Here is a 108,795-nt window from a genome sequence, read left to right as displayed (position 1 = left end):
TCGTAGATCGCGATGTTCTTGGCCCAGCCGAAATGCGCGTCGACGCGTTTCAAATCCTGGGTTGCGAATGCGACTTTCATAGCGCCTCCTTTTTCGCCCCTAGTGCGAGGTTGCGGCGTGTGACGGGCCGACGCCATCGCGCCAGCTGTCAGGTGTCGGTTCGTGGTTGTCGTCGTGATCGGCCATCAACAGATTGCTGATGTCAAAGATCAGATCGCGACCGCCGCGATAGCCGACCATCAACTGATGCCCGCCGCCGAGGCGGTCGAACATCGGAATGCCCATGCGAAAGAACGGGATCTTCAAGCGAGAGGCCGCTTGCCTGCCGTGCGAATGGGTGACCATCAGATCGCAGTCCTTGGCCTTCGCCAAATTCTCGAGATCTTCAAGATCGCCGATCAGCACCTCTTCGGTCGGCAGTCGTTCGAGCACCGGCGATTGCGTGGTCGTCACCGCGACAAGAAGTTGCGCGCCCATTTCGGTCAGCAGTCCGCCGATCTCATTGAGCAGGTCCGGCTCGGCGCCGACCGCAAGTTTCCGCCCGCCGATGTGGAAATGTCCGTCCAGCATCGCGTCGACGAGCTGGCCGCGCTGGCGACGATATTTCATCGGTGCCGGGCGGCCGCTGATTTCGGTCAGGAACGACATCAGCGCATCATTGGCCTCAAGCCCGCACAGCCGTTCAAACATCCGGAACGGAACGCCGGTTTTCTTTTGCATGGCTTCGGCGGGGCGCCGCATTTGCGCGCCGATCGCGATCGTCCAGCCGGCCTGACCCATCATGGATATTTCTTCGACGCCAACGCCGCCGATGGTCGTCGGGGTGAAATCATCCGGTATGTGGCCGTCGAGCGATCCGGCGAGATCGGGCAGAAAAGTCGGCTCCAAGCCGAAATCCTCGATGATCGTGCGCAATTCATCGAGGTCGCCCGGCGTCAGATGGCAGCCTGGCAGCACATTGATCTTTGTCGGATCGCGGCGCGCGGCGCTCTTTGGCGCCTCGACCATCGTTTCGACGATGCGCGTCACTGTCTTTTCCCAGCCGTCCTGAAAGGCGTCCTTAAAGTCCGGCGTCGACACATAGACGATCGGCAGATTCGCGACCGCCGCGTTCTTCTCGCGAATGAGCTTGATGTAGCCGTCGACGTCGTCGCCCTTCGTCTCGGTGACCCCCGTCGAGCAAATTCCGATGATCTCGGGCTTCGTGCGGTTGTAGATGTTGAGCACCGCTTGCTCGACATTATCGTAGCCGCCCAGAACCGTCGCGACTTCGCTCATCGCGGTCGTCTGCATCGGAATGGCTTCTTTGAAATGCCGCGTGAACAGCACCAGGCCGAAAGACGTGCAGCCCTGCGAGCCATGCAGGAGCGGCATCGCGCCCCGCAGGCCCATGAAGGCCAAGGCGCCGCCAATCGGCTGGCTCATTTTGAGCGGATTGACCGAGCAGGCCTTCTTGCTGACGGAGACGTTCGCCATTGCGTTACTCCGCCGCGATCGCGTGAGAGGCCGAGACCATCTGCGCGAGAATTTCCTCGATGCGCACGGCGCAGGCGCCGCAGCCGCCGGAGGCGTTCGTCTTCTCGCGCACGCCCTCGACCGTCGAGAGATTGTTCGCGAGGATCGCATCCTCGATCACCCCGAGTTCGACGCTCTTGCAATTGCAGATCTTTTTCGCGCGCCGAGCCTCTTCCGCCTTCACGGGATCGGCGGCGAGCGCCGCCGCCTCGGCTTCCGCCTGCGCCATCGCGCGGCTTTGCCAATTTTCTCCGGCCGTTTCCCAAGGCGCCGGCTTGCGCACCTGCGCCCAAACGGGATTGTAAAGCGCCTTGTCGATCTCTTCGACGAGCTTCACCATGCCGACATAGCCCATATAGGCGTGATGCCGCTCCTGGTTGATGTCGAGCCAGGGCATCGAGGCTTTCAGCGCGATGAACTGCGAGCGGCCGCCCGAGAGCATGATGTCGGCGCGCGCATCCTTGAGCATCTTGTACATTTCGCGCGGCGTCATATCCTCGATCATATGGGCGTCCTGACCCATCAGCTCCTTGATGCGCTCCTTGTCTTCCTTGGTCGACTTCTTGACGGAGGTGCCGACAAGTTCGAGACCCGCCTCTTGCAGCGCCGCGACGACCGACCAGGATTTGACGCCGCCGGTGATCAGCAGCACTTTCTTGCCTTCGAAGCGCGGCTTGTATTTGGCGATCGCCGCCCAGGCCTTTGCCTCTTCCCGCGCGATCAGCGCCTCGGTTCGATCCATCAGTTCGGCGGGCGCGCCGCGCTCGATCAGCATGCGCGCGATCTCGCGCAGCGAGTCGCTGCTATCCTCGATGCCGTAGAAGGAGCCTTCGAAGAAGGGGATGCCGTAGCGCTCCTCCATCTTGCGCGCGACATTGATCATCGCCTTGGAGCAGACCATCATCGCGGCCTTGGCGCGATGCGAGGAGGCGACCTCCTTATATTTTCCGTCGCCGGAGATGCAGGCCATGATGCGAATGCCGAGCTCGTCGAGCAGCGGCTTCACCTGCCACAATTCTCCGGACAGATTGTATTCGCCGATGATATTGAGGTCGTAGGGCGTCGTATATTCCGGCTCTTCCGTGCCGATCACATGTTGCAGCAGCGCCTCGCCCGCAAGCTTGTTGCCGAGATTTTTCGGCCCCACGAAGCCCGGGGAGTTGATCGGAATGACCGGCTTGTTGAATTTCTCGCGCGCCGCTTTGCACACAGCGTCGATATCATCGCCGATCATCGCGGGCACGCAGGTCTGATAGACGAAGATCGCGGGCGGATCGTATTTTTCGATGATCTCGCGGATGGATTTGAACAGCCGCTTCTCGCCGCCGAAGACCACGTCGGTCTCATTGATGTCGGTGGTGAAGCCGGTGCGCCAAAGATTGGAGCCGGAAGACTTCGCGCCGCGATTGTCCCAGCTATTGCCCTCGCAGGCGATCGGGCCATGCACGAGGTGGGCGACGTCCGTGAGTGGTTGAAGGGCGATCTTGGCGCCATCGAAAGCGCAACCGCCAGCCGCGCCGCCGGGCTGCAATTGCTTGGTGCACCCCTTCTTGCGTTCGGCTTCTGATTTGTTCGCGTTCTTACCGCAGCCCGGCTCGTTGAAAACGTCTTGGATCGTGGCCGAAAGCGAACTCATGCCTCTTCTCCTTCACGTTGCGACAGCGTCACTGCAAGCAAGTTGTGGCTCCCGCCGCTCGGGGCGGGAGCCACATCGTCTTAGCGGATAATGTCGAAGCTATAGTCGCTCTTCGCCGGCACGTTGGTGGTGGCGTCGATCGATTCGAAAATGCGATCGAGCACCCACACCAGAACGTTCAGGCCGCCCTGATAGCCCCACACCGGATAGCGGTGGTGATGATGGCGATCGAAGATCGGGAAGCCGATACGGATCAGCGGCGTGCCGGTGTCGCGCTCGAGATATTTCCCGTAGGTGTTGCCGATCAGGAAATCCACCGGCTCGGTGAACAGCAGCGAGCGCATATGCCAAAGATCTTTGCCGGCATAGACGTGGCAATTCTGGCCGAACGGCGAGGAGTCGAACAGCTCCTGCACTTTCGCCGCCCAAGCCTTGCCGCCATTCGTGGCGAGCACGTGCGTCGGTTCGGCGCCAAGCTCCAGCAGGAACCCGGCGAGGCCGAGGCAGAGATCCGGATCGCCGTAGATCGCGAATTTCTTGCCGTGAATGTGGGCGCTTGAATCGGCCACAGCGTCAACAAGACGACCACGCTCGCGCGCCAGCTCTTCAGGGATCGGCTTGCCGGTGATGCGCGACAGCGTCATGAGGAACTTGTCAGTCGCCGAGACGCCAATCGGGTGATTGAAGGCGGCGACTTCCTGACCATGCGCGGCGATCAGCGGCAGCGTCTTCTCGGTGCAATATTCCTGCATCGAGATCGTCGCCTTGGCGTTGATCGCATCGGCAGCCTCTTCCAGCGTCGTGCCGCCGTCATACATGCGGAACTCGCCGTCCGTCGGCGTGTCGAAGACTTCGCTATTGTCGGCGAGGATGGTGTAGTCGATGCCCATCAAGCCGAAGATGCGCTTGACTTCGCGCATATTGCCGACCGTGTAGCCGTCGAAGCCGCCGATGAAGTTGATCTTGTCATTCGGCTTGCGCTCGAGCTTGGCCGTCGTGCCGGCCTTGCCGTCCCAGAAGTGCTCGATGATGCCCTTCAGCGCATTGTCGTAGCCGGTGACGTGGCTGCCGACGAAGGCCGGGGTGTGAGCGAAAGGAACGTCGTATTCCGCCGGAACCGAGCCCTTTTCCTTCGAGGTCTTGATGAAGGCGTTCAGATCGTCGCCGATGACTTCCGCCATGCAGGTGGTCGAGACGGCGATCATCTTCGGCTTATACATGTTGTAGGTGTTGGCCAGGCCATCGATCATGTTGTTGAGGCCGCCGAACACCGCCGCGTCCTCCGTCATCGACGAGGACACGCAGGAGCTCGGCTCCTTGAAGTGTCTCGACAGATGGCTGCGATAATAGGCGACGCAGCCCTGCGATCCATGAACGAAGGGGATCGTTTGCTCGAAACCGACGGCGGCGAAGACCGCGCCGAGCGGCTGGCAGGCCTTGGCCGGATTGACCGTCAATGCCTCACGAGCGAAGTTCTTCTCGCGATATTCGGGGGTCTTGGCCCATTCCCGAACGCGTTCCACCTCAGCCGGATCGCGCGGGTTTTCGAACATCTTCTTCTTGTTCGCCAGCATCTGCTGGTACTCGGGACCTCTGAAGAGGTCAAAATGGTCTAGGACGTGTTCTGCGCTCTGCGGCATGGTCGAACCCTCGCGTCATGCATTTCGGGGAGCCGGCGCGCGCCTTCGCGGCGCGCCGGCGCTGATTTATTCCGCGGCTTGGAGCAGCGGCAGTTCCTCGGTCTTCCAAGGCGCCTTGGTCATTTTCCAGACCGGCGAGTTGATCGCCATGTCCATGTCCCGCGCGAAGATCGCGAAACCGTCATAGCCATGGTAGGGACCCGAATAGTCCCAGCTGTGCATCTGGCGGAAAGGCACGCCCATCTTCTGGAAGACGTATTTTTCCTTGATGCCGGAGCCGACGAGATCGGGCTGGATCTTCTCGACGAATTTTTCGAATTCGTAGCCGGTCACGTCGTCGTAGATCAGCGTTCCGTCCTTAACGTAGTGCTGGGCGGTGCGCTGATAGTCGTCGTTGTGGCCGAACTCATAGCCGGTGCCGACGACTTCCATGCCGAGGTCTTCGTAAGCGCCGATCACGTGACGCGGGCGGAGGCCGCCGACGAACAGCATGACGGTCTTGCCTTCCAGACGCGGACGGTATTTGGCGATCACCGCGTCCATCAGGGGCTGATATTTGGCGATGACCTGCTCAGCGCCTTCCTTGATCTTGTCGTCGAAATAGCTGGCGATCTTGCGCAGCGATTCGGCGATCTTGCTCGGGCCGAAGAAGTTATATTCGCACCACGGAATACCGTACTTCTCTTCCATGTGGCGCGAAATGTAGTTCATCGAACGGTAGCAATGCAGAACGTTCAGCTTCGCCTTCGGCGTCGCTTCCAGTTCGGCGAGGCTGCCGTCGCCCGACCATTGCGCGATCACGCGCAGGCCCATTTCCTCGAGCAGGATGCGCGACGACCAGGCGTCGCCGCCGATGTTGTAGTCGCCGATGATGGCGACGTCATAGGGCGTCGGCTCGAAACGCGGCGCGGCGTCGGGAGCGATCTTGTCGAACACCCAATCACGGATCGCGTCGTTGGCGATGTGATGGCCGAGCGACTGAGAAACGCCGCGGAAGCCCTCGCAACGCACCGGGACGATGGTCTTGCCGTCATATTCCTTCGACTTGGCCTTCGACACCGCTTCGATATCGTCGCCAATGAGCCCGATCGGGCATTCCGACTGAACGGTGATGCCGTTGTTCAGCGGGAACAGCTCCTGGATCTCGTCCATGATCTTCGCGAGCTTCTTGTCGCCGCCGAAGACGATGTCCTTCTCTTGGAAGTCGGACGTGAACTGCATCGTGACGAACGTGTCGATGCCGGTCGTGCCGATGTAATAGTTACGGCGCGCCGCCCAGGAATATTGGCCGCAGCCCACCGGGCCATGGCTGATGTGGATCATGTCCTTGATCGGACCCCAGACAACGCCCTTCGAGCCGGCGTATGCGCAGCCGCGAATGGTCATCACGCCGGGAATCGACTTGATGTTCGACTTCACGCCGCAGTCCGGCTTGCCTTCCTGATGCACGTTGAGGTGCTTTGCGCGGCGCTTGGCGGTCTTCTCGGGATAAACCTTCAGAACTTCTTCGATGAGCGCTTTGTTGCGGTCCTTGATCTCCGCAACGCTCAATGTGGGCGAAACACTCATTTGATGTCTCCTTTAATGCTTTCTGGATTTCAGCTCGACCTCCCGCGTGCGGGAGGTCGACGCTCATGCGTTGACGGGTTAGGCGATCGCCTGGAGTTCGGCAGCGGTCTTGCCGATCTGGCTCTCGTCGACCGCCTTCATGATGCCGTGCTCCATCAGCATGTCTTCGAGCTCGTCCATCGTGATCGGCGTCGGAATGATGCCCTTGCCCTGGTTGGCGTGGATCTTCACCGCAAGATTGCGGTAATGATTCGCCTGCTCGGACTGCGGCGCATATTCCAGCACCGTCATGCGGCGCAGTTCGGCGTGCTGCACGATATTGTCGCGCGGCACGAAGTAGATCAGCGTCGTGCCGAGCTTCTTCGCCAGAGCTTCCGCAAGCTCGAGCTCCTTGTCGGTCTGACGCTCGTTGCAGACCAGACCGCCCAAGCGCACGCCGCCGGAATTGGCGTATTTCAAAATGCCCTTGGAGATGTTGTTGCCGGCATACATCGCCATCATCTCGCCGGACATGACGATGTAGATTTCCTGCGCCTTGTTCTCACGGATCGGCATGGCGAACCCGCCGCAGACCACGTCGCCGAGCACGTCGTAGGACACATAGTCGATGTCCTCGTACGCGCCGTTTTCCTCGAGGAAGTTGATCGAGGTGATGACGCCGCGGCCCGCGCAGCCAACTCCAGGCTCCGGTCCGCCCGACTCAACGCAACGAATGTTGAGATAGCCAACCTTCATCACTTCTTCGATTTCCAGATCCTCGACGCTGCCTGCATTGGCGGCGAGGCTCAGGATGGTGTCCTGCGCCTTGGCGTGCAGGATGAGGCGCGTCGAGTCCGCCTTCGGATCGCAGCCGACGATCAAAATGCGATGACCCATCTCGGCCAGAGCGGCGAGCGTGTTCTGGGACGTCGTCGACTTGCCGATGCCCCCTTTGCCATAAAATGCGATTTGCCGTAGTGACGACATGTCTATCTCCTCTTGGGCCCCTACTCATTGCCGCTGCTCTCTCGCGGCGCCTTGCTTCGCTGCCGAGTTAGAGAAGGACTCCCAGTAAGAGGTTCTCTGCGACGGCCCTCGATTCTCTCGAGCCGGTCCCTCTTTCGCAATGTCCATGCCAGCGCTTGCAGGGTGTGATCGCCGAATGAACATGGCTTTGAATCAATGATTTGTGAATGAGTGCCGACGGGTTGTTCGATGTCAAAAAGCTAACAACCATGTGATGTGGGCGACAAAGTAATTGCCGACGCGGTAGAAAGTTTTTGGGCGTTTTTTCGCCGCGCAGGGGTGGTTTTGATTAGGGCCGCTTCCTTGGAAGACGCGGCGGCGCGATGGCGAACCCCGTGCGTGTTGCGCGCGTGCGCTTTGCAGTTTGGGGTTGCAGCCATGGCAGGATCGTTGCTTCCAGAATCGATCCGGCGAGTCGCGCGCTTACGACAAACCGCGGCGGCTTACAGACGCGCTTGGAGCATAAGACACAATGTCAGCAATCATCAGCCTGCAGGATCGCGGCATTGTCGAAATCGCCGGGGCCGACGCGACGAAATTCTTGCATAATCTCGTCACCAACGACATCGCCAAGCTCGTCCCGGGCGAAGCCCGCTTCTGCGCGCTGCTGGCGCCGCAGGGAAAGATATTGGTCGACTTCCTTGTCTTTGTGGAAGGCGACGGCGAGACGCGCCGCTATTTGCTTGATTGCCCGAGCAGCTTGGAGCCGGATCTCCTGCGTCGCCTCGGCATGTATAAATTGCGCGCGGCGGTGAGAGTCACATCCAGAAGCGACGAATTCGCCGCCTTCGCCGTTCTCGGGGAGGCGCGACCGGACATTCCTGCGCTGGCGATGGCGCGGGACCCGCGCTCCGAGACGCTCGGCTGGCGGCTGATCGCGCCGCGCGGCGCGAAAGCGGAAGACGCTCGCGAAGATTATGAAGCGGCGCGTATCGCCGCCAGCGTTCCGCAAGGCGGGGTCGATTTCGCCTATGGCGCCGCATTTCCGCACGAAGCGAACATGGACCTGCTCGCCGGCGTCGATTTCACCAAGGGATGCTATATCGGCCAGGAAGTGGTCTCACGCACGAAGCATCGCAACCTCGTGCGCAAGCGCGTCACGCCTTACCACGTGGACGGCGAGGCTCCGGCTCCCGGAACAAAAGTCATGGCGGGCGAGATCGAGATCGGCGTCGCGGGCTCACACAGCGGCGATAGAGGCCTCGCGTTGATCCGCCTGGACAGGCTCGCGGATGCTATGGCGGCCGGAACAGTCCTGACTGTTGGCGGCGCGTCTCTGGATTTCGTCGTGGGGCGGGCTGCGGGTTGAAGCCGGTCTAAGGCTGATGCGGGCGTTCATCCAGACATCACTTCAATGCCTCGCCCGCGAGACGTTCGCGGGCCGCTTCCGCGACGAGCGGATCGCTGTCGTTGATCAAATGTCCGATTTCATCCACGTTCAGTCTGGTCGCGACGTAATGGCGCACGCGCCAATCGACGTCATCTCTCAAATCCAACAATTGTTCCGGCGTCAGCCTTTGCGCCGCTTCAAGCCGCACATCGGCGTTCGAATCTCGACACATTCGCCCAAGCCACTGGGCGTCGACCCGTTGCGCGACAATACGCCGAACTTCCACTTCCGGGTCATCGAACATCATCACCAGCAGCGCCGGCGCCACCTTCCGCGCGATCACGATCCGCACGTAATAATCCTCATCCTGCATCATCGGCAGAAGGTCTGGATCGTCGAGCAAAGTCGCGACGCGGATGCGCACTTCGCGATGCGGATCATTGCGCAATTCGCATTGATAGCGCGCCGGCAATCGCCGCACGGCTTCCCAGCGCACGGTTTCATCGGGATCCGACAATAAGCGCGGCAAGAGAAAAGGATTGGCGAATTTCGCCGCTATGGCGCGCACTTCGAAATGGGGATGCGCGAGATAGCCGTCGGCGAGCTCGGGATTCCAATTGAAGAAGCGATCGATGCGCCGCGCATATCGGTCGTGCACGCAGGCTTTGCGCAATTCGCACCGCCCCATGGCCAGCAGGTCTCGATGCGCGCAGTTCGCACAATCGATATCCAGACCGCGCCAGTCGCGCGCTTCGTCGATCTCACGCGTCATCGTCAAAGCCGATTCTGTCGAGAACGCCAAGAAGGACCTTAGCGCCGATCTTGTCCGTTGGGTCGAGTTCGAGAAGCTTTGCGATGGCGACCCGGCTTTCCTCGAACTCGCCGAGGCGCATCTGCAGATAGGCGTAGCCCTTCAACGTAAAGAGAAAGAAGCGCGGCAGAATTTCGTCGTAGCGGTCAAAAACCGCGTCCTGCGCCGAGGCGCGTCGCCAATCCCGCGGCATGTTGTTTTCGCGCGCCGCTTTTTCGAGGCAGCGATTGGCGATCTCCAATGCTTCTCGCAATCTGCCTTTGTAAAAGTAAAAGCGATAGAAGCCGATCAACACCGCGGCGTGATCCGGGGCCCATTGCTGGGCCTGGCGTAAGTAACGCTCCGCCGTTTCAGAGTCAGCGTAGGTTTCGCTGGCGAGATGGAGAAATTCTTCGGCCTCCGATGGCAGGCCCTCGCCAAGCAGCGCCCCGGCGAGAAGTTCCTTCTCGTCGGGGCTTAGAGTGGCGTGCTCGCCATTCACCATGACGCGCGCCTTTAATGCACATGCTCCACGACGGGCCCGCTGGTGCTCTTGCACGATCCCGTGTTCTTTGGATCGTGAAAGACCAGCCCGCCGCTTGAAGAGGAATCGGCGAAGTCAATCGTGACGCCATCGAGCAGCAGGCGGCTTTCGGCCGGCAGGAAGAACTTCACGCCTTCGACGACGAACTCCTGATCGCCGGCGCGCGGCGCGGCTTCGACGTCAAACAGCGCGCTGAGCCCGGAGCACCCGCCCGGCGACACCATCAAGCGAAAGCCTCCGCCTGGGTTGGCGCTGAACTGAATCATTCGCCGGATGAATTTTTGTGCGGCCGGCGTAAGCGTAAATTTCATTGCGGCCTCCTCAAGCCGGTGCTTGGTAACGGGGATAGGCGTTGTCGATCACGCAGGTGTTGTCGACCGGACAGACCGCCGCGCACTGCGGCGCGTCGAAATGGCCGATGCACTCCGTGCATTTCTTCGGATCGATGACGAATGTGCCGTTCTTCTCGGTGATCGCCACATTCGGGCATTCCGGCTCGCAGGCCGAACAACTCGTGCACTGCGACGCGATGATCTTAAGCGTCATGTCTTGCTCCTTAGCTTCGTTCCTTGACGCGTGTCTCAGGCCGCGTTGATGAGCGCGCCCTGACGGATTTCGGCGTCGCCGCGCTCCTGATGTTCGATTTCGCCGCTGTTCACCTTGTCGAGATAGGCCTTGAACCAGGCGATCGCCGACTTCTCGATGAACTCATGGGCGAATTGATCGACGGGCTCGATCCCGGCCTTGATCAGGTCGTTCTTCGGGCAACCGCCGATCTTCGCGACGAACACCGCATGGCAGTCGTTGATGGCGCGGATCACCGTCTCCAGACTGTCCTCGTCGCCATATCCGCCCTGGCAGTAGAGATCGACGCGGCGATGTCCGACGAATTTCGCGCCCGAGGTCGAGAGCTCGTAGACCTGGAACTCTTTGGCGTGACCGAAATGTTCGTTGATGAGGCCCGAACCCTTCGTCGCCACCGCGATCAGCAACTTGATGTCGCTCGCCGCGCCGGCCAGCGTCGCCAGCTCTTCCTGTTTCGCGGCCACCTTGGCGACGCGCTCTTCTTCGACCTTCTCTTGATAGGCCTTGCGCGACTCAAGATCGTAGTCGACCTCCATCGCCATGATCTTTTCGGTCGTGAACTCAGCGCTGCGATCTTCGCCGAGCAGGCCGACCGCGTCGGCGCGGCACTGGCGACAGTGGCGCATCATGTTCATCTCGCCTTCACAGCTGTCCTGCAGCGCCTTCAGCTCTTGCGCCGACGGACCGCGCTGGCCGTTAAGGCCGAACACCGTGCCGTGCTCCGGAGCCGAGATCAGCGGCATGATGTTGTGCAGGAACGCGCCGCGAGATTTGACGGCCTTGTTCACTTCGACGAGGTGCTTGTCGTTGATTCCCGGGATCATCACCGAATTCACCTTGCACAGAATGCCGCGCTCGGTGAGCATTTCCAGGCCCTGCAGCTGGCGGTCGGTGAGGAGCTTCGCCGCTTCGACGCCGGTGTAGCGCTTATGCTTCCAAAACACCCAAGGATAGATCTTCGCGCCGACTTCCGGATCAACCATGTTGATGGTGATCGTGACGTGATCGACGTTGTAACCAGCGATCGTGTCGACGTGATCCGGCAACGCCAAGCCATTTGTCGACAGGCAGAGCTTGATATCCGGCGCGGTGCGCGAGATCAGATCGAATGTCTTGAAGGTTTTTTCCGGATTGGCGAGCGGATCGCCCGGGCCGGCGATGCCCAGAACCGTCATTTGCGGAATGGTGGAGGCGACGGCCAAAACTTTCTTCGCGGCCTGCTCCGGGGTCAGCTTCTCGCTGACGACGCCGGGGCGCGATTCATTGGCGCAATCATATTTGCGATTGCAATAGTTGCACTGGATGTTGCAAGCGGGCGCGACGGCGACATGCATGCGCGCATAATGGTGGTGCGCCTCTTCGCTGTAGCAGGGGTGGTTCTTGACCTTCTCCCAAATCTCCGTCGGCAGGTCGCCCTCACCGGCGCCCGAACCGCAGCTCGCCTTGCCGCTGCCGCCCGACGTGCCGCACCCCTTGTGCTCGGCGATCTTCTGCATCACGTCGCCCATGGCGACCGCCGCGTTCACCCCTTCAGCTGCCTCCGCCGTTCCAACATCCAGAGACGTCATGGCTTTGCTTCCTTCTGTCGCTGCAAAGTCGTCTGTGCCGACTCTCGGCTGAGACGGAGCGATGCATCAGTTTGTCGGAGGGATCGCAACAACCATGCCAGCGCCCGAACTAACATTTTACGTTATATTTCAAAGCTGTATGGCGATCCAACAATGTAAATATTCAAACACGTCCCTACAATCTGTGTGACGACACTTGTTACAGATTCAACATCTTCGACAGGTTCGGCGACGCAGGGCGGCGCATCCGCTCAGACGAGCGTCTGCCGCATTATCCATGTCGAGGTATTTTCGCCGACGCCGCGTTGTCCAGATCGACTCGCGGCTACCCTGGATTTTTACGTCCAAATCGGAACGTCATGACGCCACCGCGCGACGTCATATGATGCGTCGCTCACAGGTGTGGGATCTTTATCGCGTTCTCAGCCGCTCGGAAACGAGGCTGGTGAGAGCCTCTCGAAGGCTGCGATTCGCCACGACGTCGATCACTTCCCCGACGAAGGCTTCCGTCAGCAGCGATTGGGCTTCCGCTTGGGGAATCCCGCGCGCCATCAGGTAGAAAATCAAGTTCTCGTCCAACGCGCCGACGGTCGACCCATGCGCGCATTGCACGTCGTCAGCAAAGATTTCCAGCTCAGGCTTGCAGTTGGCCTGCGCCCCTTCGGACAACAACAGCGTGCGGGCCATCATGCGCGCATCCGTTTTTTGCGCGCCGGGCCGAACCAGGATCTTCCCCTGAAACACCGCCTGCGACGAGTCATCCAGCACGGATTTGAACAGCGCCTTGCTTTCCGAACGTTCCGCCGCATGATCGAGGAACAAGGTCGCGTCGGCGTGCTCCTTGCCCTTCAATATGTTGGCCCCGCGCAGGCCGGCATGGGCGCCCTGCCCGTTGATGTTGATGAAGGACTGGTTGCGCAACACGGCGCCGCCGAGATTGAACCCGAAATCGCTCAGCTGGGCGTCGGCGGCGAGTGAGGCGACGAATGTCGAGACATGCATCGCGGCGGCGCCTTCGCGACTGATCTTGAGTCGCTCGAGGGACGCGCCCTCTTCCAGCACAATTTCGGTCGCGGCGTTCACATGGTATTCCTGCGCCGTTTCGCCCTCAAAGCTCTCGATCAGAGTCGCCCGCGCGCCTTTTTCAATGATAACAAGCGAGCGCAGGAAATAGGTCGCCGGCTGTTCGCCGGCTACGAAAACCAATTGTATCGGCCTGTCCACGCATACGCCGGCGCCGACGCGAATGACGACGCCTTCGCCCATGAAAGCGGTGTTGAGCGCAAAGGCCGGATCGTCGACATCGCCCACATTCCCGATCTGCGCCGTCGTCGCGGCGTCGCCCTTGGCCAAGGCCTCCGACAGCGACACGACGCTCAACCCTGCTTCCAAATCGCCAAGATCTGAAAGCTCCGGAACGAAATAGCCGCCGACGAAGACGAGCCGCCGCGCCGCGACGCTATCAAGAACCGCCGCACTCCGCGCGCTTTGCTTCGCGCTATCTTCCGGCGGCGCGGCCAGGGGTTTCACGTCGCGCAGCAGGGCGCGCAAATCCGTGTATTTCCACGCCTCGTCGCGGCGGTTGGGGAGACCGGTCTTGGAAAAAGCGTCGAAGGCGGCGGTGCGCAGCTTCGCAAGTTGCGGCGCGCCATTGCTTTGCTGCATGGCGAAGATTTCCGCCAGCCGAGCCTCGGCGTCGGTGAGTTTGCGAGTGGTCGGTGCGTTGCCCATGACTTATGCCGCCTCGCTTTGGTAGCGCGCGTAGCCCGTTTCCTCGAGCTCCAGAGCAAGCTCCTTCCCGCCGGTCCGCACGATGCGGCCGGCCGACTGCACATGAACGACGTCCGGCGTGATGTAATCGAGCAGCCGCTGATAATGGGTGATCACAACGATGCCGCGGTCCTTCGAGCGTAATTGATTGACGCCGTTGGAGACGACTTTCAGCGCGTCGATGTCGAGTCCCGAATCGGTTTCGTCGAGGATGCACAGCTTGGGTTCGAGCAGCATCATCTGCAGCGTCTCGGCGCGCTTTTTCTCTCCGCCCGAGAAGCCGACATTAACCGGACGCCGCAGCATCTCCATGTCCATGTCGAGGATCTTGGCGAGCTCCTTGACGCGCTTGATCAGATCGGGCGAAGACATTTCCTCCTCGCCGCGCTTCTTGCGCTGCGCGTTGAGCGCGGCGCGCAGAAAGGTCATCGTTGCGACGCCCGGCACCTCCAGCGGATATTGAAAGGCGAGGAACAGCCCCGCCGCGGCGCGTTCGTCGACGCTCATCTGCGACAGATCGGCGCCGGCGAGCAGCGCCTGTCCCTCGGTGATCTTATAGCCGGGCCGGCCGGAGAGCACATAGGACAGCGTCGATTTGCCCGAGCCATTCGGCCCCATGATCGCATGCACCTCGCCCGCCTTCACGGTGAGGTCATAGCCATTCAGGATCTGCTTGCCGGCAATCTCGGCCTTGAGGTCGCGAATTTCCAGTAGCGCCGTCATTCCACCACTCCCACTCTATAGAGGCGTCAGCCGACGCTGCCTTCGAGACTGACCGAGATCAGCTTTTGCGCTTCGACCGCGAATTCCATCGGCAGTTGCTGCAACACGTCGCGCACGAATCCATTGACCACCAGCGCGGTCGCATCTTCCTGCGATAGGCCACGCTGCATGCAGTAGAACAAGACGTCCTCCGAGATCTTTGAAGTCGTCGCCTCGTGTTCGAACACGCAGGACGGGTTCTTCGCTTCGATGTAGGGGACTGTGTGCGCGCTGCAGGCGTCGCCGATGAGCAGCGAGTCGCAATTCGTGAAATTGCGGGCGCCCTCCGCCTTGCGATGCGCCGAGACGAGGCCCCGATAGGCGTTCGACGAGCGGCCGGCGGAAATGCCCTTCGAGATGATGCGGCTCGACGTTCCCTTGCCGAGATGGATCATCTTGGTGCCGGAGTCGACCTGCTGGCGACCGTTGGAGATCGCGATCGAGTAGAATTCGCCGCGCGAATTATCGCCGCGCAACACGCAGCTCGGATATTTCCAGGTGATCGCCGAGCCGGTCTCGACCTGAGTCCAGCTGATCTTCGAATTGGCGCCGCGGCAGTCGCCGCGCTTTGTGACGAAATTATAGATTCCGCCCTTGCCGTTCTCGTCCCCCGGATACCAATTCTGCACGGTCGAATATTTGATTTCGGCGTCGTCGAGCGTCACCAGTTCGACCACCGCCGCGTGCAACTGATTCTCGTCGCGCTTGGGCGCGGTGCAGCCTTCGAGATAGCTGACGTAGGAACCTTTGTCGGCGATGATGAGCGTCCGCTCGAACTGACCGGTGTTCTTTTCGTTGATCCGGAAATAGGTCGACAATTCCATCGGGCAGCGCACGCCCGGCGGGATGTAGACGAAAGAGCCGTCCGAAAACACCGCGCTGTTCAGCGTCGCAAAGTAGTTGTCGGAGGTCGGCACCACGGTCCCGAGATATTTGCGCACCAGTTCGGGATGCTCGCGCAGCGCCTCGGAGATCGGGCAGAAGATCACGCCCGACTTCTTCAGCTCCTCTTTGAACGTCGTTGCGACGGAGACCGAGTCGAATACCGCATCGACCGCGACGCGCGGGCGCTCTTCGCCCTCCGGCCGTTCGACGCCGGCAAGAATTTCGCGCTCATGCAGCGGAATGCCGAGTTTTTCGTATGTGCGCAGCAGCTCCGGGTCGACTTCGTCGAGTGATTTCGGACCGGCTTTCGATTTCGGCGCGGCGTAATAATAGAGATCTTGATAATCGATCGCCGGGTAATCGACGCGCGCCCATTTCGGCTCGGTCATCGTCAGCCAGCGGCGATAGGCCTCCAGCCGCCATTCGAGCATCCATTCGGGCTCGCCCTTCTTCGCAGAAATGAAGCGGACGATCTCTTCGGACAGGCCTTTTGGAGCGAGGTCGGATTCGATGTCGGTGACGAAACCATATTTATATTGATCAGCGCCGACACGACGAACCTGTTCAACTGTCTCTTGCACCGCCGCCATTTCGCTCTCCGTTCACTGTTGCGCTTCGTCCAGGCGCGCCTGGACGAGGCGCCTCACTTCCGGATCAGGATCGTCGCGCAGACGCGCCAGCAATTCCGTCCCGCATCGCTCCGCCACCAGGAAGCGGACTCGTAAATCTTCGTCGGCGACGAGCAAGCCCAATTGCGCCGGCGCCAATCGCTCTGCAATAATCATGCGCACGCGGGGTTCGGGATCGCGCGCCATGGCCGGAAGCTTGTCGAGGGCGACCCGGCGCGCCGCTTCGCATCGCACCTGCGAGTCGTCATCGTTTGTCGCGCCGGCGAGGATATCGGGCGGCGCGCGACGCGCGGCAATCAGGCGCACGCCGCTGTCTTCGTCGAAAAGCAGCTTCACGAGACCTGCGCCCTCGACTCGCTGGGCCATCGCCATGCGCACTTTGCGGTCGGAGTCGCCGATCAATTTTTCAGCGAGACGCAACGGCAGACGTTGCGCCACCATGGCTCTGACGTCCGGCTCTTCGTCGTCGATCAGCGCGCGCAACTGAAAGACGCTCGCATATTTCACCGCGCCGACGCGCAGTTCAAAATAGGGATGGTCGAGATATTTCGCAGCTTCTTGCGGACTCGCGGCGAAGAACCTGTCAATGCGGCGGGCCCTTCGGTCGCGCACGCAAACCTGGCCGAGATCGCAAAGGCCTTTCTCGCGAATCTCCCCATGCGGACAATCGCGGCAGGATAGGAAGTTTCCAAGCCAGTCGACGGCGTCCATGCGATCCATGCGATGCATCGCCCCGCTCGGCCGCACTTATAGCGCTAGGCCGGCACGCATGTGTTTTCGACAGGGCACACGACCGCACACTGCGGCTTGTCGAAATGCCCCTCGCACTCGGTGCATTTCTTCGGGTCGATGATGTACATGTCGTTCTTGAGGCGGATCGCCGCATTCGGACATTCGAATTCGCAAGCGCCGCACACTGTGCATTGTGAGGCGATGATTTTGTACGCCATGTCGCGATTCCTCATGGATTCACTGCAAGCTTGTCCCCTCCTTTCAAATCGCATGCCAGTCGTAAACCACGCCTGTTTGCCGCCAGCGGCAAGCCGCGGAACGAAAGCCGACGATCGCATGCCGCCTGTAAACTCGCGGGCCAAGGTCGGTTTGGACCGTCCGCCCGGTTTAGTCCGTTCGCCTCCCGGCGCGTCCGCTCACCCCCTTCGGGTGGAACGAACAGCCCGCTTGGCCGCATGAACTGAACAAATGTTCTAAAAGCGACAATCGCCGGATACGGTCAGATGCGCTTTATCTCTATGTTGTATTTCTTCAGCGCATAATTGACCTGGCGCAGCGACAGGCCGAGCAGGCGGGCAGCCTTGGCCTGGACCCAGGCGGCCTTCTCCATGCCTTCGATGAGGCGCTCGCGATCGATCATCTTGCGGGAGGATGCGAAACCCTCGCTCTCCTCCGCCCCGGCGGCGTCCAGCGGCGACGCGTTCTCCCTGACCAAGGTCGGAACCGACGCAGCTGCGCTGCGGCTCGCCGACGCGATCTCCTCAGGCGGAGCGGGCGCGCGCATGCTGGCCGGTTCGGGATGCGCATGCGGATAGGCGCCGCTGGCGCTGCTGGTCCATAGCAAGGCCGAGAGACATTTGCCGGAGGCGCAGGCGAAATCGTGATCGACGATGGTTTCGTCGCGCGCCAAAGTCGCCGTGCGGCGCACGCAATTTTCCAGTTCGCGCACATTGCCCGGGAAGTAGCAGCGTTGCAGCGTCTCAATGGCGCTCGCCGAAAGTTCGTGCTTTTGATCGTTTTCGCTGTTGAACGTCTCAATGAAATTCTGCGCCAACAGCGAAACGTCGCCGGGTCGCTCGCGCAGCGGCGGCAGGAACACCGGCACGACGCTGATGCGGTAATAGAGGTCGGCGCGGAACTCGCCCTTCTCAACAGCCTCTTCGAGATTTTTGTTGGTCGCGAAAACGAAACGGACATTGACTTTCAAGGTCTTGGACCCGCCAACCCGCTCGAATTCGCCTTCTTGCAGCACACGCAGCAGCTTCGCCTGGAAGGCGGGCGATATTTCGCCGATTTCGTCGAGCAGCAGCGTGCCGCCGTTGGCCAGTTCGAAGCGCCCCGCACGCTGCGCGACGGCGCCCGTGAAGGCGCCGCGTTCATGACCGAACAGCTCCGATTCAAGAACGCTTTCCGGCAGCGCGGCGCAGTTCAGCTTGACGAAGGGCTTGGCGCTGCGGCGCGACAGGTCGTGCACCGCGCGTGCAAAAAGCTCCTTGCCTGTGCCGCTCTCGCCGCGCAGCAGCACGGTCGAATTGGACTTCGCGACGATGGCGATGGTGTCGAGCACTTCCATGATCGCCGGGCTCTCGCCGATAATGCCGGCGACATCGGGCCGCTCTCCACGAATCTCCTTCGGCAGGCAGGAGACCAGCGCCTTCTCCAGCGTGCTGCATTCGTTCAGCAACCGCTGCCGGTCGGCCGAAAACATGCGGTGCAGCTTCACCGTTTGGCCGATCAGATTGGCGATCATCGTCAATAAACGCAGATCGGCGTCGAAAGCGTAGGAGATCCAATCTTCTGACGAGCGGTTGATCGACAACGTCCCGACGACGCGGCTATCGCTCTTGATCGCCACGGCGAGGAAGGAGACTTTCGCGCCCACCGCCCGGGTGATCGTCTCGGCGGCCGTCGCGAACAAGGCTTCGCGGGACACGTCCTCGACAATGACAGGCATGGCGGTGGCGACAAGCCGGTCGATCACCTTGGCCGGCAGCGTGTCAATCGGCTTGCTGCCGTCGCGGCTGGTCCAACCCGAGGTCGCGACGATCTCCGGATTGCCATGCTGATCGAGGATGGTGATCATCCCCAATTTCATGTCGAGGAAGGAGCTGAGCACGGCGACGACATTGCCCAGCGTCTGCTCGAGGCGGGCCGGCGCGGTCAGGATTTTTGAGATTTCATAAATGCCGAGCAGCGCCGTGTCGGCGGACGGGGGTCTCGCCCGCGGCGGCTTTGCCGCCATGCCTTCTGTGAGCACAGAGCGTGAAGTGGCTACGTCGTCCATGGCCGCCTTCCTCGAACAGCCGCCGTTAGCACGAAGCCAAGGTTTCCGTTCGCACATGCGAGGATCGATTCCGATCGTCTCACGCGGTTCATAGTTTGTTTTATGCAAGAACCACGCAAAGCAGCGCCCCGTCGCCCAAGCGCTGCGCGCAATGTCGGTTTTGCGACAAGCGCAGCGCGATATCGGCCGAAGCGTGACATTCGCGCGGAGTTTTGTTGAGGTTACGACATGGCCGTGTCACGCGCATCGATCACACGCTGCCCTGCGCCAATTCCTCGATCACCTTCCAGCCGACGCTGCCCTGCGGATCGGCGCGGGAGAGGATATCGAGATATTCCTTTGCGGTTTCGTTGCGACCGCGCTTCAATTCGATGAAGCTTAGCGCCTTCAGCGTATAGAGGGCGAAGCGCGCCGGCCCGTCATGCGCCTCGGCCTTCGCCGGCCAAGCCATAGGATCGCTTGGCCAACCCGCCTGACGCGTGGCCTCCTTCATGCCTTGCGCGGCGACGTCAGCGGCGTAGTCGAGACTTCCCATGTAGGTGTGGATTTTGTAGAGGCAGTAATAGGGCGCCAGCTCCTGCGGCGTCAGCGCCAAGGCCTGCTTGAACAGGCTGTCGGCCTTCTCACGGTCAGTCCGATAGGCGACGACGCCCTGCTGCAGCAGTTCGTTGGTCTTTGGATCGAGTTCGCCGAAGTTCACGACGTCTGCGTCGGCGCGCGAAGTGTTCATGGCCCGCTCAAAGCAATCGCTGAGCCAATATCGGAACGTCGTGGACGTCATTCGCAAAACGCCTCGCGCGATTTTCGCGCGCGATCGAGACGGCTGAGTAGCAGACGGAGATGACGCTCGACGAGGATGGGGCCAGCATGGCGCTTTTCCGATCTCCCAAGCGCCTCTTGCCTCCTTCAAAAGCAATTCAGTGCATGTTCGTACAAAACCAAGGTCCACGACGCACAAATGGCACGCAGTTTGCGTGCGCGCCGGGCACGCGGGAGCCGCCGAACGCCAAGAGGCGCGCAATCGCGGACACAACCAAGCAAATGAAAAAAGGGCCAGGAATGATACGCGAATTCCGCTACAAGGGGGAAACCTTCCGGGTGAACGCGCATGGCTCTCCCGGCCACGAGGAAGTGTTTATTATCCATTTGGTCGACGACGAGGAGATGGGTGAAATCTCGATCGACCGCATGACCGAGGAAAACGACAGAGACGCGCCGATCGACGCCATTTGCATCATGCTCTGCGACAAGCTGATCGCCGAACAGGACATCGCCTGCGCCGAACCCGACGGGGCTTTCGTCTGGGTGGAAGGCAAGCGCATCCGCGACGTGCTCCCGAGCAACGAAGCCGCCTCGCATTAACCACCGCGCGGCGCCAGCGAGTCACCAAGGCGGAACCAAGCGCCGCGCGCGACTCTCTCTCCTAGGAAATCTTCCCAACCGCCGCTCTGGCTCGTTGCGGCCGACGATATTTCTCGCCTGCGGCGCATCGGCGAAATCCGCCAGCAGCGAATGGCGCTTGACGTCCGGCAGCCGTATGTAATCCGCACAGGGAGGACGGCTCCATGAGCGTCGAGAGCAATCGGCTCGGTCAAGAGACCAGCCCCTATTTGTTACAGCACCAGCACAATCCGGTGCATTGGCAGGCTTGGTCCGCGGACATGCTCGCACTCGCCAAGCAGACGGGCAAACCGATATTGCTCTCGTCTGGCTACGCCGCCTGTCATTGGTGCCATGTGATGGCCCATGAATCATTCGAGGACCCCGAAATCGCGGCGTTGATGAACGAGTTTTTCATCAATGTGAAGGTGGATCGCGAAGAGCGGCCGGACGTCGACTATCTGTATCAACAAGCTTTGATGATGATGGGTCAGCGCGGCGGTTGGCCTTTGACAATGTTTCTGACGCCGGAGGGCCAGCCCTTCTGGGGCGGCACATATTTCCCCCCTTCTGCGCAGGGCGGAAGACCCGGATTCCCCGAGCTTCTAAAAACCATCGCGGAACTTTGGCGCACGCGCGCCAATGCGATCGAACATAATGTCGCCGAGCTCAGCGCAGGACTGGCCAGCCTGTCCGAAACGACTCCCGGAAAGCCGATCTCGCCTGACCTCGTCGAGAGCATTTGCGCCCAATTGGAGCAAAGGCTCGACCACGTTGACGGCGGCTTCGGGGCGGCGCCAAAATTCCCGCAGGCGACCAGCCTCGATTTTCTCTGGAGGGCCTGGAAGCGAACGGGTCGCGACTCATTGCGGCACGCCGTCGTTTTGACGCTCGATCATATTTCGCAGGGCGGCGTCTACGACCATTTGGGCGGCGGCTTTGCGCGCTACTCTACCGACAATCGATGGCTGGTGCCGCATTTTGAAAAGATGCTCTATGACAACGCGCAGCTGATCGAACTGCTGACGGAGGTCTGGCAAGACGAACGTCGCGAACTGTATCGCCTGCGCGTGACAGAGACGATCGAGTGGATGACGCGCGAGATGCGCGCGCCAGGCGGCGGGTTCGCCAGCAGTCTCGACGCCGACAGCGAAGGCGAAGAAGGCAAGTTCTACAGTTGGAGCGAAGCAGAAATAGGGGAAGCTCTGGGCGCGCGCGCGCCGTTCTTCGAACGCGCCTATGGCGTCAGCCGCGAAGGCAACTGGGAACACGGCAAGTCCGTCCTCAACCGTCTGGGCTCAATCGAGCTGCTGGATGAGGAGACCGAGGCGGCGCTGGCGCGAGACCGCGCCGCCTTGCGCTCGGTGCGCGAACGCCGCGTCAGGCCAGGATGCGACGATAAGGTCTTAGCCGACTGGAATGGATTGACGATCGCCGCCATCGCGAAGGCGGCATGCGTGTTTGAACGTGGAGACTGGCTCGATATCGCCATCGAAGCCTTCGATTTCGTCAAGAGCGCGATGACGACGGACGATGGTCGTCTGCTCCATTCCTGGCGATGCGGGCGCCCACGTCATATGGCCGTCCTCGACGACTACGGCGCAATGTGCCGAGCGGCGCTGGCGCTCTACGAAGCCACCGGCGCGCCGTCCTATCTCGAATGCGCGCGACGCTGGGTCGAGCATGTGGAGCTTCATTATCGCGATCGAAGTGGCGGCTATTTCTATGCCGCCGATGACGCCGATACGCTGATTGCGCGCGTGAAAATCGCCGAAGACTCCGCCCTTCCCTCCGGCAATGGCATGATGCTGCAGGTGCTGGCGCAGCTCTATTATCTGACCGGCGAGAGCGTCTACCGCGAACGCGCCGAGGCGATCGCGAAGGACTTGGCCGGGACAATTCGCGAGCGTGTTCTTGGTTTTTCGTCTTTGTTGAACGGCATGGAAATGCTGCGAGAGGCCTTGCAGATTGTCGTGATTGGCGAAACGGACGCCGCGGATACGGCGGCGCTGAAGCGCGTGATCTACGGCGTCAGTCGGCCCGGTCGAGTTTTGAGCGTCATCGCGCCGGGCACCGCGCTGCCTCGCGCGCATCCGGCTTTCGGCAAAACCTTGCTGGGCGACCGCGCCACGGCCTATGTCTGCCGGGGAATGGTCTGCTCGCTGCCGATCGTCGAGCCCGACGCGCTTGCGGCGGCTCTGCGCGAGATGTGACGCGCGTGCCGCATCCCGGCTTCGCCTAGTCGCGCCGCCATACGCTCGCCAGCCAGGGCTGTTCGCCCGGTGGCGCCCCGCTGGGCCTGTAATAGCGCTCGACCTCGATGAAGCCCGCCGCCGACCCGAACGCTCGCCAGCTTTCGGGGGCGTGAAACACGCCATAGCGTCCATTGCTCCATCCTTCCTGATCCGCGCCATGCGGAATGGAGCTGAACAGGACACCTCCGGGCTTCAGAGCGGCGTGAAGCGCGCGCAGGACGCGTGGCGCTTCGCTGCGCGGCACATGAAACAGCGACGCATTGGCGAAGACTCCGTCAAAGCGGCGTTCAGGCAAATCGAGCGCGAGAAAATCCTGCAGCCACACCTCGCAACCGCTGTGGATGCGCGCCATTTCGACGAAGCGCGGCGCTCCATCAAGCCCGATCGCGACATGGCCACGCTCGGCGAGCGCCTTCAAATCGCGTCCCGGCCCGCAACCGAAATCGAGCAAGGTGAAAGGAGGCTCGCCGCGAATGTGGCTGAGCATCGCCGCAATATTTTGTGTGACGTCGTGGCTGCGCGTTCCCTCCCAGAACGACTCGGCGCGCTGATTGTAATGTTGCAGCGTGCCGCCCGTGACCGCTTTCAACTCGTCCGCGCTTGCAGCCATTGTGGGCCTCCGAACAATCGTCTCGCTATCGCCGACCCGCGAACACGTCGCGCTGCCTACCCGTCGATGTGGCGCAGGGAGCGACACGATCGCCTTGGAGCCTCGCGCGGGAGGACACGGCACATATGATGCTTGCCAGAGCGCAAATTTGAGAACGGCTGAAGCATAGGCGGTCCGTGGCGCGATTGAAACGATTCGACACCAAACGGATCCGCGATGAGTGAACCGGTGCGCGCCGTGCTGATCGAGCTCGAAGGCGCCGCGGTTCCGACAGCTTTCGCGACCGGGACTCTCATGCCGCTCGCGCAGGCGCGGCTTGGCGCCTTCATCGCGGAATATGCTTCGGACCCGGATGTGGAAGACGCCTTGGAGGAAACGGGGCGTCTCCTTGGCGGATTCGACTTGAAGCTCGAGGAAGCCGAAGCGCTGTTGCTGCGCTGGATGAAGCAGAATCGCAAGGCGACCCCGCTGAAGACGATCCAGGGCCTGATCTGGCGCGAGAGTTTTGAGGCAGGCGCGATCAAAAGCGAGCTATATCCCGACGTTGCGGAATCGCTGGGATCATGGGCCGCATCGGGCCGTCGTCTGTTTGTTTACTCGTCGAATTCGAGATTGGCGCAGCAACTCTTGCTGAGCCACAGCGCCTCGGGCGATCTCACAGGCCTGTTCGAGGAGTTCTTCGACACATCCATCGGTCAGAAAATCGAACCCGCCTCCTACCGCGCGATCTGTGAGCGTCTCGATTTGCCTTCCGAGGCGGTGCTGGCGCTGTCGGGCGATGGGGAGGAATTGGACGCCGCCCAGTCAGCGGGCCTTGCGACGACGCTCATCGCACGCGAGGGTCCTGCGGACAGTCGCCATGCGGTTTGCCCCGATTTTGCGTCGTTGAATTTGCGATCGTGACGCGCTCCGGGCTGCTCCGGCAAAGGAAAAAATCGCTGAAGACTTCAGGCGGCTGGAGATAAATGGCCAAGTTCACTCTTGAAACCAGAGACGGCGCCATACAGGAAATCACCGGCAAGAATGGCGTCTCGCTGATGAAATTGATCCGGCGCGCCGGCGTCGAAGAGCTGGTCGCCCAATGCGGCGGCAGTTGCGCCTGTGCGACGTGCCATGTCTATCTCACCTTGCCTCGGGGGATTGAAATGGCCGACGCCGGACCGGGAGAAAACCGGATGCTTGCGACAGCCAGCCATCGCAAACTCAATTCGCGTCTCGCCTGTCAAATCAGGTTCGATGCCACGTTTGACGGGATGGCGATTCGCATCGCACCGGAGGATGCGACCGGCTTTTAATTCCCCCACACGGTTTCGAACGTCGATGGTTGCAACGAACGTTCCCGCGCAAACTTCTATATGGTCTGGAACTTGCTCGCTCGTCATGCACGCAGCGCCAAGATGCAGGGTGAGCATCCATGCCGATGAAGGAAGAAAGCGTTCTGCCCGGGAAGTGCTATCGAACGAAGGGCGGCGAAATCAACTCCGAAAAATACACGGTGATCAGCATCACCCGTGGGATCGTCACTTATCAAAGCTGGACGTCCGACCCCAATCGCCTGTCTCTGCGCACGAACACCGGCCTGAAGGCCTTCGCCGAAGTGCTGTTCAAGGAAATCCCCTGCCCGAACAGAGATCCAGGCCAAAAGATCGAATATTTCGATCCCTCGTAGAAATACATTCTCTCCTATGGGGTCAGTCGCCTCAATCCCGTATCTCGCTTTGAATTGAAAAGATATCGTAGGGAGCATCGTTGTCCGAATTGGCGTAGCCCAATGGCGCCGCGTCGACGCTTCCGCCTGATGCGCCGGATCGGCGACTGATCCGGCCGATGTCGCCCCCATAAACATGGAAGATGATGGAGGTTCGATCATCCAGCGCGTTGCGAAGCTCGAAGCCCTCCCCGCTCCCGGACGAGCAGGCTTCAACAGCGCGCGCCGGCAATAGACGGGAAACGCCGGCCTGCGCGTTGTTCGTCGCAGAAGCATCGAGTTGCTGGCGGTTGATTGCGCCGCGCAACACGCCCGCAATCTCCCAAACGGAAGGCTGAGAGATCGTCACGCAGGCGCCGCCCGGCAAAATTGTGCTCACGACCGAAAAGCGGTCCAGCACGTCGTGATAAATCTGAAATTGCTGGCCTCCGGCGGGATTTGGGATGGCGAAGACCGTTGGCAGCCAATCGTCCGTCGTGAAGAGCCGGGCCATGAGATCGCGGCCGATCAGCAAAATCTCCCGCTCGCTTTCGGCGAGTTCGACCATGGACTGAATGTCCCAGATGAACCGCCGCAGCGCGGGCGGAACTGGGTCTCGCTCGACGACCCGAAATTTGGCGTCGTCTGTATGCGTCGCGATCATGATGTTGAACTTGTCTTCCCGCCGATCGTGAAGAGACTTTTCTGCCGCGCTGGCATGGTCAGCGGGTTTCAATGCCAGGCCATTTGAAAAGCAACCGTCGCGCCACGCGATCGTTCAATGCGTCATCGAACGTCCGCCCAGCGGTAGCAAACGACTCGCACGCTCATCGTTCCTCCTGCGCGCAAATCATATCGATGATGGAGACCACCGCATCGATGTCGCTTTCCTCGACTGTGAGCGGAGGAAATAAACCCAGAACCGACCCCATCGCGCGCGTGAGGAGCCCGTGCGTAGCCAGCTTCGCGCGCATGGGCTCCGCGTCTCCGGGGAGCGTTAGCACCTGCATCAGGCCAAGGCCATCCATCGCCGTAAAAGCTGCACGACGCCGATAAAGCAAGGCGGACAGCTGGTCTTCGAGATACCAGCTTCGGTTCTGCACGCGGTCCTGAAAGCCTGGCGTCGAGAGAGCGTCGATTATGGCGTGCCCGGCCAAAAGCGCGGCTCCGTCAGCGAGCGTCGAGCCGCCGAGCGCCCCTCGGGCCAGTCTTTGCGTAACGACGAGCGCAGGCAGCGGCGGGGCGTCTGCAGGCGAATGACTGGCGATCATCAGGTCCGGGGTGACGCCTGTCCATTCGTGCGCCCAAAGCATGCCTGAGCGGCCGAAGCCGCAAAAACTTTCGTCGAAAGCGAGTATGAGCCCATATTCGTCTGCGGTCTCGCGCAGTCTGGCGAGGACGCTTCCTGAGACGACCTCAAAACCGGCTTGCGTCCTAACCGGCGCGATCAGAATTCCCGCGGTCGTCACGTCGACTTCCGCTTGCACGGCGGCGTGATCGTCGGTTCGGAGAACGACGATCTCGTCATCGCCTTCAAGGCCAGGCGGAAGGCCGGCCGTTGCATCAGAAGGCCCGACGCAGACAATGAACCGTCGGCGCTTGGGGCGACCGACGAGGCGATGGTAGCGCCGAACCATTTCGACGGCGGAACGCCAGGCGTCGGACTCGGAGGGAAGCAAAAACACGCGGTCGCCAAAAGAAACGGGCGAAATCTTCGCGCATAAAGCATCCGAGAGCGCCGCGGCTTCCGCCGCTGATTGCGGCGAACCTATCGGCGCATTCGTGCGGAGCGTTGATCCTGCGTGATTTTCCGGAAAGAAGAGCGATGCGCCGGAAAAGTCGAGCGGCGCGGCCGCGACGCATGTGTCGTCGTCGACGGCGGGTGTGATGGGCGCGTTAGGCTCGCTCGTCGAATCTGAGAATGTGGCTGACATGTTGCTCTGAGCTCGCCTGGTCGCCGCTCCGATGAGCTTGGGCAAGCGCGGCGCTTCAGGCGCCGTGTTCGATGAGGTCAGGCAGTCTTTTGGCAAGAGAGTTCAACACGCTCTGCGAGCCTTTGAGCATGACGTCGTAGACCGCGTCCGCCGTAGGGGCAGCGTCGATCCCGTCCTGGACAAAGACAAAATGCGTGCCGCCATCCGGCAACTGCGAGATCGTCCACGTAACTGTCGTGTCGATGTATCGGCCAAAACCCTTCAGCTCGTCATCACCGCCCGACCAGCTGAAACGCAACATACGGCCGGGCTCCACAGCGAGAACCTGGCACTTGAACTCGCCGTCCCAACGCTCGATCGGGCGGCTCCAGATCGTGAACTTGTGGCCGGCAACCGGCTCAATGTCATTTGGAAAGAACCAAACGGCGAGCCATTCGGAATCTGTCATCGCGCGCCAAACGGCCTCGATCGGATGTTCGAGGTCCTTCTCCGTCGTGAGACTGCGTGTCTGTGTAGCGTCAAGCACCGAGTCTTGCTCCCGTTCGCAAATCACAAGCAAGGGTCAAGCCAAGGGACGTGGACGCGGAAGTCGACATCCTGCGATTTGATGATTCTAAGCGCGCTCCCGCAGTTCGGCTTCTCGCCGCCTCTGGCTCTGAACATGCATGGCTCTCGGTACAGCTCTCGTGAACGCTTTTGTACAAAAAGGCGAAGCGCGGGGTCGGGTCACGCATGAGCGCTCCGGATGGCGGACAAAGAGGAATGGGTCGTCTGGAACGGCTCGATGGGAATATTGGATATGGCGACCATCGGCGATATCCAGCATGACGAGACCGGCAGGAAGGCGTCTCTGGCGCCGCCCTATGGCGTCGTGGGGCCCTTCAGTCTTGACGAACTTGAAACGCTGGGCCGGATCGCCTTTGGCGAATGTCTGGTTATGTCGCGCCAGCGATGGCAAGAGGATCAGCTCGATTTGCGTCTCGAGGCGCGAGAAAAGCGCCGCAGGTTATTGTTTCAGGTAAATCTCGACGACGACCATGAACTTCGCGAAATTTTAGGGCTGCCCTTCGAGGGCCTGCTCAATCTGTCCGAGATCAACGCCGCCTTCCGTCAGTTGGCCAAGACCGCGCATCCCGATGCAGGCGGCAGCGACGAACAATACCGTCGCATCGTCGAGGCGCGTGACGCGCTGCTCAAGCGCCTCACGATGACGGGATGACGCAATTTTGAGAATCGCCTTTGGCGAGGATGCGGCTGCGACCTTGAAATCGTGCGTGGCGCCGCTTTTGATTCCGCGCGCGTGGGCGAGATTTTTTAGTATAGCGCAGGCACAGGCCGGAATTCTCAAGCTTGGCGAGCGAGAAGCGATCGCTACAGACATGGGCTAGACTGTTAATTTTATAGCGGGAGCGCAAGTCGACAGGGAACATCTAGGCCGGTGAAAAGTTCTAATGCTCGTGAAAGCTAGGCCCGGGCTCGGCTTTCCAAAGGCATCGCCGCGACTGCGGCCGCCTTCTGACCAGGAGGAATTCATGAACTGGGACATGATCGAAGGCAACTGGAAGAAGTTCACCGGAAACGTGAAGGAGCAGTGGGGCAAGCTCACCGACGATGACATTACGCGCATCAACGGGAACCGCGAGCAGCTCGAAGGCATGATCCAGGAGCGCTACGGCGTCGCCAAGGACAAGGCCAAGGAGCAGGTCGACAGCTGGATGTCGCGCCACTAACTCCAACCCTTCATTGCAAGACGCCGGCGAGAACCTTCGCCGGCGTTTTCATTTTGAAATGCGGTCAACCCGCGCGCGATCAATGTTCGCGAAATTGCGTCCAGCATTTAGAGCGCCGGAACATCTGGCTTGGCCCCGAGGTTTTATAGACGCTCTCTCAAGACGAAGGTCTGTCGATGAAGAAAACTGCTCGCCCGTTCACCGTCGAATATCGACCGAAACGCGGCAAATCGCACGCTTCCCGTGGCGCCGGCGCGTTCCGCTTTTCGGATCGATCAGCCGAACGTATGCCCGCGCGCAAGCACATGCGCGATGAACTCTCCGCTTGGCAGTCGCTGTTCAAGCAGGAGGCGCGTTCGCCATGACAGCCGCGTCTTCGAAGCTCGCTCTTAGACAGGGCAAGAGAGCGCTGCTTCGGCGCTCTATAAGCGAGGCGCTCGGAAAGCGCTTCTCGCTTTTATATCTCGACTTGATCATGAGGCCGGTGCCAGCGGACATCAAGGGTCTCCTGATCAAATTGGACTTCGCGGATCGTCCAAAAAAGACGCGCTGAGATTCGAGAAATCTCTCTGCGGGTCACTCGACCGCGCTTACCTGGCTAAGCTCTTCGAGAAGGGCCAGCATGTCGACAGGCAGCGGCTCCGAAGCAATATCGGAAAATTGGCTCCTAAGCTGCTCACCGAGCCGCTTCACGCACGGCTCCACATCAACCGCATCGCGTATGTATCGATTTCCTCTCATGGTCGTCTCTGTCAGTCTCGCTCGGTTTTCATGTGGCGGCATGAGCAGCTCTCCACACGGGGAATGAAGCGCCGATTCGAAAATCTGTTCCGACCATGCTCCAAATATTTTAAGGAATAGAAAAGCTTAGCCGCAAATAAGCGCTGTGGAGAACCCCAAACCAACCTTCACAAGGTTCAGTCGCAGCTGGATTTTCTTAGCGGCGGGTCGGAAGCCTCCGGCTCTCGAACCGCCGCCGTTCGATCTAGCCGCAGCTATTTCTTGCCAATGCGAAATTGCACGGGCACTTCGAAGGTCAGCCCCTCGTCTGCGATCACCGGCGGCGGCGGCGGTACGGGGTCGGCTCGCTTCATCATCGCGAGCGCAGCGTCGTCGAAGAGTGGATGTCCCGCAGAACGTTTGATGCTGTAGCTGACGACATGGCCGCGCCTGTCGAGCGTGAACGAAACGCTCGCTTCGGCGGATCGACGACCGGCGGCGCCCGGATAGCGCTTGTGTCGGTTGAGATGCGAAAGCAAAGCCTTTTGCCACGTGAGCTTCACGGCGTTGGCGACGGCGTCAGCCCCTTGAACAGGCGCCACGGGCCTGTCGGATTGCCGGTCGGCGTCGGACTTGGGCGGCGCAGTCGCCTCGGAGGCGGCAGACTCGGCCGAGACGACCGGCTGCGCCTGATGTTTCTTCTCCTCCTCGATCGGCTTCTCCGGCCGAACGTTGTGCGTGAACTCGGCGTCTTCCGACTCGGCGTGGGTGATCCGCTCTTCGTTCGTCTCCTTCGCCTCTGATGCGGCGACGGAAGGCGCAGCGGCGGCCGCTTCGTCGGAGAGCGGTCCAGGCGGCAGATCCGCGGCCTCGGCGTCTCGCGGCGCGGCGGGTTCGAGAGACAATTCAATCGCTGGAGCGCCGGACGCGTTCTCGTCGAGTTCGCCCCGTAAGGTCACCAGCGCGGCGACGGCGCCGCCGACGTGCAGAAATAGGGCGAGGGCGACTGCGGCGCCCCAAAGCTTGCCGTTCGACTGCGGCTTCTGGAGAGCGGCGGCGGCGCTCATTGCGGAGCCTGCTCCTTGCCGCCGGCGTCGAGCGCGACGAGCGCCACGCGCAGATAACCGCCAGCGCGCAGACGCTCCAGGATCGCCATCATCTCGCCATAGGGCACGCTGGTGTCGGCGCGCAAATAGATGCGTTTCGACTTGTCGCTCAGAAGCCCGTCGAGAGCAGAGACGAGATCGTTGCGTTTGACGGGCGTCTCGCCCAGGGCGAGCGCGAGATCGCCCTGAATCGTCACGTAAATCGGTTTGTCAGGTTTTTCATGCGGCGCGGCGTTGGAAGCCGGAAGATCCACCGGAAGATCGACAGTGGCGAGGGGGGCCGCCACCATGAAGATGATGAGCAGCACGAGCATCACGTCGATAAACGGCGTGACGTTGATTTCGTGCGTTTCCTGAAGATCGCTTTTGAGATGAACGGCCATGATCTACTCCGCCGCATGAATCTTGTTTGTGGAGGCTTGTCCGGCGCGATCGAGGTCGCGCGAGACGATGCGAAGCAACTCGCCGGCGAGATTAGAAACGAGCTCGAGATAGGACGTCGCCTGGCGCGCAAGATGATTGTAGATGAGCACCGCTGGGATGGCGGCGAAGAGGCCGATCGCCGTCGCGAGCAGCGCTTCGGCGATGCCGGGCGCGACGACGGCCAGATTGGTCGTCTGCGCTTTGGAAATGCCGATGAAGCTGTTCATGATGCCCCAGACGGTGCCGAACAGTCCGATGAAGGGGCCCGTCGATCCGACGGAAGCGAGCAGTCCGGTGCCCCGCTTGATCGAAAGCGCTTCGGCGCGTTCGATTTCGGCGAAGCACGCTGCAATGCGCTCCTTCACGCCCGGAGCCGCAAGAATATCGGACGAAAGCTTCATTTCCCGCGTCGCTTCGCCAAGCAGCGCCTGCGTCAAACGGTCGCCGCCGCCAAGCGCCAGCCGCGCCTCAGAGAGGCCGCGCGCCTCGGAGAGGCGTCGTATCGCCGTCGTCACGCGCTCGCGCGCCCGTTTCAATTCGATCGTTTTGGCGATGAGGATCGTCCATGTCGCGACGGACGCCAACAACAAGCCGATCATCACGATCTTCACGACGATGTCGGCGTTGACGAACATCGTCCACACAGAAAGATCATGAGGTTTAGTGGCCGCTATCGCTGCGTCGAGCGCTGGCGACCCTGGTGCGGCTGCGACGCTCTGCGCAGCGAGAAGCGCGATGATTGAGATCACGAGAAACTGCAAAGAACGTTTCATGCTTCAGCCCATGTTCGGATCAGATTGTGATAAACGCCCGACATTTTGACGCAGGCAGGATCGCCGGCGCCCAGCCGAGTCGTCAGGGATTGGATGGCCTGGTCAAGATCGAAGAGCAAAGCGCGCGCCACATTGTCGCGAATCATGCTCTGCATCCAAAAAAACGAGGCGATGCGCTCACCACGCGTGACGCCTTTGACAAGATGGAGACTCGTTGAAGGATAAAGCACGAGATCGCCTGCCGGAAGTTTCACTTCCTGCTGTCCGACCCGATCCTCAATCACTAATTCACCGCCATCGTACTCGTCCGCCTCCGAGAGGAACAGCGTGCAAGAAAGATCCGTGCGAATGCGAATCGGCGTTCCGGGAATGCCGCGGATCGCATTATCGACGTGCAATCCGAAGTCGTGCCCAACGCCATAGCGATTGAAGAGCGGCGGAAAAATCTTGTGCGGCAACGCCGCCGAGACGAACATCGACGACTGCGCAAGCGCCTCGAGCACATGTTCGCCAAGTTCGCGTGCGACGTCGCCGGCTTGCGGCAGTTGAAGATTGTTCTTCACCAGAGAGGACTGCGAACCAGCGGTGGCTCGGCCATCCTCCCACGCCGCGCGGTCCATGGCCGCGCGAAAAAAGGCCACCTGCTGCTTGGAAAGAACTTCGGGTATGCAAATAAGCATCAGCGCTATGCTTCTCCCCAGTAGCGGATGAGATTGTGGTACACGGTCACCAGCTTGCGCAGATCCGGATCGTCCGCGCCCACGCGGGGCGCGAGCTCCTGTATCGATTCGTCGAGATCGCAAACGAGGCTGCGCGCCTCGTCGGCGCGGATCATGCTTTGCAGCCACAAAAATGAGGCGATACGTAGGCCGCTGGTGACAGGCGTCACCATATGCAGACTGCCGGCCGAATAAAGAATGAGGTCGCCCGCCGGCGGCTTGAAGCGCCTTGAACCATAGATGTCTTCAACGATCAGTTCGCCGCCCTCATATTCGTCGGGATCAGAAAGAAGCACAGTTGCGGCGAGGTCAACGCGGATACGCGCGCCGGTCAGGGCGTCGCCGCGTATCGCATTGTCGACATGCGGATCGAAGTGGTCGCCGACGCCGTAGCGGTTGAACAACGGCGGGTAGATGCGCAGCGGGACAGCCGTTGAAACGAAAGCGGCATTGGCGAGCAGCGACGAGAGCAGCCGCTTGCCGAGCGCGCGCGAGATTTCCGAGTCAGGCGGGAGTTGCTCGTTGCGCTTCGCTTCGCCGGCGTTCGCCCCGGCGGTGGAGGCGCCGTCCTCCCACGCCGCCTGCGCCATCGCCTCGCGAAGGACGTTGACCTGCTTCCTATCAAGAGCGCCTTGTATGTGAGCAAGCATTCGAAGCGCTCCCTTAGAACAAAATGCTCGTTTCGAGATAGACCGAGCGGCCGGGCGACATCTGCGCGAAGGGCGTCGCCGTCTGATAGAAGGCGTCATAGATTGTGCGGTCGAAGAGATTGTTGACCGAGAACTTCATCGTGATGTTTTGGCCGATCTTCGCCTCAGCAAAAACATCGAAGCGCCAGTACGAAGGCAGAATTGTAGGCACGTTCAGGAAGGGATTGGCGGCCGTCGGCGCCGGCAAGCCAAACGCGTTGATTACCGTGGCGCCGTTGGCGACGATATTGTTGCCGCCATAGATCTTGGAGCGATAGATGGCTTGGCCGCCGAATTCGAGCGCATTCGGAGCGAGGCCGATCAGGTCGCCGAATTTGTACTTCGAGAGCAGGCTGAAGGACTCATGCGCGATATTGGCGAGTTGAAGACCGATATTCGTGCGCGCGAAGGAGCTGGTCACCCGCGAGTCCATCAGCACGATGCCGCCAAGGACCATCCACTTATCCGTAATGTTGCCGGCAACCTCGAGATCGACGCCCTGGACGTAATAGGACGCGTCGCCCGTGGTGGTGCCGGAGTTCACTTCTCTCGCGCCGCTCACATCCGTCTTGAAGAAGGCGGCTGTCGCGAGCAGGTGTCTGTCGAACAGCTCCCATTTCAGGCCGACCTCCGCCGCCTTGTTGAGTTGGGGAGCAAAGATTTGTGACGCCGTCGTCAAGCCGCCGTAGTTCGCCGCGCCGCCGTCAAGCTCGGCTCCGACGGGCGTCGCCGAGGTGGCGTAGGCGGCGTAGGCGCTGACGTTCGGCAGCGGCTTGAAAACGACGCCGGCGTTCCAGTTGAACAGGCCAGAATGGCTCTTAGCGAAAGTCGAAAGAGTCTCCGTGCGGTTCGTGATGTTGTAATCGTCAAAGCGCGCGCCGCCGTTCACGATCACGACATCTTGATAGTTCGCAGTTTCGATCAGATAGCCTGATTTCGTGTCGACGGCGATCCGCGTGGGATTGGTATTGCGGTAAGGCGTGTTGAGGAACGGCAGGTAGGTGCACGGAAGATAGAGGTTACACGTAACGTTGTTGCCGGTCGGTATTCCGTTCAACTCGGAAGCGAGGCCCTGATAATTGGTGCGTGTTACGCCTTCGCGGGCGAATTCCACGCCGGCGACGAGCGCGTGTTTGACGGGGCCGGTTTCGACTTTAAGCGTCGCCTCCGTCTGGTTGTCGAGCGTATTCACCACCTGGTAGCGGCTTTGCGCGCCGATTCTGACCGTCGAGGCGAAAAGATCGGCGCTCCCCGCCAGCGATCCGATATAGTCTAGAACCGAGCGGCTCTGCCGGAACCGATTGTCGAATACGAGATTGTCGTTGTAGCGATAGTGGGCCGTGAAGGTGCCGAAATTCTGCATCGCAACTTGGAAATCGCGATCGAGGAAGCCATACCAGTTGCTGCGAGGCGTAACGCCTTCGGGGAACGGCCGGTTCCAAACCCGGTTGTACGGCACGCCGAAGTCCGGCAAGCCGTTTTGATAGACATGCGTGTATTGAGCGGTCAGCGTCAGGTCCTCGATCGGCTTGAACACCACCGAGCCGGCGACGCCGTCGCGATAGTCGGTGACAAAGCTGCGGCCCGCGACATTCGAGTCATGATAAAGCGCATTGACGCGCACCGCGAGGATCGGGCTGATCACTTTGTTGACGTCAGCCGTCACCCGCTTCATGTGGTCGGAAAAGCCGCCAATCGCTTTGAGTTCGACGAAATCGCGATCGGTCGCTTGTTTCGTGACGATGTTGATCGCGCCGCCCGCGGTGCCACGACCGGCGAAAGTCGATCCCGGTCCGCGCAGAATTTCGACCTGCTCGGTATAGAAGTTCTCGCGAATGCTGACGCCAGGATCGCGCACGCCGTCGACGAAGATGTCGTTGCGAACGTCGAAGCCGCGAATGAAGAAGCGATCGCCGAACGCGTTGCCGCCTTCGCCCGTCCCTAGCGTCACGCCTGCCGTGCTGCGACCAATTTCACGCAGCGTGAAGGCGTTCTTGTCGTCGAGCACTTCCTTGGTTAGCACCGTGATCGTGCGCGGCGTGTTGAGCACCGGCTCGGTGAATTTCGGCGAAGACAGGCGATCGACCTTATAGGGCGCAACCGGGTCGGCGTAAGGATTGGCGTTGGGCGCCGTAGCGAAGATCGGAAGGCCTCCGCTGCCTGCGCCTTGGCCGCCGGCGCTTGAAGCGCCCGGCGCGCCGCGCCGCTGCCCCGAGGCCTGATTGGCGGCTGCATGACGCGCCGGATGCGGCTGAGCGGCGGCGATGGGCTTGGGTTTCGCCGGCGCCGCCGCGCGCGGCTTCTCTTGCGGCGCGTCGACTTTAACGGGCGGCAGCCTCGTCGAAGCGGATTGCGCCAGAGCCGAAGCGCTGACGCTCGATGCAAGCGCCGCAGCAACGCTCAGCGCCTTCACCGACGTCAGGTCTCCTGCACGAGTCCGCGGAAGCGACTGAGTCAACATTCGGAGAGAAATTGGAGTTTTTACGTCGCTCATGGGGAACCGCCAGGGAGGGTTGTGCGTTGTCTACTTTCGCCTCGTGCGAAGAAGTTGATTAAAGCTAAATTTGGCGGCGGCCACGGTCAACTGATAAACTGTTGAATGGAAGTATTGTAATCTGTATAGTTTCAGACACATACAACAATTTTTTTGACAATTGTTACCTTTCGGCCACATCTCTAGTTTGGAACCGCTTTAATTCTAAACTACGCGGCAGTAAATTTCCGGAGAAATATCGATCTTGATCCGGCGCATCGTCGCGCGCTGTAGAGTTGCGGCGGAAGAGTTCGGCGTTTGGCTGAGCCTGCGGCTGGTGCCCCCGCCCCCGAAGTTCGGCGCCGCCGCTGTGCTTCTGTCACGGATGCGCCGACCAAATCCTGTCGAAAGCCATCAGTCGCAGCGCTGCTCACGCTGCGGTATCTAGCGCGGCACGCGACTTGCTTTGACATTCGTGAGTCAATCACCGCGCGAGGCTGCCATGCAGATCAGCGTAAAGGTGGCGAAAGCCATCGAACGCAGGCGCGTTTTTGTCGTGGACGACAATGAAAGCTTTCGCGCGGCGATCGAGTTCATGCTCCATGACGAATATGAGGCGCATGAACTTGCGAGCGCGTCCGAAACGCTCGCAAAAGCGGAGCAACTAAGGCCGGATTTACTGGTGCTTGCGGAAGGCGTCATCCGCGTCAACGGGCTGGATCTCATTCAGGAGTTTCTGGCGCGGGTTCCCGAAACCAAAATCATCGTCATCGTTGATCAGATATCGAGCGGATTCGGCCAGGAGTGCGTCGCTGAGGGCGCGCACGGCTTTTTGGCGAAGCCGCTGCAAATTGGACTGCTGCGCGATAAGGTCGACGCGCTGCTGAGCGCCAGGAAAAAGTCCGGCACGACCCCGCGGGCCGTTCTGAACCTGCGCTAGCGCCGGAACAGCCGCCAATCGACTAATATGCAGGGAGGTCGCCATGGAGCCCGCCATTCCGCCGATCGAGGACGGCGCCGAACGCGACAGGTTAGAGATCGCAATCGACGATTGCGTGCGTCGCTTCTACGCCAAGGGCGCCGAAGATCCGCTGTTGGGTCCTATTTTTATGGCGATTGACGGTCTCGACCGGCATATGGGGATCGTCGCGAATTTCTGGTCCAGGACTTTGCTCGGCACGGAGCGCTATCAGGGTCAGCCCTTCGCCGCGCATATCAATTTACCGATTGAGCCTCAGCATTTTACGCGCTGGCTCGAACTCTTTAGCGAAAGCGCCAATGAAGCCCTGCCAAAGACGCAGGCCGAGCAGGCGATCGCCAAGGCCGCCCACATGACGCAATGTTTCCAGTCGGGGCTGTTTCCCTTCGTCGACGCCGATGGAAAGCCGTCGCGCGTTCCGGCGCAATAGCGTCCATCGGCCGCCCACGAGCGTTAGTCGACCGCGATCATCACATCCGACGACTTGATGACCGCGTTGACTTTGGACCCTTCGCGCAGGCCAAGCTCATCGACGGATTCGTTGGTGATTGAAGCTGTGACGGTCAATCCGTTGACGTCGATCGTCACATGCGCCGTGGTTGCGCCCTTCTGGATGTGCTTGACCGTCCCGGGAAGGCTGTTACGCGCGGAAATCTTCATGCCGTCGGCTCCTAAGAAAAGTGGTTATCGCTATGGCCTCCCCTCGACGGCGCCCGACGTCGCGACGGCTGCGGCATAATAGTCAGCCGCTCGAGCCGGGTTTCCTTCGATGAAATGGGACTGCACGATCGCGTCTATATCATCGGCGGCGCGCGTCGCATACCAAACGACTTCTGCATAAACGACCAATAACTATCCAGTCTGTTACAAATCTAGGCAGTAGCGCTATGACGCCCTTCACGTCAGAAAGCATTAAGCGACAGAAGCCTCATGGCGGCGAAATGCCGCATAAGGCATGAACGCGCCTGTAAATCAGCTATCGACTCGTTACGATGCGCGTGACGCTAAGCGCATCGCAATTCTTCGCGCCGGAGTCGGCAAGGCGACATCCATGTCGGTTGCGGCGAGAGCACGGTTTGGATGGAGCCGGTCGCCGATCAATCGGGCGGCGGCGCCGGAGGAGACGGCAGAAGGCGCAAGAGTTGATCAAGCATGCGCGCCAACGCCGATGTCGAGGCCATTGCAGACCGTTGTTTTTGTGATGCTAAGAGCAAAAAAGGCGGCGTGGCACGATGCTTGCGTCAAAACCAGTGAAAACACCCACGCATGTCGTGAGGCTAAATAGTATGGGTTTGCAGCTGGCAGGCGGCGCATGCGCGCCGAAGGCGCGCGAATTCGATGTGAGAGACACCGCTCTCGTCGGCATCTACGAAATATCGAAGCTCCTGGCGTCGCCAAACCGTCTGGAAACCACGCTTGCGGGCGTGCTTGCGCTGCTTTCGAGCTTTCTTGATATGCGACATGGCTTGGTCGCGCTGCTCGATGCAGCGGGAGGGCCCGAGGTTGTGGTTGGATCGGGCTGGAGCGAAGATTCCGCCAAGCGTTTCTTCGACCGGCTTCCCGAACGCGCCGTGGGGCAGATCGTCGCGACGAAAATGCCGCTCGTCGTCGAGAACGTCGCAGCCTCGCCGCTCTTCCAGGGCTCCGACTTTTCCGAATGGGGACCGACCGACGGCCGGCCGTTCTCGCTAATCGGCGTCCCGATCAAGGAGGGCGACGCCGTCGTCGGCACGCTGACAGTCGATCGCGTCTATGACGATCGTTCAGTGACGCTGTTCGACCATGACGTGCGCTTCCTGACGATGATCGCCAACCTCGTCGGCCAGACCCTTCGACTGCACAAGCTTATCGCACGCGACCGCGAACGTTTGATGCAGGAAAAGGCCTGGCTCGAAAAAGGCGACCGCCTTCCGCAGATCGAAACAAAGAACAGCGGCATCAATGGCGTTGTCGGCAGCAGCCCGGCGCTGCGCGCGGTGATCGATAAGATTCGCGTCGTCGCCAAGGCCAAGTCCACCGTCCTTCTGCGCGGCGAATCGGGCACCGGCAAGGAGCTGTTTGCCGCGGCGATACACAATCTCTCGCCGCGCCGCTCAAAGCCCTTCATCAAGCTGAATTGCGCGGCTCTCCCCGAGAGCGTGCTGGAATCGGAGCTCTTCGGCCATGAGCGCGGCGCGTTCACCGGCGCGGTGAACATGCGCAAGGGCCGTTTCGAACTGGCCGACGGCGGCACATTGTTTCTGGACGAGATCGGCGAAATCACGCCGGCGTTTCAGGCAAAGCTGCTGCGCGTTTTACAGGAAGGCGAATTCGAACGGGTGGGCGGCACGCGCACGCAGAAGGTCGACGTTCGACTCGTGTGCGCGACGAACAAAAATCTCGAAGAGGCGGTCAAGCGCAACGAATTTCGCGCCGATTTATACTACCGCATCAGCGTCGTGCCCATCTTCGTGCCGCCGCTGCGCGACCGGAAGGGCGATCTCGAACCTCTCGCCAATGAATTTCTGCGTCGCTTCAATGCGGAGCAAGGCGGACGGCTGAGCTTTTCAGAATCGGCTATGCACGTGCTCACCGCCTGCGCCTTTCCGGGCAACATCCGAGAGCTGGAAAACTGCGTGTTTCGGACAGCGACTTTGGCGCAAGGGAATGTCATCACCGACAAGGATTTCTCCTGCCGCAACGACGGCTGTCTCTCTGCGGTGCTTTGGAGCGGCTCATTGGAGCGTTCGGCGCCTCCTCCACCCGTCGCGAGCTTGCCGGCCCTAACGCCGCCGCGCGAGCGTCAGCCTGCGCCGCCGCCGGCGACGACGAGTGAGCGCCCGAACGCCGACCCTTCGCCCGAGACCTGCCCCGGCGCCGAAAACTGCACCGCCGTGGAGCGTGACGGCCCTTCCGATCGCGAACGTTTGGTGGACGCCATGGAGCGCGCGGGCTGGGTCAAGGCGAAAGCGGCCCGGCTGCTTGGTCTAACCCCGCGTCAGATTGGCTACGCGCTGCAAAAACATGGCGTCGAGGTCAAGAAGTTCTGAGTTCCTCCGCGCTGGCGAAGAGCTCTGCGATTTGCCGACCCGCGGCATTCGTGGCGTGACGTCGGCGTCTTCCCCAGCGCGCGCCGAGCGCCGAAGCCGGCGCGACCACTCTTCTTAGCAGTCGCCCGCATCAATTGAGACGTCGGCGATCACCTCGCCCTTATTGTCCTTCAGCGAATATCGGATGATGGCGCCGCTCGTGCGATGATTCGGCATCGTCAGACACACGCGCTCCTGCAGCTGGGTCCTCAATGCGGCAAGCTTCTTTGCGTTGCCGATCAGAGTTCGCGCTGTTTCATCGTCGACGATCGTATAGCTGTAATTGAACGCGTTGCCCGGACCCGCCGTCGCCTTGTCGAGACGAACGCCCTCGCTGACCATCTCTGGCAGCGTCGCGTTCACCTCTGCCGCTTCTCGCTCCAAAGCCAGCGAGAGAGGCTCCGGCGGCTCATCGATATTAAGGCTTTCCCGATATTGTCTCGCGAGAAGGAAAGCCGTCGCTACGATGACGATCAGCGCGGCTGCTTCCCAGACTCCCATCCATGACTTCGTATCGCCCTCGTCCCTCACGGCAGCCCTCGATCCAGCCCGCATCAATTTTGTCTCGGCGAAGCGCGTTGCGCAAGGTGGCGGTCATAGGAGTTTTTCAGTGCAGCTTGAATTCCTTATCAAGTAGCTTCAACTCAGCCGGTTTGATGAGGTTCGAATGCGCGACGGTGACCGAATGCAGCGGGCCATCGAGGCTGCGCATCCAGAAATCGAGAAATTTGCGCAGCTCCGGAAACTCGGGATGAAGATCATATTCCTGCCAGATGTAGGATTGGATGATCTTCGGATAATCCGGGAGACGATAAAGAATATTCGCCGTCGTCAGGCCGTAGCCTTGAAGCTGCAAACGGAAGCCGCTGGACGCCATGGCATGCTCCTCGACGATCTGATTCCTTTCAGATTAGGAGCAAACCCTCGGAGCGCAAGCGTCATGAAAGGCAAAGGCCTGAAAAAACAATGTGCTATCAGCAGTCGTGAGTGAGTGCCAAAAATGCGCTCCTCAACGACGGCGCAGCTTAGAAAAATTCTGCGCACGGAAAGCGCGCAAAACAGCAGCGCCGTCGCAAGCGACGGCGCCAGCTCATGCTTACTCGGTTGGCCAGCCGCGGCCGGCCGCGACGGGCTGATCAGATCTCAGCCGATTCGTAGCTGGTGATTTCCATACCGACGCAGATTTCGACGATGATCGGTTGCGACCAGACCATGGCGTTGCTCCTCTGTTTTTTATAGTCCGCCCGACACGACGGCTCCGGTGGAGAATAGTGAAGGGCGCATATCGTTACACCTTCAAAATTTCGCCATCCACGCTTCCAAAATTTCCCGCTCCGGACAGGGGTCGGAAGAATAACCTCCTTGTCTCAGTCATTCGACATCGTCCAGCAGCGGAAGCGACACCGTGATCCGCGTGCCGCCGGACTCCCGCCTTTCGATCCGCTGCGCGCCGCCAAGCGCGCGCACACGCTCGTTCATGCCAAGCAGACCCATGCCCGGAGCAAAGCCATCTGAAACGCCGACGCCATTGTCCTCGATCGTGATCTTCAATTGCGGCGGCGATTCTGCGTCGAGCTCCGAGAAGTTTGCTGACGCGTCCAAGCCAAATTCCAGCGTGACCTCGCCCTTATCCGCGCCAGAGTGGCGGAAGATATTGGTTACGCCCTCCTGCACCACACGGTAGGCCGTCAACGCGGTCTCCTCGTCGAGGGACGAGAGATCGTGGCGCGCGACGAGCCGCAGATCCACCTCGGGATGGGTGAGCGCCCATGAGGCGAAGAGCGCCTTCAGCGCTGGTTCCAGACCAAGTTCCTCGAGGCCTTTCGGCCGCAGCCGTCCGAGCAGACCTCTGAACAACGATTGAAGCGACTCGCTCGCCTTGTCGATCGTTACGCTCATCTGTCTCAGTCGGCCCAGATCGGGAGCGGGATGCGAGAGAAGCTCCTGTAGCGTCGCCGACGTGGCGCGTATGGAAAAGAGACATGGTCCGGCTTCATCGTGCAGATCGCGCGCGATATCCTTGCGCTCGCCTTCCTGCACCTGAAAAAGCCTATCGACGAGATCGCGATTCTCCTGCTTGACGCGATCAAGCGTCGCCCCGAGCGAATTCAGGGCGGCGGCGATCGATCGGAATTCCGTCGCGCCGCTGACTGACAGGCGCACGCCGCTCCTGCCAGCCTCCAATTGCGCCAGGCCGAACTTCAGCGCATCGAAAGGCGCAAGCGAGGAGCGCAGGAACAGGAGCACGAGCGTCAGGAAGATGATCGTGACGGCGAGGCTGATCGCCGCAAGCCAAAGCATGTCGGACCAGATCTCTTCGAGTTCGTCGAAGGGGTTCGAAATCACCACAATATTGCTGTAGGCGCGCCCGCCGACCATCACGGGAATCGTCAACACGCGCGGCGAGGCGCCAACGAGCTTCACAAACCATTCGGGCACGTCCTGACCAGAATGGCGGATTTTCTCCAGCCAGTCGCGCGGCGCAGTCTCGTTAGCGGCGAGGATCTCAACATCAGCATGGCGAAGGTTCCCCAGCGACGCGTAGAGACGCCGCAATGCGGGAAGCGGATCTTCGTTTTCGGGAAGATTTGCAATCGTTGCTAAGACAAATTCCCGCATCAATCTGAGATTGCTTCCCGCTTCCGCGCGCACGCGCGGGCCGGCGTGAAGAAGCTGGATTGCAAGATTGATCAGCAAGGTCGCGATGAGCACGACGCCGATCAATCCGCCCAGCCTGGCTTTAAGCGAAACCCCGCGCATGATGAACGCCCTCGTCTCCATGCTTAACCGTTGACGTCCATTTACAGTCGATTGACAAGACTAGCGGTTTTCACAACATAGGTTCAGGCTCTCAAACAAGCGAAAAAGGATGCGCATTCTCATCGTCGACGACCACCCCATGGTGATCGAGGGCTGCCGCGGCATGCTTTCGGGACAAAAAGACATCGAAGTGCTCGAGGCGCATGACGCCAATGAAGCGCTTGACTCTTACGCGTCCGCAGCGCCCGACGTCGTGGTGCTCGACATTAATCTACCCGGCGTCTCCGGCTTCGAACTGCTGCGCCGCATCTTGAAGCGGGACGCGAACGCTCAAATCATCGTTTTCACCATGAACGACGATCCGGTATTTGCGGCGCGGGCGATCGAGGGCGGGGCGCGCGGCTATGTTGCGAAGAACGAGGACCCACGCGTCTTTATCAAGGCGATCCGCGCCGTCGCGGCGGGCGAGCGCTATCTGTCGAACACTCTCGCGCTCAAGCTCGCGTTCGCCGACCAGAGCCGCGCGAGCAACCCCCTCGACGCGCTGAACGGCCGGGAAATCGAAATCCTGCGCAATCTCGCCGACGGCAAGGATATGACGGAAATCGCGCATATTCTTAAGGTCTCCTACAAGACCGTCGCGAACAATTGCATTCTGCTGAAGCGCAAGCTCGGCGCGCGTTCGAAAGCGGATCTTCTGCGTATCGCCGTCGAAAACAAGGTTGCAATGAAACTTGCATAAAGCAGGTTCTGAAAAAAGTTGACAGACTTTTTCGATGAGAACCTGCCTCAACATTTTGATGTTGAGCGTTTCCCGATCACATGATTCCATGTGATCGGGAAGCGCTTTTGGCGCCGCTATCTGAATTGCTTCTGCGTTCGATAACGGGCGGCGAGCATCCGCAGCGCCTCCTCCCGTTCAACTCCGCGGTGGCGCAGATTGTAATAGTGCTGGCAAACCTCGCCATAGGTCTGCTTTTGGCCGGCGATCGCGGCGACTTCTACAAGCGAGTTGATCAGCTGCGCGAAGTCCTCGGCATGGCCGTCGGCCGCGAGCATCTGCCCGACCTGAGCGGTGCGATTCGCGAGCATGCGGTCGGATTCGAGGAAATGCGGCTGCGCCGAGAGCAGAGCCGCGCGTATGCGCTCTACCGCAGGTTCACGCATGCCGACGCCCCCGCCGGCTTCGCGTTGCGCGAGCCAGAGCGCAGGTTCAGTGCGATCGGTGGCGCGCAACCAGACGTCAGCGTCCTTAAGGGCTCCCGACTCGATCAGATCATCCTGCTCGGCGGCGCGCCGCTCTTCGCCGCATGAGGCGAAGAGCGCGCAGACGCCTGCAAGAATGATCGCTTCGCGAAAGCGCATCGCCGAGCTATTTCCCTTCCACTTTCTTCTTCAGGCCCTGAAGGCCGTCGCGCAAATAGCTCGTCATCGCCGCGCGCGCGGCGTCGTCGTTGAGGTTTTCCGGCGGCTCATTGCTGGTGTCGCCGCGATAGAGTCGGCCATACCATTTCACTGCACTCCCTCCCCCTGACGCAGGTTCGATCGTGAAGGTGACAGTGTAGGAACTTACGGGCAGCGCATCGAGATTTGGATCAGACATACGCCAGGATAGCTTGAACGCCGAAGTGTCATATTCATCGAGCCCTTCCTTCAGAACGCCGCCCTTCTTGAGGGTTATTTCACGCTCCGCGCCGGCGGCGTCTCCGCCCTTGGCCGTCACGCTCTGAACGTCAGGGTGCCAGTTCGCGAGCCCGTCGAATTTACCTGCCACAGCCCATACGGCCTTGGGATCGGCGGCGATGACGATCGACTCGTCGACCTTGATCGGCGTCGGTCCGTGCGCGAGCGCAGGCGCGCAAATCAGAAGGGCGAAGAGCCCCAGCAGCTTCCTCATTTTGATCTCCTTGGTTGGGGAAAGCGGTAGAACGGCGCGGCGCGGCGCATTTGAATGAAAGCCTGCGCGAAAAAAGCTGCGGCGACGGCCATGAACGTGAGAAGCGCAGCCGCCACGCCAAAGAACGGGCGCAGGTCGAGTGCGGCGTCGCGCGGTCGGACGGAGGCGACTGCGGCATAGTCCTTCCACAGTCGCTTGCCGTCTTCGAGATGGGCGTAGGAAAGCCCGGTCTTTTCGGCGAGCGAACGCAAATAGTCTTCCTTTACGGAAGACAGATGCTCTACGCCGATCGCCGCGCTCGCGCCGAATGGCGCGTTGCGGGCGTTGTAGCCCTCTCGCCGCTCCGCGCCTTCAGGCGGCAGGCCGAAGCGGCTCTCGTGCGGAACGTCGTCGGCGCCGAGGAATCCAACCTCGCGGCCTCTATCGTCAAATTTCGGGATGGGCGAAAGCTCATAGCCGCCGACGCCAACGACAAGGCCGCGCACCTCGCCCGCACGCCCTTCGAATGTCGGCGCGCCACGCGCGGGTAGCGGCGGCGCTTCCTGGCCATCGCTGAAAAACAGCAGGTCGCTTTTCAATTCTCTCGCCATATCGATCGCGCGAAAAAAGCCCGCCGAAATTCGGCTATCGCCTTCCCAGGCCATGCGCCAGTCGAGCGCCTCAATCGAGGCTTGTAGAGGCGTAAAGTCTGCGCAGACGTCGATCGGTTCGAACAGCAGGAATGGTCTGCGTTCGGTAAAAACGCCGAGCGCGACATGCGACGGACAGGGCAATTCCGCGAGCATGGCGCGAAGCGCGGTTTTCACGGCGTCGAGACGGCTGACCGGCCGGCCGGAGGCGGCGTAATCGCGAACATTCATGCTGCCAGTGATGTCGACGATGGCGAGAAAATCGAATGACGGACGCCGGATCATAATCCTTGGCGCGAAGAAAGTGGCGGCGAGCGACAGCGTCGCTAGCGCGAGAAGAGCGACGCGAGGATCGCGCACATCCGGGCGCATCACGGCAGTCCTTTCGGTTTGCCGGGAATATCGGTCCACAGCTTCTTGGGATCGGCGCTCAGTTCGTCGCCGCTGTTTCTCTCGAAATCCGGAAAATCCCGGACGAGCCGCGCCGCGACGTCGAGATTGAATTTCGCGTCCCAATAGTCGGGCGCGAGCTGCAGCGCACGTCGATATTCGCGCTTGGCGAGATTGACGAACGGATTGGCCGCTTCGAGTTGCGATCGTTCGACATGATCGAACGCCTTGCGCAGCAGCGCGTTCGCCAAGAGATAATGTCCCCGCGCGCGCGTTTCGCTGCTCCCGCTGCGATCGAGCGTCTCCACCAGGGCTCGGGCGCGATCGATGTCGCTTCGCGCCGCAAGAAAGGCGACGCGCGCGAGAATCGTTTCCGGCCTGTCGTTCGCGTCGACGGCGACGTCGCGGCCCGCGCGCATCGCTTCGATCGCGTCATTGGCGACGACGGCGCCGCGCCATTCGGTAAGCAACGCAGCCGTCGTGAGGATTAGCGCGAGAAAGAGCGCGACCAGAATCGACGATTTTGTTTCACGCCAAAGCGCGCGCGCCTTGTTGCGCACGTTCGTGATCCTCGTCGAGAAGGCCATCATCGCGCGTTGTCCACAACGCTCAGCCTGACCTCTGCGAGCTTCGCAGCAAGAAGCAGCGCCATGGCGGCGAGCGCGAGCGCGAAAGCCCATGCGCTCAGATCCGTGCGCGGCAATTTTTCGACATATCGGACGGGATGGCGTTCGAGCCTGTCGATCTGCTTGACGGCCTCCTCCGTCGCCTCGGCGCCTTCAGCCTCGAAGGCCTTGTAAGGAACGCCGAGCGATTTGAAGAAGAGATCGAGATGGCGCTCTGGCGCGGCCTGTGGCGACTCATCGTCGCCCGCCGGCTGATCGGAGATGCCTCTGCTGCCTTGGGTGCGCAGGAACAGCCAGTAAAGGCTGACGTTCGTCTTGCGGAATTCCGCCTTTAGATCATCGCGCAGCTTTGGATCAATGACGCCGGCGCCGTCGGATATCAGCACGACCGCGCGCGACAGATCAGCCTGGCTCGCCTTGAACATCGAGAGCGCCATGGCGAGCCCACGCGCAATATTTGTATAGTCGAGGCCCGAACGGTCGATCGCGTCGATTGCGGCTTCGGTGGCGCCGATATGATCCGAAATCGGCGTCACCAGCATCGGCGCCGTCGAAAACGCCGCGACGCCCACGAGATCGTGACGGCGCGCTTCGACAAAGCGCTTGAGAATGCGCCTTGCCGCAGCGGCTTTCGACTCTTCGTCCCCAGACGGCGTTCGCCCCGCGAAGGTCTCGTTCATGCTGCCGCTGCGGTCGATCAGCATGACGATCTGCGCGCCCTCGGAAAAGCGCTCGACGTCCGCGCCTGCGACATAGGGGCTGGCGGCGCCGAGCAGGCTGGCGCCGATGGCCACGACGCCGCAGAACTTCAGAAGAATGCCGGCGGCGACGGAAAGGCCGTCGACCGGCGCTGCGAGGAGCGACGGTATCGTCGCGCCGCGCAAGACGGACCGCAGCAGCGGCAGCAGCGCCAGAGGCGCTAGGAACAGCGGCTCGATGTGCTCAACGCCGAAGGCGCTCATCCTGCGCGCTCCTGCCTGGCGAGCCTGCTGATAAATTGCGCGAGCTGCTCGGCGGCAAAGTCATCCTTGGAGCCTTCGCCGCCAAAAAAAAGCCGCTTCGAGGTTTCGAAGAATCGCTCGAAGTCGGCCTGCAGCGGCTTGAATTCCGGACGTCTGCCGAGAAACTCCGGAAGGTCCCCTGACAGCAGAATTGCGCCATTGGCCCGATCGAGCGCGCGATGCACCGATTGAATCGCCACCGCGAGATTCGCGTCATCGGCGGCGCGCCGCGTCGAGATTTGACGCGCGAGCGCTGAGAAGATTCGCGCCTTCCGTTGTTGAAAGGGCGGCCAGGCGCGATCACGCGCGACAAGAGCGATCGCCAGCAGGGCGGCGGCGCCTGCGCCAAACGCCAGATTGAGCGGCGTGGCCTCGTCAACGAATGCCGACGAACCGTCTGGACGCAGATAATCCGAGGCCTGCTCTTGCTTCTGTGGCGCAACCTCCCGCAAAGGAGAAACGCCAACGCTCCATGCGGGAATGGCGACTGTCTGCGCGCCTGTCGCCGTCGTAATGGAGAGGTCGAACCCAGGAATCTCGATCTCACGCGCATCGAGCGCGACATAGAAATTCTGATATGTGAGGTCGAGACGCCACAGGCGCGCGCCGTTTTCCAACGTCTCGCTAAGTTTGACGTCCCGGAGATCGAGCGAACCGGTGAGCGGACCGGGATTGGGCAAGGAGGCGCGCGATAGCACGGCGTCCGCGGGCGCGGAGACGTCGATGCGCGCATGGATGAGATCGCCCACGAAATAGCCGAACGGGCGCGCCGAGTGGATGCGCACCGCCGTTTCCTGCGCACATGCAGGAAGCGCCGCGGCGAGCATGAGGGCGACACATGCAATGCGCATCGCAGGCCTCACGCCGCCGTCAGCCGCATGCTGAGATCGCTGGCGTCGAAACCGTCCTGAATGAAAATCGGCGCACGGCTGCGTCTGGAAGACGCGCGGGCGAGATTTTTGCGACGGGACTGCTCGGCTTCGAGCCAGCGCCGCTGAAGCGCGGGCCTCATCAATAGGAGCTGACGGCGGCCGCTCTCGCTGTCGCAAAGCTCCAGCACGCCCCATTTCGGCGGCGCGGCTTCGAGTGAATCGATCAGAACGAGCGGCGCGACGTCATGCAGTGAAAGCGCCTCGAATGCCTGCTCAATCAATAGCGCGGGCCAGCGAAAATCGGAAATGAGAAACACCAGCTTGCGCGTGGCGCCGAGAGCCGCCGCGGCGTCGAGCACGCCTTTGGCGCTCGATCCGCTGGGCGTCTCGACGCCGAACCTTTCGACGGCTGCGAGCGCCGCCCTTCTCGAACGCGTCGCCGGCAACGTAGCCCGATCAATCAACGCCTCTTTGAAACCGAACACGCCGAAGCGATCGCCGTTGCGTGTGGCCGAATACGCCAGCGCGCCGCAAAGATCGACGGCGACCTGAAATCTGTTGACGGCGCCGGCGAAGCCCATCGAGGCGGAAAGGTCCACGAGCGCGTAGACGTCGATCGCCGCCCTTTGCTCGAAGCGACGCACATAGGTCACGCCGAACGGATCGCGCAGCGTCGCGCGAAGGTCGATGCGGCGGGCGTCCGGATAGCGCATGAAAGGCGCCTGGTCGCGAAAGACTCCAAAGCCGCCGACCTCGCTCGACGTGTGAGCGCCGACGTGGTTGGCGGCAAAGCGACCGCGCGGCCGATATAGGATATCGACGACCGTATTCATGGAACCGGCGTCGCGTCTAAAGCCGCGCGGCACAGTCGCTTGACGATATCGTCGCTGCGCAAAGCGTGGATAGGATCGACAAAGATGCGGTGGGCCATGACTTCGATGAAGACATCGCGCACATCTTCCGGAATGAGATAATCGCGCCCTTCGAGCCAGGCGCGCACCCGCGCGGCGCGCACCAGCGCCGCCAGTCCACGTGGACTCGCGCCGCCCTTGACGAGGCTGTCGAGGTCGACATCCGGCAGCGACACGCCGGCCGAACTTGGGTCGACAAGAGCCCGCCAGAGGTTCAGCACGTAGCGTTCAAGCGCTTCGCTCGATCTCACATGTGCCTGGATCGCGCGCGCAACAGCTGGCGTCTCGCGATAGTCCAGCGTTCCGGGGCTCACCCGCTCGAGAAGCGTTTCCGTATCATGGAACGCTGGATCGAAAACAAGCCTGCGGCGCGCGTCCTCATCGTCCGGCGCGGCCATAAGAATTTCCATTAAAAATCTGTCGCGAGCTGCCGCCGGCAGTTCGAAGGTTTCTTCCCGCTCCACCATGTTCCGATCAGCGAACACATTGAGATAGGGAAAGTGATGCTCGCGATTGAACGCCGACACGCTGCGCTCGGCCATCAGCCGCAGCAACAGCGAATGAACCTGCGGGCGCGCGCGGTTGATCTCATTGAAGAAGAAGACCGGCAGCGTCGCCGCATGGCGGAGAAGCTCGGATGGATCGACGCGGGGGCGGCCGTCTTCGCCCAGATAGGTATGATAGAGAATGTCGCTCGGCATCATGTCGACCGTGCCTTCGACGCGAGCGAAGTCGCCGCCGAGCGCGCGCGACACGGAACGCAGCAGCGTGGTCTTGCCGACTCCGACATCGCCTTCGATCAGCACATGACCGCGCGCGAAAATGCAGATCGTCACGAGCCTGACGACGCGCGCTTGCCCGATGACCGCCTTTTGAATTTCCTGTTCAAACTCAAGGGCGCGCGCGCGCCAATCGGAGAGCTTCTGGACGACGTGCAGAGTTTCGTTCAAGGCCTGACCTAGCGCGCCAAACATAAAGAGGCGGCCACGATCTCGGGAAAAGAGCCAATGCGCTGTTGTCGAATACGCCGGCTCCAGATCGTGGCCGCTAGATCATCGCGCTTTTGTCGCGATGAAACTTATTGAGCAATCTTGCTCACGTCATATTCCCACTTGCCGGTCTTCTTGAAGTTCTCGACCCGCTTCTTGTTGCGCTCTTCCATACCCTGAACTGACGCCTGCTGTTTGGCGATTTCCTTCGGGTCGTGCTTGGGATCGTATTTCGACCCCTCGACCTTGTCCGGGAAGCCGGGCTTGGGTTCCCAACAATTTCCGGGCGCCTTGCACTTGGTGCCGTCATAGGCGAGCGCGCTTCCGGCGCCAAATAGAATGCCGACGGTGAGCGCCGCGGCGAAATGCATCTTACGCATCCCTGTTTCCTCCTTTTTGCGAGGCTTGCGCCTCGGTGTTTGCGCCTCCGGCGACGGCGGCGTAGAACTTACTTCGCCTTCTCCTGGCACTTTCCAGGCGGGCTGTCCGGCAGGGTTTCGTGACCCGCGTAGGGTTTGAAAGACTTGCGCTGAGCGTCCGTCAGCCAGCTCGCCTTCTCCGGCGCTTCCTTGAAGAGATGTCGGATCCAGGCCATGACCTTCAGCATCTCATCGAGCGTGAGGTTCTGGTACTGCGGCCCCATCGACGCTTGCCCGCCGCCATAGATCGTCGAGAACAGACCTTCGTCCGTTTCGTTCTGCGGATAGGTCCAATAGGCGTCGTTGAGGCCGGGGCCGATCTTTCCTTCGGCGAGGTGGCCGTGACAGCCGGAGCAGGCGGAAAGAAAGAGCTGTTCGCCCAGCTTCAGACAGCTTGAATCCTCGTTATAGGGATTCTTGCCCGACGTCATGAATTCCTTGACGCCCGCGGTGTCCTTTCCCTCCGGCAGCGCGTCATCAAAGTTCAGCACCTCGCCCGTGATCGTGTTGCGGAATGTGATCCCTGCGGTCTGCGCGATGGCGCCGAGCGCAACCAAACAGGCCGCGGCGCCGATGAGGGACAGGGAAACGCTTCTTTTGCTATTCGACACGTATTTCGTCCTGCTTTTCGTTTGCGCGCGGCGCATCATTGGGTGACGGGAAGAAGAGGAACGCCTTCCGCTTTGAGAATGTCATCGATCTTTGGCCGAGCGGCGACGAGCGCCTGATCGATTTCAGTCAGCAAGGCTTTGTCGTCGCGCCGCACCGCGACCGATTGATCGAAGCGCTGCGGCACTTTTTCGCCAGTGCTCTTCGCCGCATCGTCTTCGATCAGCGTCATCCGCAGCGGCGTCGATGACGCCTTGACGTAACGTGCGACGTCGGGCGCGAAGCCGACCGCGACATCAGCAGCGCCGCTGACCACCTCGCCAACCATGCGGGCGGGATCAATCTGCGTGTATTGATTGCGCGCCGATTTGAAATTCACCAGCGAATAGAGATAGGCCATATTGTCTTCGTATTTGCCCATATCCTTGAGCAGCGTTTCGCCCGGAGAGCCGAACGCGACGGCGATGTGGCCAAGCTTTTTCAAACGTGCGTCGGACCATGATTTGATGTCGAGGTCGCGATCGGCGCGGCTGACAAAGACATAGCCGGTGCGATAGTACGGCTTCGACGTCGCGACGCGCGGATCGCCGGTATCGAGTCCAATGACGACGTCGCAGAGCTTCTTGTCGAGAGAATCGCGCACGAGATAGATCGCCGGCTGCTGCGACCATACGAATTGGGCCTTGCGTTTCATGGCGTCGGCGAGCGCAACGCCGATCTTGTTCTCAAGTCCCGAGCCGTCTTCCATCGAGAGCGGCGGCTGGTTCTTCGCCGCGCAGATGCGAAGCGTATTGGGATCGGACGGCTCTGCCGTCGAAGCGGTCGCGGCGTTCGAGACGGCGTCGCCAGTAACGCCGAGCGAAGCGCCTTCTGCGCTCATGGCCGCAAGAACGGCGAAGAGCGCACAGCATGCGCCGACGGGCAAGCGAGTGAATCGCGACATAGCTTTCTTTCCGTGATCATTTCGATCGCCTGTTCGGACGCATGGGGGCGCGTCCGAACAGGCGTCTCGTAACCGCCTCAGGCGGAAGAGATCGATGGAACGAGCGGCGATTAGTTCGCCTTGTATTCGCCCACGCTCAGATCGTCGTAGGGGCCTTTGCCGTCGAGCGAGAACACCATCACGCCGCCGCCCATCTGCGTGTAGTTGGCGAGCTGCTTAAAGGCGCCAACCGCGCCGAGGCCGGCCGTCGGATCCTGGAGATCGAACACGAGGCCAACGCCCGGCCAACCGCCGACGCCATACATGATGGCGAGATATTCGACGCCCTTGTGCTGATAGACGATCGGATGTCCGATGACGCCGGACGGAAGCTTGAACTTCCACAGCAGTTCGCCGGTGTCGCTGTGACGGGCCTTGATGAAGCCGTCGAGCGTTCCGTAGAAGACGACATTGCCGGCCGTGGCGGCGGTGCCGCCCCAAACAGCGAAGCGCTCCATCTTCTCCCATTTGAACTTGCCGGTGATGGCGTTGTAGGCCTTGATCTGGCCGAGGCCTTCAGCCTTCTGACGATCACCCTTCGGACCCGGAAACATGTTGAGCGTCGCGCCGACGAAGAACTGACCCGCGCGATAGGGAAGCATGAAGGGCTCCCAGTCCATGCAGATGTGGTTCACGCCGAGGAAGAACAGCTCCTTATTGGGATCGTAGGAGTCGAGGCCCTGGTTGTGATAGCCCATCGCCGAGGGACAGATGTCCTTGGCGAGATGGTCCATCCGCGTGCCATATTCCGGATCGCGCACCGGCAGGCCGCTCTTCAGATCGACCTTCTTGAACACATTGACCGTGTCATCGATCTTGTCGGCGGAGACCAGCGTGCCGTCGGTACGGTCGAGCGTATAGACGATGCCGTTGCGATCGGGATGGGTCAGCAGCTTGCGCAGCTTGCCGTCCTTGTCCTTCTGCTCGCTGAGCATCATGAAGTTGATGCCGGCGTAGTCCCATTCATCGTGCGGCGTCTTCTGATAGCCGAACTTCGCCTCGCCCGTGTTGAGGTCGCGGCCCCAAATGGTCATCGTCCACTTGTTGTCGCCAGGACGCATCGTTTCATTCCACGGCGCCGGATTGCCGCTGCCGTAGTAGACGAGGTTGGTGCCCGAATCGTAAGCGAACCAGCCCCAGTTGGTGCCGCCGCCGATCTTCCAGGCGTCGCCTTCCCAAGTTGCTGTGCCGAGGCCCTTCTGACCGTAATGCGGATTGGCCTTGTTGAAGTCGTCGCCGATCAGAACATCCGAATCCGGGCCGGTCGCATAGGCGCGCCACTTCTGCTCGCCGGTGCGCACGTCATAGGCGGTCATGTAGCCGCGCACGCCCAGTTCGGCGCCCGAGCTGCCGATGAGCACAATGTCCTTATAGATGTGCGGCGCGACGGTCAGCGTGGAGCCGACCTTGAAGTCGGAGTTTTCGATCTTCCAGTATTCCTCGCCGGTGCTGGCGTTCAGCGCGACGACGTGGCCGTCGAGCAGCGTCTTCACGATCAGCGCGGGCGCCTTGCCGTCGCCGGGCCAGTAGGCGAGACCACGATTGACGATGTCGCAACAGGCGACGGCGCGCGCCGCGGCGTTCTGCTTGGGCTTATGCTGCCAGAGAATGCGGGTCGGGTCGTCGAGGTTGAGCGCAAACGTATTATTGGGGAAAGACGTGTGAACATACATTTTGCCGTCGATGACGATCGGCGAACCTTCGTGACCGCTGAGCAGACCGGTCGAGAACGACCAGGCGACCTTGAGGTTCTTGACGTTATCGGCGTTGACCTGGGTCAGCGTACTGTAGTGGTTGGAGCTGTAGTTCTTGCCCTGCATGGCCCAGTTGTCTTCGCTCTTGGTCAGAGCTTCGAGCTTATCCTCGGCGGTCGCAGCGGACATCGTCACGATCGGCGCCGCGATCAGCACGGACAACAGGGACACGGAATTCAGCAGTTTCCTCATCGACGAGTCCTCCTGCAACCTCGCCCGGACGCCTTCATGGCGTCTTCGACGGCGACGTCGCCCCGCAAATAGACGGCAAAATGCAGCCGCCGTGGTTCATTGACGGTCGCTTATTCTCGCTGCGCGTTCGCGCGCAAATTCGAGAGACGATCCGCCGGCATATAAGTTTATGCGCAAGGCCGAGTCTTCACGATTTATCGGTAATGTATCTCGGGAAAGATCGGCATGTTTGCTGCCCATGCTTCCCGATGTCGCGGCGCTTGACGCAAAATCGCGCACAGCTTTTGTTGAAGGCCGGTCATCCCCTCATCATCAGAAGCATCGAATGCCAAAACCTGTCGCGCCAATGAATTCGCCTGCGCGCCGCCATCGCCTGTTCACTCCGGCGATTCTGCGCTCGACCGCTTTTCTGGTCGCCGCCCTGGTCATGCTCATGCTGCTCGGCGTGACGTTTGCGCGTATCGGCGCGCAAACAGCGCACGCCGCGCTTTACCCCGACGACCGGCGGCAAGCGATGACGGAGGCGGACGCCAGTCGCTTCGCTGGCGCCGGCGTGCTCATGTGTTACTCGGATTTCGGAACGCTGGAGCGCGCGGCGGCCGCCTGGCTCGTCGGTTCGCATGACCTCGTCGTGATGAACGCGCATAATTTCGTCGACCGGCGTCTCGTCCCAACGCATCCGGTGACGAATTGCTTCTTCAGGATCGCTGGCGGCGACTATTATTTCGATGAGAACAGCCTGCGCATCGGCGCGTCCGTCGATTCGAAAGCTCTGCACATCACAGACGACTGGGCCTTGCTGCGTCTGCTTCAGCCAACGCCTGAAACCGTGAAACCCCAGCCCTCGCCGGACGTCAGCGATGTCGCCACCGGCGCGCGCTTCAAGGTCGTGATGGTCTCTCCGGCCGGACATTCCAACACACGTCTCGTGGCCAGTACTGAATCATGCGATGTTTATCGCGTCGACGAACCCACCGAAGGTCACATTCGTCGCGTGCGTCACGACTGCAATGACGGCTATGGCGGCTCGGGTTCCGGCCTTTTCACCGAAGACGGCCGCCTGATCGCCATGCACAGCGCTTCGCTCGACATGAATCAGAAGCGGCCCTTCGATATCGAGACGCATTACGGTTCTGCGATGCTTTTCGAAGGCGAACTCGCCGAGGCGATCCGCGACGCAGCTTCGAAGCCGCGCTAGCTCATTCCTTTGGCGGAATCGTCCGTATCCAGGCGACGAGCGCGTCGAGATCATCGGGCGACATTTTCGAAAAATGCGCTTTGGAGAGCGTCGACATGGGCGGCTTCAGCGGCGCGCCGTCGCGCGCCACGCCTTGTGTGATCGCGCGCCTCAAATCATCGTCCGACCAGGCGCCGACGCCCTTTACCGGATGCGACGTGATGTTGGAGGCGACGATGACGCCGGCGGCGTTGCGGAAGGTCTTTCCGCCCGCGCCGAGACGATTTTGATAATCAGGCGCGCCGTCGACCTCCTCGCTGTGACACGACAGGCAACGGGCGAGCGACGCGACATAGAGGCCGCGCGTGTTTTTGTCGGCAAGAGACAATTCATCAAAGGTCGCCGCCGCTCCGGGCATCAGGCGAGGCGTCCATTCGCCGCTGCGCTGCTGCGGCGCCTGAAGCGGCGCGTGGATCGGCGTCGCCGAGCGCAGAAAGGCGATGATCGCGTCGAGATCGCGCGCGGTCAGCGGCTTGTAGGAGTCCGACGGCATGACGGGCGCAAGGCGGCCATCTCGGCCAACGCCGTCGACGATCGCGGCGCGCAATTCTTCGTCGCTCCATGCCCCGACGCCGGTCTCTCTATCTGGAGAGATGTTGGGACTGCGCACGACATAGGATTTGTCGGAGAATGTCTGCGCGCCGCCGGAGAAACGACTGGAGAGATCATAGCCAGCTGGGCCGCGCGGCGTATGGCAATTGTCGCAGGCCGTCAGCGCTTCGACGAGATAGCGGCCGCGTTCGATTTCGCCTGCATCGGCTGTAGGACCGATCAGGCAGAATGCGAGCAGAGCGACCAGCATAGCCAGACAGGATGGCGGACCTTTGGCGCTCATCATGTAGAGGCGTTGGTGTCGGATACGGCGCACTTAATGCAACCTTCTCTTTGCGTCTCGCGGTAATATTCCCTGACAACGCAGGAAAGTTTGGCATGACGCCGCAGGAGTCAGCGCCCGATCGAAAGGTTCGAGCCGTCGAGGACGGCATAGTCGAAACGCGCGCCGGTGACGACCGCCGCGGTGAAACTGGCGCCGGTAAGAACCGCATGGGTGAGATTGGCGCGCGTAAGATCCGCCCCGTCGAAATTGGCGTCGGGGAGTTCGGCGCGCACGGGAACCATGCCCTGATTGGCCGGATCGGCACCGAGATCCGCGCCGATCAGCTTCGCATTGCGAAAGTTGACGCCCTTCCCGCCGCCGATGATGCGCGCATTCGCGAGGTCGGCATCGGCAAAACTGGCGCCATCGAGAAGCGCGGCGTAAAGCGTCGCGGCCTTCATCTGAGCGCCCGAGAAGTCGGCGTTCTGCAAATCGGCGCGCGTGAAATTCGCGCCCGACAGATCGGCCTTCGCCAGCTTCGCGCCCGCGAGCTTGGTGGAGAAGAAGTCCGCGCCATGCAGGTCAAGGCCGGAAAGATCGACGCCTGAAAGATCGAGATTTGAAAGATCGACCGGCTTACCTTGCGCTTCGGCGACCTTATGTTCGATCTCGGCGCGAGTCATCTCCGCAGCTAAGGCGCACAAGGGCGCGGCGACAAAGAGGAGCGCGCACGCGACAAATAAGAGTTCGCGACCGACGCGCTTCAGATTGGGCGAACTCATCCCGCGAATCCCCGGCACCATGACTCTGCAAAGCTATGTACGGCGGCGCAACAGACGCAACAGGACAATCTCCCGAGTACGCGGGGAGACAGCGGCAGGCATCGGCCACGGCGCCGGCAGCACGTAGATCGCCATGCGCTTTCGCGATAAGGAAGGGAGATGCAACGCTCACAACTTGTTTCCTCCGGTCTCGTCGTCGCTCTCTGGTTTTTGGCGGGCGCGCATTCGCCTGCCCTTTCGAGCGACGCTGAACTGCCGAAGCGCCGGCCGGGCCTTTGGCGCATTTCGACGATTTCGCCGGAGATCGGGCTGCAGACCAATGACGTCTGCATCGAAGAGGGCGACAGCATCATCGGCGCCCAGGACGAAAGTCGCGCGAAGCCTTCAGTTACGCGCGCGAATGATCAGATCATCGTCACGATCGAATGCGGCGCGAAGGACGCGCGCGACGTCACGAGTCTGCTGTTCACCGGCGATTTCCAGAGCTGGTATCGCGCGCAGTCCAAGGCGACGGCGAGGGGGAATCGCTCTGGCTTCACGATCGACGCGAAGTTTCTGTCCGAACGCTGCACGAACTAGCCGCCCGACGATCCAGTCGGGACTGCGACGCCGAATGACCTGCTCTGGCGAGATAGCAGGCGCAAGTGAGACCGTTCTGTCATTGGCTCGGTTCCGAGTTTGGCAGAGGGCCCTCGCTTCCTTTCGGACGTATACAGCGGGCCGGTTTTTTTTAAGCCTCGGCATTCGATGCTCATATTTCAACTGCAACGCATCACGAAGCAGGAGAAGGCATGATGATCAAAGCAGAGGTCACGGCAGAAACAGTCGCCATCAAGCACATCACGATTCGCTCGACAAAGACGTTTGCGCAGGTTCGTGAAAAACTCGAAGCGGTGCTGCCGGAGCTCGATGCGCAAATCGTCGAACAGTTGAGCCAGAGCGACGAGCAAGCGGTTAAGGCCTCCGAAGACGCCGGTCCAAAGCTATCAATCTTCCTCGTCCGGGACCATGGCGCCTTATTGCAAATCGCTGGAGGACGCCGCAACGCGATTCAATACGAGATTGGCAATCCCTTAACCGCATCCAAAATGACGCGTCATCGTCTCGCCGCTGCTCTCTATGCGCCGCTACGTGTCGTGCTGTTTGAAGATGAAGATGGGAGGCCGGTCTTCGAGTATGACCAGCCGTCATCGCTCTTCGGGCAGTTCGACGATGAACGCGTAACTGAGGTCGGGCGATATCTCGACGCCGCGCTTGAAGCTGCATTGCTCCAAGCGGCCGACTAAGCGGCGCGAAATTCGCACGCTGACGCAATTCCTGCTTGTAGCATTCCTCTTATCTACGTTCTTGCCCATCTCAGCGAGATCCATCAGGGGATGACGAACGTCCCTGATCGGGTTGAGGAGCGGGAGGCGTGCGCCGCTCGACTCGGTATTTGTCGTGCAAACCGACGAGCGCGCGATTTACGTAAGTATGGAACTGCGTCGCTTTCTCGATCGGCACGGTGAAAACGGCGATCCCGAAGCCTACCGCTGCGGCGATCAACGCCGTGATGACGACAGAAACGAACCTGTACGCGATCGTCCGAACGATCCCGCGACGGGGAGCAGGATGGACTTCGAAACGGCTTTTGTATCCTTGACTGTCTCTTACAACTTCGGGGGCTTTTTGCTCAAATACTTGCTCGTGGGCGTGTAAGATCGCTCCCGCCTCTCGCGGTTCAACCTCGGCCTGAACAAATTGCGGTTGTTCGACCTCCTGCCACTGCGCCTGACTCTGATCAGGAGCTGTGTCGGTCGAGGTCCCCAAAACGACCTGTTCCTGCTCTTCCTGTCGCCGGGCGCGCGCCGCGGCCTCGATGTGTTCAGATCGCCGGCGCTCTTCTTCACTTTGTTCCACAGCGGCGAGTCTTTGCTCCAGAGCGGCAAATCTTTTCTGCAAAGCAGCGATGGTCCATTCGCTGCGCAGCATCTCATTGTCACGCGGCGGCGCCTCGGCTGGCGCGAACGAGGCCGTATGAGCCTGCTCTGATACGCGACGATTTTCTTCTCCACGACGCTCTTCCTCCCTTTGTTTGAACGCGACGAGGGTCCAGTCGCTGAGAAGGGTCTTGCTCATCTTTCACTCCAGTCTTTCGATGTTCGCATCAGACGCCTCGCGCGGCATTGTCAGTCTCGGAAAATCCCGTAGAAGCTTTCAGTGTGTCTCAACGGTTCAAAGGCTAGGCTGAGACGATGCTTGGCGTTTGTAAAGCTCGGCGCGCGGAGCCGAGCACGTGAACTCCTTCCCTGAAAATTAGGTCCTCACATAGGCAGAGCGTCCCAATGTCGATCTTGTTTCAACCCGTGCGCATCGGCGAGATGGAATTGCCGAACCGCATCATCATGGCGCCTCTCACCCGCTGCCGCGCCAGCGAAGGGCGCGTCCCCAACGCGCTCATGGGGGATTATTATGTGCAGCGCGCTGCCGCTGGCCTCATCCTCACTGAAGCAACATCGATCATGCCGATGGGCGTCGGCTATCCCGACACGCCGGGGATTTGGTCGGAGGCGCAGACCGACGGATGGAGACGGATCACGGAGGCGGTTCACGATGCTGGCGGGCGGATCATGCTGCAGCTCTGGCATGTCGGCCGCGTCTCGCATCCCATCTACCTCGACGGCGCGCCTCCTGTCGGGCCGAGCGCGATCGCGCCCGCCGGACATGTGAGCCTTTTGCGACCCTATCAGCCCTATCCGATACCCCGCGCCCTCGCGCTTTCCGAGATCGCGGAAATTGTCGAGGCCTATCGGCGCGGCGCTGAAAACGCCAAAGCGGCAGGTTTCGACGGCGTGGAGCTGCACGGCGCCAATGGCTATCTGCTCGACCAGTTTCTCCAGGACAGCGCGAACAGGCGAACGGATCGCTATGGCGGCTCGGTCGAAAACCGCGCGCGCCTCATGCTTGAAGCGACCGACGCCGCGATCGCAGTCTGGGGGCCAGGCCGCGTCGGCATGCATCTGGCGCCGCGCGGCGATTCCCACTCGATGGGCGATTCCGACCCCGCGGCGACGTTCGGCTATGTCGCGCGTGAACTCGGCAAGCGCGGCGTCGCCTTCATCTGCGCCCGCGAACATGCGGGACCCGACGCGCTCGGGCCCTTTCTCAAAAAGGAATTCGGCGGCGCCTATATCGTCAATGAGGGCTATACCGCAGAGACAGCTGAAGCCGCGATCGCCGCGGGCGACGCCGACGCGGCGGCGTTTGGCAAGCTCTACATCGCCAATCCGGACCTGCCCGAGCGTCTTCGCAGGCATGCGGCGTTGAATGAACCCCAGCCGGCGACCTTCTATACGAAGGGTCCGGTGGGTTACACGGATTATCCGGCGGCATGAGCGGAGTTCGCCCGATGGCGGGATTTCCGTTGCAAGCGTGAGCGCCAGACGGATAGCGGGCTAACGCCCGCGATCATCAGGGGCGCCCGCCGAAATCCCATCCGCAACCGGTTGGCAGGAACGGCTTTAGCCGGGGAGGCTACCGGCGCGCCACTTTGGCGGGAAGAACCACGACTCGGGTTCCAGGGGTCGTCTTTTGGTAGAGATCCATCGCGTCCTGATTGATCATCCGGATGCAGCCCGACGACTGGCTCTTCCCGATGGTCCATGGCTCATTCGTGCCGTGGATGCGAAAGAGCGTATCTCGATCCCCTTGCCAGAGATACATCGCGCGGGCTCCCAACGGATTGCCGGGACCGCCATGCATGCCAAGACCGCTTTGCAGCTCAACCAGCTGTTTTTTAAGGTCGGGCCTGCGTTCGATCATTTCCTTTGGCGGATACCAGTCGGGCCATTCCTGCTTGCTCTTGATCGTCGCTTCCCCTGACCAGGCGAAACCGTCGCGACCAACGCCGATGCCGTAGCGGGTCGCCCGGCCGCCCGCCTCGACGTAATAGAGATAGTGTCCGGCAGGATCGACCACGATCGTCCCTGGAGCTTCTCTGGTCGAGTAGGCGACGTTGGCGCGATGGAATGCTGCATCGACGAGGCCGGGTCTGACCGCTGGAACGACGAAGCCGGCGTCCTTCATCTCGCCGTAGAGATTGCCGCCCTGGACGGCGACGGCGTCGATGCGTCCCCCCGGCGCGGCAGGATCGCTGCGAGGCGTCGGCGCAACGGCGGAGGCGCTCAGCGTCGCAGGCGTCTGCGTGCTGGCGCATCCGGCAAGGCCGGCCCCAGCCGCTGCTGAGGCAAATATGATCAGGATTTGTCGGATTCTGGGAGGCATGGGCGATCACCGTCCTCGGCTGCGTCCCTTCAATATAGCTATATCCGCGCCGTTAACCAATTCGCCCGGCAGGATCGGCGCGGGGATGGCGAGGTCGGAAGCGCAATATGGCTGCTAAATCGTGATCAGATTAGCTTACGCCTCCCTCATTCTCCAGGGCGTCAACGACTTGCCAAGTCTTCAGACCAACGATGCCGTCACTGTCTAGGTGATAATCGTGCTGCAACTTCTTGACTGCCGCTTCAGTCGTGGCGCCAAAGCGCCCGTCGACTCCGCCGGTGTTGAAACCGACAGCGCTCATTCGGCTCTGCAGACGACGAACGGGTAGGCCCGTCAAGCCGATCTTCAGCACGGGGTGGCTTTGATCAGCTTCGTCAATGTTGATCCACGTCACTCGGCCCACCACGCCATCAACCGCGATCTCCCGCGCCTGCTGAAACTTCTTAACGGCGCTCTCAGTTTTCGCCCCGAAGACTCCGTCAACGGGGCCGACATCGTATCCGAGAGATTTAAAGGCCTCTTGCAGGTCGCGCACGGCGGGATCATTAGATCCTTTCTTCAGTACTGGTTCTGCCATGGCATACCCTCCTGCCAAAAAAACATAAGTTAAATTGCGCTGCGGCCTCTCACCAATGATCGGTTTGGACCGACGCTAAAAAGAAAGCATGCCGCTCACCAGAGCCTGCCAAGTAACTGGACCGACAATTCCGTCCACTTTCACCGAAGGGATGTCGAGCGAAAGCGCTTGCTGAAAACCACGCACCGATGCGTCTGTCACGGGTCCGAAAATTCCATCGACTTTCGGTCCCTTGCTGGGATCGCCAGAGAGGTTTCGGAACTGAAATTCCTCCTGCACCCCCTTAACCGCGTCGCCTTGGCTTCCTTTTTTGACCTGCACGACGAGGGCCGTCCAAGTGGTTGGGCCGACAATCCCATCCGCGGACAATCCCTGGCTTGCTTGAAATGCCTTTACCGCCGCGTCGGTTTGCGGACCGAACACGCCATCCACGACGACGTTATGTCCGCGCGCCCGCAACAGATATTGCAGCGTCTTTGTGGGATGTTCGCTAGAGCTGGTCTTGACCACTGGCCAAGGGCTGATGCTGCCAGACATTTACGCCTCCCCGCAATTCATGGAATAAAAATTAGGAGCCCTGCTTGAAGAGCGTCGCGATCGACGGAAGCCCCGCGCCGAATACGCGACACGAGCGGCGGTTAAAGTATAAGACCAGAGAGGCTCTCGAGCGTCGCGCCGGCTGCACCGGCGGGAGCCATCCAGGTCCGCTCGTCCATGACGCCAGTGACCGGGAGCCCGGCGTTAGTCTGGTATTGACGGACGACGTTCTCGGTGGTGGGGCCGAAAATGCCGTCGATGGCGCCGGTGTAACCAAAGCCCGTCTTGAGCACGCCTTGCAGCTTGGCCACCACCGGCCCTGAGGATGCGGCCTGAAGCGTCGGCGACGCCTCGCGGTAGGGATGCACGCGGCTCCACGTGATCGGCCCGACGACGCCGTCCGCGACCAGTCCGTTCGATTGCTGGAAATCCTTCACCGCCTGTTCCGTGCGCGGTCCGAAGACTCCGTCGACCTCGTCTGGTCCTAAAGCCTTGTTGCGCGCGAAGACTCGTTGAAGTCGCTTCACGTCATCTCCGGTATCGCCTGGTTTGATCGTCGCCGGCATGTCGAGTTTCCCTTCGTTCATCGGTCGCTCGCGTTTAGAAGTCCTGCTCGATGAGCTTCCTCCACGTCAGCGGGCCCACGATGGCGTCCTTGGCGAGATGGGCCGCCGTTTGGAAGGCGAGCAGCGCTTGCTTGGTATTCGCGCCGGCGGTCCCGTCCAGAACCAGGGGCAGGATCGGACTGCCATCCTCGCCGATATCGCCGGCGGTGAGGAAGAGATTCAGCAACGCCTGCAGCGTCTTGATGTCGTCGCCCGCGACTGGCTGCAGTTCGGCCTTCCGGACGTCGATCGTTTTCAAATTTACTGCGACCTGCGTCATGATCCCTCGTCCTCTCATTTGCACGCCGCTCGTGAGCTACTGACAAATCATAGTTCGCTCAGCGCGGTTGTGATCATGCAAATTGATGAGGATGCGCGGAAATCGGCTGACGCTGCTTCAGTTAACGACACAAATATTTCCGCCGCGCTCGCGAACCTACATCTCAAGGGACTCTTGAGAGTTCGCAGCTCAACGCGGTTTGGCCGCGAGAAATTCGCAATCTTAATTAAATATTTGATTTAAAATAGTGTTCTGGTGCCCAGGGGCGGGATCGAACCACCGACACTGCGATTTTCAGTCGCATGCTCTACCAACTGAGCTACCTGGGCTCGCGCGGACGCGATGTGTCGGGCTTATAGAAAGCGCGCAACGACTTGTCCAGACCCGCTAGGGTGGCGAGACCGTTCCGCGAACTGTTACGCGATAGATCAGGCGGCCCAGCCGTTTAGTCCCTAAATTTTGGCGTGGGTTGAGTTTCATTCGTTCTGACGGTGAAGTCCAGCATTGGCGGATCGTAGTTCGGCGCACGCCTAGCCGCAGTCGCCCGACATGGAATTCTAAAGAGGTACTCGATGATCACTCGCCAGCTTGGCGCGAACGGCCCCATTGCATCAGCCATCGGGCTTGGCTGCATGGGCATGTCGGACCTTTACGGCGCGTCGGATCGCGCGGAGAGCGTCGCCACCCTTCACGCCGCTCTGGACGCTGGCGTCACATTGCTCGACACCGGCGACTTCTACGGCATGGGCGACAATGAGATGCTGATCGCGGAGGCGCTGCGCGGCCGCCCGCGCGACGGCGTCATCCTCAGCGTCAAATTCGGCGCCCAGCGCGATCCGGACGGGAACTGGATCGGCTTTGATGGGCGGCCGTCCGCGGTGAAAACCGCGCTCGCCTACAGCCTGAAGAGACTTGGGGTCGATTATCTCGACATCTATCGCCCGGCACGACTCGATCCAAACGTGCCGGTCGAGGAGACTGTCGGCGCCGTCGCCGACATGGTCAAGGCGGGCCATGTGCGGTTTATCGGACTCTCGGAAGTCGGACCGGAGACGATCCGTCGCGCGGCCGCCGTACATCCAATCGCCGATCTGCAGATTGAATATTCGCTGATATCGCGGGGGATCGAAAGCTCGATCCTTCCGACGTGCCGCGCGCTCGGGATCGGCCTCACCGCCTATGGCGTCTTGTCGCGCGGACTGATCAGCGGCCACTGGCAAGCCGGCGCGCAAACAGGAAGAGGAGATTTTCGCGCGAGCATTCCGCGCTTTCAGGGCGAAAACCTTGAAAAGAATTTGGCGCTCGTCGAGGAAATCAAGCGCATCGCCGACGCCAGGGGCGCAACGATCGCGCAGGTCGCCATCGCCTGGGTTTTGTCGCGCGGCGACGACGTCGTGCCGCTCATCGGCGCGCGACGGCGCGACAGGCTCGCCGAATCGCTCGGCGCGCTCGCGTTGACGCTCGATCGCGAGGACCTGTCCGCTTTGGAGAATCTCGCGTCTTCCGTCTCCGGAGAGCGCTACGCGAAGGCGCAGATGGCGCATCTCGACAGCGAAGGGCGTTGAAAGGGGCCGCTCAGGACGGGCGGCGGGCGGATGGCGGCTGAGACGAGAGCCAAGTCCCGCTCTTCGAGATTTCGGCGCGGACCCGAACGCTGCTGTCGGTCAAATCATGCGGTCACAATTATCGGCTTGCTATTTGCGTCTAATCGGCAAAGATTCCGCTTTCCTCATCTCACCATGGAAGCCTTAGATGCAGCGACAGTTTGACTCTTTCGTTTCAGGCGCCCCCGATGTCCTCGCCGTTCACTGGGGCTGGGTCATCGCCCTTGGAATATTGGTCGGGGCGCTTGGAATCCTCGCAATCATCCGAGCCAGAATGGCAACGTTCATCGCGGTCGGCTTTCTTGGCGCGCTGCTCATCGTCAGCGCGGTGTCGGTTCTCATCTTCGCCTTTTCGGCCGCGGGTCTGTGGACAGATTTCTTCGTCCACGTCATCTGGGCGGTTCTTCTGGCGATCGTCGGAATCATGCTGCTGACGCGCCCGGCGATCAGCGCCGAGGCGATCACGCTTCTCATCGCCTTCTATTTCATCGCCGAAGGCATACTCGTCATCGGTTTTGCGCTGACCTCCCAGATCGACGGTCTGTGGATGTATCTCCTGCAGGGCGGCGTCGCGCTGCTGCTGGGCGCGCTGTTGGTGACCGGATGGCCATTCACCGGGCTGTGGGCGATCGGCACCTTCCTGGGCATCGATTTGCTGTTCAAAGGATGGGGAATCATCGCTCTCGGCTTTGGCCTTCGGGCGATCTCGGAAGGCGCTCTGCTATAAGCGTCTGGACGGGCGCGTAAGCGCCCGTCAGCCTCAATCGGCGGGTTGGTCGCCGTCATCAGGCCCGAGCCGAACACGGCTCCCGCCACCCCTTTTAGGGAAGGGCGTGCTCGCCAATCAGTAGGCTGAAGCGCACGACATAGATCGGCGGCGCCGGCTGACTTGAAAAATCCGCGGCTACCGGATCATGCCGGAAGCAGCCCACGACATTGCTGGGCTGTGGACATAGTAACCGCGCCACCCCGGCTCGAACGGGGGACCCCCGGATCCTCCCCCGATCGCTCAACCCTATGAGGATTTGAGCGCTATCTCAGAGCGGTGCGAACTGCTCGCTGACGAGCGCAGAGTTGGCGCGTCCCGGGAACCTGCTGAGGCCGCTCAAGCCAGCCTTTTGCCAAGCAAGTGTAACATACTTTCGACTCCTTTGACGACCAACATGATGAGATCATTGCTAATTTTGAGGAAGAATGCCCCTCACGCCCCATCTTCGCCGGCTCGAAGCCGAAGCGGTTTTCATTCTGCGCGAAGCGGTGGCCGAGTTCCGGCGTCCGGTGATGCTCTATTCCATCGGCAAGGATTCGAGCGTGATGTTGCATCTCGCGCTCAAGGCCTTCTACCCAGCCAAGCCGCCCTTCCCGCTGTTGCATGTCGACACCACGTGGAAGTTTCGCGAAATGATTGCGTTCCGCGACCAAACCGCGGCGCGCGTCGAAATGGCATTAATCGTTCATACGAATGAAGACGGGCGAAAGCGCGGCGTCTCGCCTTTCACATGCTCCTCATCCGCATACACGCAAGCAATGAAAACCGAGGCGCTCAGACAAGCGCTGAACGAAGGCGGATTCGACGCGGCCTTCGGCGGCGCGCGACGCGACGAGGAGAAAAGTCGGGCGAAGGAGCGCGTCTTCTCGCATCGAACCGCTTCGCACGGATGGGATCCTAAGACTCAGCGCCCCGAACTTTGGCGGATTTTCAACACTCGTTTGGGAGCCGGCGAGACTATGCGGATCTTTCCGCTGTCGAATTGGACCGAGACCGACGTCTGGGACTACATCGCCGCGGAAAACATCCCGGTCGTGCCTCTTTATCTCGCAAAGGAACGGCCAGTCGTTCAACGCAACGGCGCTTACATCATGGTCGACGATGAAAGGTTTCCACTGGCGCCAGATGAAGTGGTCGAATCGCGGCGCGTGCGGTTTCGAACGCTTGGTTGCTACCCGCTGACGGGAGCGATCGAATCCGAGGCGGATACGCTGGAGGCGATCATCGCGGAAATGCGACAGGCCTCGACCTCTGAACGTCAAGGCAGGCTGATCGATTTCGACGAGTCTGCGTCGATGGAGCGAAAGAAGCGCGAGGGCTATTTCTGATGACCGCTCCCTTTATCGCAGATGCGGAAATCCTCGCAAAAGCCCAGCCAAGCCGGCCGCGGCCCACTTTGCGGGTCTTGACCTGCGGATCGGTCGATGACGGCAAGTCGACGCTCGTCGGGCGTTTGCTCTATGAACGTCAGCTGATCTTCGACGATCAACTTGCCGCTCTGCGCAGCGACTCGCTGCGGCACGGCACTTTGGGCGAGGAGATCGATTTCGCTTTGCTTGTCGACGGACTTGAGGCCGAACGCGAGCAAGGCATCACGATCGATGTCGCTTACCGCTATTTCTCCACCCCGGCGCGTTCGTTCATTTTGGCCGACGCGCCTGGTCATGAGCAATATACGCGCAACATGGCGACGGGAGCGTCGAACGCCGAATTGGCCATACTGCTCGTCGACGCGCGCAAGGGGCTGCTGACTCAGACGCGGCGACATGCGACGATCGCCTCTCTCCTTGGCGTCCGGCACATCGTGCTGGCCGTCAACAAAATGGATCTTGTCGATTACGACGAAGCCGTGTTTGAAAGAATTGTCGGCGAATTTGAAAGCGTCGCCGCATCGCTCGCCTTTCGCTCCGTCGAAGCAATCCCCATCTCCGCCCGCCATGGGGACAATGTCGTCGCCGACTCGGCGAATATGCCGTGGCGCGACGGCCCCAGTCTCTTGACCTATCTTGAAAACGCCGACGTCGAGACTGATGGCGGCGATGCGCCGCTGCGGCTGCCGGTGCAATGGGTCAATCGCCGAAGCGACGCTTTCCGCGGCTTCGCCGGCGCCATCGCTTCCGGCCGAATTCAGGTCGGCGATGAAATCGTGGCGGCAGCCTCCGGACGGAAAACCACCATCGCGCGTATCGTCGCCATGGGCGGGGATCTGTTCAGCGCCGCTGCGCCGGACTCGGTCATGGTGACCTTCGCCGACGAAATCGACGCGTCTCGCGGCGACGTTCTCTGCCATCCGACCACGCGCCCGAACGTCGCCGACCAATTCGCCGCGCATCTCATTTGGATGAGCGACGAGAGCCTTATGCCTGGCCGTTCATATTTGATGAAGATCAATGGCCGGTCTCTTGCCGCGAGCGTGACAGACATCAAACACAAGCTCGACGTCGATACTGGCGCAAAGAGCGCCGCCAAGACGCTGAGCCTCAATGAAATCGGCTTTTGCAACGTCGCGACCGCCGCGCCCGTCGCTTTTGATTCTTACGATGAAAACCGCACGACGGGCGCCTTTATCCTGATCGATCGCTTCAGCAATGCGACCGCCGCCGCAGGGATCATCGCCTTTCCGCTGCGACGCGCCACGAATATCCATCTTCAGGAGCAATCCGTCTCCAAGGCGACGCGCGCGCGTCTCAAACATCAGACGCCCACGGTCCTATGGTTCACCGGGCTTTCCGGCGCGGGAAAATCGACGATCGCCAATCTCGTCGAATCCAAGCTTGTCGAACGTCACGCCCATACGCTGATGCTCGACGGCGACAATGTGCGGCACGGCCTCAACAAGGACCTCGGCTTTACCGAAGCCGACCGCGTCGAAAACATCCGTCGTGTGGGAGAAGTCGCGAAACTGATGGTCGACGCGGGCTTGATCGTGCTTTGCGCCTTTATTTCCCCCTTCCGCGCTGAGCGGCGGATGGTGCGAACGCTGGTCGGCGAACAGGAATTCATCGAGATCTTCATCGACGCGCCCCTCGATGTGTGCAAGGAGCGGGATCCCAAGGGCTTGTATAAGCGCGCGCTCGCCGGCGAGATCAAGAATTTTACCGGCGTCGATCAGCCCTATGAAGCGCCGGAGTTTCCCGAATTGAAGCTGAGTTCAGCCGAGCGCTCGGCCGAAGCCATCGCCGATCAGATCATCGCCTATCTTGAGGCGAACGGGATGCTGGGGGTCTAGGCAGTGCGGCGCAGCTCAGCATCGGCTTCATCATTCCCCCTGGCTCCTCTGCGATTTCGTACTTCGTGGGCACGTGGGAGTAAAATGTTGAGCCTAGCTTTTGAATCGCTCGGACGGGATTACTATACGAGGCTCGGTGGACAGCTCGCGGAGTTTCGCCGCATCCTTGGCGCTGTTCTGATCCAGGACATGCGCTCACGCTATGGATACAGTCATATCGGCTATTTGATCGCAATCGCCTGGCCGCTTTCGCATATTGGCGTTATCATGTCTGCTCACCTGCTGAAGACCAGCATCGCCCCTGTTGGCGACAGCCCAGCGACGTTCGTTGGAACTGGCGTCGTGCCTTAAATATTATGTCTTTATCCTGCACGTCTGTTGGCGATGGCCATTCCGCCGAATCGCCAATTATTGAACATCCCAGTCATCCAGCCGCTCCATCTCATTTTCAGTCGTTGCATCCTGGAAACGCTCAACGCTCTCATCGTGCTTGCGCTATTCGTGTTTGTCGTCAGCTTGTTCGATATTGACATCTTGCCTGTAGACACCGCCGAAGCCGCCAAAGCGATTGGCGCCGCCGTGTTTCTCGGCATCGGACTAGGATTTTTCAACGTCGTCATGTGCGCGCTCGTTGGGAATTTCTTTCTCCTTTTCTTCATCCTCGTCATGATTGGCCTTTACATGATCTCGGGCGTCTTTCTGCCGCCGACTGCGATGCCCGCAAGCGTTCGAGAATACATGGCGTATAACCCTCTACTGCATCTCGTTGAATGGCTGCGCTCGGCTTATTATACAAGCTACGATATCGAGCTCATCAACAAGTCCATGGTTCTGTGGGTCGGCGGCATCAACCTCACGCTCGGTCTCGTTGGCGAGCGGTTCTTGCGCGGCAAATTCTTCTCAACTCGCGCTTCGACGCGCTTTTTCCGCAATGATCGGATCACAGAGCGATCTCTGCGCGGACCAACGAACCGAATGACCATGATCTAACCCGCTTGCCCGCGACACGCGCTTCGCCTAGACCGGCGCGGCACGCATGGAGGCGAGATGAGCAACATTAAGAGGATCGGCGCGGGGCCGCGTATGAGCCAGGCGGTCGTTCGCGGCAACGCCGTCTACACGGCCGGCCAGGTGGCCGACAAGACCAAGGGCGGATCAGTCGCCGATCAGACTCGCGAAATCCTCGCGCAGATCGACGCGCTTCTCGCCGAAGCCGGCAGCGCCAAGGCCAACATCCTGTCGGCGACGATTTACCTTGCCGACATCGCGACCTTCGCAGAGATGAACGGCGTTTGGGACGAATGGGTCGACAAGGCCAATCCGCCCGCGCGCGCCACCGTCGAAGCGAAGCTCGTGGCGCCGGCCTACAAGGTCGAGATCGCCGTCATCGCGGCGCTTTAGCGCCCCCTTTCGCCGAAGTGGAGCCCTATGGAGCGCATTCATGATTGCGCTCCGCCGCCGCTGAGCGGATTTTCCGGGTCAAAAGCGTAGCGGATGGTCTCGAAGCGCATGCCGCGCGCGTCGATGAGCAGCAGACGGCCGACCAGCCCCTCGCCGAAGCCGACGATCTCGCGGACGACTTCGAGCGCCATCATCGCGCCGACGATTCCGGCAAGCGCGCCGAGAACGCCGGCTTCTTCGCAGGTGGGGATTTCACCCGCCTGCGGCGGCGTCGGAAACAGGCAGCGGTAGGTCGGATTAGGGCCGCCGTCGGGGGCCCGTTCGAAGGGCCGCAGCGTCGTCAGCGACGCGTCGAAGCCGCCGAGCGCCGCCGTCACGAGCGGCTTTCTTTCGTAATAGCAGGCGTCCGACACGAGATAGCGCGTCGCGAAATTGTCCGAACCGTCGGCCACGACATCGTAGCGCCCGATCAGCGCCCGGGCGTTCGTCGCATCGAGCCGCAGCGCATGCGGCTCCACGACGACATGCGGATTGAGGCGCGCGATAGCGTCCCGCGCGCTTTCGACCTTGGGGCGGCCGACGTCTTGCGTGGCGTGGATCACCTGGCGCTGCAAGTTGGACAGTGAAACCGCGTCGTCGTCGACGACGCCGAGCGCGCCGACGCCGGCCGCGGCGAGGTATTGCAAGAGCGGCGCGCCGAGCCCGCCAGCGCCGACGACGAGAACACGCGCATCCTTGAGCTTGCTCTGGCCCGGCCCGCCGATGTCGCGCAGCACGAGATGCCTCGCGTAGCGTTCGATTTCTTCAGGCGAAAGGCTCAAGAAGACGCTCCGGTGCGCCGCGCGGGGATTGCGGCGGCGCGACCATAGCGGCTTCGCTCTCTTGTCTCCAGCGATCACAATTGCAAGCGCTGAAATGACGATGACTCAGGGTTGGACGGGCTGCCGCTTTTTCACCGACCGACGGTCCTCGGCGGACGCCTGGCTCGTTTCGCGCAACGCCTCAAGGCCGACGCCGCCGAGCGCGGCCGCGCCGCGCGCATAAGCAATATTGTCGAGGAACTGTCGCGCGCAATTCTCCCAGGTGAAGGTCAGCGCATGCGCGCGCGCCGCCTCCCTGCTGATGTCGAGCGCCGCTAGCGCGGCCGTCCGTAGATCCTCGTTCAGCGCGCCCGCGCCGCTCGCCCCGATGACGTCGAGCGGTCCCGTGACCGGATAGGCTGCGACCGGCAGGCCGCAGGCCATTGCTTCGAGCAGCACGATGCCGAACGTGTCGGTGCGGCTCGGAAAAACGAAGACGTCAGATGCGGCGTAGAGCGCCGCAAGTTCGGCGCTCGTTTTGACGCCGAGGAATTTCGCCTGCGGAAATTTGGCTTCAAGCCCCGCGCGGGCCGGTCCGTCGCCGGCGACAAGCTTCGTGCCCGGCAGATCGAGTGACAAAAACGCCTCGATGTTTTTCTCTACGGCGAGGCGCCCGGCGTAAAGGAAAATCGGCCGCTCATAAGGGAGCGGCGTCGCCGCATCGGGGGTAAACAACGCGTGGTCCACGCCGCGCGACCAGCGCAGGACCCGCCGAAATCCACGCTCTGACAATTCGCGCGACAGGCTTGGCGTCGACACCATCACGCCGGCGCCGGCGTTATGGAAACGGCGCAACGCCGCATAGGCGACCCCGACGGGAAGCCCAAAACGCGCCTGGATATATTCGGGGAAGCGCGTGTGGAAGCTCGTGGTGAAGGAGCGGCGCGCCCTCAGCAGGACCGCGCGGGTCACAAGGCCGATGGGCCCTTCCGTCGCAATATGGACGTGGTCATAACCATCTTCGAGCCGCCGGCGAACGGCGCGCGGCGAAGCGAGCGCCAGCGCGATCTCCGGATAGGTCGGCATGGGCAGCGAATTGAAGTCGCGCGGGGTCAAAAAGTCGATCTCGGCGCCCAGCGCGCGCGCCGACTGCGCCATGGTCTCGAGCGATCGGACGACGCCATTGACCTGCGGACGCCAGGCGTCCGTCGCAACCAATATTCGCATCAAGCCGCCGCCGCTCTCTGGTCCGGCAAGGCCCTGGCGCGCTCGGCCGCGTCAGCGGCGTCGCGTTCGGCCGCCGTCTTGTGCCACCGCAAGATCTCAAATGCGCCGTCGTCATGCTCGGCGATCGCGGTGCAGCTTTCGACAAAATCTCCGGTATTGACGTAGAGCTTGCCGCTGATCGTCTTGATCGTCGCGTGATGGATATGTCCGCAGATCACGCCGTCAACGTTGCGGCGGGCCGCCTCGGACGCGAGAGCGTTCTCGAAATCGCCGATGAAGTTGACGGCGTTCTTGACCTTCAGCTTCGCCCAAGCGGAAAGCGACCAATAGCCGACGCCGAACATGCGTCGCGCACGGTTGAACCAGGTGTTGACGACGATCGCAAAATCATAGGCCCAGTCGCCGAAGAAGGCGAGCCAGCGGGCGTTGCGCACGACGATGTCGAACTGATCGCCGTGGATGACCAGCATGGTCTTGCCGTCGGCGGTTTCATGCAGCGCGTGGTCGACGACATCGACGCCACCGAAGTTGAGACCGGTGTATTCGCGGGCGAATTCGTCGTGATTGCCCGGCACGTAGATGACATGCGCGCCCTTTCGAGCCTTGCGCAACAGCTTTTGAATCACGTCGTTATGCGCCTGCGGCCAATACCAGCCGTTTTTCAGCCGCCAGCCGTCGACGATGTCGCCGACAAGATAGAACGTGTCGGCGTCGTTATGTTTGAGGAAATCCACCAGCAGTTCAGCCTGGGCGCCGCGCGCGCCCAGATGCAGATCGGACAAAAACAGCGTCCGATAGCGCTTAACTGCATGTTCACTTACCGGATCCGACATCTGCGCTGTGTTGGAGCGCACCGCTTGGGAGACCTTCACCCTGGCGTTTCTGTCGAGCATGAGCTGTTCGCCTCTCGCCTTCGCCGCTTGGCCTGATTGACCAGATTCGCATCACAGCCAGATGACATGGCCCCTCGGGCTCGAGCAGACGCAAGCGCGGGGGTCGCTGTTCGATATTTCGAACGCAGTCGGTTATCTTGCCGATCGATTCTGAAACCTACGGGCGCTGCTGAAGCGCTGGAGATCATGGGCGTCGAAGGTCAGGACAAGCAAAAAATGTTGCAGGCGGGCGCGCTGGCGCTTTCCGGTCAGCTCGGCGCGACCGTGCAGCGGCTGCGGAAAGCCTATAATTTGTCGCTTTCCGAACTTTCTTCGCAGTCTGGAGTCGCCAAGTCGATCATCAGCCAGATCGAGCGCAATGAAACCAATCCCACGCTCGCCACCATCTGGCGTCTCGCGCAGGCGCTCGACGTCTCGATCGAGCGGGTATTGCAGGCGACGGAAGACGGACCCTTCCTCGAGAAAACCAGCAAAGCGGACACGCCCATCCTGGTGTCCGACGACGGCAAATGCCGGCTCGAGATCATCGGCTGGATCAAGACGGTCGAGTGGCTGCAGTGCTATGAATTCGCCGCCGCGCCTGGAGGCGTATTGGAATCCGAGGCGCATCAGCGCGGCTCGGTCGAGAGCCTGTCGGTGCGCGACGGCGAGCTCGAGGTCGAAGTCGCCGGAGCGAAGTCGAGCGTGAAAGCTGGGGAAACCCTGCGCTATCGCTGCGACCGGCCGCACATTATCCGCAACCTCGGCAAAACGCCGGCGCAGGCTACAATGGTGTGCATTCTGAAGGCGGCGGTGATGGAATGACCCGCCTCCGCCGCGGACGCGTGAGCATCCTGCGGCGGTCGATGGCGGCTCCCGGTCAGGAGGAGTGCAACTCGCCGACGTGCTTTTGCGAGTAAAGCTGGACGCCGAGCTGCTTGATCAACTCAAGCTGCGTCTCGAGGAAGTCGATGTGCTTTTCCTCGCTCTTCACCACGCCTTCGAAAAGCTGCTCGGAAACGCGATCGTTGATCGAGAGACAATAGGCCGCGGCTTCGAGATACAGCTCGCGGGCGGCGAACTCGGTCTCGAGGTCCGCCTTGACGATCTCCTCGACGGATTGGCCGATACGCAGCGGATCGAGCACCTGCATATTCGGGAAGCCCTCAAGGAAGAGGATACGCTCGGCGAAATGATCCGCGTGACGCATCTCCTCGATCGACTCTTCCCGCCATTTCTTGGCGAGTTCGAGAAAACCCCAATTGTGGAATATGCGGTAGTGCAGCCAGTATTGATTGACCGCGGTCAATTCTGCGCGCAACCCGCGATTGAGATAATCGATGACCTTCGCGTCACCGCGCATGTCCGCATCCTTTCCATGAAAATAGACTTACGCCGCCAGTTCGTCGGCGCGACAGCCTTCACAATCGCCGCTCCCCGAGCACTCATCCAATCCTCTCGCGGCGTGCTGGTCGACGATGGCGACAATGCTGCGCACGCAGCGCCCGCATTTCGCCTCGCAGCCCATATGCCGGAACACAGCTGAAACCGAAGGCCGGTCACCGCGTGGCCCAAGCGTATCGCGCACATCGCGGTCCGACAGGACGTTGCACGAACAGACGATCATTACTTAGCCTAGTTTGGAAAGGTTGCAAACTACTTTCTGGAAAGGTTGCAAATTTCCCTTCTTTGGAAAGATTGCAAACTACCTTTCGTATCAGTAGGTTACAACATCTCCTTCCGTTTGCCAACTCCCGCGTGTCGCCTTTCGGACAGACCCGCGCCGATGAACTCTGATTGGCAAGGACCATGCCGGTTTATCAAATACATTTTGGACGAATCGATCTCCCGGCAAGTGTAAAAAAATGAGCCGCGAACGACGTCCGCGGCTCCTGATCTCGGGGCTGATCTTGGGGTTAAATCTTTCCTACCAGTGACGGTGTCCCCAGCCACCGCCGCCGCCCCAACCGCCGCCGCCCCAGCCGCCGTGTCCGCCCCAGCCTGGTCCGCCCCAGCCTGGGCGTCGCCAACCATAGCCCCCGCCCCAGCGCGGACCACCCCAGCCGTAGCCGCCGCCCCAGCCATAGCCGGGCTGCCACCAGCAGCGGTAGGGTCCGCACACCCAGCGCGCCTTCTCGACGCCGGGGCCCAGCTGAGCCGTGGGCGCGCGATCGATCCCCGGCAGCGCGGAAGCCTCTGGCGCGAATGCGTTCGAAGCGAGAACGAAAAGAAGCGCGGCGAGGGCCGGCTTGATTGGCGCCGATAGGGTTTTGACGGCTGCCGATCTCATGGAGCATCCTCCTTTTGAGAAATGATGTAACCATTTTCCAATTACGGCGAACGCGCTGAACCGAGGCTGAAACTTCTGTTCATCAGAGGGTTATGAATGTCCAAACTCCTGGGCGCGCTCGATCAGGGCACGACGAGCACCCGCTTTATCGTCATGCGCAGTCATGGCGGGATCATCGCCCAGGCGCAGCGCGAGCACCGGCAAATCTATCCCCGCCCCGGCTGGGTCGAACATGACGCCGCCGAGATTTGGCGCAATGCGCAGGCCGTGATCGAAACGGCGCTGGCCGAGGCCAACGTCTCAGCTCGCGACCTCTCGGCCGTCGGCGTCACCAACCAGCGCGAGACGACGGTCTTGTGGGATGCGGCGACCGGCGCGCCGCTTCATCATGCGATCGTCTGGATGGATACCCGAACGCAAGCCGCCGTGGACCGGATCGCGGCGCAGGGGTTGGGGGATCTGGTCCGCGCAAAAACCGGACTGACGCTCGCGAGCTATTTTTCCGCGCTCAAACTCGCCTGGCTTCTCGACGACATCCCCGGCGTCCGCGAAAGGGCGGCGCAGGGCGCGGCGCTGTTCGGCACGATTGATTCCTGGATCATTTGGAATCTGACTGGCGGCCCCGGCGGCGGCCGCCATCTCATCGACGCGACCAACGCCTCGCGCACGCAGCTGATGAATCTCGAAACCCTGAACTGGGACGAAGAGCTGCTGCGGATATTCAACATTCCCCCAGCCTGCCTGCCGAAAATATGCTCGTCGAGCGAAGTGTACGGGGAATGCGTCGGCGCGCTCGCCGGCGTTCCGCTCGCCGGCGCGCTCGGCGACCAGCACGCCGCGCTGCTCGGGCAAGCCTGCGTCAATGTGGGCGACGCCAAGAACACTTATGGCACCGGCTGCTTTCTGCTGATGAACGTCGGCAAGACGCCGCGCATATCGACCAAAGGCCTGCTGACGACGCTCGCCTATCAGCTTGGCGACGCGAAACCCTGCTACGCGCTGGAAGGCTCGATCGCCATCGCCGGCGCCCTGGTGCAATGGCTGCGCGACAATCTCGGGCTCATTAAAGAGAGCGGCGAGATCGAGGCGCTGGCGAGGAGTGTGCCGGACAATGGCGACGTCTATTTCGTGCCGGCCTTCTCTGGTCTTTTTGCGCCGCGATGGCGTGGCGACGCCCGCGGGATCATCGCCGGGCTGACGCGTTTCTCCAATAAGGGCCATATCGCCCGCGCGGCGCTCGAAGCCGCGGCGTTTCAGACCCGCGAAGTCCTGGCGGCGATGATCGCCGACGCGGGCGTTGAGATCAGCGCGCTGAAGGTCGACGGCGGCATGGCGGGGAGCGATTTGTTGATGCAGTTTCAGGCCGACCTCATCGACGCGCCGGTCGTCCGCCCCAGCCAGCTGGAGTTGACGGCGGTCGGCGCCGCCTATGCGGCGGGCCTCGCCGTCGGCGTTTATAAAAGCCTGGATGACATCGCCGCGCACACGCGACAATCACGTCGCTTTACACCCCATATGCCGCCGCAGGAGCGGGCGCGCCTGATCGCATCCTGGGAAAAGGCCGTCGAGCGTTCGCTCGGCTGGGCGATCTGACAAGCTTGAGACTGGCGCGCTATTCGAAATCCGCGCTCAAACCGTGCTTTTCGAGCTGCTTTTCGACCGCGTCGAGGATTTTCTGCAGCTCCTCGATGCCGATCGGGGTTTCATCGTCGGGTGCGTCCCAATGTTCGAGGTCGTCGAGACGCACGATGAAATCGGCGTCTTCTTCAGATTCGCCGTCGGGCGGCGCGGCGGGGATGGTGAGCGTTTTCCCGGCGCGGCGCACGCGAATCGCGCCCTCCGTCACTTCAACCTGATAGCCGCCTGCGCGTCGCGCCATCGCTCCCTCCAGCCTCGCAGCCTCATGCGTCGAGAAGTCCGGCGCGAGCGGCGGCCTTGCGCATGAGGGTGGGCAGTCCTTCTTTACCGAGATTGGCGCGCGCCGCCCAGCGGCAATCCGAGGGCGCCGCTTTGGCGCGCGTTTGCGCGACGAACACCGTCGCCTCCAGCGCGAAATGGGTGAACACATGCGTCACCGGCTCTTCGAGCGCGCGCCACTGCGCCGCGCAGGGCGCGAAACCGGAGAATTCCGCCGCGGCGACATCTTGCGTCAAAGGCGTCGAGGGAAAGGCGTTCATGCCGCCAAAGAGCCCGCGCGGCGGCCGGCGCAGGAGCAACGCCTCGTCGCCGCGCCGCAGGATAAAGATCGCGCCGCGGCGTCTGGGCTTCGGCCGCTTGAGCTCGCGCGCCGGGTAGTCGCTCTGCGCGCCGAGACGCCGCGCAGCGCAGAAAGACGACAGCGGACAGGCGGGACAGTCCGGGGTTCGCGGCGCGCAAACAAGCGCCCCGAGCTCCATCAGCGCCTGAACGGAATCGCCGGGGCGCGCGGGGCTCATCAGCGCCGCGGCCTTTTCGCGAACGAGCGGCGCAATCTTGCGCGGCGGCGTCTCCATTGCGTGAAGACGCGCTATAACGCGCTCGACATTGCCGTCGACGGCGGCGCAGGGCTGATCGAAAGCGATGGCGGCGATCGCCGCCGCCGTATAGGGACCTATTCCGGGAAGCCGGCGCAGCGCCGCTTCGTCGCGCGGAAATCCGCCGGCAGAATCCACGACCGCGCGGGCGCAGGCGTGCAGATTGCGCGCCCGGGCGTAGTAGCCGAGCCCCGCCCATTGCGCGAGAACGTCATCGAGCGACGCGCGCGCCAGATCATCGATCGCCGGCCAGCGCGTCAGGAAGGCCGCATAGCGCTCCTTCACCGTCGCGACGGTCGTCTGCTGCAGCATGATTTCGGAAAGCCAGATCCGATAGGGGTCCGGCGCTTCGCCGGCCCGCGCGCGCCAGGGCAGGTCGCGCCGATGGACGTCGTACCAGGCGAGCAGCGCCGCGCCCGGTTTGGTCGATCTCGCGCGAGGCTTTATCATGAAAGCGATTGATAGAGGGCGAAGCCTCGCCCCGGCAAGGAGGGCGGCGTCGCCGCAAGTCCAATGAGCGTCCCCATGCGCGCCAAAGGCTTCAAAGCGCGCTCGCTCGCGGATTACGTCGCGCGCGAACTCGACCCGCTCATCGCCGCGCGCGGCTTCGGCGAAGCTTCGCTGCTCTTGTGCTGGCGGGAGATCGTCGGGGCGCGAATCGCGCGGATCTGCGCGCCCGCCTCGCTGCAGTGGCCGCCGCAGCGGCGAGCGAAGCCGGCCGACCCGTCGCCGGGCAAGCGCCGCGAAAAGACGCCGCGAGAGCCGGCGACACTCGTACTACGGGTGGACCCGGGCTTCGGTCTGGAGGCGCAGCATCTCGCCCCGACAATTATCGATCGGGTCAATGCCCATCTCGGCTGGCGCTGCGTCGCGCGGATCGCGCTACGACAGGAAGCCATAACCCCCACAACAGCGTCTCGGCCGAGCCTTGGCCGGGCGCCCAAGCCCGACGCGGCGGCGCGCGCGCGCGCCATCGCGGCGGCCGAGGGCGTCGCCGAGGAAGGCCTGCGCGACGCGCTTATCAGGCTCGGCGAACATGCGCTCGCCGGCCCGAGCGGCGCGCCTGGCGACGCGTGACGGCGCCCCGATCCGCCCTTGCGAAGGCTTGCAATCGCGAACGCTTGCTTTTAGGTTCGCGCCGCTAAACGCCGCCATAGCTCAGTTGGTTAGAGCACCAGATTGTGGATCTGGGGGTCCCCCGTTCGAGCCGGGGTGGCGGTACCATGTATATCGATGTTTCGCATCGACCCCCACCAACCAACAGAAGCTGGCTCACAGCCGTAAGCAGGATGCGGAATTCGCGAACGGTTGCTTACCCCTTATGCAGTCCAGGCGGCAGAATGGAATTGGCCCCATTCCGGACCGTAGCGCCTCTTCCCCTCGACGACCTTTCAATTCGCGAAGCGGCTCGTGACCTTCCATTACGCGCCTCGCTACAAGGGCCAGCGCCTGGAGCTTGCGCGGGAGGCTCAAGACGCGTCTCTTAGCGGCTGAAGGCGTGTTCGGCGGCAGGAAGCAGTTCATGAAACTTTTTCGAGCGACGGCGTTGGTCCTCTTTGCAGCGCTGTTGTTTTCGGTCGCCGCCGTAGGCGCCGAGAGGAGCCGTTCCGTCATTCCGCTGACCTTGACCGAAGATCAATATTCCGGCGGGCGCATCTACCTGCCGGTCCGCATCGGCAATGTCATGGGAAACATGCGCCTTGACACGGGGGCCTCGAGCACGCGCATCAGGCTGGCGCCTTGGAACAAGGATTTGCCGGTGCTCGGCGCAAGCCTCTCCACAGGAGCCTCAGGCGCGACAATGCGCTGTGACGATGTCGAAGCGCAGAATGTCGAACTCGTCGCCGATCAAGGAAACAACGTCGCGCGAGCGAAGTATCAACTCACGCGATGTCCGCCTGGCGATGCTGACGACCTTTTGGGGCTCGATTTTTTCAAAGGCGCGCGATTCAGCCTCGATATCGATCGCCGCGAACTCGTCTTTTTCGGAGACGCGACGGCGAGCGGCCGCCCGAAGCCGTTTCGGCGGCTGGGACCCGACGGGCGTCTTGTCGGCGTCGACCTGCGCCTCGGCGCCACGGCTGCGGTCGGCCTGTTCGACTCGGGCGCGGAAGTCTCGGCCGTCGATCAGCAGTTCATACGCAAGCACAAGGGGCTGTTCACGGCCGTGAAGGCCAAAGCCCGGGCAAGCGGCGTCGGCGGAAAACGCATTTCCTTACAGGTCTACAAGATCAAGTCGCTTGACCTGGGCGAAGGTCGCGTCCTGCGCGACCTCTATGCGATCTCCTATGACTTCGGCGCCTTGCGCGCCGCGCTTGGCCGCGATGTTTCTTTCCTGATCGGCTACAATCTCATCCGGAGATTTGCCTGGGATTTTGATTTTCGCGCGCCGGATTCGCCGACATGGGACGCGAAGCTGAAATAGACGATCCCACTGCGCCGCGCGAGCGCGGCGCAGCGGGTCTCGCGGTGCGTCACAGCCGCGCGCGCGTTCAAAAGTTCACTTTCGACGCGAGATAGAAGGTGCGGCCCGGAGAGGGATAGCCGTCGGCCAGCACATAGTAGTCATCGAAGGCGTTGCGCACGCCCGCCGAGAATTTGATGTTGTCGCCCGGCGTATAATCGGCGTTGAAGTTCGTCAGACAATAAGCGCCGGTCCGATAATACCAATTGCCGTTTGTAATGGTCGTCCAGCGAGCGTCCGCGACTTCCAGGCTTGGCGTCAAGGTCAGCTGGGGAATGGGGCGGTATCCGGCGTAAAGAAACATTTTAAAGTCGGGCACGCCCGTCGGCTGAAAATTGAGGATCGACGGCGAATAGACCCGGCGCCGAATGAAGGTGACATTGCCGCCGAGCGAAAAATCCTCGCGTACGAAATAGTCGGCCGAGATTTCCGCGCCCCAGAACCTCCCGCCGCCGACATTCTGCGACTGCGTGACATTGGCGCCGAACTGCGGCGCAGGCACGCTTTGGATGAGTTTGTCGACAAGGCTGTAGAAGACGTCGACCGACACCCGCATTCCCGGCGCAATAAGACTTGACCAGCCGAGATCGAAATTGGTGGCGCGTTCGGGCATGAGCGTGGGATTGGACGTCGCGCCGCCAAAGCGCGTGCTAAAACGCTCGAAAAGCGTCGGATAGCGGGTTCGGCTCGAGCCGTTGAAGTAAACGCGGTCCGTGTCGTTATAGCGCCAGATCGCTGCGCCCTGATAGTTCGGCGCCTGCACGTCGATGGGCTGATAATTGATGACGCCCTGCGGAACGGCGAAGCCTTGCGCCTGGCGCAGATGCCGCCAATCATAGCTGAAGCCGGCAACGATATCGATGTCCTGCCTCGGGTGGAATGTGTTCTCCACGGCCGCCGAATAGGTATCTTCGATGCTGGAGATCAGCGGCTGAGTGAAGCACGGCACGCTGGTCACGCAGCCCGAGCGCGTGCCGCGAAAATTCTGCCCGAAATTCTCCTGCCACTCGGAATGATTGTCGAGGCGATAGAAGAACAGCGCTTTCAGCGTGTCGATGTCCCCGATCTGCGCGCCCGCCTCAACCTCTGCGCCGAGCGCATAATCGGCGTATGCGCTGTTGAAGGATCGAGGCAGCGACTGATTGATGAAGGAAGGATCGTCATAGGAGACGAGCGAATTGTCGAATTTGCTCCAATAGCCGCGCGTCTTCACATAGGCGGCTTCATTGAGCTGAGTTCTCGACAGGAAATAGAGGTTCTGGACCCGCCAATACGGCCATCGCCAGAAGCGCTGCGTGGCTATGGGATCAGTCGTATGAAGCGGCGCGCCCTTTTGTCCCTCCTGGCGGCTGAAGCTTAGGGAATATTCGTCAGTCGCGTTGGGCGTCACGCCCACGCGCGCATTGATATTGTAGTCTTGCGTATAGGATTGACCGCGCATGCCCGGTCCCTGAGCGAGCGTCGAGCGATAGCTCGCGGGCAGCATCCAGCCGTCGTAGTTCTGGAAGGTGCCGCTGAGCTGCGCATAATACATGTCCTTTTTCGTGCCGACGAAACCGTAGGTCATCGGCCCCAGGAATGTGCCGTCGCGACCAAAGTCGAATCGCGTGCGCCATTCGGCTTCAATCTCTCGGGTGGGTCTGCGCGTCACCAGATTGATTTGACCGCCCATGCCGCCCGGACCGTCGAGCACCGAGACATAGCCCTTGGCGATTTGCACTTCGGCGATGTCGGCGGTGAGAAAGCGCGCGAAATCGAGTCTGTTGTCGACCGGCAGATAAACGCGAACGCCGTCGACGGTGAGCGGCACCTGCCAGCGATCGAACCCGCGTACATAAATATTTTGCTCATTGCGTGAATTGCCGGAGATCTGACTGTTGACGCCCGGCGCGATATTGACCGCGCTGTCGAGCGTTGGCCGTGCAAAGGTCTCCATCTGTCTGTTGGTGATGGTGTAGCCGCCGAAGGCGTCGGTGTGCTGACTGGGCGTCGGACCATTGTCGATCTTTTCCGATGGAACCGCTTGCGTAGAGCGCGACTCGCCTGCGCCGTCGCCGGGTTCTGCAGCGCGTGTCGGGACGCCGAGCCGGCGTGCGCCGACTTTGATCTGGCCGAGTTCGAAGGCTTTGGGCGCGTTCACTTCGATCGGCGGCAGCGGCGTCTGCGCGTCCACAGGAGTTGATAGCGCGAGAAGAACGCCGCCTGAAATCGCCGTTGTCGTCAGCAGCCTGGTCATCATTTGCCCCCATGGACATCAGAGAGAGTTGAGGAAAGCGAACAGCGCGTCGCGCTGACGTTCGGGAAGATCGCGGAACGCGTTTGCGGATGATTGCGCCTCGCCGCCGTGCCAGAGGATCGCCTCTGCGAGCGTGCGCGCCCTGCCGTCGTGCAGAAAATCCGCGCCGTCTCCGCCTTTGCCGGCGAGGCCCAATCCCCAGAGCGGCGGCGTTCGCCAGTCTCTTGGACCAGCCTCGAAATCTTCGCGGCCGTCGGCGAGCCCGTCGCCCATGTCGTGCAGCAGAAGGTCGGTGTAGGGATGAATCTCGACGCCGTTGAGCGCGGGCTGCAGCGAGAAGTCCGCAACATGCAGCGCGTCGCGATGGCAGTTCGAACAGCCGATGTCATGGAACAGAACGTCGCCGTCCTTGACGCGCGGGTCGTCGAGATTGCGCCTGGCCGGCGGCGCAAGCGCGCGGATGTAATCGACGACGGCGTCGAGTTGAGCGTCGGTCAATTCCGGTATCGAAGCGCCGCGACGGCATTCGCTGCGAGTCGGCGCGCAGCTCTCGGCAGGAAACAGCGACGACGTTATCCCGATGTCTTCGACGAAGGCGTTGGCGATCTGCTGCTTGAGATTTGGCTGATTGGCTTTGAGTCCGAAGCGGCCGAGCATCCTCTGACCGGTCTCAACGCTGAAGACGAAATTTGGTCTGCCCGCGCCGGCGAGAATTTCGCTCTCAGAGACCGACTCGAGCAGACCCAAGCCGAAGACCGGCGGCGCATTGCGCAGCGACGTCTTCGTCTCGGGCCCGAGCGGACCGTAAGCGAGATTGCGGAAGGCGAGCGTCGGCCGACGAAGCCTTACTGTCGCGCCATCAGAGAGCGCCACATCGAATTCCGCGTAGTCGACGACGGGCTGGCCTTCGCCAGCAACGCCGGGAACGCCTTCAGGATTGAGCTGAGCGCCGTAATCAGGATGAACGCGCGGTCCGCCATGCGCGTCCTTTCCCTCGACGCTCAGCCTCGCCGCCATCGTGCGCGCGACGCCATTTTCGCTGTCTGGCGCGGCGCCCCGACCATTCTTGACGTGGCAGGCGATGCAGGAAAGCCGGTTGTAGAACGGACCAAGACCGACAAAGTCTGGATGGTCCTGCGACGGTCCGATGACCCAGGCCTGGCGGAAAATCCCGCTCCCCTTGCGAAAGCTCGCGGCATGTTCGCCGTCCAATCCTTCAACCGGCTGGATGAAGGCCTCGGTGTCGGGGCCGCTCGTCTCATAGCGCGCGGCGCCCGCGAGCATCGCGGCGCATAGAAGGACGCCGAAGCGTTTCATGGCGCCGGCTCCAGGCCTTTGACGAGCTCACGCGCCTGTCGCCGCGCCGCGCCGATCTCCTCGCGCCATTGTGCGATTTGCTGCGGATCGATGGCGTCGCGACGCGCGAAGCGCTCGAGGAAGGGCGCTGCGCGCGCGTCGCTTTCGGACACCGGAACGAAGCCGGCGAATCTCTTCGCTTCGCCGAGCGCCGCCATGGCTTTCGCATTGCCGGCGAATTTTTTCTCGGCGTCGTGAATCTTGCGCCAGAGTTCGGCGCTCTCGGCATGGCCTTCGACGATCGCGAGATCGAAGAGCAGCGCGATCAGCGGCGGCCGGCGGCGGCCGATCTCCAAATCGTAGTCGAGGAGCGTTGACGCCGGCAGCGCAAAGGGATCGGCAAAGCCCTGCGGCGCGCTTTGATAGGCGTCGGGTCGCGCCGGATGCCGGCGGCTGTCGCGCTCCATCATCAGTCGCTGGCCGTCGGTCGACAGCAGGAAGTCGATGAAGGCCTGCGCAGCGGCGACGTGCTCGGAGCCGGCGGTCATCGCGACATGGGCGGGCAGAAACGCCGTGCGCTCCGGATAGATCATCTCGACCGCAGCGCCATTGGCTTTGGCGATCTCGGCGAAGAAATCGATCGTCAGCGCGAGCGCCGCTTTGCCTTCGCGCACAGAGGCCGTCGGCGCGACTCCGGAATCGAGCAGCGTCGCCTCGCCGGCCATCTCGCCAAGAAGACGCCAACCTGTGTCCCAACCTTCGCTCTGCAGAACGATGTCATAGAGCGCAGGCGAGAAGCCGACCTTTGAGGCGATCGGCATGTCGAGCCGGCGCGCATATTCGGGCGACGCGAGGTCGCGCCAGCGTCGCGGCGCGGAAAGGCCGGCCGCCGCCAGCGCGCTTGGATTTGAGACGACCCCATAGCCGGCGACATCATAGGCTTCGTAGAGGCCCGCGGGATCGGACAATTGCTGCGCGTCCAGTCGGCCGGGAAGCGCAGCGCGGTCGACGGATATTTTGCGAAACGCGCCACGGTCGCGAAGCAGCGCGAAATTCGCCGGCGCAGGCGCCCAATAGACATCCGCGCCCCCTTGGTCGGGCTTGGCGAGTTCGACAAGCGCGTCGCGAGACTGCTTCCAGACGAACTGAACGTGGATTTGCGGGTGATTGCGCTCGAACTCCCGCTCGTAACGGGTGGTCAGTTCTTCAGGAAAGCTGGTGACGACGGTGATCGTCTCATTGGCCGACGCGCCGGACGGCGGAGTGCATAGAAGGCTGAAAAAGCTTGCGAATGCAGCGACGGCGACAGCGCGGATCATGTGATCGATAACCGTTATGTAGTTAGCTTACATAGTGCTTGACTACAAACGAGCGGTACAAAAGTCAATGTTAGAACTTTAAGCAACGTATGATCAGTACATGTGCAAAACTGTATGGACATATCGATGTTGATATGTTCTCCGATAACATAGCGCTGTTCGACAAAAATAGTTAGATATTTCAAAATGATAACTGGAATAATTTCAGCGCCGTTTGCTGTTTGTTCGTATTGTCGGCTTCAATACAAAATGCGTGAAACGAGGATTCTCCGCCGCCTGGCCGGCGCCGAATTCCCTGCAAAACAAAGGCGCGCGACTTGGCGCGTCATTTGCTGAAAAGGCGCCGGAGGGCGCCCCATGCCAGGCTTTTCAGCAAAAGAATTCCTCTCCGACTGCAGTGAGCATTTCGTCATCATCCTCGGCACGAACGAGATCGCCTCCGCGGTCGCGGCGCGATTGACATGGGAGCGGCGCCGCGTGGTTCTCAGCCATGACGCTTACCCGCCGGTCATCCGACGAGGGATGGCCTTTCACGACGCGCTTTATGGAGATCGCGCCGAAGTCGACGGCGTGGTCGCCGATCTGACGCAAACGACGCTGGATGTGGTCGACGTCTTGTCCCGGCCGGGACATGTCGCCGTTTCGCCTCTGCCCTTGACGGATCTCATCCCTCTGCGCGCGCCCGACGTTCTGATCGACGCCCGCATGCAAAAGCACCGCGTCACGCCGGATCTGCGCGGGATCGCAGGTCTCGTGATCGGGCTGGGTCCAAACTTCACGGCGGGCTGGAACTGCGACGTGGCGATCGAGACTCATCCGGCGCATACGGGCGAACTGCTCGAAAACGGCGCGACGCTGCCTTCAGACGGCGTCGCTCGCGTGCTCGGCGGCGTCGGCAAGGAGCGTTTCATCTACGCGGCGCGCGACGGCATCTGGCGGACGCCGCTCGACATCGGCGCTCGGGTTTTCAGAGATTATCTCCTCGGCCGACTCGACGGCCTTCCCATCCAGGCGCCGATGGACGGCTTCCTGCGCGGGATCGCGCGTGACGGGGTGCATGCGGCGCGGGGCGTCAAGCTCGTGGAAATCGATCCGCGCGGACGCGCCTCGAACTGGACCGGAACCGACGAACGCGGCCGCGCCATCGCCGAGGCGGTGGTCAGGGCGATCGCTGAGTCGCCGGCGGGGGGACGGAGACCCTCGCGGACGAGAGTAACGCTCCACTAACCGAACATTCATCTTAGCCGCGGTTGCCTCCGGCCGTCTTGCCCTGTATCCGGGCGATGAGGCGGGACGCAGGACATGGCCGAAGGCAAGATCGATGCTTCACTGGCGCTGCGTAGCGAGGGCCGACTCCTCGTTGGGCGCGACCGCGTGAAGCTTCTCGAGGCCGTCGCCCTTCACGGCAGCATCACCAAGGCCGCCAAGGCGGTCGGCTTCAGCTACAAGGCCGCATGGGACGCGGTGAACGCGATCAACAATCTCTTACCGACGCCCGCCTTCATCACCAAGGCTGGAGGCCGCAGCGGCGGCGGCGCCGAAGTGACGGAAGAAGGACGCCGGCTGATCGCCACCTTCCACCGCCTCGAAGAAAAACTTGCGCGCATCTCCGAGACGATCGCCGAGGAGGGTCTCGCGGGCGCCGAGGATTTTCTGCTGTGGACCACGGGCATGACAATTTCCGCGCGCAATGTTTTTCGCGCCGAAGTGACTCAGGTCAAGAAGTGGCCGGTCGACGTCGAAGTGACGCTGCGCGTGTCGGAAAAGGATACGATCCTGGCGATCGTCACCAATGAATCAGCCGAGCGACTGGGCCTTTCTCGCGGGCGCAAGGCGCTGGCGCTGATCAAGGCGTCCTTCGTCAATCTGGCGCCAGCGGGGGACGCGACTCCGCTGCAGCGCAATTGCTTCCGGGGCGTGGTCACGCAGCGGATTGACGCCGAACGCAATAGCGAAATCCTGCTCGACGTCGGTTTCGGAAAGACAATGACCGCGGTGACGCCGCGCCACCTTGTTGAAGACATGGGACTGAAAGAAGGGGACGCCGCGCTGGCGACCTTCGACGCTGCGGACGTCATTTTGGCGGTGGAATAGCGGGTCTGCGACGGCGCCAGCTCGAACTGGATACCGGCGCAATTCCGCAATAGTCTCTCGGCGACGCTTTTCGCAGAAGGCGTGGACTCGAAGGAGCATCCGATGAAGCGAATTTATTTCATTGCCGCGGCCGCATTGTCTTTTTACGCGACGAACGCGCTCGCCGAAACGAAGAAGCCGACGTCCAAATGGACGTGCGAGGATTTCCTGGCGGTCGACGACCAATTTCAGCCCAAGGTGATCTACTGGTCTTCTGCGCAGAGCAAGAAAGGCAAGCCGCTCGCAACGGACGTCGATATCGAAGGAACGGAGAAGGTCATTCCTATAATCATCGATGATTGCAAGAAGGCGCCGCAAGAGTCTTTCTGGACGAAGCTCAAGGGCGCTTGGAAAAAGGTCGAGACCGACGCAAAGTCGCTTGGCAAAAAGTTGTGACCCCCCTTGCTGGCCAAATGGAAGGCTGAACAATGCTTGAAACGATCGCGGTCATCCTCGTCATCATGTGGCTGCTCGGGCTGGTCTCCTCATATACGCTCGGCGGCTTTATCCACATACTGCTTGTCATCGCCATCATCGTGATTGTGCTGCGCGTCATTCAGGGCCGCAGCATTCTTTAGCGAACGCCGCGCGAGGAACGCTCTCGTTTGGCCGAAGACGAAGGCGGGGAAGCGAGCGCTACGCTGTTCGCTGGCTTTCCCCCGCCCCCGCTCCATGTCGACTCGAAGCGCGCGAAGCGCGTCTCGAGCGCCCATTGCAGTCTGGCTTTTTCGGAACCGGCCAAGAAACGACGACACTCGGCGGAAGGCGAAGTCCCGCCAGGCTGTGCGTCGAGGCAAGCCGAAACGGGGCGCGCGGCCGCAGGATCGCGCCACAGGCTCTCCCCGGGAAGAAAAGCGTAACTCAGGCTGTTTCGAGAGAGCTGTTTCAAGTCGCGGTAGGAAAGTTGGTAGACGCGCGCGGCGCGCTGATATTCGTGCGTGAGATCGATTCGCGATACGCCCTCGTCGTCGGTCGATAGGGCCGTCGGCACGCCCGCGTTGCGATAGAGCGGGAATGGATGGTTCGCGCCTTCGACGCCGAGAATTTGCGCATTGGACGTGAGATTGATCTCGACCATTATTCCATCGCGCGCCATTCGCGCCATCAGACCTTTGGCGTCGTGCTCGAAGCCGATGTCGACGCCATGGCCGATGCGCCCCGCGCCGGCGACCTCGACCGCCTCGCGAATATGGAAGGTCAGGTCCTTGGGAGGCACGAGCCCCATTGTCAGCTCCCCGGCATGGAGACTGATCCGCGCCTTCGGGTGGCGGCGCCCGATGTCGCCGACGATCCGCATCTGTTCGCTATAATTTCCCAGCGTGATTTCATCGTCCTCAGCGGCGACGAGGTTCAATCCGACGACCGGCCCCTCGCGCGAGGCGAGACGCGCCGCAAGCGCCGTCTGCGCAAACAACTTCGCGCGATCGACATTGCGATAGACCTGGGCGAGAAACCGTACCGCGACGTCGCATCCGGGCCGACGATGAACCATGTCGCCGCAGGCGAGCCGCCGGTCCTTGTCGGCGACGACGGCGACGACGCTCTCCGCCGCACGCTTGACGAGGTCGCCGAGACCTTTGGCGTCGAGCGCCGCAAGCATTGCGTCGGGATCGTCCTTCCAGCCGATCTGCTCGCCAAGATCGCGCGCCTCGCCCATCAGCGGACTGATCATCAACTCGAGATAGAGGACATTCTGGGACGCGGCGCGCTCGACAACCTCCGCGAGAGCGGCGCCGATATTGTTTCCTGTCACATCTGAAAAGCGGAAGAAGCTGTTGAAGAACTGATCATGGCCGCTCACGCGCGCGGTGATAACGTCGCGCATCGACCAAGCGTTGACCGCGTCTCGGTAGGCCTGCGTCGAGCGCAACGCCTCGTCCAAAGGCGGCTTGGATGCGGCGTCGCAAGGCGGCGGCAGCGCGGCCTTGCTCTTGACGTCAAAACACCACCCCTCCGCGCGCGCCCAAGCCAATGCGCTCTCCGCATAGACGGCGCCGGCAAGGTGATTGTGCAAATCGGCGCCTTTCGGCATTTCGACAAGGAAGCTGCGTAGAGCGGCGCCATTGCCGCGCAAGGCTTCCAGCGCCGCGGACGTGTCGCTCACGGCGGCGGCGCGCGACATATCGCGCGCATGGACCGCGCAGCCGCCCCATGCGACGGCGAGGGCCGTGCAGAAAATCCGCAACGACGCAGAGCTCGGCAGGATTTCAGTAAGCGAACAGCTGAGACGCGAGATCATGAGCAGCTCCGAGACGCGATTTACTGCGGCTTCTTAGCGCACCGCAAAGGCCGTGAGCATTCGGCGACGCAAAAGGATTTTTTTGCAAAGGAAGCTTGCTCCTTTCAGTCGATCTATGACAAGACTGGCGCCCACAATCCCGGGGAAGCCAAATTTGGCCAATGTCGATGTCGTGGTCGCGCAAAAACTCAACATACAAGCTGTTTCGCATTCTTTTCATCAACTTTGGCCTGCTCCTCAGTCTCGTCGTCGTTGCGGAGATAGTACTTCATCTCGTCTACAGGGGCGGCAATCCGTTTCTGGCGCCTGCGAGAAACGAGTTGCGGGTAAGCGATCCGCATTACACCCATGGCCTGAAGCCCAATTTTCACGGCTTCGACGCCTGGGGCTCCAATAAATTTCCCATTTTCACCAATTCACTGGGGTTTAGAGACGCCGCCGTGCGCAGCGTGCCGATGACGGCGGACCGCAAGCGCGTCGTCTTTATCGGCGACTCCTTCACGGAAAGCCTTGGCGTTCCTTACGAACAGTCTTTCGTCGGCCTTTTTGCGCAGGCGTTTCCCGCACTCGATGTGTTGAATGCGGGCGTCTCGAGCTACGCGCCGTCCGTCTATTACGAGAAGCTCAAATATTTTCTCGACTCTGGGCTCACCTTCGATGAGGCCGTCGTCTACATCGATATCTCCGACATACAGGACGAAGCCATTCTCTATTCGTATGATAAAAATGGCGCATTGCAGATGGGCTTGTTTCAGACCGGCGCTGAGGAATGTTCGCCGGTGCCGCGCCCGCCGCTGCCGCGCCCGGAGAAGCGATGGTGGGAGAAAGTCTCCTATGTCGGGGAATTCCTCGGTCAGATGCGCTATTCGGCGCAGTTGGGGAGAGCGATCGAACAGGCGAGCTTCGAGGATTTCGCGAAATCGCGCAGCGTTTATAGTCGTGACTACGCGCGTCCAAGTTGGACGTATAGCGACGATTCCAGCTGCTATGGCGCTCTAGGGATCGAAGCGTCAATCGACAAAGCCAAAAAGCAGATGGATCGCCTGCATGAACTTCTGTCGTCGCGCGGCATCGCGCTTTCGGTTGGCGTCTATCCGTGGCCGCAACAGCTTCTCTACGACGGCGAGAACTCGCGGCAAGCTCGGCTCTGGCGCGACTGGTGCGCGGGCAAATGCAGGAGATATTTCGATCACTTCCCCGACTTTTTTCAATACAAGGCGCAAAACGCTGATTTTCTCAAATCGCTGTATTTCTGGGGAGACTTTCACTTCAACGACCGGGGCAACGAACTCCTGGCGCGCCAACTCATCAAGAATTACGAATAAGTGCGCGACCGGCCCGCGACGGCTTGGCAACCTGCGGAAATAACGCGATGGGAGTGACGCTCCCCAGGCCCGGCGCGGCGGACCGGCAGCTTGATACGCCGGGCGATATCCCTTAATTTGCGCCTTGAAATGAGGCGAATTGGAATTTGGTGAAGCATCGCGAAGGTTTGCTGTTCGCGAGCCGCGGAGATGGTGAGGCGACCTGGGGGGTCTCGTCTGAATGTCGCATGAGGACTATTCGAGAGACCGTTCCGCCGCTATGGGGTCCGATCGATCGTTCGGGCTGGTGATCGCCGCGGCGATCACGGTCATCAGCATGTTGCCGCTTCGGCACGGCGAGGCGCCTCACTTCTGGGGGCTCGCCGCAGCGCTTGGTTTCGCCGCGGCGGCGTTCGTCGCGCCAGCCAAACTGCGGCCGCTTAACCGACTGTGGCACCAGCTGGGCTTGGCGCTGCACAAAATCACCAACCCGATCATCATGGGCGTCCTGTTCTTTGGAGTGATCCTCCCGATCGCGGTGATTTTCCGACTGCGCCGCGCCGATCCGCTCAAACTTTCGTTCGACAAGAACGCGACGTCCTACTGGACCATGCGCAATACGCCCGAAGGGGCGAGCGACATGAGCAAGCAATTCTGAGGGAGAGATAAAATGAGTTTCCTGCTCGAACTTTGGGATTATCTCAAAACCAGTAAGAAATATTGGATGGCGCCGGTTCTGGTCATCATGCTGCTGATCGGCGCGCTGATCGTTCTGCAGGGCACCGCGGTCGCTCCGTTCATCTATACGCTGTTTTAAAGCGCGATGCGGATACTTGGCATTTCCGCCTTCTACCACGACAGCGCAGCCGCCGTGGTGGAGGATGGCGAAATTATCGCCGCCGCTCAGGAAGAGCGATTTTCGCGCAAAAAGCACGACTCGCGCTTTCCTCGTCACGCGATCGACTATTGTCTTGAGGCCGCCGGCGCCGCGCCTCAAGACATAGATTTCGTGGCCTTCTACGACAAGCCGTTCGTCAAATTCGAGCGGCTGCTGGAAACCTATATCGCCTTTGCGCCGCGCGGATTTCAGTCGTTCAAGATGTCGCTGCCTCTGTGGCTGCGCGAAAAGCTCTTTCAAAAGTCGCTGCTGTTGAAAGAGATGAAGGCCTATTCGGCGGATGTCGACTGGTCGAAAAGGCTGCTGTTCGCCGAGCATCACTTCAGCCACGCCGCCAGCGCCTTCTACCCCTCTCCGTTCAAGGACGCGATCGTTCTGACGATGGATGGGGTCGGCGAGTGGGCGACGACGTCGGTCGCTTTGGGCAGTGACAATCAACTGACCATGCAGCGCGAATTGCGCTTCCCACATTCCCTGGGCCTGCTGTATTCGGCTTTCACATATTACACCGGGTTTAAGGTGAACTCTGGCGAATACAAGCTGATGGGCCTTGCGCCCTATGGCGAGCCGAAATACGCCGATTTGATCCTGGATAATTTAATTGACCTGAAGCCGGACGGCACCTTCCGACTCGATCAGTCGTATTTCGATTATTGCACCGGACTACGAATGACCAACGCCAAGTTCGACGAACTTTTCGGCGGACCGGCGCGCAAGCCGGAGGAACTCCTGACGCAGCGGCACATGGATATCGCCGCCTCGATACAGGCGGTCACCGAGGAGATCGTCCTCAGGCTTACCCGTGCGCTCGCCAAAGAGACCGGCGCACGCAATCTTTGTCTCGCCGGCGGCGTGGCGCTGAATTGCGTCGCGAATGGAAAACTGCTGCGCGACGGCAGCTTTGACCAGATTTGGATTCAGCCGGCGGCCGGCGACGCTGGCGGCGCGCTCGGCGCGGCGCTCGCCGGCTACTATCACTACAAAAAAAATCCCCGAAGCCTCAACGGCGGCGGCGACGCCATGCGCGGCTCCTATCTCGGTCCTTCGTTCCCGCAAGCCGAGATCGAGCGCCGGCTACACGCCGTGGGCGCCAAATTCGTGCCGATGGCGGAAGGCGATCTTATCGAAGCGGCGGCGCGGGACCTTGCCGACGAAAAGGCGGTTGGCTGGTTTCAAGGCCGCATGGAATTCGGGCCGCGCGCGCTTGGCGGGCGGTCGATCCTGGGCGATCCGCGTTCCGACACGATGCAGAAAACGCTCAATCTCAAGATCAAATATCGCGAGTCGTTTCGGCCCTTCGCGCCTTCGGTGTTGCGCGAGGATGTCGCGGACTGGTTTGAGCTCGAAGGCGACTCCCCGTACATGCTGCTCGTCGCCGACGTCGCCGCAAAACATCGTCACGCAATGACGGCTGAGCAGCAAAACCTGTTTGGCATCGACAAGCTCAATGTTCCGCGCAGCGCCATCCCGGCCGTGACCCACGTCGACTATTCCGCGCGGATTCAGACCGTGCATCAGGAGACGAATCCGCGCTATCACGCGCTGCTTACGGCGTTCAAGCGAATGACCGCCTGTCCCGTCCTCGTCAATACGAGCTTCAATGTGCGCGGCGAACCCATCGTCTGCACCCCCGAGGACGCCTTCGGCTGCTTCATGGGCACGGAGATGGACACGCTGGTGATCGGCGACTGCTATCTGCGCAAAGATGATCAGAACGCGTCGCTGAAGCACGATTATAAAGAAATGTTTGAACTGGACTGACCGCAACTTGCGTTTTTTCATGAGCAGATCGGTCAGCATTCAATGACTGACTTCTGAGCGCGCGCGGATTTTTGCTCTTCGTCAGGATCTCATCTCCAAATTTAAGTGATCGCTATTGGCGTGATGTCGATCGGCGCCGACGGCTTGACGACGCCGTTCTATGCACAGGAAAGGAACGCCGCTCAGCTTGACGGATTGCGCAAAGCCGCGTCTCCTTTTTGAAGACTGCCTAAACGCCTGAGATTGCATCGCATTTTTGTTTATTGATGGAGCGGCAAATGGATTCTGATCGCGTCAGTCGGGATAGTCTTGTCCACCATCTGCGCGACGCCCTGCCCCTCTCCGCTCGCCCCCGGCCGGCGCTCCTCGCATTTCTGCGCGCGCGCGGCGCAATCGGGCGAAGCGCGCCGCGGCTCGTCGTCGTCGACATCTTCGATGCGGGCGAAACGCAGGGTCTGATGTGCCGCTTCGAGATCGCTGGCGAAATCGACGCCCTAAGTTTCGTCGCGCCGTTGACGCAACTTGCGCTCGATCGGAGGCACCCTCTGGCGCAGCGGCTCGCCGAGCGTCGACGGCATACGCCGCGCACAGGGGCGGTCTGAGACGACCGCGCCTAGAGCAGGTTCCGAATAAGTTGACAGACTTTTTCGATGAGAACCTGCTCCAACCATTTTGCGTTTGAGCGATTCCTATCGATCACATGACTCCATGTGATCGATACGCGCTCTATGTTGTCTCGACCCGAACGACGCCCTCGGCGAATGTCGCCGTCAGCATGCCCGGGGTCGCGTGCGCCCGTCCGCATCTCCCCTCGCGATCGACGAGAATGAGGCCGCCGCGGCCGTCCACTCTGTCGACGAGATAGCGTATCGCGGCGCGGGCCGCTTCTTCAGCCTGCATCGAGCGAAATTCGACGAAACAGGCGGCGGCGCGCGCCAACGTCGTGCGGATGAAATCCTCGCCGACGCCGGTGCAGGACACCGCGCAACTGGCATTATCGGCGAATGTTCCCGCGCCGATGAGCGGCGAATCGCCGACGCGGCCGGCGCGCTGGTTCACGACGCCCCCGGTCGACGTCGCTGCTGCAAGATCGCCGTTGCGATCGCGCGCGACGGCGCCCACCGTGCCGAGCTTCGCATCGGTCGCGTCAGAATGATCGAGCGCGATCTCGTGCTTTCGCTTCGCCTTGGCGAGCTGCGCGACGCGTTCTTCGGTCCTGAAGTAGTCGTCGCTTTCGAACGCGAACTGCTGCTCTCGCGCGAAGCGCTCGGCTCCCGCGCCAACAAGCAGCACATGGCCGCTCTTCCCCATCACCTCATACGCCAGACGCACCGGATTTCTGACGCCGCGTATCGCGGCGACGGCGCCTGCCTTAAGGGTGCGGCCGTCCATGATCGACGCGTCGCATAAGGCGTCGCCTTCGGCGTTGAGCACGGAACCGCGACCGGCGTTGAAAAGCGGATCGTCTTCGAGCAGCGCGACGCAGTGAACAACCGCATCTAGCGACGAAGATCCCTTTGCAAGAAGACTGGCGCCCGATTCAACGATCGTGCGCAAGGAAGCCTCATAACGATGCGGATCGCGAATCGCGCCGGCGCCGCCATGGATCATCAGAGAAACGTCGCTCATCGCCCAACCAGCCGCTTGTCGATGCGTCTCGCGCCTGCGCTATAGTCTCGCGCCTCAAACCTCTGGAGTGAACGCCATGCGCAACCCATTGCTTCTTTCCTTGATCTTTGCAGCCCTTGTGTCGACGGCGGCGTCAGAGACGTCGATCATAGGCAATAAGGATGGGAAGGATATTGTGACGGTGCGTGTCGGCGAAGCGTCACAATCGAAGCAGTCGCTCCCGATCTTCCCTGGAATTTCTACAAAGACCGCCGGCGCAAAGGGATTGTCGCTGCTAAAGGTCGTCATTCCTCCCGGCGGCAAGGCGCAGGCTCACACCCATAAGGGCCATGAGTCCGCAATTTATCTCCTGCAAGGCCGTGTCGAGACGCGCTATGGCGAAAATCTCGAAAAGCGCGTCGTGAACGTCGCTGGCGATTTTATCTTCATTCCTCCTGACGTGCTGCATCAGCCCGTAAACTTGAGCGACAGCGAAGCAGCGATCGCCATCGTCGCCCGCAATGACGGCGACGAACAGGAGCATGTCATTCTCCATCCGACGAAGAAATAGCGGACGCTAATCTACATCGCTCATCGCAAACTGCGCCTTGGCGTCTTGAAAGCAGCTTCGAACGCAAACAGCTGTCGAGGCTTTTCAAACCATTCATTTGCAGGAGGACAAAGCTCGCGAAAGCGCGCTTATGAAACCCCATGTTGACTGTCGCCCCATACGCCTCCTGGAGGCGTCATGATGGCTAAATGTCGATGCGGTTTAACAACGGCCATGACGCTGAAACCGAAAAATTGCAGGCGATGACGCCCGGGCGTCACGCCTTTCAAAACGCGCCAATGTATTAGGCGCCCACTCAGACATAGCGCTCAGGAGTAGTTCCATGCCTCGGTTTGCGGCCTTCCGAGACGATTCCGCCCTGGACCCCGGTCTCTCAGCGCAGAGCGCGTTTGTTCCTACATCGGCAAATCCGCCGCGAAACGCGCGCATCTTGATCGTCAGCGACATGCGCCTGTTCAGCGAGGCGCTTGGCTTGCGTCTTGGGCAGCACGAGGGAATGTCCGTCGTCGGGGTCGTCGAGTGTGACGCCGCGCGGGCGGTAGCGGCTGATTTGGCGCCCGATATTGCTCTGCTCGACGTCGGCGAGTTGGAAGGCCTTGCGATCGCGCAAGGTCTCGCCGCGCAGCATCCCGATTTGCGAATCGTCGCCATCGGCGCGCCGGCATCGGCTAGCCCAGCACTGGCGGCCGCTTGTCCATCGATCGTCGGCGTCATCCCTCGCGAAGGGTCGATTGAAGATGTTGTCGAACTGCTCGAGCGATTGACAGCGGCGCCCGCGATTCATTCCGTCGAGGAGCGTCGGCCTATCGGCAAGGAGTCGCTCTCGTCCGGCGCGGACGCAAAGGACGCGCTTACGGCGCGCGAGCGGGAAATACTTGAACTGATCGAGCGCGGGCTGCCCAATAAGGAGATCGCCCGTCGGTTACGCATCGAACTCGGCACGGTGAAGAATCACGTGCACAATGTTCTGCAGAAGCTGCAAGTGCGCGGCCGTGGCGAAGCGGCGCACTCGATGCGAAAGCGCTCCCCCGCACATGACGGAGAAGCGCTTCATTCGCCGATTGATCGGAGACCGCTCGTGCTTGCGACTAAATAAGTCCCGCGGCCCGCAACTGCATCATGCGCTGAATGATCGCCGGATTGACCCTTTGCATCATCGCAGGATCGATGGCCCAAGGCGCTGGCGCGCTCAGCGGAGCAAATCCGTCGATCATGGCGCCCGCGGGAGCCAGTCCCGCGTTCGCCGGCGCAGCCGCGCCCAAAGGCTGAGCCGCGGCGAGACTGGGTGTGCGCTCAAAATCCGGCGCGCCGGCTCCTTCGCGCGTGGCGTCGCCGAGATAGCGGACGCCCGACGCGGCCAACAACGAGAAGAGCTGCGCGACGCGTTGCTCGTTGCGCCCCGTCCGCGCCCCAGCGAGGAGCGGATGGTGCGCGAGAAGCAGCGCCGCCATGCCGGTGACGTGAGGCGTCGCCATCGAGGTGCCGTCCCAAGCCGCATAGCCTCCGCCAGGTACGGTGGAGACAATTGCAACGCCCGGCGCCGCGACAGTGATCTGCGGCCCAAAGCACGTGAATTTCGGCGAGAACATCGTCCCCGCGACAAGTTGCGGAACGACCGTCTGAGCGTGGTAGCTGTCAGAAGGAAACTCGTCGAGTTTGCCCATCGCGGCGACCGTCAGCACTGTCGGCAGCATGCCGGGAAATTGCACGGGTCCGCTGGAGTTTCCGGCGGCGACGATGCAGGCGACGCCGCTCTGGCGCGCTTCGGAGATTTTCTGGGCGACGAGTTCGGAAGGATCGCCGCTGCCAAGGCTCATATTGACGACGTCGAGCTGCCGTTCGATGCATTCGTCGAGCGCGTCGATAAGATCGCTGAACCGTCCGCCGGGAAATACTTTCAACGCGTGAACTTCCGCCCTCGGCGCAAAGCCGCGAATGCCGGCGACGCCATCGGAGGCGGCCGTAATGATTCCGGCGCAATGCGTTCCATGGCCGATTTGATCATTCGACCAACTCGTCTTGTCGCCGCCATTGGTGAGATCGGCGCCCCGCGTCACATGGCGCAACTGCGGGTGCGCGCTGTCGCAACCTGAATCGATGATGCCGATCTTGACGCCGGCGCCGGTGAATGAAGGATCGAGCCGGTCGAGCTTCATGAGGCGCTGGCCCCAGCCAACCATGCCGTTTTGAGGAAAGCCGTTGAAGCGTTCGGTCAGCGGACGCAATTGCACCGTGTTCACGGCGCCGGCCTGAAGCGCTGGCGCGCGGAGCATACGATCCCAATGATCGGCGGCAGGTTTGACGTAAATCGCCTGGATCGTTTCAAGCGGTCCGCCAAAAACCGTCACGACGACTTCGCCGCGCTCATTCGTGACGCCTTGGCCCGGAAAGCCCTGGCCATAGACATAGACGGTGGCCTTGGGCAGCGGCTTGCCGCCAGCGCCGACGACGCGCAGCTGAACGTCGACTCCGACGCCCGCCGCTATCGGCATGGCTCCGTTGAAGTCGAAAGGACGGAAGTCGTCCGAGGCGCGAAGAAAGGCGTCGCGCTCCACGATGACGTTGGGCGGCGCCGACGCCTGCAGCGCTGCGCCGCGCGCAGGGTCCATCTCGGCGACGAGAATTTCCGGCGACTGCGAAGAGGGACCCCCGGCGGAAAAGGCAGTGAGACCGCGCGGCTGAATTCGCCGCACAATCTTTACGTCGGGGAGCGCATTGGCGAGATCCATGGCGGAAGCAGGCGCAAATCCAGGAACGCGCCGTGAGGCGATCATAAAGCGCTCCGTGGGCGCTATCGCCATCGGTTCGACCCGCGCTTCGGCACCATTCGGCGCAGGCGCGGCGGGCTCTGGGTTGTGGCCATTAGGCGCAGGATTGCTATTGTCGGGACCAGCCATTTCGACTCTCCTAATAAATTCGGGCCAGCCTGCGCATCGCCATGAAGGACGCGCGCCGGCGCTAAAATGGTTTCAGCGGAGCGTTTGGTTCGATGATCAGGGTCGCGCCAAATTGTTCGCGCAATTGACTTGCGCTCGCCGCAGGTAAAGCGACGACCAGCCTCGGTTGACCGGCCTTGCCGGCGCGCTGAAGAATTGCGGCGCCGGGAACAGACTGCATCGCCTGTTCAAAAGCAGCTAAATCTTCTACGCCCGCCGCGTTCCGCGGCGCCACCAGAAATTGATCGATGCCGTTCGTTGCGCTCATGTCGCGATCCTGATCTCTTGAGGGCTTCCGGGCCGATGAATCGGCCCGGAAGCTGCAGCTGATCATTCTTCATGCGTCGCGTCGATCGCGTCGCTCAAACGTCAGCCATACATCGGCGCCTGCATCTGCGGCACGTAGTAGACGGGCTGCGGCGCGGCGTCGAAGGGCAGGAAGCGCTGGGCCAGTCCGCCCACCGTGCCGCCGATCGTCTGACCGAGTCCCGCATTGCCGAAGCGACCGCCAATCCAGCCGCCAACGGGTCCGCCGATCGCGCCAAGCGCATCACCGACGATGCCCTGCGGCGCAAACACAGGCGCAGCCGTCTGGGGGACATAATAAGTTCCAGCCGGTGGGCCAGCTTCGAACGGCAGGAAGCGCTGGGCAAGTCCGCCCACCACATTGCCAACCGTCTGGCCAGCGCCGGCGTTGCCGAAGCGTCCGCCGATCCAGTTGCCAACCCGGCCCCCGACCGCGCCGAGCGCATCGCCGATGAAGCCCTGCGGAACGAAAACCGGCTCCGCCTCGAACGGCAGGAAGCGCTGAGCGAGACCGCCCACCGTGCCGCCGATCGTCTGACCGAGTCCCGCATTGCCGAAGCGGCCGCCGATGAAACCGCCGAGCGGCGCCCCGATCGCGCCGAGCGCGTCGCCGACGATCCCCTGCGGCGCGAACACCGGCGCGGATTCGAACGGCAGGAAACGCTGAGCGAGACCGCCCACCGTTCCGCCGATCGTCTGGCCGAGTCCGGCGTTGCCGAAGCGGCCGCCAATGAAGCCGCCGAGCGGCGCACCGATCGCGCCGAGCGCATCGCCGACGATCCCCTGCGGCGCGAACACCGGCGCGGATTCGAACGGCAGGAAACGCTGAGCGAGACCGCCCACCGTTCCGCCGATCGTCTGGCCGAGTCCGGCGTTGCCGAAGCGGCCGCCAATGAAGCCGCCGAGCGGCGCGCCGATGGCGCCGAGCGCGTCGCCTACGATTCCCTGAGGCGCAAAGCCGGGCGCGGCCGTCTGCGGGACGTAATAGGTCCCGGCGTAGGGCTGCGGGCCGGCGTCGAACGGCAGGAAGCGCTGGGCAAGACCGCCCACCGTGCCGCCGATCGTCTGGCCGAGACCGGCGTTGCCGAAGCGGCCGCCGATGAAGCCGCCGAGCGGCGCCCCGATAGCGCCGAGCGCGTCGCCTACGATCCCCTGAGGCGCAAAGCCGGGCGAAGCCGTTTGCGGGACGTAATAGGTCCCGGCGTAGGCCTGCGGGCCGGCCTCAAACGGCAGCAACCCGCCGAGCACGCCGCCCGCGACGTTGCCGATCTGCCGACCGAGATTCTGGTTGCCGAAGGCGCGGCCAATCGCGCCGCCGCCTAATCCGCCCAGCGCGCTGCCGAGCGCGCCGCCGATAAAGCCCTGCGGCGCAAACATCTGATCCATGGTCACGCCCATCGGCGCGACCGATGGCGTTGCTCCGTTGTAAGCCATTTGCATATCTGATCCTCCCAAAGGGTCAAAGAAATCTGCGCCGCTCAAATGCAATGTCGCGTTTGCTCATCGACGCAGAGCAAACGATATGTCCTTCGGGAAGTCCGATATATGGATCGTTGGGCACAGTTGAGGATACATGCGCGGCGAACGCCTGGCGCGCTTTACCGATCACATGGAATCATGTGGTCGGTAGGGAATCGCTCAACATCAAAATGTTGGAGCAGGTTCTTACCGAAAAAGCCTGTCAACTTTTTCGGAGCCTGCCCTAGCGCCAACAAATCAATGAAGCGCGGCGTCGTCGAACAAGTGCCACAGGGATTTTTGCAGCTTACGGCTCGTAATATGCGCGCCGGCGGGGCGACGCTCAAGAACGAGTTTCTTGTCGTGAAAATCTTCCATGCCAACGCGATGGCCGACGCTGATCACCGTCGCGCCGGCGAGATCTTCATTGAACAGGCGCAGCATCGAAACCTGACTCTCTTCGTCGAGCGCCGACGTCGCCTCATCCATGATGATGATCTGCGGCCTTTCCAGCAAGAGCCGAACAAAAGCGGTTCGCTGCCGCTCGCCGCCGGAAAGCGTTTGGTCCCAGCGCTGCTCTTCGTCGAGATGCTTGACGAGATAACCCAGGCCGCATCGCCGCATCGCGCCTTCGAGCATGTCGTCGGTGATGTCCTTGTCGGAAATTGAATAGAGCATGGCCTGACGAAGCGTGCCCAGGGGGATGTACGGCTTCTGCGGCACAAAGGCGATGTGGGCGTCTTTCGGCAGGAGAATACGCCCGGAGCCCCACGGCCATAACCCGGCGAGGGCGCGAACAAGCGTGCTCTTTCCCGTGCCGCTCGGCCCCGCCACCAGCAGCTTTTCGCCAGTGGGAATGACAACGTTCGCGCCAGCAATCACGATTCGGCCATTGCGATGCGCGACCGCGAGATCTTCTAGGTGAATCGTGTCGTCGTCGCTGACGCCGATATCGATGAACTCTTTCTCCTCCATGATGACGGCGATATCCAGACTCTCGAGCGCTTCTGCGAGTTCGTCGACCCGGTTGGCCGAGGCCATCCACTCCGCGACGCGCACCGAATTGTCGATGAACCAGTTGAAGGCGATCTGCACCGAGACGAAGGCGGCGGTAAGCTGCATGACCGCGCCGAGCGTGAGCGCGCCCGTGAGATATTTGGGCGCGACGAGCACGAGCGGAATAAGCGGCACCAGCGCGCCATTGGCGCTCTGCACGGTGGCGATGACCCCGTTGCGATGGATCTGGCGAATCCAGGCGGTGACGACGCGTCGATAGTTCTGCAGGACAGAACTCAATTCGTCTGCATCGCCGCGAATGAGCGCAATGCTTTCCGCGTTTTCCTTCAGCCGTGTGAGTTCAGAGAGGAACTGCGCTTCAGCTTCATTCTTCTGCGCAACGGCCGGAACCAGCGGACGGCCGGCGAAGTAGGCGAGGCCGCCGGCGATCGTCGCATAAATCACCGCGGCGAAGCCGAGATACCCCGGCAACACGAGGCGCGCCCCAAACAGATTCAGCTCCAGGGCGCCGCCAACGGTCCATAGAATCCCGACGAAGGCCAACGCCGTCGCCAGCGCCGTCAAAAAGCCGACGGCGAATTCGACCAGCGGCTCGACGGCAAGTTGCACGTCCTTGGCGATCCGGTATTCCGGCGAGGTTTGCTCGGCTGCGGCGATCTCGAGACGGTAGTAGCGTTGGTCCTCGAGCCACCAGCCTGCGAGTTTCTCAGTGAGCCATTCTCGCCAGCGCATCTGCAGCGTCATGCGCGCGACGAGCGTTCCGCTGATGGCGAGGCCGCTGAATGCGACGAGGGCGGGCAACAGGATCGTCGCCCAACTCAACGCTTCGACGTTCTTGCTTTCGAGCGCGTCGAAAAACTTGCGGTTCCATTCGTTGATGCTGAGCTGCGCCCCAAGCTGCAGCGCGATGCACAGGGCGACGAACCCTGTCAGGCTCCATGCCCGTCGGCTCTGCTCGCCGGCCCAAAATCCCAGAGCAAGCGCGCAGAACTCCCGCCAACGCGCTCGAGCAGGCCGCGTCGCCTCTGCAGCTACGTTTGCCGCTATAGCTTGACTATTCACAGTCCAAGAGCCCCCTCGGCTCGAGCGCGCCGAAAGCGACGTAGGCTCTTCTCGAGCGGCTCAGCGGAGCCCTTATGCGCGTATCTTATATGGCGCGCCGAAACAGCTAGACTACAGCTTTGAAGCGGCCTTTTCGTGAAACTTGGGCGGCGTTGATGGGGATATTCCGCTGCGAGCCGCTAGGCCGCGCGAGACGCCTTGCGCTCGAAGAACAGCGCCTGACTGATCGTCGCCTTGACCGTATCGACCTTGTACGGCTTGCTGATGAGAAAAGCCGGCTCGGGCCGCTCGCCGGTCAGTAGGCGTTCGGGAAATGCAGTGATGAAAATCACTGGCGCGTCGAAGCTTTCGAGCATTTCGTTGACGGCGTTCAGACCAGAGCTGCCGTCGGCAAGCTGAATGTCCGCGAGAATGAGCCCTGGCCGCTTGCGCGCCGCGAGCTCCACGGCTTCCTGATGGGTGCGGGCGACGCCGATGATGCGATGGCCCAGATCGCGCGCGATGAACTCGATGTCCTGCGCAATGAGCGATTCATCCTCGATGATGAGCACGTCCGTCGCAACGCGTTCAGCGATTTCCCGGCCGGCCTCCGTCACGAGCGCTTCGACCTCTTCTTCGGTCGCGCCGAGTATCGCGGCGGCGTCAGCGACCGAAAACCCTTCGACCGTGCGCAGCAAAAAGGCCTGTCGCGACCGCGGCGTCAGCAAGCTGATATTGCGCTGCGCCGCGGATATCTCGTCATCGGGCGCTGCTTCGGTGTTCAACCGGATCGACGACCACGACGTCATGAAGAGGTGGTAAAGCCCGACTTTGGGCGACATATTCGGTGGAAACGCATCCGGATCCACCACCAGCGCCTCGAGCGTGGCGACGACGTAAGCGTCGCCGCTCTTTTGCGAGCCGCAGAGCGCCCGCGCAAACCGGCGCAGGTATGGCAGGTGCACCGCAATTTCCCGGGAGAGGTTCATGGTTTCATCCTATGCCGCCCAGCGCCCAAGTCAATTCAAGCGCCCGCTGATATGTCACAGTGTTCCTTGTTGCAATGGCGGAACAATTAGTGTTCTTACGCGTTCCATCAAGGGAGGTCGTCGCTCGGCCGCCTCGGGTAGATGCGGCCAGTCTCGGGCGAACTCGGGGTCGAGAATGAGCCAACGCGAAAATCCTCACGACCACGACGGACCTTCCCGCGACGCGGAACCGAATTTGAATAATAAGACAGGAGATCGGGAGGAAGCCGATGCTGACGGCTCCCAATTGGACGGCGTCGCGCTGGACCCGAAGGTTCAAGCTCAGCTCGGGCGCGTTTTTCGCGCTTATTGCGACGATCTGATCCACCAACCTATTCCTGACAAGTTCACTGTGCTGCTGGCCAAGCTGGAAGCCAAACAGCGCGAAAAGAAATGAGCGACGAGGCCTTCGGAGATCAGATGGTGGCGCAGATGCCCTATCTGCGCGCCTTCGCCATTTCGCTGTGCGGATCGCATAGCCTCGCCGACGACCTGGTCCAGGACACTCTGGTCAAAGCCTGGTCGCACGCCGATTCTTTTCAGCCAAACACCAATCTGCGCGCCTGGCTCGTCACCATTTTGCGCAACACCTATTTTTCGAGCTATCGGAAACGCTCGCGCGAAGTGCAGGACAGCGACAATCTCCTGGCCCAGCAGATCCCCGTGAAGGGTGGCCAGGAGTCGGCGCTCACCCTGACCGACGTTCAGGCGGCGCTTGATAAGCTTGCCCCCGAACACAAGGAAATTCTGCTGCTGATCGGGATTACCGAGCTCTCCTACGACGAAGCGGCGGAGATCTGCGGCGTGGCCATTGGCACGGTCAAGAGCCGGTTGAATCGCGCCCGCGCCAAACTTGCGGAGCATCTGGGTCTGCTCAACACGAGCGACATCGACACCGATCCCACCGTCTCGGACCTCGCAGCCCGGCGACCCTCCCGCGCGGTTTGACAGGCCAAGCCTTCGCGTGGGATGCGCGACCAAGAAACCGCACTATCTGACGGTTACGCCCGGCAGGGTCCCGAAATTTTTGGCAGCGTAATGACGGAAGGCCATAACGGTCGATCAGCCCGGCGGTCGCCGCCCGTGTCGGCGACGGCCAAACCATACCCGCGGGCGCCGGGGGGCGGCGCTTTGCGGGCTGCGCCCATGTTCTTCCTGGCGATGACGTCTGCCGCCCGCGCCGCGGAAGGCGCGACAAACATGATCGAGGTCTGGCGGCTGATCGTTGGCGCGCTCACGCTCGCGCTGGCGACAACGATCGCCGTGATTTTTTTGCTGGTGAGACAGCGCCGGGAGACGCAAAGGGCGCAACATGAACTTGCCGAATTGAGTCTGGCCGTGGAAGCGCGCGGCGCCTCGCATTGGAGCGACACCGGGGTTCCTGAGGTCGATGCGATCGCGCATAGCATTCAGGACATGGATGAGCGCCTGCGCGAAAAGCGCAAGAGGCTGTCCGAGCTGAACGATCTACTAATGAAAAGCTCGACGATCGTCAGCCGCGCCGGGGCGAATCTGCAACTGCGCGCGCTGCTTGACGCCGTGCCGGTCGGAATCATCATCGCCGAAGCCCCGAGCGGACGAATCGTCGAGGGCAATCACGTCATTGAAGCGATCTTGCGTCGCCCTGTTCGCTACTCGGAAAGCACGCAAGCCTATTCCAAATGGAACGCTATTCATCAGGACGGCCGCCCGGTCGCGAATGAGGAATACCCGCTCGCGCGCGCCCTTGCTGGGGAGAACCATCCGCAGCTCGAGTGCAAGATCGAGCGGGGCGACGGCGCCTACGTCTGGATCAACATCGTCGGCGCGCCGATCCGCGACGACAAGGGAGCCGTTATCGGCGCGATCGTCGCCATCACCGACGTCGACGAGATCAAAAACGCGGAGATGCACAATCAGATGATGAACCGCGAGCTGCATCACCGGGTGAACAATTCGCTCGCGATGATCCAGGGAATCGCCAATATCACCGCGCGCACGGCGCAGGACTTTTCGAGCTTTCAGCAAGGCTTCTCGCACCGCGTGCAGTGTCTGAGCCGCATCTCCACGCTGCTCGTGCAGACCTCCTGGGAACGAACGCCGCTCAGAGACCTGCTCATGATCGCGCTGTCTTGTGGCAGCCACGACTACGCCGAGCGCATCTCACTGTCGGGCGAAGACGTGGAGTTGCGCTCCGCGGTCGCCTCCGCCTTGGGTCTGACCATCAACGAACTACTTGCCAACGCCGAGCAGCACGGAGCGCTCTCCGACGACGAGGGTCGGATCGCGATCAGCTGGCGTATCGATCGCGAAGAGGATCGTCCGCGTCTCATCTTGAATTGGACGGAGACGGGGGGGCCAAAGGTCGAACACCCGGAGCAAACCGGAGTCGGGCACTTCCTGATCACCAATGTGCTCGCGCGCCAGATGGGCGGAGACGTCAGGCTCTCGTATCGCGCCGAAGGCCTGCAAGTCGAATTATCCGCCGAAATTTAAAAAGCGATCTCCGCGCGCTTCGTCATACGGCTTGCTGCGGCGTCACCCGCAAGGCGGTGACGCGATTCCTGATCTTCCGCATCACCTCGAAACGGAAACCGTGATAGGTGAAGACCTGCCCGGCTTCCGGAATCGCGCCCGCCTCGTGGATGACGAGTCCCGCGATCGTTGTCGCCTCCTCATCGGGCAGCTCCCACGCCATGACGCGATTGAGATCGCGCACCGGCACGGCGCCGTCGACCAGCACCGACCCGTCAGGCTGCGGACGCACGCCCTGCACCGCGAGATCATGTTCATCACGAATGTCGCCGACGATTTCCTCGAGGATATCTTCGAGCGTGACGAGTCCCATCACCTCGCCATATTCGTCGACGACCAAAGCGAAATGCGTCTTACGCTTCAGGAAGGCTTCGAGCTGATCCTCGAGCGTCGTCGCCTCGGGGACAAACCACGGGGCGAACATCACCTCGCCGACGTCGAGCTTGGAAGCGTCGCCGCCTGCGGCGTTCAGCGCCCGCAGTATGTCCTTCGAATGCAGGACCCCGACGAAATTGTCCGGTCGCTCGCGCCAGAGCGGCATGCGGGTGAAGGGCGACGACAGCACCTCGCGCACGATCTGGTCCGGCGGCAGATCCGCGTCGATCGTGCGCATTTTGGTGCGGTGGATCATCACGTCCGACACATGCAGAACTTGCAAATCGAGGACGCCGCCGAACATGTCGCGCGCGGCGCGCTCGACATTGCCTTCGTCGTGCAGAATATCGACGGCGCTCTTTAATTCGTCATAGGGCGAGCGAACCGTTCGGCCATGGCCGACCTCGACGCCCGCCAACGCGAGCACCATGCGCACGATATATTCGACGCCCGCGAGGAGCGGCCCGACGACTCGCACGAAGGGCGCAATAAACTTCGCGACGCGCAGCGACGTTTCGTCGGGATGGTTGATCGCCAGCGTTTTCGGCAGAACCTCGGCGAAAACGAGCAGCAACACGGTCATGATGACGGTCGCATACACCGCGCCATTGTCACCCGCGACGACGACCAGCACGCTCGTGGTGAAAGCGGAGCCGCCGATATTGACCAGAGTGCCGCCAAGCAACAGCGCGGCGATCATGCGGTTGCGCTGGCGCAGCAGCCGATTGACGGCGGCGGCGCGCTTATCGCCCTCTTTTTCCAGCGAATGCATCCGGGCGTGCGACGCGGCGGTGAGCGCCGTCTCCGATCCAGCAAAGACCGCCGACAGGAACACGCAGACGATGACGATGCCGACCGCAGTCCATATGTCGACCTGCGGCGCGCCGGATTCGAGCCCATGCATGGCGCTATGTCCGCTTTAGCTCGTCTTTAAGAAAGCCAAGCACCTCGTTGGCGTCGACAGATTTTGCAATGAACGCCTGGCCGATGCCGCGCAAGAGAATGAAGGTCAGCGCGCCGCGCTCAACCTTCTTGTCCTGATACATGGCGTCGAGAATGGCCTGGGCGTCGTCGCGCCAATCCGGAATGTCGCGGATCTTTGTCGGCAGGCCGACGGCCTTCAGATGGCGTTCGACGCGCTCCGCCGCCGCCTCGGGGCACAGGCCGCGGCGCACGGAGAAGCGCGCGGCGCACGCCATGCCGATCGCAACGCCCTCGCCGTGAACCAGGCGCGCGCTGTTGTAATCGGTCAGCCGCTCGAAGGCGTGGCCGAACGTGTGACCGAGGTTGAGCAACGCCCGTTCGCCCTGCTCCGTTTCATCACGCGCGACGATCGTCGCCTTGGTCTCGCAGCTTACCGCGACGGCGCAAATCTGTTCCGCCTGACTATGGAACACCGCTTCCGAGTCGGCGTCGAGCCAATCGAAGAACCGGGCGTCGCCAATCAGGCCATATTTCACGACCTCGGCGTAGCCGGCGCGGAACTCACGCAGCGGCAACGTCCGCAGCGTGTCGACGTCGGCCAGAACCAGCGAGGGCTGGTGAAAGGCGCCGATCAAATTCTTGCCATGGCGCGAATTGATCCCCGTCTTGCCGCCGACCGAAGAATCGACCTGCGACAGCAACGTCGTCGGAATTTGCACGAAGCGTGAGCCGCGCCGCACGCTCGCCGCGACGAATCCGGCGAGGTCGCCGACGACGCCGCCGCCAAGCGCGACGATCAGATCGCGCCGTTCGATCCTTGCAGTCAGCACGTCGTCGCAGACGCGGCCATAGACCGAAAGCGATTTTGACGCCTCGCCAGGCGGAACGATGATGGTCGTCACACGCAAGTCGGCGTCCTTCAGACTCTGCTCGACCGTCGGAAGGTGCAGTCTGGCGACATTCTCGTCCGTGATGACGGCGCATGCGGCGCCGGGCGCGATCTCCGCGATATAATCGCCGGCGCGCTGCAGCAGCCCGTCGCCGATGATGATGTCGTAGGAGCGCCCGCCGAGCGCGACCCGAACAATTTCCTGGCGGCGGGCGTCGCCTTCAGCGCGCGCGGGATAGAGATGCGTCATGGCCTTGGCGAAACCTTTGCTTTGCGCCCGCTGTCGCAAGTCTTCCAACATCGGCAAGCCTGCGGCGAGAACGGCGAGCGTATCATCCACCATCGCATCCTGCGGAATTTCGCGCGACTCGACGCGAAGATCGGCAAGTTCGTATAGGGGGCGTCGCGCCTCCATCAACTGGCGCAGCGTCTCCTCCGGATCTTCCGTCTGCAGCAGGGGACGATCATTCTTGCGGCGCACGCGTTTCAGCAAGGTCTTCAGATCCGCGTCAAGCCACACCGATACGCCCCGTTCGGCGATGCGGTCGCGCGTGCGCGGGTCGAGAAACGCGCCGCCGCCGGTGGCGAGCACGACCGGGCCGCCGTTCAGAAGCCGCATGATGACGCGCCTCTCTCCGTCGCGAAAATAGCGCTCGCCATATTTGGCGAAAATCTCGGGAATGGACATGCCGGCCGCCGCGGCGACGATCTCAGCGTCCGCATCGACGAAAGGCAGGCCGAGACGTCCGGCCAGCCTCTGGCCGATCGCGCTCTTACCCGAGCCCATCATTCCGACAAGCACGATAACCCTGCCGTTCAGGGCGGCGCGCACGGCCAAAGCGCGCTCGTCACTG

Annotated in this window: 116 protein-coding genes and 2 tRNA genes (2 of these 118 cut by a window edge); 43 read left to right on the top strand and 75 right to left on the bottom strand. The window is 61.5% G+C overall.

From position 1 onward, the window contains the following. From nifX to nifH, 6 genes are all read right to left on the bottom strand, one after another. A protein-coding gene (gene nifX, locus ACPS74_RS11830) for a nitrogen fixation protein NifX (protein ID WP_018406761.1) crosses the window boundary here: on the bottom strand, positions 1–80 show its beginning. The gene continues 316 nt to the left of window position 1, outside the view; the window shows 80 of its 396 coding nt (coding positions 1–80); it begins with the start codon at positions 78–80; the stop codon falls past the left edge of the window. 19 nt (positions 81–99) lie between these two features. Further along, positions 100–1,476, bottom strand: coding sequence for a nitrogenase iron-molybdenum cofactor biosynthesis protein NifN (nifN, locus tag ACPS74_RS11825; protein WP_029652202.1), 1,377 nt, complete (start codon positions 1,474–1,476; stop codon positions 100–102). Between the two features lie 4 nt (positions 1,477–1,480). Beyond that, complete coding sequence (nifE, locus tag ACPS74_RS11820) at positions 1,481–3,151, bottom strand: nitrogenase iron-molybdenum cofactor biosynthesis protein NifE (RefSeq protein ID WP_029652203.1); 1,671 nt, start codon at positions 3,149–3,151, stop codon at positions 1,481–1,483. Positions 3,152–3,231: 80 nt separating this feature from the next. Further along, on the bottom strand, positions 3,232–4,791 hold the full coding sequence (gene nifK / locus ACPS74_RS11815; RefSeq protein ID WP_029648357.1) for a nitrogenase molybdenum-iron protein subunit beta: 1,560 nt from the start codon (positions 4,789–4,791) through the stop codon (positions 3,232–3,234). 66 nt (positions 4,792–4,857) lie between these two features. Next, the gene (gene nifD, locus ACPS74_RS11810) at positions 4,858–6,360 is read right to left on the bottom strand and encodes a nitrogenase molybdenum-iron protein alpha chain (RefSeq protein WP_018406757.1); all 1,503 of its coding nucleotides are present in this window, start codon (positions 6,358–6,360) and stop codon (positions 4,858–4,860) included. Between the two features lie 78 nt (positions 6,361–6,438). Continuing rightward, positions 6,439–7,326, bottom strand: a complete 888-nt coding sequence (gene nifH, locus ACPS74_RS11805) for a nitrogenase iron protein (RefSeq protein WP_018406756.1) — start codon at positions 7,324–7,326, stop codon at positions 6,439–6,441. Positions 7,327–7,837: 511 nt separating this feature from the next. Here nifH and ACPS74_RS11800 point away from each other — a divergent pair. Continuing rightward, on the top strand, positions 7,838–8,674 hold the full coding sequence (locus ACPS74_RS11800; protein ID WP_029649210.1) for a YgfZ/GcvT domain-containing protein: 837 nt from the start codon (positions 7,838–7,840) through the stop codon (positions 8,672–8,674). Between the two features lie 37 nt (positions 8,675–8,711). Here the strand turns inward: ACPS74_RS11800 and ACPS74_RS11795 are convergent, their stop codons facing one another. The 12 genes from ACPS74_RS11795 to ACPS74_RS11740 form a co-directional block, all read right to left on the bottom strand. Further along, complete coding sequence (locus ACPS74_RS11795) at positions 8,712–9,467, bottom strand: 4Fe4S-binding leucine-rich repeat protein (RefSeq protein ID WP_029649212.1); 756 nt, start codon at positions 9,465–9,467, stop codon at positions 8,712–8,714. After that, positions 9,457–9,990 (bottom strand): tetratricopeptide repeat protein, encoded by a 534-nt coding sequence (locus ACPS74_RS11790; RefSeq protein WP_029649214.1) that lies wholly within the window; start codon positions 9,988–9,990, stop codon positions 9,457–9,459. Before ACPS74_RS11790 ends, ACPS74_RS11795 begins: the two co-directional genes overlap by 11 nt. Positions 9,991–10,001: 11 nt before the next feature. Further along, positions 10,002–10,340 carry a HesB/IscA family protein gene (locus ACPS74_RS11785; RefSeq protein WP_029649216.1) on the bottom strand — a complete coding sequence of 113 codons (339 nt, stop codon included), beginning with the start codon at positions 10,338–10,340 and terminating at the stop codon, positions 10,002–10,004. A gap of 10 nt (positions 10,341–10,350) precedes the next feature. Further along, positions 10,351–10,575, bottom strand: a complete 225-nt coding sequence (locus ACPS74_RS11780) for a 4Fe-4S binding protein (RefSeq protein ID WP_014892097.1) — start codon at positions 10,573–10,575, stop codon at positions 10,351–10,353. A gap of 35 nt (positions 10,576–10,610) precedes the next feature. Continuing rightward, positions 10,611–12,122, bottom strand: coding sequence for a nitrogenase cofactor biosynthesis protein NifB (nifB, locus tag ACPS74_RS11775; RefSeq protein ID WP_051013311.1), 1,512 nt, complete (start codon positions 12,120–12,122; stop codon positions 10,611–10,613). 471 nt (positions 12,123–12,593) lie between these two features. Next, a complete protein-coding gene (gene sufD / locus ACPS74_RS11770) occupies positions 12,594–13,913 on the bottom strand; it encodes a Fe-S cluster assembly protein SufD (RefSeq protein WP_029649221.1) in 1,320 nt (439 codons plus the stop codon). A 3-nt stretch (positions 13,914–13,916) separates the two neighbouring features. Continuing rightward, the gene (sufC, locus tag ACPS74_RS11765) at positions 13,917–14,675 is read right to left on the bottom strand and encodes a Fe-S cluster assembly ATPase SufC (protein ID WP_018406747.1); all 759 of its coding nucleotides are present in this window, start codon (positions 14,673–14,675) and stop codon (positions 13,917–13,919) included. Between the two features lie 26 nt (positions 14,676–14,701). After that, entirely contained in the window at positions 14,702–16,189 is a 1,488-nt protein-coding gene (gene sufB / locus ACPS74_RS11760; RefSeq protein WP_029649225.1) for a Fe-S cluster assembly protein SufB, read from the bottom strand. A gap of 12 nt (positions 16,190–16,201) precedes the next feature. Further along, positions 16,202–16,957 (bottom strand): 4Fe4S-binding leucine-rich repeat protein, encoded by a 756-nt coding sequence (locus ACPS74_RS11755; RefSeq protein WP_029649227.1) that lies wholly within the window; start codon positions 16,955–16,957, stop codon positions 16,202–16,204. Positions 16,958–16,983: 26 nt separating this feature from the next. After that, on the bottom strand, positions 16,984–17,178 hold the full coding sequence (locus ACPS74_RS11750; RefSeq protein WP_018406744.1) for a 4Fe-4S binding protein: 195 nt from the start codon (positions 17,176–17,178) through the stop codon (positions 16,984–16,986). 281 nt (positions 17,179–17,459) lie between these two features. Continuing rightward, on the bottom strand, positions 17,460–19,244 hold the full coding sequence (gene nifA / locus ACPS74_RS11745; RefSeq protein ID WP_239755300.1) for a nif-specific transcriptional activator NifA: 1,785 nt from the start codon (positions 19,242–19,244) through the stop codon (positions 17,460–17,462). A gap of 250 nt (positions 19,245–19,494) precedes the next feature. Continuing rightward, on the bottom strand, positions 19,495–19,974 hold the full coding sequence (locus ACPS74_RS11740; protein ID WP_029649232.1) for a hypothetical protein: 480 nt from the start codon (positions 19,972–19,974) through the stop codon (positions 19,495–19,497). A gap of 329 nt (positions 19,975–20,303) precedes the next feature. Here ACPS74_RS11740 and ACPS74_RS11735 point away from each other — a divergent pair, with 329 nt between their 5' ends. Together ACPS74_RS11735 and ACPS74_RS11730 are read left to right on the top strand one after the other, a co-directional pair. Continuing rightward, positions 20,304–20,606 carry a hypothetical protein gene (locus ACPS74_RS11735; protein ID WP_029649235.1) on the top strand — a complete coding sequence of 101 codons (303 nt, stop codon included), beginning with the start codon at positions 20,304–20,306 and terminating at the stop codon, positions 20,604–20,606. A 203-nt stretch (positions 20,607–20,809) separates the two neighbouring features. Next, complete coding sequence (locus tag ACPS74_RS11730; RefSeq protein WP_029649238.1) at positions 20,810–22,837, top strand: thioredoxin domain-containing protein; 2,028 nt, start codon at positions 20,810–20,812, stop codon at positions 22,835–22,837. Between the two features lie 25 nt (positions 22,838–22,862). On the opposite strand, the gene ACPS74_RS11725 is transcribed toward ACPS74_RS11730, so the two are convergent. After that, entirely contained in the window at positions 22,863–23,489 is a 627-nt protein-coding gene (locus tag ACPS74_RS11725) for a class I SAM-dependent methyltransferase (protein WP_029649240.1), read from the bottom strand. Between the two features lie 216 nt (positions 23,490–23,705). On the opposite strand from ACPS74_RS11725, the gene mtnC reads away from it, so the two are divergent. The 3 genes from mtnC to ACPS74_RS11710 all read left to right on the top strand — a co-directional run bounded on the left by mtnC (position 23,706) and on the right by ACPS74_RS11710 (position 25,158). After that, positions 23,706–24,392: an acireductone synthase gene (gene mtnC / locus ACPS74_RS11720; protein ID WP_029649242.1), complete on the top strand. Its 687-nt coding sequence runs from the start codon at positions 23,706–23,708 to the stop codon at positions 24,390–24,392. A gap of 62 nt (positions 24,393–24,454) precedes the next feature. After that, positions 24,455–24,784 (top strand): 2Fe-2S iron-sulfur cluster-binding protein, encoded by a 330-nt coding sequence (locus ACPS74_RS11715; RefSeq protein ID WP_029649245.1) that lies wholly within the window; start codon positions 24,455–24,457, stop codon positions 24,782–24,784. A 119-nt stretch (positions 24,785–24,903) separates the two neighbouring features. Continuing rightward, on the top strand, positions 24,904–25,158 hold the full coding sequence (locus ACPS74_RS11710; protein ID WP_014892083.1) for a hypothetical protein: 255 nt from the start codon (positions 24,904–24,906) through the stop codon (positions 25,156–25,158). 31 nt (positions 25,159–25,189) lie between these two features. Here the strand turns inward: ACPS74_RS11710 and ACPS74_RS11705 are convergent, their stop codons facing one another. The 3 genes from ACPS74_RS11705 to ACPS74_RS11695 all read right to left on the bottom strand — a co-directional run bounded on the left by ACPS74_RS11705 (position 25,190) and on the right by ACPS74_RS11695 (position 27,636). Continuing rightward, entirely contained in the window at positions 25,190–25,840 is a 651-nt protein-coding gene (locus tag ACPS74_RS11705) for a hypothetical protein (RefSeq protein ID WP_029649247.1), read from the bottom strand. Positions 25,841–26,003: 163 nt separating this feature from the next. Continuing rightward, entirely contained in the window at positions 26,004–27,110 is a 1,107-nt protein-coding gene (locus ACPS74_RS11700; protein WP_029649249.1) for an aminotransferase class III-fold pyridoxal phosphate-dependent enzyme, read from the bottom strand. Positions 27,111–27,165: 55 nt separating this feature from the next. Next, positions 27,166–27,636 carry an SRPBCC family protein gene (locus ACPS74_RS11695; RefSeq protein WP_029649252.1) on the bottom strand — a complete coding sequence of 157 codons (471 nt, stop codon included), beginning with the start codon at positions 27,634–27,636 and terminating at the stop codon, positions 27,166–27,168. 219 nt (positions 27,637–27,855) lie between these two features. On the opposite strand from ACPS74_RS11695, the gene ACPS74_RS11690 reads away from it, so the two are divergent. From ACPS74_RS11690 to ACPS74_RS11680, 3 genes are all read left to right on the top strand, one after another. Then, positions 27,856–28,329 carry a J domain-containing protein gene (locus tag ACPS74_RS11690; protein WP_029649254.1) on the top strand — a complete coding sequence of 158 codons (474 nt, stop codon included), beginning with the start codon at positions 27,856–27,858 and terminating at the stop codon, positions 28,327–28,329. A gap of 313 nt (positions 28,330–28,642) precedes the next feature. After that, positions 28,643–28,840, top strand: a complete 198-nt coding sequence (locus ACPS74_RS11685; RefSeq protein WP_026222698.1) for a CsbD family protein — start codon at positions 28,643–28,645, stop codon at positions 28,838–28,840. 176 nt (positions 28,841–29,016) lie between these two features. Further along, positions 29,017–29,205 carry a hypothetical protein gene (locus ACPS74_RS11680; protein ID WP_029649258.1) on the top strand — a complete coding sequence of 63 codons (189 nt, stop codon included), beginning with the start codon at positions 29,017–29,019 and terminating at the stop codon, positions 29,203–29,205. A gap of 211 nt (positions 29,206–29,416) precedes the next feature. Here the strand turns inward: ACPS74_RS11680 and ACPS74_RS11675 are convergent, their stop codons facing one another. The 7 genes from ACPS74_RS11675 to ACPS74_RS11645 form a co-directional block, all read right to left on the bottom strand. Then, positions 29,417–29,581: a NepR family anti-sigma factor gene (locus ACPS74_RS11675; protein ID WP_162231965.1), complete on the bottom strand. Its 165-nt coding sequence runs from the start codon at positions 29,579–29,581 to the stop codon at positions 29,417–29,419. 254 nt (positions 29,582–29,835) lie between these two features. Next, on the bottom strand, positions 29,836–30,627 hold the full coding sequence (locus ACPS74_RS11670; RefSeq protein ID WP_029649262.1) for a TonB family protein: 792 nt from the start codon (positions 30,625–30,627) through the stop codon (positions 29,836–29,838). After that, entirely contained in the window at positions 30,624–31,049 is a 426-nt protein-coding gene (gene exbD / locus ACPS74_RS11665) for a TonB system transport protein ExbD (protein ID WP_029649264.1), read from the bottom strand. The genes ACPS74_RS11670 and exbD overlap by 4 nt, the downstream gene beginning before the upstream one ends. 3 nt (positions 31,050–31,052) lie before the next feature. Further along, positions 31,053–31,862 carry a tonB-system energizer ExbB gene (gene exbB / locus ACPS74_RS11660; protein ID WP_051381724.1) on the bottom strand — a complete coding sequence of 270 codons (810 nt, stop codon included), beginning with the start codon at positions 31,860–31,862 and terminating at the stop codon, positions 31,053–31,055. Beyond that, positions 31,859–32,542: a Fe2+-dependent dioxygenase gene (locus tag ACPS74_RS11655; protein ID WP_018406725.1), complete on the bottom strand. Its 684-nt coding sequence runs from the start codon at positions 32,540–32,542 to the stop codon at positions 31,859–31,861. Before ACPS74_RS11655 ends, exbB begins: the two co-directional genes overlap by 4 nt. A 5-nt stretch (positions 32,543–32,547) precedes the next feature. Then, a complete protein-coding gene (locus ACPS74_RS11650) occupies positions 32,548–33,231 on the bottom strand; it encodes a Fe2+-dependent dioxygenase (RefSeq protein ID WP_029649268.1) in 684 nt (227 codons plus the stop codon). A gap of 13 nt (positions 33,232–33,244) precedes the next feature. After that, positions 33,245–35,731 (bottom strand): TonB-dependent receptor, encoded by a 2,487-nt coding sequence (locus tag ACPS74_RS11645; protein ID WP_029649270.1) that lies wholly within the window; start codon positions 35,729–35,731, stop codon positions 33,245–33,247. A 514-nt stretch (positions 35,732–36,245) separates the two neighbouring features. On the opposite strand from ACPS74_RS11645, the gene ACPS74_RS11640 reads away from it, so the two are divergent. Both ACPS74_RS11640 and ACPS74_RS11635 read left to right on the top strand, forming a co-directional pair. Then, a complete protein-coding gene (locus ACPS74_RS11640; protein ID WP_029649272.1) occupies positions 36,246–36,683 on the top strand; it encodes a response regulator in 438 nt (145 codons plus the stop codon). A gap of 43 nt (positions 36,684–36,726) precedes the next feature. After that, entirely contained in the window at positions 36,727–37,152 is a 426-nt protein-coding gene (locus ACPS74_RS11635; RefSeq protein ID WP_029649275.1) for a group III truncated hemoglobin, read from the top strand. 23 nt (positions 37,153–37,175) lie between these two features. Here the strand turns inward: ACPS74_RS11635 and ACPS74_RS11630 are convergent, their stop codons facing one another. Next, complete coding sequence (locus ACPS74_RS11630) at positions 37,176–37,382, bottom strand: TOBE domain-containing protein (protein ID WP_029649276.1); 207 nt, start codon at positions 37,380–37,382, stop codon at positions 37,176–37,178. A gap of 626 nt (positions 37,383–38,008) precedes the next feature. Here ACPS74_RS11630 and nifA (ACPS74_RS11625) point away from each other — a divergent pair. Continuing rightward, positions 38,009–39,751, top strand: a complete 1,743-nt coding sequence (gene nifA / locus ACPS74_RS11625) for a nif-specific transcriptional activator NifA (RefSeq protein ID WP_029649277.1) — start codon at positions 38,009–38,011, stop codon at positions 39,749–39,751. Positions 39,752–39,865: 114 nt separating this feature from the next. On the opposite strand, the gene ACPS74_RS11620 is transcribed toward nifA (ACPS74_RS11625), so the two are convergent. From ACPS74_RS11620 to ACPS74_RS11605, 4 genes are all read right to left on the bottom strand, one after another. Beyond that, positions 39,866–40,291: a hypothetical protein gene (locus ACPS74_RS11620; RefSeq protein WP_029649278.1), complete on the bottom strand. Its 426-nt coding sequence runs from the start codon at positions 40,289–40,291 to the stop codon at positions 39,866–39,868. A 106-nt stretch (positions 40,292–40,397) separates the two neighbouring features. Continuing rightward, entirely contained in the window at positions 40,398–40,667 is a 270-nt protein-coding gene (locus tag ACPS74_RS11615; RefSeq protein ID WP_018406715.1) for an usg protein, read from the bottom strand. A 259-nt stretch (positions 40,668–40,926) separates the two neighbouring features. Continuing rightward, entirely contained in the window at positions 40,927–41,004 is a 78-nt protein-coding gene (gene pqqA, locus ACPS74_RS11610; RefSeq protein WP_083481327.1) for a pyrroloquinoline quinone precursor peptide PqqA, read from the bottom strand. Between the two features lie 157 nt (positions 41,005–41,161). Beyond that, positions 41,162–42,550 (bottom strand): histidine kinase, encoded by a 1,389-nt coding sequence (locus ACPS74_RS11605; RefSeq protein WP_193392181.1) that lies wholly within the window; start codon positions 42,548–42,550, stop codon positions 41,162–41,164. 109 nt (positions 42,551–42,659) lie between these two features. Here ACPS74_RS11605 and ACPS74_RS11600 point away from each other — a divergent pair, with 109 nt between their 5' ends. Next, entirely contained in the window at positions 42,660–43,292 is a 633-nt protein-coding gene (locus ACPS74_RS11600; RefSeq protein ID WP_018406713.1) for a response regulator transcription factor, read from the top strand. A gap of 116 nt (positions 43,293–43,408) precedes the next feature. On the opposite strand, the gene ACPS74_RS11595 is transcribed toward ACPS74_RS11600, so the two are convergent. The 12 genes from ACPS74_RS11595 to ACPS74_RS11540 form a co-directional block, all read right to left on the bottom strand. Next, entirely contained in the window at positions 43,409–43,915 is a 507-nt protein-coding gene (locus ACPS74_RS11595) for a hypothetical protein (RefSeq protein ID WP_029649281.1), read from the bottom strand. A 7-nt stretch (positions 43,916–43,922) separates the two neighbouring features. Beyond that, positions 43,923–44,447 (bottom strand): SRPBCC family protein, encoded by a 525-nt coding sequence (locus ACPS74_RS11590; RefSeq protein WP_029649283.1) that lies wholly within the window; start codon positions 44,445–44,447, stop codon positions 43,923–43,925. Beyond that, positions 44,444–45,448: a VWA domain-containing protein gene (locus ACPS74_RS11585; protein WP_029649285.1), complete on the bottom strand. Its 1,005-nt coding sequence runs from the start codon at positions 45,446–45,448 to the stop codon at positions 44,444–44,446. Before ACPS74_RS11585 ends, ACPS74_RS11590 begins: the two co-directional genes overlap by 4 nt. Beyond that, on the bottom strand, positions 45,448–46,056 hold the full coding sequence (locus tag ACPS74_RS11580; protein WP_029649287.1) for a hypothetical protein: 609 nt from the start codon (positions 46,054–46,056) through the stop codon (positions 45,448–45,450). The genes ACPS74_RS11585 and ACPS74_RS11580 overlap by 1 nt, the downstream gene beginning before the upstream one ends. Beyond that, entirely contained in the window at positions 46,053–47,054 is a 1,002-nt protein-coding gene (locus tag ACPS74_RS11575) for a vWA domain-containing protein (protein WP_029649289.1), read from the bottom strand. The genes ACPS74_RS11580 and ACPS74_RS11575 overlap by 4 nt, the downstream gene beginning before the upstream one ends. Beyond that, positions 47,051–47,944 carry a hypothetical protein gene (locus ACPS74_RS11570; RefSeq protein WP_029649291.1) on the bottom strand — a complete coding sequence of 298 codons (894 nt, stop codon included), beginning with the start codon at positions 47,942–47,944 and terminating at the stop codon, positions 47,051–47,053. The genes ACPS74_RS11575 and ACPS74_RS11570 overlap by 4 nt, the downstream gene beginning before the upstream one ends. Positions 47,945–47,952: 8 nt before the next feature. Beyond that, positions 47,953–48,798, bottom strand: coding sequence for a DUF58 domain-containing protein (locus tag ACPS74_RS11565; RefSeq protein WP_029649293.1), 846 nt, complete (start codon positions 48,796–48,798; stop codon positions 47,953–47,955). Beyond that, positions 48,795–49,850, bottom strand: a complete 1,056-nt coding sequence (locus ACPS74_RS11560; RefSeq protein ID WP_051381725.1) for an AAA family ATPase — start codon at positions 49,848–49,850, stop codon at positions 48,795–48,797. Before ACPS74_RS11560 ends, ACPS74_RS11565 begins: the two co-directional genes overlap by 4 nt. 104 nt (positions 49,851–49,954) lie before the next feature. After that, on the bottom strand, positions 49,955–50,245 hold the full coding sequence (locus ACPS74_RS11555) for a methanol dehydrogenase [cytochrome c] subunit (RefSeq protein ID WP_029649297.1): 291 nt from the start codon (positions 50,243–50,245) through the stop codon (positions 49,955–49,957). Positions 50,246–50,313: 68 nt separating this feature from the next. Next, positions 50,314–50,895: a cytochrome c(L), periplasmic gene (gene moxG, locus ACPS74_RS11550; protein WP_029649300.1), complete on the bottom strand. Its 582-nt coding sequence runs from the start codon at positions 50,893–50,895 to the stop codon at positions 50,314–50,316. Positions 50,896–50,930: 35 nt separating this feature from the next. Next, positions 50,931–51,836 carry a methanol oxidation system protein MoxJ gene (gene moxJ, locus ACPS74_RS11545; RefSeq protein WP_029649302.1) on the bottom strand — a complete coding sequence of 302 codons (906 nt, stop codon included), beginning with the start codon at positions 51,834–51,836 and terminating at the stop codon, positions 50,931–50,933. Between the two features lie 110 nt (positions 51,837–51,946). Continuing rightward, positions 51,947–53,821 carry a methanol/ethanol family PQQ-dependent dehydrogenase gene (locus ACPS74_RS11540; protein ID WP_029649305.1) on the bottom strand — a complete coding sequence of 625 codons (1,875 nt, stop codon included), beginning with the start codon at positions 53,819–53,821 and terminating at the stop codon, positions 51,947–51,949. Positions 53,822–54,146: 325 nt separating this feature from the next. Between ACPS74_RS11540 and ACPS74_RS11535 the strand changes: the two genes are divergently transcribed. Next, positions 54,147–55,019 carry a trypsin-like serine peptidase gene (locus ACPS74_RS11535; protein WP_029649308.1) on the top strand — a complete coding sequence of 291 codons (873 nt, stop codon included), beginning with the start codon at positions 54,147–54,149 and terminating at the stop codon, positions 55,017–55,019. A 1-nt stretch (position 55,020) separates the two neighbouring features. Here the strand turns inward: ACPS74_RS11535 and ACPS74_RS11530 are convergent, their stop codons facing one another. Beyond that, a complete protein-coding gene (locus tag ACPS74_RS11530; protein WP_239753634.1) occupies positions 55,021–55,926 on the bottom strand; it encodes a cytochrome c in 906 nt (301 codons plus the stop codon). A 77-nt stretch (positions 55,927–56,003) separates the two neighbouring features. Next, positions 56,004–56,657, bottom strand: coding sequence for a pentapeptide repeat-containing protein (locus ACPS74_RS11525; protein WP_029649313.1), 654 nt, complete (start codon positions 56,655–56,657; stop codon positions 56,004–56,006). Positions 56,658–56,816: 159 nt separating this feature from the next. Here ACPS74_RS11525 and ACPS74_RS11520 point away from each other — a divergent pair, with 159 nt between their 5' ends. Further along, positions 56,817–57,236 (top strand): DUF3617 domain-containing protein, encoded by a 420-nt coding sequence (locus tag ACPS74_RS11520; protein WP_029649315.1) that lies wholly within the window; start codon positions 56,817–56,819, stop codon positions 57,234–57,236. A gap of 212 nt (positions 57,237–57,448) precedes the next feature. Further along, complete coding sequence (locus ACPS74_RS11515) at positions 57,449–57,943, top strand: DUF302 domain-containing protein (protein WP_244471408.1); 495 nt, start codon at positions 57,449–57,451, stop codon at positions 57,941–57,943. Between the two features lie 70 nt (positions 57,944–58,013). Here the strand turns inward: ACPS74_RS11515 and ACPS74_RS11510 are convergent, their stop codons facing one another. Next, complete coding sequence (locus tag ACPS74_RS11510; protein WP_055725709.1) at positions 58,014–58,775, bottom strand: hypothetical protein; 762 nt, start codon at positions 58,773–58,775, stop codon at positions 58,014–58,016. Positions 58,776–58,981: 206 nt separating this feature from the next. Between ACPS74_RS11510 and ACPS74_RS11505 the strand changes: the two genes are divergently transcribed. Then, a complete protein-coding gene (locus tag ACPS74_RS11505; protein ID WP_029649322.1) occupies positions 58,982–60,031 on the top strand; it encodes an alkene reductase in 1,050 nt (349 codons plus the stop codon). 139 nt (positions 60,032–60,170) lie between these two features. Here the strand turns inward: ACPS74_RS11505 and ACPS74_RS11500 are convergent, their stop codons facing one another. The 6 genes from ACPS74_RS11500 to ACPS74_RS11475 all read right to left on the bottom strand — a co-directional run bounded on the left by ACPS74_RS11500 (position 60,171) and on the right by ACPS74_RS11475 (position 63,248). Next, a complete protein-coding gene (locus ACPS74_RS11500) occupies positions 60,171–60,920 on the bottom strand; it encodes a L,D-transpeptidase (RefSeq protein ID WP_029649324.1) in 750 nt (249 codons plus the stop codon). Between the two features lie 130 nt (positions 60,921–61,050). After that, entirely contained in the window at positions 61,051–61,497 is a 447-nt protein-coding gene (locus ACPS74_RS11495) for a peptidoglycan-binding domain-containing protein (RefSeq protein WP_157055215.1), read from the bottom strand. 75 nt (positions 61,498–61,572) lie between these two features. Beyond that, positions 61,573–62,034 (bottom strand): peptidoglycan-binding domain-containing protein, encoded by a 462-nt coding sequence (locus ACPS74_RS11490; RefSeq protein ID WP_029649328.1) that lies wholly within the window; start codon positions 62,032–62,034, stop codon positions 61,573–61,575. 101 nt (positions 62,035–62,135) lie between these two features. Next, positions 62,136–62,621, bottom strand: coding sequence for a peptidoglycan-binding domain-containing protein (locus ACPS74_RS11485; protein ID WP_029649330.1), 486 nt, complete (start codon positions 62,619–62,621; stop codon positions 62,136–62,138). Between the two features lie 13 nt (positions 62,622–62,634). Then, positions 62,635–62,919: a peptidoglycan-binding domain-containing protein gene (locus tag ACPS74_RS11480; protein ID WP_029649332.1), complete on the bottom strand. Its 285-nt coding sequence runs from the start codon at positions 62,917–62,919 to the stop codon at positions 62,635–62,637. Between the two features lie 253 nt (positions 62,920–63,172). Then, positions 63,173–63,248, bottom strand: a tRNA-Phe gene (locus ACPS74_RS11475). A gap of 243 nt (positions 63,249–63,491) precedes the next feature. Between ACPS74_RS11475 and ACPS74_RS11470 the strand changes: the two genes are divergently transcribed. The 7 genes from ACPS74_RS11470 to ACPS74_RS11440 all read left to right on the top strand — a co-directional run bounded on the left by ACPS74_RS11470 (position 63,492) and on the right by ACPS74_RS11440 (position 69,922). Then, complete coding sequence (locus tag ACPS74_RS11470; protein ID WP_029649335.1) at positions 63,492–64,484, top strand: aldo/keto reductase; 993 nt, start codon at positions 63,492–63,494, stop codon at positions 64,482–64,484. 313 nt (positions 64,485–64,797) lie between these two features. Then, a complete protein-coding gene (locus ACPS74_RS11465) occupies positions 64,798–65,250 on the top strand; it encodes an HdeD family acid-resistance protein (RefSeq protein ID WP_018406686.1) in 453 nt (150 codons plus the stop codon). Positions 65,251–65,717: 467 nt separating this feature from the next. Continuing rightward, positions 65,718–66,620: a sulfate adenylyltransferase subunit CysD gene (gene cysD, locus ACPS74_RS11460; RefSeq protein WP_029649337.1), complete on the top strand. Its 903-nt coding sequence runs from the start codon at positions 65,718–65,720 to the stop codon at positions 66,618–66,620. Continuing rightward, on the top strand, positions 66,620–68,521 hold the full coding sequence (gene cysN / locus ACPS74_RS11455) for a sulfate adenylyltransferase subunit CysN (RefSeq protein ID WP_029649340.1): 1,902 nt from the start codon (positions 66,620–66,622) through the stop codon (positions 68,519–68,521). The genes cysD and cysN overlap by 1 nt, the downstream gene beginning before the upstream one ends. An 84-nt stretch (positions 68,522–68,605) precedes the next feature. Beyond that, positions 68,606–68,872, top strand: a complete 267-nt coding sequence (locus ACPS74_RS11450; RefSeq protein WP_029649342.1) for a hypothetical protein — start codon at positions 68,606–68,608, stop codon at positions 68,870–68,872. Positions 68,873–68,932: 60 nt separating this feature from the next. Beyond that, a complete protein-coding gene (locus ACPS74_RS11445; protein WP_029649344.1) occupies positions 68,933–69,511 on the top strand; it encodes an ABC transporter permease in 579 nt (192 codons plus the stop codon). Positions 69,512–69,568: 57 nt separating this feature from the next. Beyond that, positions 69,569–69,922, top strand: coding sequence for a RidA family protein (locus ACPS74_RS11440; protein ID WP_029649346.1), 354 nt, complete (start codon positions 69,569–69,571; stop codon positions 69,920–69,922). A gap of 38 nt (positions 69,923–69,960) precedes the next feature. Here ACPS74_RS11440 and ACPS74_RS11435 read toward each other — a convergent pair whose 3' ends face one another. From ACPS74_RS11435 to ACPS74_RS11425, 3 genes are all read right to left on the bottom strand, one after another. Then, positions 69,961–70,743: a HesA/MoeB/ThiF family protein gene (locus ACPS74_RS11435; RefSeq protein WP_029649347.1), complete on the bottom strand. Its 783-nt coding sequence runs from the start codon at positions 70,741–70,743 to the stop codon at positions 69,961–69,963. Between the two features lie 105 nt (positions 70,744–70,848). Further along, positions 70,849–71,949, bottom strand: coding sequence for a glycosyltransferase family 4 protein (locus ACPS74_RS11430; protein ID WP_036241598.1), 1,101 nt, complete (start codon positions 71,947–71,949; stop codon positions 70,849–70,851). Further along, positions 71,949–72,842: a UDP-2,3-diacylglucosamine diphosphatase gene (locus ACPS74_RS11425; RefSeq protein ID WP_029649351.1), complete on the bottom strand. Its 894-nt coding sequence runs from the start codon at positions 72,840–72,842 to the stop codon at positions 71,949–71,951. Before ACPS74_RS11425 ends, ACPS74_RS11430 begins: the two co-directional genes overlap by 1 nt. Positions 72,843–73,028: 186 nt before the next feature. On the opposite strand from ACPS74_RS11425, the gene ACPS74_RS11420 reads away from it, so the two are divergent. After that, positions 73,029–73,646: a helix-turn-helix domain-containing protein gene (locus ACPS74_RS11420; RefSeq protein ID WP_029649355.1), complete on the top strand. Its 618-nt coding sequence runs from the start codon at positions 73,029–73,031 to the stop codon at positions 73,644–73,646. Between the two features lie 55 nt (positions 73,647–73,701). On the opposite strand, the gene bfr is transcribed toward ACPS74_RS11420, so the two are convergent. The 3 genes from bfr to ACPS74_RS11405 all read right to left on the bottom strand — a co-directional run bounded on the left by bfr (position 73,702) and on the right by ACPS74_RS11405 (position 75,111). Beyond that, positions 73,702–74,184, bottom strand: coding sequence for a bacterioferritin (bfr, locus tag ACPS74_RS11415; RefSeq protein ID WP_029649358.1), 483 nt, complete (start codon positions 74,182–74,184; stop codon positions 73,702–73,704). Positions 74,185–74,211: 27 nt separating this feature from the next. Continuing rightward, positions 74,212–74,448 carry a (2Fe-2S)-binding protein gene (locus ACPS74_RS11410; RefSeq protein ID WP_014891379.1) on the bottom strand — a complete coding sequence of 79 codons (237 nt, stop codon included), beginning with the start codon at positions 74,446–74,448 and terminating at the stop codon, positions 74,212–74,214. Between the two features lie 300 nt (positions 74,449–74,748). Then, on the bottom strand, positions 74,749–75,111 hold the full coding sequence (locus ACPS74_RS11405; RefSeq protein ID WP_157055216.1) for a hypothetical protein: 363 nt from the start codon (positions 75,109–75,111) through the stop codon (positions 74,749–74,751). A gap of 96 nt (positions 75,112–75,207) precedes the next feature. On the opposite strand from ACPS74_RS11405, the gene glpK reads away from it, so the two are divergent. Then, the gene (gene glpK / locus ACPS74_RS11400; RefSeq protein WP_029649360.1) at positions 75,208–76,704 is read left to right on the top strand and encodes a glycerol kinase GlpK; all 1,497 of its coding nucleotides are present in this window, start codon (positions 75,208–75,210) and stop codon (positions 76,702–76,704) included. A gap of 19 nt (positions 76,705–76,723) precedes the next feature. On the opposite strand, the gene ACPS74_RS11395 is transcribed toward glpK, so the two are convergent. Continuing rightward, entirely contained in the window at positions 76,724–76,990 is a 267-nt protein-coding gene (locus tag ACPS74_RS11395) for an Imm74 family immunity protein (RefSeq protein WP_018406673.1), read from the bottom strand. A 22-nt stretch (positions 76,991–77,012) separates the two neighbouring features. Then, positions 77,013–78,074 (bottom strand): A/G-specific adenine glycosylase, encoded by a 1,062-nt coding sequence (locus tag ACPS74_RS11390; RefSeq protein ID WP_029649362.1) that lies wholly within the window; start codon positions 78,072–78,074, stop codon positions 77,013–77,015. 75 nt (positions 78,075–78,149) lie between these two features. On the opposite strand from ACPS74_RS11390, the gene ACPS74_RS11385 reads away from it, so the two are divergent. The 3 genes from ACPS74_RS11385 (at position 78,150) to ACPS74_RS11375 (ending at position 80,049) form a co-directional block, all read left to right on the top strand. Then, positions 78,150–78,701 (top strand): DUF721 domain-containing protein, encoded by a 552-nt coding sequence (locus ACPS74_RS11385; protein ID WP_029649364.1) that lies wholly within the window; start codon positions 78,150–78,152, stop codon positions 78,699–78,701. A 70-nt stretch (positions 78,702–78,771) separates the two neighbouring features. Beyond that, positions 78,772–78,848: transfer RNA gene (locus ACPS74_RS11380), tRNA-His, on the top strand. A gap of 298 nt (positions 78,849–79,146) precedes the next feature. Continuing rightward, a complete protein-coding gene (locus ACPS74_RS11375) occupies positions 79,147–80,049 on the top strand; it encodes an aspartyl protease family protein (RefSeq protein ID WP_029649367.1) in 903 nt (300 codons plus the stop codon). Positions 80,050–80,116: 67 nt separating this feature from the next. Here the strand turns inward: ACPS74_RS11375 and ACPS74_RS11370 are convergent, their stop codons facing one another. From ACPS74_RS11370 to ACPS74_RS11360, 3 genes are read right to left on the bottom strand one after another with little or no spacing between them, the layout of a single operon-like run. Continuing rightward, the gene (locus ACPS74_RS11370) at positions 80,117–82,327 is read right to left on the bottom strand and encodes a TonB-dependent receptor plug domain-containing protein (protein ID WP_244471409.1); all 2,211 of its coding nucleotides are present in this window, start codon (positions 82,325–82,327) and stop codon (positions 80,117–80,119) included. A gap of 15 nt (positions 82,328–82,342) precedes the next feature. Beyond that, positions 82,343–83,641: a di-heme oxidoredictase family protein gene (locus ACPS74_RS11365; RefSeq protein ID WP_029649372.1), complete on the bottom strand. Its 1,299-nt coding sequence runs from the start codon at positions 83,639–83,641 to the stop codon at positions 82,343–82,345. Next, on the bottom strand, positions 83,638–84,939 hold the full coding sequence (locus tag ACPS74_RS11360) for an ABC transporter substrate-binding protein (RefSeq protein ID WP_029649373.1): 1,302 nt from the start codon (positions 84,937–84,939) through the stop codon (positions 83,638–83,640). Before ACPS74_RS11360 ends, ACPS74_RS11365 begins: the two co-directional genes overlap by 4 nt. Positions 84,940–85,296: 357 nt before the next feature. On the opposite strand from ACPS74_RS11360, the gene ACPS74_RS11355 reads away from it, so the two are divergent. The 4 genes from ACPS74_RS11355 (at position 85,297) to ACPS74_RS11340 (ending at position 87,650) form a co-directional block, all read left to right on the top strand. Next, a complete protein-coding gene (locus tag ACPS74_RS11355) occupies positions 85,297–86,166 on the top strand; it encodes a xanthine dehydrogenase (protein ID WP_029649375.1) in 870 nt (289 codons plus the stop codon). A gap of 75 nt (positions 86,167–86,241) precedes the next feature. Continuing rightward, complete coding sequence (locus ACPS74_RS11350) at positions 86,242–87,033, top strand: TOBE domain-containing protein (RefSeq protein WP_018406663.1); 792 nt, start codon at positions 86,242–86,244, stop codon at positions 87,031–87,033. 102 nt (positions 87,034–87,135) lie between these two features. After that, on the top strand, positions 87,136–87,468 hold the full coding sequence (gene hdeA / locus ACPS74_RS11345) for an acid-activated periplasmic chaperone HdeA (protein ID WP_029649376.1): 333 nt from the start codon (positions 87,136–87,138) through the stop codon (positions 87,466–87,468). 32 nt (positions 87,469–87,500) lie between these two features. Continuing rightward, on the top strand, positions 87,501–87,650 hold the full coding sequence (locus ACPS74_RS11340; protein WP_109024397.1) for a lmo0937 family membrane protein: 150 nt from the start codon (positions 87,501–87,503) through the stop codon (positions 87,648–87,650). Here the strand turns inward: ACPS74_RS11340 and ACPS74_RS11335 are convergent. Next, the gene (locus tag ACPS74_RS11335; protein WP_029649378.1) at positions 87,647–89,311 is read right to left on the bottom strand and encodes an adenosine deaminase family protein; all 1,665 of its coding nucleotides are present in this window, start codon (positions 89,309–89,311) and stop codon (positions 87,647–87,649) included. The two genes, ACPS74_RS11340 and ACPS74_RS11335, sit on opposite strands and share 4 nt — an antisense overlap. Before the next feature lie 161 nt (positions 89,312–89,472). On the opposite strand from ACPS74_RS11335, the gene ACPS74_RS11330 reads away from it, so the two are divergent. From ACPS74_RS11330 to ACPS74_RS11310, 5 genes are all read left to right on the top strand, one after another. Next, entirely contained in the window at positions 89,473–90,636 is a 1,164-nt protein-coding gene (locus ACPS74_RS11330; RefSeq protein WP_029649379.1) for an SGNH/GDSL hydrolase family protein, read from the top strand. Positions 90,637–90,856: 220 nt separating this feature from the next. Beyond that, positions 90,857–91,273: an SxtJ family membrane protein gene (locus ACPS74_RS11325; protein WP_029649380.1), complete on the top strand. Its 417-nt coding sequence runs from the start codon at positions 90,857–90,859 to the stop codon at positions 91,271–91,273. 12 nt (positions 91,274–91,285) lie between these two features. After that, on the top strand, positions 91,286–91,432 hold the full coding sequence (locus ACPS74_RS11320) for a DUF5989 family protein (RefSeq protein ID WP_014891398.1): 147 nt from the start codon (positions 91,286–91,288) through the stop codon (positions 91,430–91,432). Between the two features lie 6 nt (positions 91,433–91,438). After that, positions 91,439–93,274: a carbamoyltransferase family protein gene (locus tag ACPS74_RS11315; protein ID WP_029649381.1), complete on the top strand. Its 1,836-nt coding sequence runs from the start codon at positions 91,439–91,441 to the stop codon at positions 93,272–93,274. Positions 93,275–93,552: 278 nt separating this feature from the next. Beyond that, positions 93,553–93,876, top strand: coding sequence for a hypothetical protein (locus ACPS74_RS11310; RefSeq protein ID WP_036241586.1), 324 nt, complete (start codon positions 93,553–93,555; stop codon positions 93,874–93,876). 124 nt (positions 93,877–94,000) lie between these two features. Here the strand turns inward: ACPS74_RS11310 and ACPS74_RS11305 are convergent, their stop codons facing one another. Next, positions 94,001–94,903: an isoaspartyl peptidase/L-asparaginase family protein gene (locus tag ACPS74_RS11305; RefSeq protein ID WP_029649383.1), complete on the bottom strand. Its 903-nt coding sequence runs from the start codon at positions 94,901–94,903 to the stop codon at positions 94,001–94,003. Between the two features lie 76 nt (positions 94,904–94,979). On the opposite strand from ACPS74_RS11305, the gene ACPS74_RS11300 reads away from it, so the two are divergent. Together ACPS74_RS11300 and ACPS74_RS11295 are read left to right on the top strand one after the other, a co-directional pair. Further along, positions 94,980–95,453 (top strand): cupin domain-containing protein, encoded by a 474-nt coding sequence (locus ACPS74_RS11300; RefSeq protein ID WP_239753649.1) that lies wholly within the window; start codon positions 94,980–94,982, stop codon positions 95,451–95,453. 430 nt (positions 95,454–95,883) lie between these two features. Continuing rightward, a complete protein-coding gene (locus ACPS74_RS11295; RefSeq protein ID WP_239753650.1) occupies positions 95,884–96,549 on the top strand; it encodes a response regulator transcription factor in 666 nt (221 codons plus the stop codon). Here ACPS74_RS11295 and ACPS74_RS11290 read toward each other — a convergent pair. The 5 genes from ACPS74_RS11290 to ACPS74_RS11270 all read right to left on the bottom strand — a co-directional run bounded on the left by ACPS74_RS11290 (position 96,542) and on the right by ACPS74_RS11270 (position 103,200). Further along, on the bottom strand, positions 96,542–98,350 hold the full coding sequence (locus ACPS74_RS11290; RefSeq protein ID WP_029649390.1) for a S8 family serine peptidase: 1,809 nt from the start codon (positions 98,348–98,350) through the stop codon (positions 96,542–96,544). The two genes, ACPS74_RS11295 and ACPS74_RS11290, sit on opposite strands and share 8 nt — an antisense overlap. A gap of 61 nt (positions 98,351–98,411) precedes the next feature. Beyond that, positions 98,412–98,657 carry a hypothetical protein gene (locus ACPS74_RS11285; protein WP_029649392.1) on the bottom strand — a complete coding sequence of 82 codons (246 nt, stop codon included), beginning with the start codon at positions 98,655–98,657 and terminating at the stop codon, positions 98,412–98,414. A 101-nt stretch (positions 98,658–98,758) separates the two neighbouring features. Then, positions 98,759–100,129 (bottom strand): hypothetical protein, encoded by a 1,371-nt coding sequence (locus ACPS74_RS11280; RefSeq protein WP_239753651.1) that lies wholly within the window; start codon positions 100,127–100,129, stop codon positions 98,759–98,761. Positions 100,130–100,411: 282 nt separating this feature from the next. Next, complete coding sequence (locus tag ACPS74_RS11275; protein ID WP_051381708.1) at positions 100,412–102,232, bottom strand: ABC transporter ATP-binding protein/permease; 1,821 nt, start codon at positions 102,230–102,232, stop codon at positions 100,412–100,414. A gap of 179 nt (positions 102,233–102,411) precedes the next feature. Beyond that, positions 102,412–103,200, bottom strand: a complete 789-nt coding sequence (locus tag ACPS74_RS11270; protein ID WP_029649012.1) for a response regulator — start codon at positions 103,198–103,200, stop codon at positions 102,412–102,414. A gap of 175 nt (positions 103,201–103,375) precedes the next feature. On the opposite strand from ACPS74_RS11270, the gene ACPS74_RS11265 reads away from it, so the two are divergent. The 3 genes from ACPS74_RS11265 (at position 103,376) to ACPS74_RS11255 (ending at position 105,714) form a co-directional block, all read left to right on the top strand. Beyond that, positions 103,376–103,636 (top strand): NepR family anti-sigma factor, encoded by a 261-nt coding sequence (locus ACPS74_RS11265; RefSeq protein ID WP_029649011.1) that lies wholly within the window; start codon positions 103,376–103,378, stop codon positions 103,634–103,636. Beyond that, positions 103,633–104,187 carry a sigma-70 family RNA polymerase sigma factor gene (locus ACPS74_RS11260; RefSeq protein ID WP_029649010.1) on the top strand — a complete coding sequence of 185 codons (555 nt, stop codon included), beginning with the start codon at positions 103,633–103,635 and terminating at the stop codon, positions 104,185–104,187. Before ACPS74_RS11265 ends, ACPS74_RS11260 begins: the two co-directional genes overlap by 4 nt. A 198-nt stretch (positions 104,188–104,385) precedes the next feature. Next, the gene (locus tag ACPS74_RS11255) at positions 104,386–105,714 is read left to right on the top strand and encodes an HWE histidine kinase domain-containing protein (RefSeq protein WP_239753652.1); all 1,329 of its coding nucleotides are present in this window, start codon (positions 104,386–104,388) and stop codon (positions 105,712–105,714) included. Between the two features lie 22 nt (positions 105,715–105,736). Here ACPS74_RS11255 and ACPS74_RS11250 read toward each other — a convergent pair whose 3' ends face one another. Continuing rightward, positions 105,737–107,032 (bottom strand): HlyC/CorC family transporter, encoded by a 1,296-nt coding sequence (locus tag ACPS74_RS11250; protein WP_029649008.1) that lies wholly within the window; start codon positions 107,030–107,032, stop codon positions 105,737–105,739. A gap of 4 nt (positions 107,033–107,036) precedes the next feature. Beyond that, on the bottom strand, positions 107,037–108,795 hold the 3' portion of the coding sequence (aroB, locus tag ACPS74_RS11245) for a 3-dehydroquinate synthase (protein ID WP_083481315.1). The gene runs 50 nt beyond the window's last position; 1,759 of the gene's 1,809 nt are visible here — the last part of the coding sequence; the start codon falls outside the window, past its right edge — the gene reads right to left on this strand; its stop codon occupies positions 107,037–107,039.

The organism is Methylocystis sp. SB2 (genome assembly GCF_049817085.1).
GTDB classification, from domain to species: domain Bacteria; phylum Pseudomonadota; class Alphaproteobacteria; order Rhizobiales; family Beijerinckiaceae; genus Methylocystis; species Methylocystis rosea.
Note: the sequence above shows the minus strand (reverse complement) of the source record. Positions and strands in the feature narration are given on the sequence as shown.

Bases quoted from the DNA above. Each gene is read 5' to 3' on its own strand.
- ACPS74_RS11525 (WP_029649313.1), bottom strand. From the start codon at position 56,657: ATGAGTTCGCCCAATCTGAAGCGCGTCGGTCGCGAACTCTTATTTGTC.
- ACPS74_RS11565 (WP_029649293.1), bottom strand. From the start codon at position 48,798: ATGAATACGGTCGTCGATATCCTATATCGGCCGCGCGGTCGCTTTGCC.
- ACPS74_RS11670 (WP_029649262.1), bottom strand. From the start codon at position 30,627: ATGAGCGCCGCCGCCGCTCTCCAGAAGCCGCAGTCGAACGGCAAGCTT.
- ACPS74_RS11510 (WP_055725709.1), bottom strand. From the start codon at position 58,775: ATGAGCAAGACCCTTCTCAGCGACTGGACCCTCGTCGCGTTCAAACAA.
- ACPS74_RS11700 (WP_029649249.1), bottom strand. From the start codon at position 27,110: ATGTCAGCCACATTCTCAGATTCGACGAGCGAGCCTAACGCGCCCATC.
- ACPS74_RS11265 (WP_029649011.1), top strand. From the start codon at position 103,376: ATGAGCCAACGCGAAAATCCTCACGACCACGACGGACCTTCCCGCGAC.
- nifD (WP_018406757.1), bottom strand. From the start codon at position 6,360: ATGAGTGTTTCGCCCACATTGAGCGTTGCGGAGATCAAGGACCGCAAC.
- ACPS74_RS11370 (WP_244471409.1), bottom strand. From the start codon at position 82,327: ATGATGACCAGGCTGCTGACGACAACGGCGATTTCAGGCGGCGTTCTT.
- ACPS74_RS11740 (WP_029649232.1), bottom strand. From the start codon at position 19,974: ATGAACACTTCGCGCGCCGACGCAGACGTCGTGAACTTCGGCGAACTC.
- ACPS74_RS11310 (WP_036241586.1), top strand. From the start codon at position 93,553: ATGGATTCTGATCGCGTCAGTCGGGATAGTCTTGTCCACCATCTGCGC.
- ACPS74_RS11650 (WP_029649268.1), bottom strand. From the start codon at position 33,231: ATGCTTGCTCACATACAAGGCGCTCTTGATAGGAAGCAGGTCAACGTC.
- exbB (WP_051381724.1), bottom strand. From the start codon at position 31,862: ATGAAACGTTCTTTGCAGTTTCTCGTGATCTCAATCATCGCGCTTCTC.
- ACPS74_RS11465 (WP_018406686.1), top strand. From the start codon at position 64,798: ATGGCAACGTTCATCGCGGTCGGCTTTCTTGGCGCGCTGCTCATCGTC.
- ACPS74_RS11485 (WP_029649330.1), bottom strand. From the start codon at position 62,621: ATGAACGAAGGGAAACTCGACATGCCGGCGACGATCAAACCAGGCGAT.
- sufB (WP_029649225.1), bottom strand. From the start codon at position 16,189: ATGGCGGCGGTGCAAGAGACAGTTGAACAGGTTCGTCGTGTCGGCGCT.
- ACPS74_RS11780 (WP_014892097.1), bottom strand. From the start codon at position 10,575: ATGACGCTTAAGATCATCGCGTCGCAGTGCACGAGTTGTTCGGCCTGC.
- ACPS74_RS11300 (WP_239753649.1), top strand. From the start codon at position 94,980: ATGCGCAACCCATTGCTTCTTTCCTTGATCTTTGCAGCCCTTGTGTCG.
- ACPS74_RS11535 (WP_029649308.1), top strand. From the start codon at position 54,147: ATGCCAAAACCTGTCGCGCCAATGAATTCGCCTGCGCGCCGCCATCGC.
- ACPS74_RS11430 (WP_036241598.1), bottom strand. From the start codon at position 71,949: ATGCGAATATTGGTTGCGACGGACGCCTGGCGTCCGCAGGTCAATGGC.
- ACPS74_RS11605 (WP_193392181.1), bottom strand. From the start codon at position 42,550: ATGCGCGGGGTTTCGCTTAAAGCCAGGCTGGGCGGATTGATCGGCGTC.
- ACPS74_RS11585 (WP_029649285.1), bottom strand. From the start codon at position 45,448: ATGCGCCCGGATGTGCGCGATCCTCGCGTCGCTCTTCTCGCGCTAGCG.
- ACPS74_RS11500 (WP_029649324.1), bottom strand. From the start codon at position 60,920: ATGCCTCCCAGAATCCGACAAATCCTGATCATATTTGCCTCAGCAGCG.
- ACPS74_RS11250 (WP_029649008.1), bottom strand. From the start codon at position 107,032: ATGCATGGGCTCGAATCCGGCGCGCCGCAGGTCGACATATGGACTGCG.
- ACPS74_RS11440 (WP_029649346.1), top strand. From the start codon at position 69,569: ATGAGCAACATTAAGAGGATCGGCGCGGGGCCGCGTATGAGCCAGGCG.
- ACPS74_RS11730 (WP_029649238.1), top strand. From the start codon at position 20,810: ATGAGCGTCGAGAGCAATCGGCTCGGTCAAGAGACCAGCCCCTATTTG.
- sufC (WP_018406747.1), bottom strand. From the start codon at position 14,675: ATGACGGCGCTACTGGAAATTCGCGACCTCAAGGCCGAGATTGCCGGC.
- ACPS74_RS11325 (WP_029649380.1), top strand. From the start codon at position 90,857: ATGTCGCATGAGGACTATTCGAGAGACCGTTCCGCCGCTATGGGGTCC.
- ACPS74_RS11260 (WP_029649010.1), top strand. From the start codon at position 103,633: ATGAGCGACGAGGCCTTCGGAGATCAGATGGTGGCGCAGATGCCCTAT.
- ACPS74_RS11790 (WP_029649214.1), bottom strand. From the start codon at position 9,990: ATGGTGAATGGCGAGCACGCCACTCTAAGCCCCGACGAGAAGGAACTT.
- ACPS74_RS11640 (WP_029649272.1), top strand. From the start codon at position 36,246: ATGCAGATCAGCGTAAAGGTGGCGAAAGCCATCGAACGCAGGCGCGTT.
- ACPS74_RS11490 (WP_029649328.1), bottom strand. From the start codon at position 62,034: ATGTCTGGCAGCATCAGCCCTTGGCCAGTGGTCAAGACCAGCTCTAGC.
- ACPS74_RS11570 (WP_029649291.1), bottom strand. From the start codon at position 47,944: ATGCGCATTGCATGTGTCGCCCTCATGCTCGCCGCGGCGCTTCCTGCA.
- ACPS74_RS11450 (WP_029649342.1), top strand. From the start codon at position 68,606: ATGTTGAGCCTAGCTTTTGAATCGCTCGGACGGGATTACTATACGAGG.
- nifH (WP_018406756.1), bottom strand. From the start codon at position 7,326: ATGTCGTCACTACGGCAAATCGCATTTTATGGCAAAGGGGGCATCGGC.
- ACPS74_RS11405 (WP_157055216.1), bottom strand. From the start codon at position 75,111: ATGAGATCGGCAGCCGTCAAAACCCTATCGGCGCCAATCAAGCCGGCC.
- hdeA (WP_029649376.1), top strand. From the start codon at position 87,136: ATGAAGCGAATTTATTTCATTGCCGCGGCCGCATTGTCTTTTTACGCG.
- ACPS74_RS11675 (WP_162231965.1), bottom strand. From the start codon at position 29,581: ATGAGAGGAAATCGATACATACGCGATGCGGTTGATGTGGAGCCGTGC.
- pqqA (WP_083481327.1), bottom strand. From the start codon at position 41,004: ATGGTCTGGTCGCAACCGATCATCGTCGAAATCTGCGTCGGTATGGAA.
- ACPS74_RS11255 (WP_239753652.1), top strand. From the start codon at position 104,386: ATGTTCTTCCTGGCGATGACGTCTGCCGCCCGCGCCGCGGAAGGCGCG.
- ACPS74_RS11690 (WP_029649254.1), top strand. From the start codon at position 27,856: ATGGCGGACAAAGAGGAATGGGTCGTCTGGAACGGCTCGATGGGAATA.
- nifA (WP_029649277.1), top strand. From the start codon at position 38,009: ATGGGTTTGCAGCTGGCAGGCGGCGCATGCGCGCCGAAGGCGCGCGAA.
- ACPS74_RS11330 (WP_029649379.1), top strand. From the start codon at position 89,473: ATGTCGATGTCGTGGTCGCGCAAAAACTCAACATACAAGCTGTTTCGC.
- nifK (WP_029648357.1), bottom strand. From the start codon at position 4,791: ATGCCGCAGAGCGCAGAACACGTCCTAGACCATTTTGACCTCTTCAGA.
- ACPS74_RS11320 (WP_014891398.1), top strand. From the start codon at position 91,286: ATGAGTTTCCTGCTCGAACTTTGGGATTATCTCAAAACCAGTAAGAAA.
- ACPS74_RS11360 (WP_029649373.1), bottom strand. From the start codon at position 84,939: ATGATCCGCGCTGTCGCCGTCGCTGCATTCGCAAGCTTTTTCAGCCTT.
- ACPS74_RS11375 (WP_029649367.1), top strand. From the start codon at position 79,147: ATGAAACTTTTTCGAGCGACGGCGTTGGTCCTCTTTGCAGCGCTGTTG.
- ACPS74_RS11710 (WP_014892083.1), top strand. From the start codon at position 24,904: ATGCCGATGAAGGAAGAAAGCGTTCTGCCCGGGAAGTGCTATCGAACG.
- ACPS74_RS11290 (WP_029649390.1), bottom strand. From the start codon at position 98,350: ATGGCTGGTCCCGACAATAGCAATCCTGCGCCTAATGGCCACAACCCA.
- nifA (WP_239755300.1), bottom strand. From the start codon at position 19,244: ATGGACGACGTAGCCACTTCACGCTCTGTGCTCACAGAAGGCATGGCG.
- ACPS74_RS11355 (WP_029649375.1), top strand. From the start codon at position 85,297: ATGCCAGGCTTTTCAGCAAAAGAATTCCTCTCCGACTGCAGTGAGCAT.
- bfr (WP_029649358.1), bottom strand. From the start codon at position 74,184: ATGCGCGGTGACGCGAAGGTCATCGATTATCTCAATCGCGGGTTGCGC.
- ACPS74_RS11795 (WP_029649212.1), bottom strand. From the start codon at position 9,467: ATGACGCGTGAGATCGACGAAGCGCGCGACTGGCGCGGTCTGGATATC.
- ACPS74_RS11635 (WP_029649275.1), top strand. From the start codon at position 36,727: ATGGAGCCCGCCATTCCGCCGATCGAGGACGGCGCCGAACGCGACAGG.
- ACPS74_RS11280 (WP_239753651.1), bottom strand. From the start codon at position 100,129: ATGGCTTACAACGGAGCAACGCCATCGGTCGCGCCGATGGGCGTGACC.
- ACPS74_RS11390 (WP_029649362.1), bottom strand. From the start codon at position 78,074: ATGATAAAGCCTCGCGCGAGATCGACCAAACCGGGCGCGGCGCTGCTC.
- ACPS74_RS11470 (WP_029649335.1), top strand. From the start codon at position 63,492: ATGATCACTCGCCAGCTTGGCGCGAACGGCCCCATTGCATCAGCCATC.
- glpK (WP_029649360.1), top strand. From the start codon at position 75,208: ATGTCCAAACTCCTGGGCGCGCTCGATCAGGGCACGACGAGCACCCGC.
- exbD (WP_029649264.1), bottom strand. From the start codon at position 31,049: ATGGCCGTTCATCTCAAAAGCGATCTTCAGGAAACGCACGAAATCAAC.
- ACPS74_RS11600 (WP_018406713.1), top strand. From the start codon at position 42,660: ATGCGCATTCTCATCGTCGACGACCACCCCATGGTGATCGAGGGCTGC.
- ACPS74_RS11575 (WP_029649289.1), bottom strand. From the start codon at position 47,054: ATGAGCGCCTTCGGCGTTGAGCACATCGAGCCGCTGTTCCTAGCGCCT.
- ACPS74_RS11335 (WP_029649378.1), bottom strand. From the start codon at position 89,311: ATGATCTCGCGTCTCAGCTGTTCGCTTACTGAAATCCTGCCGAGCTCT.
- ACPS74_RS11385 (WP_029649364.1), top strand. From the start codon at position 78,150: ATGCGCGCCAAAGGCTTCAAAGCGCGCTCGCTCGCGGATTACGTCGCG.
- ACPS74_RS11410 (WP_014891379.1), bottom strand. From the start codon at position 74,448: ATGATCGTCTGTTCGTGCAACGTCCTGTCGGACCGCGATGTGCGCGAT.
- mtnC (WP_029649242.1), top strand. From the start codon at position 23,706: ATGAGTGAACCGGTGCGCGCCGTGCTGATCGAGCTCGAAGGCGCCGCG.
- ACPS74_RS11735 (WP_029649235.1), top strand. From the start codon at position 20,304: ATGATACGCGAATTCCGCTACAAGGGGGAAACCTTCCGGGTGAACGCG.
- moxJ (WP_029649302.1), bottom strand. From the start codon at position 51,836: ATGTCGCGATTCACTCGCTTGCCCGTCGGCGCATGCTGTGCGCTCTTC.
- ACPS74_RS11505 (WP_029649322.1), top strand. From the start codon at position 58,982: ATGTCGATCTTGTTTCAACCCGTGCGCATCGGCGAGATGGAATTGCCG.
- cysN (WP_029649340.1), top strand. From the start codon at position 66,620: ATGACCGCTCCCTTTATCGCAGATGCGGAAATCCTCGCAAAAGCCCAG.
- ACPS74_RS11685 (WP_026222698.1), top strand. From the start codon at position 28,643: ATGAACTGGGACATGATCGAAGGCAACTGGAAGAAGTTCACCGGAAAC.
- ACPS74_RS11785 (WP_029649216.1), bottom strand. From the start codon at position 10,340: ATGAAATTTACGCTTACGCCGGCCGCACAAAAATTCATCCGGCGAATG.
- ACPS74_RS11755 (WP_029649227.1), bottom strand. From the start codon at position 16,957: ATGCATCGCATGGATCGCATGGACGCCGTCGACTGGCTTGGAAACTTC.
- ACPS74_RS11540 (WP_029649305.1), bottom strand. From the start codon at position 53,821: ATGAGGAAACTGCTGAATTCCGTGTCCCTGTTGTCCGTGCTGATCGCG.
- ACPS74_RS11395 (WP_018406673.1), bottom strand. From the start codon at position 76,990: ATGGCGCGACGCGCAGGCGGCTATCAGGTTGAAGTGACGGAGGGCGCG.
- ACPS74_RS11620 (WP_029649278.1), bottom strand. From the start codon at position 40,291: ATGGGAGTCTGGGAAGCAGCCGCGCTGATCGTCATCGTAGCGACGGCT.
- ACPS74_RS11705 (WP_029649247.1), bottom strand. From the start codon at position 25,840: ATGATCGCGACGCATACAGACGACGCCAAATTTCGGGTCGTCGAGCGA.
- ACPS74_RS11350 (WP_018406663.1), top strand. From the start codon at position 86,242: ATGGCCGAAGGCAAGATCGATGCTTCACTGGCGCTGCGTAGCGAGGGC.
- nifB (WP_051013311.1), bottom strand. From the start codon at position 12,122: ATGGGCGACGTGATGCAGAAGATCGCCGAGCACAAGGGGTGCGGCACG.
- sufD (WP_029649221.1), bottom strand. From the start codon at position 13,913: ATGGGCAACGCACCGACCACTCGCAAACTCACCGACGCCGAGGCTCGG.
- ACPS74_RS11645 (WP_029649270.1), bottom strand. From the start codon at position 35,731: ATGTTGACTCAGTCGCTTCCGCGGACTCGTGCAGGAGACCTGACGTCG.
- ACPS74_RS11715 (WP_029649245.1), top strand. From the start codon at position 24,455: ATGGCCAAGTTCACTCTTGAAACCAGAGACGGCGCCATACAGGAAATC.
- ACPS74_RS11590 (WP_029649283.1), bottom strand. From the start codon at position 44,447: ATGAGGAAGCTGCTGGGGCTCTTCGCCCTTCTGATTTGCGCGCCTGCG.
- ACPS74_RS11425 (WP_029649351.1), bottom strand. From the start codon at position 72,842: ATGCTCGACAGAAACGCCAGGGTGAAGGTCTCCCAAGCGGTGCGCTCC.
- nifE (WP_029652203.1), bottom strand. From the start codon at position 3,151: ATGAGTTCGCTTTCGGCCACGATCCAAGACGTTTTCAACGAGCCGGGC.
- ACPS74_RS11560 (WP_051381725.1), bottom strand. From the start codon at position 49,850: ATGTTTGGCGCGCTAGGTCAGGCCTTGAACGAAACTCTGCACGTCGTC.
- ACPS74_RS11595 (WP_029649281.1), bottom strand. From the start codon at position 43,915: ATGCGCTTTCGCGAAGCGATCATTCTTGCAGGCGTCTGCGCGCTCTTC.
- ACPS74_RS11615 (WP_018406715.1), bottom strand. From the start codon at position 40,667: ATGGCGTCCAGCGGCTTCCGTTTGCAGCTTCAAGGCTACGGCCTGACG.
- nifN (WP_029652202.1), bottom strand. From the start codon at position 1,476: ATGGCGAACGTCTCCGTCAGCAAGAAGGCCTGCTCGGTCAATCCGCTC.
- ACPS74_RS11480 (WP_029649332.1), bottom strand. From the start codon at position 62,919: ATGACGCAGGTCGCAGTAAATTTGAAAACGATCGACGTCCGGAAGGCC.
- ACPS74_RS11725 (WP_029649240.1), bottom strand. From the start codon at position 23,489: ATGGCTGCAAGCGCGGACGAGTTGAAAGCGGTCACGGGCGGCACGCTG.
- ACPS74_RS11285 (WP_029649392.1), bottom strand. From the start codon at position 98,657: ATGAGCGCAACGAACGGCATCGATCAATTTCTGGTGGCGCCGCGGAAC.
- ACPS74_RS11630 (WP_029649276.1), bottom strand. From the start codon at position 37,382: ATGAAGATTTCCGCGCGTAACAGCCTTCCCGGGACGGTCAAGCACATC.
- ACPS74_RS11520 (WP_029649315.1), top strand. From the start codon at position 56,817: ATGCAACGCTCACAACTTGTTTCCTCCGGTCTCGTCGTCGCTCTCTGG.
- ACPS74_RS11315 (WP_029649381.1), top strand. From the start codon at position 91,439: ATGCGGATACTTGGCATTTCCGCCTTCTACCACGACAGCGCAGCCGCC.
- ACPS74_RS11515 (WP_244471408.1), top strand. From the start codon at position 57,449: ATGATGATCAAAGCAGAGGTCACGGCAGAAACAGTCGCCATCAAGCAC.
- ACPS74_RS11340 (WP_109024397.1), top strand. From the start codon at position 87,501: ATGCTTGAAACGATCGCGGTCATCCTCGTCATCATGTGGCTGCTCGGG.
- ACPS74_RS11495 (WP_157055215.1), bottom strand. From the start codon at position 61,497: ATGGCAGAACCAGTACTGAAGAAAGGATCTAATGATCCCGCCGTGCGC.
- ACPS74_RS11750 (WP_018406744.1), bottom strand. From the start codon at position 17,178: ATGGCGTACAAAATCATCGCCTCACAATGCACAGTGTGCGGCGCTTGC.
- ACPS74_RS11305 (WP_029649383.1), bottom strand. From the start codon at position 94,903: ATGAGCGACGTTTCTCTGATGATCCATGGCGGCGCCGGCGCGATTCGC.
- cysD (WP_029649337.1), top strand. From the start codon at position 65,718: ATGCCCCTCACGCCCCATCTTCGCCGGCTCGAAGCCGAAGCGGTTTTC.
- ACPS74_RS11580 (WP_029649287.1), bottom strand. From the start codon at position 46,056: ATGATGGCCTTCTCGACGAGGATCACGAACGTGCGCAACAAGGCGCGC.
- ACPS74_RS11655 (WP_018406725.1), bottom strand. From the start codon at position 32,542: ATGCTTATTTGCATACCCGAAGTTCTTTCCAAGCAGCAGGTGGCCTTT.
- ACPS74_RS11270 (WP_029649012.1), bottom strand. From the start codon at position 103,200: ATGAACCTCTCCCGGGAAATTGCGGTGCACCTGCCATACCTGCGCCGG.
- ACPS74_RS11800 (WP_029649210.1), top strand. From the start codon at position 7,838: ATGTCAGCAATCATCAGCCTGCAGGATCGCGGCATTGTCGAAATCGCC.
- ACPS74_RS11680 (WP_029649258.1), top strand. From the start codon at position 29,017: ATGAAGAAAACTGCTCGCCCGTTCACCGTCGAATATCGACCGAAACGC.
- ACPS74_RS11420 (WP_029649355.1), top strand. From the start codon at position 73,029: ATGGGCGTCGAAGGTCAGGACAAGCAAAAAATGTTGCAGGCGGGCGCG.
- ACPS74_RS11555 (WP_029649297.1), bottom strand. From the start codon at position 50,245: ATGCGTAAGATGCATTTCGCCGCGGCGCTCACCGTCGGCATTCTATTT.
- ACPS74_RS11365 (WP_029649372.1), bottom strand. From the start codon at position 83,641: ATGAAACGCTTCGGCGTCCTTCTATGCGCCGCGATGCTCGCGGGCGCC.